The sequence below is a fragment of the Paenibacillus silagei genome (genome assembly GCF_017874735.1).
Taxonomy (GTDB): Bacteria; Bacillota; Bacilli; order Paenibacillales; family Paenibacillaceae; genus Paenibacillus_AQ; species Paenibacillus_AQ silagei.
In genome coordinates this window covers 1-115,343 of record NZ_JAGGLV010000001.1, presented here as the reverse complement: position 1 = coordinate 115,343, position 115,343 = coordinate 1, and the positions used below count along the sequence as shown (strand labels likewise).

Here is a 115,343-nt window from a genome sequence, read left to right as displayed (position 1 = left end):
GAGCGTTGGGGTGAACCTGAACGGCATGGACCATAATGATAAACAAGCGGCATATGCCTGCGATATTACGTACGGCACGAATAATGAATTCGGGTTCGACTATCTGCGCGACAACATGGTGCTCTATAAGGAACAGATGGTACAGCGCCCGCTCTACTTCTGTATTATTGACGAAGTCGATTCCATCCTTATTGATGAAGCACGGACCCCTCTGATCATCTCCGGCCAGGCTGAGAAATCGACAGAGCTGTATTATGCAGCAGACCGTTTCGTGAAGAAGCTCACTGCCGAAGAGGATTACACCGTGGATATCAAGGTGAAGTCTGTAGCGCTTACCGAGAAGGGCGTGGCTACGGCTGAGCGTGCTTTTGGGATAGAGAATCTGTATGACCATAGCCATGTTACCTTGAACCATCATATTGTACAGGCCTTGAAGGCGAACGCTATTATGCGCCGGGATGTCGATTATGTGGTGAATGAAGACGAGGTTATGATCGTCGATGAGTTCACCGGCCGTCTGATGCAGGGACGCCGTTACAGCGACGGGCTGCACCAGGCTATTGAAGCGAAGGAAGAGATTGAAGTCCAGAATGAGAGTATGACGCTGGCTACCATCACCTTCCAGAACTACTTCCGGATGTACCGCAAGCTAGGCGGCATGACGGGTACTGCGAAGACGGAAGAAGAGGAATTCAAGAAGATCTATGGTCTTGAGGTTCTTCAGGTTCCTACGAATAAGCCGAATCAGCGTATTGATATGCCGGATGTGGTCTACAAAAGTGAAAACGGCAAGTTCAACGCTGTTGTCGCTGAAATTGTGGAACGCCACAAGAAGAATCAGCCGGTGCTGGTAGGTACGGTATCGATTGAGAACTCTGAACGCGTATCTGAAATGCTGAAGCGTAAGGGTGTAAGACACCAGGTGCTGAATGCGAAGCATCATGCGGCAGAAGCCGAAATTATCTCTTATGCCGGTCAGCCGGGAACCGTAACGATTGCCACGAACATGGCTGGACGCGGTACGGATATCGTACTGGGCGAAGGGGTAACCGATGTTGGAGGCTTGCATATTATTGGTACAGAACGCCATGAATCACGCCGGATTGATAACCAGCTTCGCGGCCGTGCCGGACGCCAGGGCGACCCGGGTTCGACACAGTTCTATCTGTCCCTAGGTGATGAGCTGATGAAGCGCTTCGGTGCGGACAATGTGCTGAACATGATGGACCGTCTTGGATTCGAGGAAGATCAGCCGATTGAGAGCCGTATGATTACCAAGGCTGTTGAATCTGCCCAGAAGCGGGTAGAAGGCAATAACTTCGACATCCGAAAAGTCGTATTGCAATACGATGACGTCATGAACCAGCAGCGTGAGATTATCTACAAGCAGCGCCGCGAAATTCTGGAGTCGGACAATATCAAAGACATCGTAGTGGAAATGATCAAGCCGGTTATCGACCGTATTGTGAATGCACACTGCAGTGACGATATCCCGGAGAACTGGGAGCTGCAAGAGGTTGCGGATTATGTGAACAGCAAGCTTTTGGAAGAAAATGAGCTGACCCGCGATGATCTGTGGGGCAAAGAAGTAGATGAAATGATCGAATTCATCTTCGCCCGTGTACTTGAGAAGTATTCTGCACGTGAAGAGCGTCTTGGCTCTGAGCTGGTACGTGAATTCGAGAAGGTTATTGTGCTTCGCTCCGTAGACAGCAAATGGATGGATCATATCGACGCCATGGATCAGCTTCGTCAGGGGATTCACCTCCGTGCTTACGGCGGTACCGATCCGCTGCGCGAATACCAATTCGAGGGCTTCGAGATGTTCAACGCCATGACAGCGAACATTCAGGAGGAAGTGGCGACCTACATTATGAAGGCGCACATCGAGACGAATCAGGAGCGCCAATCGGTAGTGGAGGAAGACAAGATCTCCACCAACGCAGAGCCTGCTGAGAAGCGTCCGGTGCATGTGGAATCTACAGTTGGCCGTAACGATCCGTGCCCATGCGGCAGCGGCAAGAAGTATAAGAACTGCCACGGCCAGGCGTAAGATATAGTAGAGCTAATGCTAGCTGATTTACTGTCTGGTGAAATAATGAGCAGGCGTTAAGCTGCGAGTACCTTTCACCCGATCGTACTTCCTGTTTTGTGCACTTGCACTTAGGTTATAATGACAATAAAAAGCGGCTGGGCCCGGGGGACTCCCCGTTTGCGGCCCGGCTGCTTTTTTGGGCTTGGAGTGGTCCGGATGCACAGCTGTGCGGCTGACGGGAATGTTCAGATGTTTTATGGCTGAGGTGGAAGTAACGGAGGGAAAGTTTGGAACTGCAGGAGCGGTAGCGTCCGCCTTTGTGCCCGGATTTTATCCGCTATGCGGTATAATCAATGAATCTGGGCACAACAGCGGTCGAAAGTCCAAACATTTCCCGCAGTTACGGCGTACACCTGGCCATGTAGCAGCTGAAGCGAAGCGACAGCAGCATAGATGGCCGTCCATACCGGTAAGTCCAAACCGGCAGCCCGGCGCAATATTCAATTATGAAAGGTGATGTGATCCAATTGATCGATCCTAATGTGAAGCAGGACCTGCGTGAAATGGGCAAGAAATTAACCAACCTTAGGGGGTCACTTTGACTTAGACCTGAAGCTGGAGATGATAGCGAACTTCGAAGAGAAGATGGCGGCTCCCGGGTTCTGGGATGATCCCGATCAGGCGCAGAGCGTGATTGGCGAGATGAATGCCGTGAAGTCGGTGGTTGATCAATTTGAGAAGCTCCAGCAGGATTATGACGATGCTGCCATGATGGCGGAGCTGGCCGATGAGGAAGGCGACGACGCACTGGCCGGGGAGATCGCCGGAACGATCCGCAGTATAAGTGCCAGAGTGGATGAGTTCGAGCTGCAGCTGCTGCTCAATCAGCCTTACGATAAGCTGAATGCCATTCTGGAGCTCCATCCAGGGGCAGGCGGCACGGAATCCCAAGACTGGGGCCAAATGCTGCTGCGCATGTACACACGCTGGGCGGAGAAGCGGGGCTTCAAGGTCGATGTGCTGGATTATCTGCCGGGCGATGAAGCGGGAATCAAGAGTGTAACTTTGTTAATTAAGGGCCACAATGTATATGGGTACCTCAAGGCAGAGAAGGGCGTGCACCGGCTGGTGCGGATTTCGCCTTTTGACTCCTCTGGCAGACGTCATACCTCCTTCGTATCCTGCGATGTGGTACCGGAGATTGCTGACGACGTCGAGGTGGATATCCGTACGGAAGACCTGAAGATTGATACGTACCGGGCCAGCGGCGCGGGCGGTCAGCACATCAATACAACCGATTCGGCGGTGCGGATTACGCATATGCCAACCGGCGTGGTGGTTACCTGTCAGAATGAGCGTTCACAGATCAAGAACCGGGAGCAGGCGATGAAGATGCTGCGTTCCAAGCTCTATGAGCGTAAAATTCAGGAGCAGCAGGCACATCTGGACGAGATCCGCGGGGAACAATCCGAGATTGCCTGGGGCAGCCAGATTCGTTCCTACGTATTCCATCCTTACAGCATGGTGAAGGATCACCGCACTTCTGTAGAGACAGGCAATGTTGGAGCGGTAATGGACGGCGATCTGGACGGGTTCATTGACGGGTATCTGCGGAGCCAGATCAAGACGGAAGCTGAATAAAAGTAATCAAATTCCTACGCGTCTTCGGAGGTGTAGGAATTTTTGTCTGAACATAAAGGAGACCGGCCAACCATGCAAAAAATCAATTCACGCAACAAACCTCCGCTCATTCCCTTGAACGGACCGCTGCGTCATACGGTGGACATTGCGCTTATTCTGATCGGCTCGCTGATCACCGGGCTGGCGTTCAACCTGTTCTTCCTCCCGAACCGGATTGCATCCGGCGGGGTGTCGGGGCTGTCGGTGCTGGCTGAGGCCTGGTTTGGGGCAGAGCCTGCTTTTACCCAGTGGGCGCTTAATATTCCGCTCTTCATTCTCGGTGTGATCTTTCTCGGCAAACAGTACGGTATCCGCTCTCTCTTAGGCAGCTTTGTGCTGCCGCTGTTTATCTTCCTGACGAAGGACGGGCCTGTGCCGACCACGAATCCGCTCCTGGCTTCGATCTATGGAGGAATTGGTGTGGGTCTCGGTCTGGGCCTCGTCTTCCGGGGGCGCGGCTCTACGGGCGGACTGACCATTGCGGCACAGATTATTCAAAAGCTAACCGGCTTCAGCTTCTCGCTGTCTGTCGTGCTGCTGGATGGTACGGTGATTACCTTGGCGGCTTTTGTGCTGGGAATGGAGCAGGCGATGTATGCACTGATCGGGCTGTTCGTCACCGGCCGGGTGATCAACGCGCTGGAGGTGGGCTTCAGCACCACGAAGGTGGCGTATATCATCTCGGATCACACAGAGGACATCTCGCAGGCGATTCTGAATGATCTGGACCGCGGGCTGACCAAGCTGAATGCGCAAGGCGGCTATACCGGTGACAACCGTACGGTGCTGATGGTCGTAGTAGGCCAGAATGAAATCACCAGGCTGAAGGCGATCGTCCGCTCGGTGGACCCGAGTGCTTTTGTCATTATTACGGAGGCTCACGAAGTGCTGGGCGAAGGGTTTAAAAGAGAAGCGTAGACTCCCTTAAGGGGGCTCTGCGCTTCTTTTGATATATTGTAGTGAATAGGATAACCCTGCGTTTCTTCTTGTGCGCCAGCTGAATAAAGTTAACGCAACGTGTTGTATTTATATTAATTCGGTCGTATAATAATACATATTTGCAGGACGGTTATGCATGAGCGATAATGATAGAAATGAGAAACGGGAAGCGGGGATGACAGTGACAGACAAGCTGAGAGCGGCGATTGTCGGATCAACGGGTTATGGGGGCGTGGAGCTGATCAGGCTGCTGCAGAGCCACCCTGATATAGAGATTACTTCAGTGATTTCCTCTTCGAGTGCGGGTGCGCCGATTGAGGAGGGTTTTCCGCATCTCACGGGAGTGGTGCAGCGTAAGCTGGATGGTGTAGATGCAGCAGAGATTGCAAGCAGAGCGGATGTTGTATTCACTGCTACCCCTTCAGGAGTGAGTGCGAAGCTGGTGCCCGGGCTGCTTGAGGCAGGACTCAAGGTTGTCGATCTGTCGGGGGACTTCCGGCTCAAGGATGGTGCGGAGTATGAGCAGTGGTATAAGCATCCGGCTCCTCCGGCAGCGTATCTGGAGCAGGCGGTATACGGGTTATGCGAGGTGTACGGCGAACGTGCGGCCGGAGTGGAATTTATCTCGAATCCGGGATGTTACCCGACAGCTACGCTGCTGGGGCTGGTTCCGGCGCTGGAGGCAGGCTGGATCAAGCCGGACAGCATCATTATTGATGCGAAATCCGGGGTGTCCGGGGCAGGGCGGGGAACGAGCCTGATGGTGCATTTTGCCGAGATCAATGAGAACTTCAAAGCCTACAAAATCAACAAACATCAGCATATCCCGGAAATTGAACAGGTGCTTACCGATATTGCCGGGGAGAAAGTTACCGTAACCTTCACTACCCATCTGGTGCCGATGACCCGGGGGATTATGACTACGATGTATGCCGGACTGAATGGCGAACATAGTGAACAGGAACTCGTAGATTTATATCGTAAATATTATGCAGGCAGACCGTATGTGCGGGTGCGTGAGCCCGGCGTGGTTCCGGCGACGAAGGAAGTCAGCGGATCGAATTACTGCGATATCGGCTTCGCCACAGACTCGCGTACCGGACGGGTTACCATTGTGTCGGTCATCGACAATATCGTTAAGGGCGCCGCAGGGCAAGCGATTCAGAACCTCAATTTGATGATGGGATGGGAGGAAACCCGCGGGCTTGGTTACACACCAGTGTATCCATAAGCGCAAGCGGTCAAACAATATCATGAGTGAGCAACCACTATATACCGTCGTAGAAGGCGGAAGTATTACTGCACCTAAGGGCTTCACCTCCGGTGGCCTGCACTGCGGTCTCAAAAAAACTGAGCGTAATGACCTCGGCGCAATTCTCTGTGAGGTGCCTGCTACGGCGGCTGCGGTGTATACGACCAATGTGTTTCAGGCGGCTCCGCTGAAGGTTACGCGGGAGAGTCTGGCGGACGGAACGCTGCAGGCGGTGATTGTGAACAGCGGCAATGCCAATGCCTGTACAGGGGACCAGGGCGAGGCGGATGCATATGAGATGCGTGCGGCGGCTGCCCGTTATTTGGGCGTGAATGAGCTGGATGTTGCTGTCGCTTCCACAGGTGTGATTGGGGAACTGCTGAAGATGGACTGTGTGCGCAGCGGAATTGCCGGACTGCCGGAGAAGCTGAACGCGGGCGCTGCCGGTGCGGAGGAATTCAGCCAGGCCATTCTGACAACCGATCTGGTCAAAAAAGAAAGCTGCGTAAAAGTAACGGTAGGCGGTACTGAGGTTAAGATTGCCGGAGCGGCGAAGGGTTCCGGGATGATTCACCCGAACATGGCGACGATGCTGGGCTTCATGACCACCGATGTGCTCATTGACGGCGAGGATCTGCTTAGTCTGCTGCGAAGCGCGACGAACACTACTTTTAATATGATTACCGTTGATGGTGACACCAGTACGAACGATATGCTGGTCACGATGGCCAGCGGTCTTGCCGGTAATGAGAAGCTGACGCGTCTGCATGCGGACTGGGAGGCTTTTGCAGCGGCGTTCACCCATGTATGCCAGAGTCTGGCCATGGCGATTGCCCGTGACGGCGAAGGGGCCACGAAGCTGATTGAGGTGCAGGTGAACGGGGCGGTACATGATGAGGCTGCGGCGGCGATTGCCAAGACCGTGGTCGGCTCAAGCCTGGTGAAGTCGGCGATCTTCGGCGCGGATGCCAACTGGGGGCGGATTATCGCGGCCGTAGGGCGCGCGGGCGTTCCGGTATCGCCGGAGCGGGTAGATATTAAGCTGGGTGAGATCGAGGTGCTGCGCGGATCGCGTCCGGTGGCTTTTGATGAGGAGCAAGCACTGCATTATCTGCAAAAAAGCGATACCGTGCTGATCACGGTAACCTTGTCAGACGGCAGTGGGCAGGCTACAGCCTGGGGCTGTGACCTGACTTATGATTATGTGCGGATTAATGCGGCTTACCGCACTTAGTGCAGATAGGTTCACCGGATTACAACAGCGGCCGAAAGCCGACTAAGCTTTTACGTACAGGGGGCAGGGAGATGACAGTAGAACCGATAGAGCCTCAGGCGCAGGCGGAGGCCGCCGGGCTGTTCGTAATGAAATGCGGGGGGAGTACGCTGGCGGCGCTGCCGGATTCATTCTTCGAGGATCTGCGGGAGCTTCAGGCCAGCGGAAATCAGCCTGTAATCGTGCATGGCGGCGGCCCGGCGATCTCCGGCAATCTGGAGAAGCTCGGCATTGAGAGCCGCTTCGTGAACGGTCTGCGGGTAACGACGGAAGAGGTGCTGGATGTGGTCGAGATGACCCTGTCCGGCAGCATCAACAAGGCGATTGTCCGCCGAATTCAGGCCAGCGGGGGGCAGGCACTCGGGTTGTCCGGCGTTGATGGCAACCTGATCATGGCACACCCGGTGGCCAATCACGATGAAGTGGGTCTGGTGGGTGAAGTGACCGGTGTTCGAGCGGAGATTGTGACGGGTATCCTCACGATGGGCTATATTCCGGTGATTGCACCTGTCGGTGTAGACGGCGAAGGACAGCGGTATAACATCAATGCGGATACCGCTGCCGGAGCGGTGGCTTCTTATATAGGGTCACCGAGTATGATCGTGGTTACGGATGTGCCGGGCATTATGCGGACGGTGGACGGGGAGAAGGTGGTGCTTCCGTCCGTAACGGTGGTACAGATCGAAGCACTGATTGAGAATGGCGAAATCTACGGCGGAATGATTCCCAAGGTGCGTGCCGCGATGGACTGCATCCAGGGCCAGGTGTCCGAGGTTATTATTGTAGACGGCAAAGAGCCGCGTGTCCTCAGCCGGGTGCTGAAGGGCGAAGCGCTGGGCACGCGGATTGTAAGGTCTTAGACCGGCAGAAATCAGGGCATGGTTATGCGAATGAGCTTGAGTTGAAGGCAGAGCAACAAATACAATAGACGCGCTGACGGGAAGCCGGCAGCAGCATGATGGGAGAGTGACTAAGAATGAGTGAGCTTACGCAAACGGAAAAAGATTCTTTGACAGGGGCGCTGCAGGAACGTTCAGCGGGAACAGACGGGCAGGGGGCCGCTCCTGCCAAGCTGAGTGCGGTATTCCCGTCTTACGCCAGATATGACCTCAGTCTGGTCAAAGGCAAAGGCAGCTGGGTATGGGATGAGCAGGGTAACAAGTATCTGGACTTCATGTGCGGCCTCGCGGTAACGAGTCTGGGCCATGCGCCGGAGAAGGTCGGTGCCAAGCTCAAGGAGCAGATTGATACGCTGTGGCATGTCTCGAACCTGTTCCACATTCCGGGCCAGGACCGGGTAGCTGCGCTGCTGACAGAGAATAGCTGTGCGGATCAGGTTTTCTTCTGCAACAGCGGAGCGGAAGCGAATGAAGCGGCCATCAAGCTGGCGCGCCGGTATCACCAGAAGGTGAAGGGGACGGACCGCTATGAAGTGATTACCTTCGAGCAATCGTTCCATGGCCGTACACTGGCTACTCTGACAGCCACCGGACAGGCGAAGGTCAAGGAAGGCTTCCTGCCGCTTCCGGCAGGCTTCAAGACGGTGCCACTGCATGATCTGGAGGCGCTGAGAGCCGCCATTACGGAGCATACGGCAGCGATTATGCTGGAGATGGTGCTGGCGGAAGGCGGCATTATTGTAGTAGAGCAGGAATTCCTGGATGGAGTTGTAGCGTTGTGCAAGGAGCACGGGCTGCTGCTCATCGTGGACGAGGTGCAGACCGGCATGGGCCGTACAGGCAAGCTGTTCGCTCATCAGCATTACGGCATTGAGCCGGACATCTTCACCTTGGCCAAAGGTGTGGCGAGCGGCTTCCCGGCCGGTGTGATGCTCGGTAAAGGCTATCTGCGCGAGGCATTCAGCCCGGGCAGCCACGCCAGTACCTTCGGCGGCACCCCGCTGGCGGCAGCGGTGATGGAAGCGACCATTGAGACCATGCTTGAAGATAAGCTGCCCGAGCGGGCGGCGGAGATGGGCGAATACTTAAGCGGACAGCTTAGAGCGAAGCTGGAGGACACTTCTTTTGTGAAGGAGATTCGCGGCAAAGGCCTGCTGATCGGCATCGAGTGCCATGAGCCGGTAGCCGAGATCGTTCTCGCCGGACAGAAGCGCGGACTGCTGTTCGTTCAGGCTGGCCCGGATGTGATCCGGCTGCTGCCTAATCTGTATGTCAGCACCGATGAAATTGATCAGGCGGTGGACATCCTATCGGAACTAATTCATACTTATGCTAACAAAGTAAGCGGGGAGGCAAATTCATGAGTCACGGTACACCAGGCGTAACAGAGACGATTGCCGCACAGCTCAAAGGCCGTGATTTGCTGGAGCTGAATGATTACAGCCCGGAGGAAATCACCTATTTGATTGACCTCGCGATTGAGCTGAAGCGCAAGCAGAAGAACGGTGAGGTCTACCAGCCGTTGCTGGGGAAGACGATCGGGCTTATTTTTGAGAAATCCTCTACCCGTACACGGGTGTCGTTCGAAGTGGGGATGTATCAGCTGGGCGGACATGCATTGTTCCTCAGCAAAAATGATATTCAGCTGGGCCGCGGCGAGACGGTTGGTGATACGGCCCAGGTCATGTCGCGTTATCTGGACGGTATCATGATCCGTACGTTCGGCCATGATAAAGTGGAAGAGTTGGCCCGTTATGCCTCGATTCCTGTAATCAACGGCCTCAGCGATCTTGCGCATCCCTGCCAGGTGCTGGCGGACTACCAGACTGTATACGAGCACAAGGGTAAGCTGAAGGGCCTCAAGCTGGCGTATATCGGCGACGGCAATAATATGGCTCATTCCCTGCTGATCGGTGGCGCCAAGCTGGGTGTGCATGTCGCGGTTGCCGGACCGGAAGGCTACGAGCCGGACGAGGCTGTTGTGGCCGAGGCGCGTGAGATCGCCAAGGAGACAGGCTCGGTCATCACTGTGACCCGCAGCCCGCAGGAGGCGGTACAGGACGCTGATGTGATCTATACGGATGTCTGGGCAAGCATGGGCTTCGAGGCCGAGCAGCTGGCGCGTGAAGCGGCGTTCAAGGACTATCAGGTCAACGAGGAGCTGGTGAAAGGCGCGAAGAGCGATTATCTGTTCCTGCACTGCCTGCCGGCCCACCGGGAGGAAGAGGTCAGCACCGGCGTCATCGACGGCCCGAACTCCGTGATCTTCGATCAGGCGGAGAACCGCCTGCATGCGCAGAAGGCGCTTATGGCGGCTTTGATGGGCTAGATGTAGATGTAGCCTAGCAGAGCCATCAGGAGGCCAGATATGAGTTCATTCCACAAATGCGCTAATGTATGAAGTTGACGTTCGAAGCGGACTTTCAGAGATAAGTGTATTATGTGCAATTAAAAACAGTGAAAAGTAAGAGTTTTCTCTTCTAACTGTAGTTTGTACAACTAAAATTGCCCTAATGGGCGAGAATTCAGGTAATGAGGAATTTTAGTTGCACGAAATACAGCTAAACACACATTCGGCGTTATATCAGACGATTTAGTTGTACAGATTGCAATTAAGTCCACCCAAGGCACCTTAATCGGGCACAGCCAACCCTCAGCAAGAGCTGGGTTGAAGTAATTTAATTATATATACACAACACATATATAAGATCAACTTAGGTACGGAGCGTTGGATTTCCGGTGCATAGCAGCGAAGTGAAAGTTTGGAACTGTAGGAGCGTCAGCGTCCGCCTTTGTCTACGGATTTCAACCGCGTACAGCGGTATAAATTCAAGAAATCTGTAGACAACAGCGGCCGGAAGTCCAAACATTTCATGCAGCTGCGTCCAAGCACCGGATGTCTATACGCAAAGCTTGAAGTTGATCTTATAACCACCCTCCACATCGAAAGGAAGCTAAACCCCCATGCCAAAAGAAAAAATTGTACTCGCCTATTCCGGCGGGCTGGATACCTCAGTCATTCTGAAATGGCTGAAAGAAACGTATGATGCGGAGATTATTGCTTTTACAGCCGATATCGGTCAAAAAGAAGAACTGGACGGTCTGGAGGAAAAAGCACTCGCCACCGGCGCGTCCAAAGTCTACATCGATGATCTGCGCGACGAGTTCGCGAATGACTTCATCTACCCGATGTTCCAGGCGGGCGCACTCTATGAGGGACAATATCTGCTGGGCACCAGCATTGCCCGTCCGCTGATCGCCAAGCGCATGGTGGATATCGCCATCGCCGAAGGCGCAACAGCCATTGCCCATGGAGCTACAGGTAAAGGGAATGACCAGGTGCGCTTCGAACTGAACGCTGCTGCGTTATCGCCTAGCATTAAGGTTATTGCGCCTTGGCGTCTGGAAGAGTTCCGCAACCAGTTCCCGGGCCGTGCGGAGATGATCGCTTACGCCGAAGCTAATGGTATTCCGGTACAAGCCTCAGCAGCTAAGCCGTATTCGATGGACCGCAATCTGCTGCATATCAGCTATGAGAGCGGCGTGCTGGAAGATCCTTGGTTCGATCCAAGTGCACCGGAGAACAAGGAAATGTTCCTGCTCTCGAATGCGCCGGAGGATGCGCCGGACGAAGCCGAGTACCTTGAACTGGACTTCCTCAAGGGCGACTGCGTAGCGCTTAACGGTGAGGCGTTGTCCCCGCTGCAAGTCATGGAGAAACTCAATGAGCTGGGCGGCAAGCATGGGATTGGACGCGTGGATATGGTCGAGAACCGTTTTGTCGGCATGAAGAGCCGCGGCGTGTATGAGACTCCGGGTGGAACGATTCTGTTCACCGCTCACCGCAAAATGGAATCGATCACCATGGACCGTGAAGTGATGAACCTACGTGACAGCTTGATCACCCGTTACAGCACGCTGGTGTATAACGGCTTCTGGTTCGCACCGGAGCGGATTGCAATGCAGGCCCTGGTGAAGGAAAGCCAGAAGAATGTGACCGGTACGGTACGCGTGAAGCTCTACAAGGGCAACATCATCGGCGCCGGAGTGAAGAGTCCGGTCAGCCTGTACAACCCGGATATCGCCACTATGGAGGCAGATCCTACCCAGGCCTACGACCAGGGCGATGCGACCGGCTTCATCCGTCTGAATGCCCTGCGTCTGAAGGTATCGGCGGGCGTAGCAGAATCCAATAAATAAGTAGCAGCATATAAAAGCGGACACAAGAAGGCCGTTCCTCCCAACCGGACAGGGGCGGCCCTTCTAACGTCTATCGAGGAGGAACAACAGGTGAGCAAGCTGTGGGGCGGACGTTTTACCAAAGGAACGAACAAGCTGGTAGAGGAATATACGGCTTCTATCGAGTTCGATAAAGTGCTGGCGGAAGAGGATGTGCAGGGCAGTCTGGCCCATGTCACGATGCTGGGCAAATGCGGAATTCTGCCGCAGGAAGATGTGGAGACGATCAAGGCCGGGCTGAATAAGGTGCTGGACAAGGTGCGTGCGGGGGAGATTGTATTCTCGGTTGCCGATGAAGACATCCACATGAATATTGAAAAGAACCTGATCGAAGAGATCGGCCCGGTCGGCGGCAAGCTGCACACCGGCCGCAGCCGCAACGATCAGGTGGCGACAGATATGCACCTCTACCTGCGTAACCGCGTGGTGGAGCTGGTGGCGCTGCTGCATGAGCTGCAGGGTGCGCTGATCGGGCAGGCCAAGGATAACCTGGAGACCATCGTTCCAGGATACACACACCTGCAGCGGGCACAGCCGATTCTGTTCGCGCATCATCTGCTGGCCTATGTGTCGATGTTCCGCCGCGATGCGGAGCGCCTGACCGACAGCTACAAGCGGATTAACGTACTGCCGCTGGGTGCCGGGGCGCTGGCGGGAACCACGTTCCCGATTGACCGCCACTTCGTGGCTGAGCAGCTTGGCTTCGATAGCGTGTATGAGAACAGTCTGGATGCGGTCAGCGACCGCGACTTCATCGTGGAGTTCCTGGCGAATGCATCGCTCGTGATGACTCACCTGTCCCGGCTCAGCGAAGAGCTGGTACTCTGGAGCAGCACCGAATTCAGCTTCGTGGAGCTGGACGATGCCTTCTGCACCGGCAGCAGCATCATGCCGCAGAAGAAGAACCCGGATGTGCCGGAGCTGGTACGCGGCAAGACAGGCCGTGTCTACGGTAACCTGATCGGACTGCTGACCGTGCTGAAGTCGCTGCCGCTGGCCTATAACAAGGACATGCAGGAAGATAAAGAAGGCATGTTCGATACAGTAGCTACCCTTACAGGGGCCTTGCAGCTGTTCGCACCGATGATCTCCACCATGAAGGTGAACAAGGCGCGGATGCGTGAAGCGGTGAACACGGACTTCTCCAACGCGACCGATATCGCTGACTTCCTGGTGGGCAAAGGCCTGCCGTTCCGTCAGGCGCATGAGGTGATCGGCAAGACCGTCCTGTATTGTATCAACGAAGGCAAGTTCCTGCTGGATCTGACGCTGGACGAATTCAAGCAGTTCTCGCCGCTGTTCGACGATCAGATCTATGCGGTGCTCCAGCCGGAGGCCGTGGTGAACGCCCGTAATGTCTACGGCGGTACCGCCACGGTTCAGGTGCAGGCCGCCATCGGGCGGGCCGAAGCGGACCTGACGGCTGCGGGTGAATGGGTGAAGCAGCATGGTGGAGCCGTGTAACCTATATGCAGGTCGTCTGCATTGCCCGCTAGAGGCAGAGGATTACTGAAGGCATTAGAGACTGTCATTTGCAGCGGAAGCTGCAGAAGGGCAGTCTTTTTTAAAATATAGAATTTATATGTTTCGCGTGATTAATTATTTTTATATTTCTCGCTGAAGCGGTACCATCCTTTAAAAGGACGGCGAAGCCGTTTCCACTTGCAATACAGAGACAGGGGGGAAGGTATGGATTGGGAAGCCCATATTGAATGCTGGAGCCGTACTACGGTCAGGCTGCTGGAGGTTCAATTATTCGCTGCGCAAGCAGGAACGGTGCCTGAGCATGATGTGGCGGCTACGGGTTTTTTCCTGCTGACCGTGCAGGGCGAGGCGACTGTAAGTCTATCGGGGACGGTCTATTCCACCCGGTCTGCGCCTCTTCTGCATGGCGGCAAGGAAACGGAGTTCGGGCTGATGCCACTGGACAACGAGTTTGTCTGTTATTTCATTCGCTATCAAGCCGACAGCCTATTTCCAGAGGACCAGGAGAGCTTCAATATGCCGTATGCCTTCACTCCCTATACACTGCTGCCCTTGCAGGAGAAGTGCCAGGCAATGGATCGTCTGTGGCAGCATACCGCCCCGCTGGAGAAGCTGGAGGCACAGACGGTTTTTCATCAATTTGTATATGAGGTTATGCGGCAGATTCACTCCTCGGCTCAGGGGACCAGCAGACCGGGTGTAGTCACTGAAGCCATTCACTATATTCATGAGCATTACAGTGAGCCGATTACCGCAGAGGTATTAGCCGGAATGTGCAGCTGCAGTACGAGCTACTTGTTCCGCATGTTCAAGAGTCAGCTTGGGTTCGGTCCTATCGATTATCTGATCCATGTACGAATCCGCAGATCCAAGCAGCTGCTGCTGCAATCCAATGCCCGAATTCAGGAAATCGCAGGCAGTGTGGGTTATGCCGATGTCTATTATTTCAGCCGTTTGTTCAAAAAGCATACCGGCTGCTCGCCGCAGCGATTCCGGGAGAATAACAAGCATACCGTTCAGAATAATCCATTACATCTGCTGAAATCGTCTATTGTATCTGGTAAGCCTGTTTCTCATAATGATAATGAGAATTATTATCAGTTAAATGAGGAAGGGGACACATCGATGTTCAGATTTTCAAGACCGGCCTTAGGGGCTGCGCTGCTGTTATGTTCAGCCATATTTCTAAGTGCATGTCAGACAGGCAACAACACTGGAAAGGCAGCCTCTGAGCCTATTCCCACCAGTACGGCTGCAGACAGCGAGGCCGCAGATACACGTATTTACAAGCATTTGAAGGGGGAGACCGAGATTCCCGTGAAGCCTCAGCGGGTCGTCAGTCTTTTTCATCTGGGGGAATTGATGGCGCTTGGAGTGAAGCCGGTGGGAGCAACAACCTTCATTCTGAACAATCCGCTGTTAAGCGATGTGTCGGATATTGAAGATGTAGGTTCTACGCCTGATGCGGAGAAGATCCTGTCGCTTGCGCCTGATCTTATTATTACAACAGCCCCGTTCGCGGAGGTGGTCGAAGGAGGATACGAGGCGCTGAGCCAGATTGCACCAACCCTTGTAGTGGAGCAGTATAATGATCCGGTCAAGGATGTCGAAATGTTCGGGGATATTCTGGGCAAGCAGACGGAAGCGAAGCAGTGGAACAAGGATTTTGCAGCAAAAATAAAAGAGTCCAAAGAAAAAATCGCTCCCTACATCGAACCGGGCGAAACCTTCTCCATTCTAAATGTGCGTTCCGGTGCCGTCTTCATTTACGGGGATACCAATCTGGGCGGCAACATCGTGTATAAATATCTGGGCCTGAAGCCGACCGAAAAGGTGGAGAAAGAGGTCATTCACGGAGAGACCTGGGAGATCTCCAGCGAGGTCATTCCTGACTTCATCGGAGACCGGCTAATTCTCGCAGTGAATGAAGGGGCGGAGGCAGAGCTGAAGAAAGTGGATAAGCTCATTCAGAATTCACCGGCAGGGAAAGCGGGCAAAATCTACAATATTGACTTCAATCAATTCCTGTTCAGTGATCCGATTTCGGTAGAACAACAAATGGACATCATCGTTAACCTGCTGGCAGGGAGCAGTACGTAATTACGCGGATAACCATAAAAAAAGGGCGCTGGATGAATTGTCCAGATCCCTTTTTTTGAAAATATAATGCCCAGGGTTCATTCGATACCGCTTACAATATCACAAGCTCTACTTCCCCAGCGGCAGCCACTTCAGCACATTGCGGATCTTGGTATCCCAGTATCCCCACTCATGCTCGCCCGGCCCTTCCTCGTAGGTCAGAGACAGCTTGGTCTTGGAGCAGGCCTTACGGAAGACCTGATTATCCTCATACAGGAAATCCTCGGTTCCACAGCACTGATAGAGCAGCGGCTTTGGCCCTTTGGAGCGGTTCACTTCCTCTAGCAGCCATAGCAGATCTTCCGGAGAACCAGCAATGTCTTTGTCCCCAAAAATCTGCAAATAATCCTTGGTTCTCTGCGATGGATCTTCAAAGTTCAAGAAATTGTGTGCCATATCGAGTGCCCCGGACAGACTCGCTGCTGCGGCCCAGTCCTGCGGCTTGCGCAGTCCCAGCTTCATTGCCCCATAACCGCCCATCGACAATCCCGCCACGAAGTTATCCTCGCGCTTGGCCGACAAAGGGAAGAAGGAACGGGCAAGTGCCGGTAACTCCTCACTAATGAATGTCCAGTACTTACCGCCCGCCTCCATATCCGTGTAGAAGCTGCGGTGGACCTGCGGCATAACAACAGCGATGCCCAGTTCTGCTACATAACGCTCAATCGAGGTCCGGCGCAGCCAGATCGAATCATCGTCAGACAGGCCGTGCAGCAGGTACAGGGTGGGGTGTAAGGTCCCTTTGGAGACATTACTCATTCCGATCTGCGTAGTGGTCTGCTGCGGCAGAATGACAGTCATCGAAGTACTGAGCCCCAGCACCTCCGAATAAAATTTACATTCAATCAAAGCCATTTGCGTATCCCCTTTCTGCCCACATGATAGCACAGCCCCTACCTGATATAAACTGTAGATTTCTCCAGATTTATTGTCCGCAAGCATTGCTGCTGCCGGAGGAGAAAGAATATAATGGAAGTAGGTAGAAAGATTCATATAAACATGCAAGGACACAGGACTGAAGACATGGATGTGCTCCGGCCAGCGGGTAAGAGAAGCCATTATTCTGCTGCGCGGGAACTATCTATAATGGAATCTAATAGAGTATAGGGAGCGAACACAATGTCCTGGAAAGACCCATGGAACCGCAGCCGCGAGCGGGGCAAGGAAGCGGGCTTCACCTTAATCGAGGTGCTGGCCGCCATCGTCATTTTGTCGATAGTTTCCCTGGTGCTGACCTCCTATTTCACCAACGCCATGACCTATTCCAAGTCGAACCAGAATAAGACGATCATGGTCAATCTGGCGCGGAACGCTTTGTTTTATATGGAGAAGCAGGATTTTGACAAAACCGTAGAGTTCTTCAGAGATAAGACAGATAGGCTTTCTGCAGATGTTTGCAAGATTGGGGGCTGTGGTGACGCCATCAGTGATGAAGGAGCTGCCTACCGGAAGGCGTTTAACACGGAAACCCTATCTCATGTACTGCACCCCATAGTTAACGGGATGGAGTACAGTATAGATGTTATTTATCAAAAGGAGTTAGATGACGCTTATCAAAAATATCTGCTCCCGGTCAAAGTCGTGGTTACCAGTGCTTCCGTGGGCAGCCCATCGGCACCAGTAGAGGTGGAGGGATATATCAGCAATGAAGAGATTCGCTAATGCAACTGAGCGCGAGAATGGTTTTACTCTGATTGAACTGATCGCTGCCATCAGTCTATTTGCCATTGTGGCGGGAATCATTGGCTCCGTGACTATGTTTGGTTTCCGAAGCTATCATAAAATCACAATGGAAAATAAATTACGCGATGAAGCCGATCTTGTGATGTCTTCAATTATCACACAGCTATATACCTATGGACCTGAGGAAATTCAGAGTACGAATTCAGGAATTATGCTATTGAGATCTGATAGTGATCCGCTGCGTATACAGGTTGACGGCGATGATATTCAAATCGGGGACTCAAGGATTGGTCCGGGAAGCACATCGGCACTTCATTTGGATTCAGCATTAGCGGGATCTACCATAGCAGTAACCAAGGTTGATGAGAATAGATCCAATCTTAACGCATTATATGAATTCGGACTGGTGCGAATCCAGCTTAAGTTAAATTACAAAGGTGGAGCATCAGAGGAGGACGAGCTACATGTGGATAGCCAATTCGGCTTCTAAAGGTAAAGATAAGCTTCTTAAGCTGAAGGCTCTCTCACGGTTGGGAGGGAATAGAGCCAAGGGGCAACAGTTTCGTTCCGAGAATGGCTCCGCTCTGGTTCTGGTTATGTTCATCGTTCTGTTGCTTACGATTCTTGGCATGGGGATACTCAGTGCAACTGTCGGTGGAGCGGTGCGGACAGAGACTAGGGAGAATGATGTGCAAAGTCTTCACTTGGCGCAAAAGGGTCTGGATGAGTCCACGGCGTATATCCAAGCCAGTCTATCTCAAATAAGTGATATTAATCCGGATAAGCTAGAGGATGTGCTGAGCCGTTTAGATAAGCAAGGACTCAATGTATCCACAAAACTTGGTGTTGGCAGCAGTGGTATGATTGATTACATCAAATATAAAGACAAAAAATCCGATGACATTATGCAGCTAAGACAATATTATATTGATGTAGAGGCTTCAGCACTGGTAAATGGAGTGCAACGTACACTGCAGCAGAGAATTACGATCGACACCTACCCCGATTTTCTGAAATATGCCTTTGGTTCTGAGCAGAACGTCTATCTGAATGGAGCTCCAGTGCTGAAAGGTAATATTTACGCAGGTAAGAAGCTGGTTATCTCTAACAGGGCAGAATATAAGTATCTGGGAGATTCCGATTTAAAAAAATCAACAATGTTTCCACAGATACAGCCTAATGGAATAGATGCTGCGAATCTGGGAGAGGTATTTGTGCAGTCCCTTAAGGACATTGAATACCATGTGTTTGATCCCTCAGGAAACGGAGGAGAGGCCAAGATATTAGCTGACAGCTCCGATATGAAACAAACCGTTAAGGATATTATGGGGATTAGTTTGGACAAGATTAAAATTAAAGAGCAGAAAAAGTTTGTACAAATCAATGTAGAGGAGTCCTTTATTGATAAGCTGGTTGAAGCCACTTCTCCTTCAAATGACAATGCAGCTGAGGCATTGAGGGGACGGCTTAGCCAAAAAAGTCCAAGCGAGCTAGCTGAGTGGCTCCAGACAGGGAGTCTTATTAATGCCAAGACAGTTACTCCTCCTCCCGAGAAACCTGCACAGAATGAGGAAGAGAGTGATCAAGATTATCTGGCTAGGCTTGAACAGTATGACAATGAGCTTCTAGCGTATCACCATTTCTTCATGGACTTAAATCAATCCTACCGGGTTGGAGGTAATCTCACTATTGAGGGAAATGACTTCTACGGCCTGACTTTTAAAGAGACAGCTAAAAGGGGGGCCGTTCCCAAATGGATTGTGGTAGACGGCAACTTGAATATTATAAATAATAAATCAGGTTCTATCCCCATAAAAGCAAACATTCTAGTCACGGGTGATGTAAAGATTAAAGGCAACGTGTCCTTCGATTCTACGATGTTTGTACTGGGACGTACTACAGTAGAGGATGCTGTAATTAGCGGCTTGGGAACGGGTACTGATAAAAAGGAATTAGTGCTGATCTCCAAGGGGCCGGTGCTGGTAAACCGGATTGATGCCTTTTCCAATGCAGATCCAGATGAAATGAATGCATTCTTTTATACGGATGCTGACGCGAAGCTTTATGGGGTGGGTTCAATATTCTGGCTGAAGGGCGGATTTTTCTCAAAAGGCGATTTGACAGTAAATGCGGTGCTGGGCAATACATCTGAACCGTCTGACGCAGTACTTCCAAGCCAGTTGATCTTCTCGGAACCGCAAGTTACAGAGCCGAGAGCAAGGGAGCGTTTCCGGGTAATTTACAATCACAGGGTTTACACCGATCAGCAATCCAGTCTGCCTCGGGTTCGCAAAGTGAATATAGCTGTCAGTCCTATGAGGCTGGTTAGTATACCTCCCAGATCTTCTCATACTGATACAACAGAGTAATTAAGAGAATGAGCATGATGTAGCAGAAATAAGACCTTCTCGTACGTTCCGTAGATACCGGAGCGGAGGAAGGTCTTTTATTTCAAATAAGAGTTCTATCCCAAGGAATTAGTAGAGGTCTCCCTCATTGAGGTTCGCTTCATGTTTTTTAACAATTACTTCGATATTTGCCGTAACCTTAGTTGCTCCAGGAGGTGCGTAGGTGACTGTCACCGTTACAGTACCTTTCTTGTTCCCTGTAATTGCTCCTGTATTCATGTTGGCAAACGAGGCAATAGCCGGGTCACTGCTGGTCCAGGTTAAGTCATTCAGAATGGATGCCAAGGAAAAGGTGCGTGGTATTGTCCATAGCAGATCCGCAAGGTTAAAGGCAGGATCGCCGACATAAATAGTATGGCTGAACTGGCTGAACTCCAGGCTGGTAAGACCAGTAATATTTACAGCATAAGGAAGACTGGAAATCCCGCTAGTTTTGTCTTGTACTACGACCTGTATCGTATGGTTGGGAACATCTTTTGCTACCAGTTGACATTGGTTCGTTCCGGGAATGGGTTTCAACTCAGCATATTGGCTATCGTTCGGATGGAAGAAGCCCCACTCCAAGGATGTTTCGTCTGCATGTACTGGTGTGAGAATTGCCGTCAGAGTAAGAGAACCCTTCGTTGGGATGGAGTTCCCGTTGCCCGAAATTGTCAGTGTCTCAAGTGGAGTCTTCACAGTTATGATTTTGCTGGCGGAAATATGATCAGCCTTGTCGCTGGAGACATAGACCTGAACCTTATATTTTCCGGATGCAGGTGCATTGAATGTGGCGTTCTCAGCGGTAGCCTGGATATAGCTGCTTACATCTTTGCCGTTTACATCAAAAACCTTCCAGCTATAGGTGATGTTCTTCTCCAGAATTGTATTATAAATGGCCATAAGTCCTACATTAGTATTAGGTTTGACCGGACTATCTCCGCCATCAATTCTCAGGCTGCGATCCTTGACGGTGATGACAGCACTACCTATCACTCCGCTTCCGTCTGTCGCTGCGGCTGTTATTTCAACAGAACCGGTTCTATTGCCGATAACATCTCCACTTATGGGGTCAATGGACACGATTGACGGATCGGCTGAGCTCCAGCTTAATATCTTATTGGTCGCATCCGCTGGTGAAATTTCTGTAGGAACAATCCTTAAGGGTTTATCACTCAGTAGGATATCTGTTGGTGGAAGCGTGATTTTCTCAACCCGGATTGCTGCATGCAGTTTTAACTCCGGTGAAAATACAGCCGAGCCTGGGACAAGGACCTCATTAACCGGAATGGTTCCGCTGAAGGGGGAGTAGAATAAAGTTGTCATCTTCGTAACGGAACCGGCGATAACCTGTCCAGTAAGCTCGCCATTATCAAAACTGACAGTTGCATTCGGAGCCAAGAATGTTCCTCTCAGAGTGTAGTGCAGTTCCAATGATTTAGCACTTGGGAAGTTGTACATAACATGGGCGGCATCGACTCCGCTGAGATTAGTGTTGAGTGCCATTTTTACAGTATCACTGTCTGAGCCAGTGTTAACTAAGACGGTAGAGCCTGATGGGACCGATATATTTAAGCTGGTTGCAGAAGCAACCATAGCAGCCGGAACGGTAAATACAAATAGTTTGGCATCACCCGTACCCGTTAGTTTAATTGTGCCATACGCGGATTCTACTGATCCATTATTAGTCAGTGTACTAAGTCGGACTGACAGACTCGTCATCCGGTCCCGAAGTGAAGTAAAGTCAATAGGTGATCCCTTCACAACCTTTCCTCTGATAGACTGCGTGTCTGCAGCACCGCTGTAATAGTAAGTACCACCATATACTGCATTACCGTTGATAGTGATATTGTTGTTGTAGTATAGACTCCCACCTACTACTAGAGCATTTTGGGAATAATCACCGTTAGCGTTATTTCCGTAAATAGTGGCACCCCCGCTAATGTTGCGGAAGTCGACATCGCCACTTACAGCCACCCGCCCTTTAATAGAGAGATTATTGATTGTAGCCGCTGTTTGATTATTGATAACAATTAGGTTGTAATCCAGTCCGGCTCCAAGAAGCGGCCCGTTAGCTGCTGCGTGAATTTCATCATATTGTAGAGAAGCTGAGTTCAATGTGAAGTCCCCGCCTTTTTGCGGTGATACGGTAATGGAGAAAGTAACCTCCTGACCTGGATCGGGAATAAATGTCTTCACACCATTTGCTCCAGTCTGGAGCGTGTAACGAATATCATTTAATTTTTTGGTAATGCTATAGCCCGATTCTACCGTTCCTGTTTGGTTGATGGGTGAGGAGGACTCGACAATTTCCAGACCGGATGGAAGATTGCTTTTAAAGGTGATATTAGAAATAATCTGGCTGTCGCCGACATTTGCCGTAATCTGTGCTTGGGAGAATGGAATCGGTTTTGGAATAATTGTATAGGTTACAGCAACGCTTTCTCCCCGTACAACATGACCATCGACAATGCTATTGGGCAAGGATTGTGTAGCGGTCAGACTAGAGGTGGCTGGTTTGATCGTTACGTTAACCGTTTTGGTTGCCAGCGCACCATGACTGTCCCAGGCTTTAATTTCAATTTGTAGATTTCCTCCATTCGGAAGCGGATTCGTAAAGGAGCGGCTGATGGTCAGTCCAGACTGAAGGTTCAAGTCAGTTACCCCAATATTATCTATATAGTTCCCTTCCGTTTTAAAGCGAATGGAGGTTTTCAGGTTGCGGTCATTCAGATCAAAATCTCTTGCACTGTAATCTACCAGTAGTTCATTTGCATAGGATGGGATGACACTGCCTTCAGCAGGAGAATTTACCGTAATCTCAGGAGCGTGGTTGGCGCCGGCAAAAGCCCTGTACATGGTATTGACGAAAAGCCTCTGTTCCCAGTCCGGGAATTTGATATTACTATTGATATCTCCTTTTTTGCTATGTCCTGTGCCGGAGAATGTAATGCTGCCTACTGAGTAAGTGTAGAAGTGGTTATAGCTGTCGTCCACATCCCGCTGAATTTTTCCAGACTCACTCTTAATGTTATACCAAGGCACTACATCGGCACGTTCCAGATCCAGCATGAAGAATTGATCATGCGTCTCGGCAACAGGGTAGTAAGTATTGTTCGCAGTATTAAGGTTAAAAGGATATTCCGTCAGTAAGCCGTTATTGACTGGAACAACCTTGGAGGATGTATTTACTGCATTTCCTCCCAGATAAGTTCTTATAGTCTGGCCAACGGGCGCCCGGAAATAATCACCCCAGAAATTTGAATCGTTTGGATCATCAATAAAAATCGTATCATGGGTAAGCATGATGCTTTGTTTTGTCGTATTAGCGAAATCATAGACGGCTTGGGCAGCCTCTTTTGAAAGCATTGGATTGGTTACCCGGTCATACATATCCTGAAAACCGAAGACGATCATATCATACACACCGTTAAGACCACGCTGTGGATCTTTGGCATGCTCAATAATATACGAATTAAACTTGTCGATGTTCATCGTAGAAATAGAAAGCTGATATTTGCTGTTATTCAAGTAATCCTGATTCATGTTCAGACTATTACGGAGCGAGCTATCAGAACGGCCTGAGGGCATAACCTGAAGAACATTGATGATAGGCTTAACACCCGTAAAGCGGATGATGTCTCTGTCAAAGGTTTTAAGGTTAGTAGAGGTATCGGTGACCTCCAGCTTCCAGTAAAGTAGTCCGGTATAAGTATCTGGTAATGTGTAGTGAAGTGTCCCTTCAGTTGAATTCAGCTCAAGGGAGGCGACCACATGCTCTTCGGTCATAGGAATTGAAGAATCCATATTCATATATAATCTTACCCTTACAGGGGTGGTAGCAATATTAGGGACATTATCCAGCTTAATTCCGAATGTCAGGGTATCCCCTGGTCCATAAGTTTCATTAGGATTAGCCAAGTAACTCTTAATCTTTGATTTATTGGAAATGATAAGCAGCGGACGCCGAATTAGGCCGGTTATTGTTGGTGCAGTGCGGGTCTTAATTCCTGTTATCAGGCTGCTGCGGGTGGCATCCGTGAGAAATATGACATTGCTCTTTGCGCCCATAGAGGAACGGTAGATATTAAAAGAAGCATAGAGGTTCCCTTGAAGATTCTTATCTTTATCCTGAGTTGCAAAGGTATCCTCTTGAAAGTATACATAAAGTCCTTTATTGATATAGTACTCGATAATTTCTTGTGCCTTCAGACCCGTGATATCATTCTGGACAGCAAGCGTATTATGGGCTTTGTCCCGGTCGGTATCTTTGGTATTCACAGTGCTTGTAACCAATTGCTTATTGAAGCTTCCGCGGCCTATGTAAATTGCATCGTACTTTCCATCCCAGTCCTCACGCAGCGACACGAATCTTTTCATGGTCATAGTCTCTACGCTGACATTAGAAATTTTCTTGAGTTCTTCCAGCTCACTGCCGCCTGAACTTAGACTGCTACTGGTTGGATCAGTGACCTCAAGAATGCGTATCGGATAGTTATTATTGGAGGCCTCCACATCCGGACTAAACATCTGAACTAGTAAAACTAGCATTACCATTAATGCAATAGCACCAGAAATAAAGACCAACTTTCTCCGTCTAAACATTTCCTTCATCAACAATTCCTCCGTTTATCGAAAAAATAGAATGAATAGTTTGTTTCATATGGCGAAATTGCATTTTTTTCCTAAAATTATTGTAAGATCACCTATAATATGCTATATATCATTCTAGGATAATTTTCACAGATAGGCAATGATGGAATGTGTAAATATACCTCGAAATTTGAGTCTTTAGAATTATATTTTTAAAATTATTTATCTAAAAATTTATTTTTAAAATTTGAAATAGGTATTTTGATGCAGATACGAACCGATGATCTACATAATCCACATGGCATGGAGATGAGCTGCGGTTGGCAATCATAAAAAAGAGATTGGGAGATTTGCTGGTAGAGAACGGAATTATATCAGAGGAACAACTTCAGGAGGCGTTGGTAGACCAGCGTAAGACCAAACGCAAATTAGGTGACCTGCTGATTTCGCAAGGGTACATTACAGAGCAGCAATTAATTGAGGTATTGGAATTCCAGTTGGGTATCCCTCATGTCAGTTTGCATAAATACCATATTGACCCGGCGATTACACAGATTATTCCGGAAAGTATGGCCAAGCGATATCAGGTTCTCCCTTTCTTGAAAGAGGGGGGAAAGCTGATGGTGGCGATGGCAGATCCGCTGGATTATTTCGCAATTGAAGATTTGCGGATGAGTACGGGTTTCCGGATTGAACCGGCTATTTCTACCAGAGACGAATTGCAGCGTGCTATTGCAAGACACTATGGTATGCGCGACTCTATGAACCAGATGCTGATCGAGCTGCCGACACAGGAAGAGATTACAGAGACAGAAATTACTGACGAGGATTCGCCCATTGTCCGGCTTGTTAATCAGATGATTCAACAGGCGGTTCAATTGCGGGCATCCGATATACATGTCGATCCCGGCGAGAATAACCTGCTCATCCGCTACCGGATTGATGGAACGCTTCGTACTGAGCGGCTGATTCCCAAGCAGATGCAGGGATTTATTACAGCCCGACTCAAAATCATGGCGCGGCTGAATATAGCGGAACGTCGCCTGCCCCAAGATGGCCGGATCAAAATGCAATTCGACTACAAGATGATTGACATCCGTGTGTCGTCATTGCCAACGATGCACGGGGAGAAAATTGTACTGCGGCTGCTGGATCTCAGTACCGGTATCAAGGCAGTGGATACGCTGGGATTCAGTGAAGGCAATGCGTCGTCGTTTAAGGAAATGATTGGCCGTCCTTATGGCATCATGCTCATTACAGGGCCTACAGGCAGCGGAAAGACTACGACATTGTATTCGGCGCTCAGCCAATTGAATCAGGAGACTGTTAACATTATCACGGTTGAAGATCCTGTGGAGTACCAGCTTGAAGGGATTAACCAGGTGCATGTTAATCCGGCCATTGGCCTTACATTCGCAGCAGGATTACGCTCTATACTTCGTCAAGACCCCAATATTGTCATGGTAGGTGAGATCCGGGATACCGAAACAGCTGAAATTGCCGTCCGGGCTTCACTGACAGGACACTTGGTACTTTCAACACTACATACTAACGATGCTGTAAGCAGCATATCCCGACTTCGCGATATGGGTGTCGAGCCCTATCTGATTGCTTCGTCATTGATCGGTGTCGTTGCCCAGCGGCTGGTGCGCAAAATTTGCACAGACTGTAAGGAGACCTATAAGCCTTCCCAGCAGGAAGCGATTATGCTTGAGCGTTACGGACTTCGGACGGATATCCTTCACCGGGGAAGCGGCTGTGGAAGCTGCAACTCTACCGGCTATCGGGGCAGGCTTGCCATTCATGAAGTTTTGACTATCGATGATCATATGCGGCAATTGGTTACCGACTCCGCTTCCGTAGAAGAGCTGCGCTCTGCTGCCAAAGTAGGCGGCCTTGTCCAACTGATGGAAGATGGTCTGCTTAAAGTATCGCAAGGGATGACCACTCTGCAGGAAGTGCTGCGGGAGACAGTATCCCATTAATGATTAGGGGGAGACATATTGCCAGTTTCAACTAGAACGATTATACAGCTTCTGCACTTGGCTCACTCCTCCAGGGCGTCTGATTTGCATATCTCCGTGGGCTCACCTCCCGTGCTGCGGATTGACGGTCGACTTGAGAATGTGGAGGGAGCATTCATTGGTCCTGGTGAGGCTGAACAGATGGCCCTTGACCTGCTTGGTCCCGAGAGAGAATCTGAATTCCGGGTGGCGGGTGAGTATGATTTCTCTTACCCGCTGGAAGGCGGAGTCCGGTTCCGCGTGAACGTATATCGGCAGCGAGGGGGAATCAGTATTGCTGCCCGGAGTATTCCGGCTGACATTCCGACCCTGGAGAAGCTGGCGCTTCCGCCGATACTTTCATCACTGGCGCTGAAGCCGCAGGGGCTGATTCTGGTAACAGGTCCGACAGGGAGCGGCAAGTCATCCACATTAGCGGCAATGATCCATCATATTAACAGCCGTGAACGGAAACATATTGTTACGCTGGAAGATCCGATTGAATTTTTACATAGCCATGGGACTTGCATTATCGATCAGAGAGAGATTGGAAGCGATACGGCCAGCTTTCCAACTGGCCTTAGGGCGGTACTCCGGCAAGATCCCGATGTCATACTTCTTGGAGAAATGCGCGACTTGGAGACGATATCAGCAGCGGTAACCGCAGCTGAAACCGGCCACCTGGTCATGGCAACCCTGCACACCTCAGATGCACCACAGACAATTGACCGGATTATCGATGCCTTTCCCGGACATCAGCAGAACCAAATCCGCTTGCAACTGGCTTCTGTATTGCTGGCAGTAATCTCACAGCGCTTGTTCCCCCGCTCTCAAGGTCAGGGGCGAATCAGTGTAACTGAGATTCTGATTAATACGCCCGCAGTCGGGAATATGATACGGAGCGAGAAGACACATCAGATCAAGAATATCATGCAGACGGGTAAGGCCCAGGGGATGCATACGCTGGAGATGAACATCCGTGAATGTCTGGCTAGAGGGCTAATTGACACATCGGCAGCTAAAACCTATCTTGCGGGGGTGAATTCCGATGCCTCAATTTGAATATCAGGTTAAGACTCCGGCGGGCAAACAGCTCAAAGGTAAGCTTACGGCACAAGATAAGTCCATTGCCATGGAGGAACTCCGCAAGCGGGGACTTACTGTTTTCTCACTGAATGAGCAGAAAAACTCTATCCTGTCGATGGAGATTTATATCGGTAATCCGGTGAAAACCATTCATTTCATTATTTACTGCCGCCAGTTCGCTACGTTAATCCGTGCAGGTGTGTCTATCGTAGATGCGACCCGAATCCTGGCGGAGCAGACAGACAGCAAGCCGCTGGCTAAAGCGCTGCAGGACGTCAGTTCGAGCCTTTTGCGGGGAATAGCTTTCTCGCAAGCCATACAGGATCACAAAAAGATATTCCCGCATTTGTTCGTGAGTATGGTACGGGCGGGTGAGGAAACCGGGGATCTTGAAGGAACGCTGGAACGGCTGGCGATGTATTTTGAGAAACAGCATACGACCACTGAGAAAATCAAATCTGCGCTCATGTATCCGATCACCGTTGGTGTTATGGCGGTGGCGGCTGTTATCTATCTGCTGTGGGCTATCGTTCCGCAGTTCGTAACCATGTTTGAGTCGATGAATGCAGAGCTTCCGGCTATTACCAAGATGGTACTTGTGCTTAGCAAGAGTATACAAGGGCAATGGTATTTTTGGCTGATCGGTCTGATTGTGATCATAGTAGCCTTTCAAATAACGAAGCGTACAGAGAAGGGGGCCTACGCATTGGATTATGCCAAGCTGAAGGTGCCTGTGTTCGGGAAGCTTAATCAGAAGGGCTCTATTGCGCAGTTCACCAGAACCTTCTCCTCGCTGTATGCCAGTTCAGTGCCGATCCTGCAATCGCTGGCGATTGTTGAAGAAATTGCGGGCAACAAGGTGATTGGAAAGTACATACGCAGCGCAGGGGACTCACTCAGACAAGGAAAGCCTCTGTCAGAACCTTTGAAAAAAGCCTGGGTCTTTCCGCCGCTGGTCACACAGATGATCGCCATAGGTGAAGAGACGGGTGCGCTCGACCAGATGTTGTCCAAAATAGCAGATTTCTATGAGATGGATGTGGAAAACACTGTTGACCGGCTGAAGTCTTTGCTTGAGCCGTTATTGATAGCTTTCCTGGCGGGAGTAGTCGGTGTGATCGTAGCGGCCATTATGCTGCCAATGTTCAGTATCTATAGCAATATGTGATGAGACATCTTTGAGAGGGGTGACGCCGGGCGGGGGCAGATAGCCTTCGTACTGACGAATGCAGATACAACGAAACAAGCAATCATCCAGACCTTTAAAATTATATTTTAGGAGGAAACCAAATGTTAGCAAATGCAATCAAGAAGAGATTAAGTAAAGAGGAAGGCCAGAAGGGCTTCACGCTGATCGAGTTATTGGCGGTTATCGTTATCTTGGGGATTATCGCGGTTATTGCGATTCCGTTGGTTGGAAATATTATTTCTAATGCTAAAGCAGATTCAGATGTTGCTACTGCTCGGCAGGTTTATGATGCTGCAAGATTATACATTGCAGGTGAGAAGGATGGGAAATTCAATACTACTCCAGCTACGAAAGTTTTTGTTAAAACTTTGCAGGAAAAGGGATATTTAGATAACGGTTTAAGTCTACCGAGCACAAAGGCCACTGTTACTGGTGGGGAAGTAATCTTCACAACAGCGGGTCAATTAGATTCCGTTACTTTAGCTCCAAAGCCACTTGGCTCCACATCTGATGCAGCTGTCAAGGTTAGTGAATCAGCAGCAGCGGTGGCTGGAGGCAGCTTTTCAGCTTCGCAGGTTTTGAAGTCAAGTACATCTACTGCAGCACCAACAACAAATCCTTAAAGATTATGTGAGTAATCCACGAAATCTTACTTAATTTATCTAGGAATCGGATCATTCCGGTTCCTTTTTTACAAATCACTTTACACAAAAGGAATGTACTATGACCATCGTTATAGCTGTTTACATCACGCTGCTCGGGCTAATACTAGGCTCTTTCTATAACGTTGTCGCATTGCGTGTGCCAGCCGGAGAATCTCTCAATCATCCTCCTTCGCACTGCACTGGTTGTGGAACGCGGCTGAAGCCGCGGGATTTGGTGCCGGTACTCAGCTGGTTGGCCAGCGGTGGTAAATGCAGGCATTGCGGTGCTAAAGTATCCATGCTGTACCCGCTAGGCGAGCTTGCGACTGGGCTACTGTTCCTGTGGTCCTATCTGGAGTTTGGCGTAAGCATTAGAGGTGTAACTGCGATCCTATTGTCGAGTCTGGCTGTTATTGTGACGGTGGCTGATCTCAAATATATGCTGATACCGAACAAAATCCTGCTGTTTTTCACACCATTCCTGCTAGTGCTAACTCTGTTGAATGTTGAAGGACCTTTATGGTTATCTCTTCTAGGTGCTGCTGTAGGTGGAGCGATCATTCTGCCCTTTGCCTGGTTCGGCGGAATGGGGATGGGTGATTTCAAGCTGTTCGCCTTGCTGGGACTGGTCATAGGGTTCCCTAATGTGCTGCTTGCCTTCTTCGCAGCATGTCTATTAGGTACACTGGTTGGCGGTACACTCCAATTGGCAGGTATCGCTAAGCGCGGTCAGCCCGTTCCCTTTGGTCCTTGGCTTGCTCTAGGTGCATTACTTGCTTACGGTTATGGTTCAGAGATTATCGGCGGGTATCTCTCGCTTATTCATTAGGAGGCTTATGGCTTATGCTTGGACTTCAGAACCCGGTGGCCGGTCTTGCGATTGAGCAGACGGGAATCCGCTATATCAGCTTTAAGAACAAAAAGTCATGGGAAGTACGCAAAAAGCGCTACCTTCCGCTCCCGCCAGGATTAATTGTTGAGAATCAGGTAGCCGATAGTGAAGCTCTCTTGGAAACGGTCAAGCACTGGGTAAAGGTTGAGAGACTGCGCGGTAAACGGATCTCGCTGTCGATTCCGCCATCGCAGATCATCATCCGTAAAATGAGTATTCCCAGCGCTAATCCGAAGCAAGTAGAGCAGCTTGTTAAGCTGGAAGTAGAGACGGGGATGCATCTGCCCTTTGAAAGCCCTGTTTATGATTATGTCACGATTGATGTGGATGAGGAGAACAGTCATCTCTTGGTGTTCGCTGCCCCCCGGAAGCCGATCCAAGATTATATTGATGTGCTTGAAGGAGCGGGTCTGCGCGTAGGCACGGTGGAGATTGCAGCAACTGCACTTGCCCGTAGCTTGACTATTGGCCGGAAGGCAGAGTTTGAGGATACGATGCTTATTAACATCGAGCAGAATGTCCTTGACGTATATATGTTCCGTAGTGGTAATCCAGTGTTTATTCGAACCATTAATCAAATGGATTTGAATAGCGGCGTACAGCCCTCTACACAAGCTGGGATAGACTATGTCAGAGAAGCTGCGGCTACGTCGACTAGTCTGGCCGGTGGTTTACTTGCGCCTGGGCGGATGCTGGAGATTACCGCTGAAATCTCGCGCATGCTGAACTTTTATCAATACAGTCTTCATGACGGAAGCACAAGAATTCAAAGCGTCCTGATTACAGGCCCCCTTCAGATTCGCAACCAGCTGCTTGAGGAGCTGCAACAATCCTTGACGGAGCTTGAGGTAGCAACGATAGGACTGGAAGATGTCATGGGTGACAGTACTCCTGATCTGGAGTTGAATGATTATCGTATAGCTGCCGGGGCAGCCCTGCAGGATAGTAATACCCTTGCCGTTAACCTGCTGCCGCGGGAAGACCGTGAGGCCTTGCTTTTCCCATATGTTGCTGTCGCTCTTGTTGGAATATGGCTGGTCGGTGCGGTAGGGGTTGGTATATTCTTTGCAACGAATAAAGGGCAGATCGCAGAGAACGAGCAACAAATACAGGGTGCCCAGGACCGCTCGCTGATGCTTCAAAGCGAACTCGCCAAGATCAATGGAAGTTCCGGGATTCTGAATAGAAAAGCTGCAGTGGATGAAATTCTCGCATATAGGACAATTATTGTACCTGTATTGAATGAGCTATCCGCGGGGTTGCCGCAGGATAGCTTGCTGCGAAGTATAAACTATACGTATCATGATTCCATCGATCTCACGTTAAGAGTGCCGAGTATGGAAGCTTCCTCGATGTATTTGGCCAATCTGCGCAAAATGTCCTTCACCAAGGGTGCCGAAATTCAGAAGCTGACAGAAGGGGATACCACCGTACAGTCCGGTTCGGTCTCAGGGTACGGTACGTATACTGCTGTTTATCATGTGAGCTTACTAAAAACGAAGACTAACGATACAACTGGAATAGACCAACAGGCAGCGTCAGGGGAGGGGGATGGCAATGGAACAAATTAATAAATACAGGTCACCTATTACATTGGGCGTGCTTATCCTGTTTTTGTTGCTATTCGCCTTCTTCATGCTTGGTCTACAGCCTACCAGCCGAACTGTCAAAGATCAGGAATCTGAGCTGAGCCAGTTGAATGAACAGAATAGCCTGCTTGAGAGCAAAATTGATGAACGCAAGAACGACACCTCACAGCAAGCCGAAGAGGCTGCACTGCTCACCCAGCTTCCGAAAGGTGACAACAGTGAACAAATGATTCTGGATCTGCGCTCTATCGGATCAGTATCCGGGGCGAAGCTAAAGGATGTCAATTTCAGTATAGGTCAAGAGAATCCGATTCAGACAATGACAGGTTCAGGTACGGCGGTATACCCCACGGTCAAGCCGCTCACTATGACGGCTGTAGTCGAGGGGGATTATTCGAGTATCAGTAATTGGCTGAGCGCACTGCAACAGCTGCCCCGCGTAGTGAATGTCGATACATTAACCTTTCAGCGGTCCTCGGACGGCGGGGGTGCAGGAGGAACTTCCAGTATTATCACGGCGAATGTCTCGTTTACAGCCTACTTCGAGGATGCCGAGAGTGCGGAAGGTGAAGCTCCAACAGCTGCTGATGTGAATCCTGCACCAATCTCGATGAGCGAAAATAACTAGCCGTTAATTTATAAGCAACTCCGCTTCCTCTTTATGGGGAACGGAGTTTTTTTACGCATTTCCCCCATTACCCGTTTATACCCCCGGGTGGTTTGGGTATTACAGCTTACGGGCTATTGTAATGTTATACAGTACTTATCGCAGCAGCTTAGTCTGAAGTACGCTTCAGGCTACCACACAGGAATACGAGGAGGCGTTCAAGATGAAGAACAAAAAATGGATGATCGGTTCACTGGCATTATCACTGGGTCTTGTCTCTGCAGGGGGCGGAGCGCTTGCGGCTTCACCGGTGGCAAGCATTGAGGGCGTAAGAACGGTTGCGGCGTCTGCACCGGGCAAGGAAGGGCCGGCGACCATTAACAATCTCACTGAACGGAGTGTTGTTCCGCTGGTGGTTCATGCCAAAAAGCTATATACGTATGCCAGCCGGGGAGGTAATGTATTCAACCCGGAGCTGTTCACTTATAAAGCACAGGAGTACCGCTATCTGTCCAGTGATCTGGGCTCGAAGCAGCAGCTGATGAGCTATATCAAGAAAGGGTTCACGCATAATGCGGCCGCTTTCTACGCACAGACACAGTTCCTGGAGCATGAGGGACGAATGGCGCAGGTCAATTCCGATCTGGGCAACTCACTGGATTTCACCAGAGCGACTGCACGGATGATCTCCAAGACTGCACAGGCGGCAGTATTCGAGCTGACTGTACCTGCTGAAGGAGCGAACGGGTCTTCCGAAGTTGTTACAGTGAAGCTGAAGAAGGTGAACGGTTACTGGAGAATTGATATGTCGCCGGATACTTTGTTCTAGACAGAGGCTTCAGTCCGTCTAACACTTCATAAAGAACGGCTGTGCCGACCTTATCATAAGGAGGGCACAGCCGTTTCTGCTTGCTATACATTTTGAGGAAAATGGAAGTTAACGCACCTTCACGCCGTCCTCGACGAGCTGTCTGCGCGGGGATTCGGGCTGATCGGATTTGCTCATCCCGCCGCGGTTGATGGCGATAACACGTTTCTGGGCGTAATAGGTATCGCGGGAGAGCAGGTTTCTTTCTACGGCTTTACCATCTACGTGGCGGGTAATGTAAGTTTCAACTACATAGCCGGTTTTGCCGGCAAGCAGTACCCGGGTTCCGCCCTTGGGGAGCGAGGCATCGCTCACATATTTATCTGTGGGGGGCAGCACCTCGACGGTTCTGGATTCAACGGAATAGGTGACGTTCTTCGGGAACGTGCCGAACAGCTTAATGGTCAGCGTGCGCCCCTGGACTTCGGATTTGATGATCAGATATTTGCCGGTGTTGTTGCGGAAGCGGAAATTAATATACCCCTCGGCAAAAGTGGCGTCCTGCCCCTTGGGCAGATAGCTGACCGGAAGCGAGTGGTTGCGCCGCTCTACAATCTCAAGCCCGGAGCGCAGCGCGGCATTATACAGGGTGCTGGAGACCTGGCAGATCCCCCCGCCCGTGCCGGGCTGGAGCTTGCCGTTCACGATGACCGGGGCTTCGCGGAAGCCGTATTCGGTCTGGGCCTTTTGGATTGCTTTTCCGTAATCAAAAACCGCATTCGGCGGCAGCACCGTGCCGTTTACAGCTTTGGCGGCCGCCTCCACATTGAAGCTGCGCCCGGGGCCGCTGGCCCCGAGGGAGGTGCTGAACTGGACGATTTTGCGATCGATGCCCTGATCCTTGAGTGCCTGTAGTGTGATCTTCGGCTGCTTGACGGCAAGGGGAACCTCCAGCTGAATCTGCTGATCCTGAAGTGTGCCGTCAGCGGCCAACCGGGTGGGCACCGCCGCCTGCATCGCAAGCTCCAGCGCCTGCCAGTCCACCTCGTAGGAGGAGGTGCCCGGCGTATAGACGACCCGGTCATCTCCGGTGATCCGCCGGACCGCATCGACCGGAACGCCGAAGGAGGCTTTTTCCCATTCGGGATTCAAAAGACTTCTGAGCTGCGCAGTCTGCAGCTGAATCTCCATATTCCAGCTGCCGGACCAGCTGCGCCGGGCTTGTACCCGCTCCATCAGCGTGCCGTCCGTCAGCGTCTTCAGCGCCTGGAGGAAGTCCCCGGCCTCATAGGTCACACCTGCCTGCTTAAGGGTAACCTTGCGTCCGGCATTATTTTTTGCCTTCAGCATGAGTGGAGTGGCTTCCAGCGCCTGAAGTCTTGCATCCATTCCGGCCGCTACGTCAGCGATGTTCATTCCGCCAACCTCCCAGCCAGCGATAACGGTGTTTGCAGGTAGGGCAGGTTGGGTCCCGTATAGATGAAGTCCTCCGGCAGCCAGCGAACCGGCCAGCATCAGACCGAAACCCGCGATGAGAGCGGCGTGTATTTTTTTCATAAATAATCTCTCCTTCTATGGGGGCGAAACCTGATGTTTTTATGTATATGTAAGGATTCGGTAAAACTTTCGGGTACTCAAGGGGTTATGGATTTGTTACAATAGATACGCCTGCGATAATCATGCAGTTTATGGAAGCTCCCCCGGCCCGGTGGCCCGGCGGAAGATGTCAGAATCGGGAAGTGAGAAAATGATTGAGATGCAGGATGTATGGAAGACCTATGCTAACGGGACCCATGCATTGCAGGGAATATCGGTCAAAATCGACCGCAATGAGTTCGTCTACATTGTCGGACCGTCCGGCGCAGGGAAATCAACGTTCATGAAATTAATTTATAGAGAAGAAACGCCGACCAAAGGACAGATCTCTGTAGGCGGGTTCAATATCGGCAAGCTGAAGCCCCGTAAGATCCCTTATGTGCGCCGCAATATCGGTGTGGTCTTTCAGGATTTCCGGCTGCTGCCGAAGATGACGGCGTATGAGAATGTGGCTTTTGCGATGGATGTTATTGAGGCGCCGAAGAAGATTATCAAGAAGCGTGTGAATGAAGTGCTCGATCTGGTGGGACTGCGCAGCAAGGCGGGGCGTGAGCCCTCACAGCTCTCAGGGGGGGAGCAGCAGCGTATCGCGATTGCCAGAGCCATCGTCAACAATCCTTCCGTTATTATTGCGGACGAGCCTACCGGCAATCTGGACCCGGAGACCTCGTGGGGCATTATGCAGCTGCTGGATGAGATTAATTTTCGCGGTACCACGATCGTTATGGCGACCCACAACCGGGATATTGTGAACAAAATGCGCAAACGGGTGCTAGCGATTGAGAATGGAACGATCGTCAGAGACCAATTGAGAGGGGAATACGGTTATGAGTTTTAAAACCTTCTTGCGGCATTTGCGGGAAGGCTTCAAAAACGTATTCCGCAACGGCTGGATGTCGGTGGCGTCCATCACTTCCATCGTTGTCTCTCTCTTCGTACTCGGAGTGTTCATCCTGCTGGTGCTCAACGTCAATCAAATTGCGGACAAAGCAGACAGCCAGGTGCAGATCAATGTGCATCTGACGCTGAATACGGACCAGAAGATGCGGGAGAAGCTGGAAAACGAAATCGGCAATATGCCGGAAGTCAGCAAGGTGGAGTTCGTCTCCAAAGAACAGGGCTTGAAGGAATTCCGTGAAGATATGGGGCCGGATGCCGCCGAGCTCCTGGAAGGCTTCGATGAAGACAATAATCCGCTGCCGGACAAGCTGCTCGTTGAAGTGATTGAGCCGACCACGGTTCCGTTTGTAGCGGAGAAGATAGAAGCACTGAACAAGACGCATGAAGAGCAGCCGATCTACAAGGTGAACTACGGTAAAGGCTCTGTGGAGACTTTATTCAAGGTGACCAAGGCGGTGCGGAATATCGGGTTTATTTTTGTAGCAGGACTGGCGCTGATGTCGATGTTCCTGATCTCGAATACTATCCGGGTAACGATCCTCGCCCGCCGCAAGGAAATCGGCATTATGAAGCTCGTGGGAGCAACGAATTATTTCATCCGCTGGCCCTTCTTTATCGAAGGTGCTCTGATCGGATTGATCGGTTCAGTGGTAACCTCGGGTGCGCTCTACGCCGGTTACAGCAGTCTGGTGGCTTCCGTGAAGGGAGATCCGATGCTGGGGCTGCAGCTGATTCCATTCGAGGATATCTGGTTGCTGCTATGCGGGCTGCTGGTGGGCCTCGGGGTGCTGATTGGCGTATGGGGCAGCACGGTGTCGATCCGCAAGTTCTTGAAGGTATAGCCTGTATTATTCACATTATTGAACAAAGGACGGAGAGTGCAAGTTGAAAAGAATTGCTGCCGGAATGGCCGTAATATTGCTGGCTGTCACAATGTTCGGGCCCTCTGACGGGTATGCGAAGAAAACAAGCGTTGCCGAAATCGATAAGCAGCTGAAGCAGCTGCAGCAGGAGGTCCAGGCGGCCAAGGCGGCGCAGGAGAAGGCGGACTCCCGTAATCAGGAGGCTAAGCACTATAAGAATAAGACCACGCTGAATCTCGACTATGTGCTGGGGCAGATTGCCCAGGTGAAGGGTGAGATGACCACGATATCCGGCAAAATTGCCAGCACGGAGAAGTCGCTTACCGTGACAGCAACGGAGCTGGATGATGCTGAGGCGCGCGTGGCCTCCCGTGAAAAGCTGCTGGAATCCCGTGTCCGTCTTATGTACACGGATGGCGCGGTCTCCTATCTGGATGTACTGCTGTCCTCCACCAGCTTCTCTGATTTTTTGGACCGGGCCGATTCCCTGAAGATGATCGTGGATCAGGATCAGGATCTGCTGGTGCAGCATAAGCTGGACAAGCAGACGGTGATTGCCAAGAAGCAGGAGCTGGAAGGGCAATATGCAACGGCGAAGCAGCTGTATACCGATCTGGAAGCCCAGCGCAGTATGCTGAAGGAGAAGGAAGCGGAGAAGCAGGAGCTGATCGCTTATTATGATGAGGAGATTGAGAATTCGGAGGTCATCTCTGCTGAACAGGATGCCAAGCTGGTAGAGCTGGCTAGCAGCCGCTCTGCGCTTGAAGCGCAGAAGGACAAGCTTAAGGCGGAGGAAGCAGCGCGCAGAGCGGCAGCCGCGAAGGCTGAGGCGCAGCGCCGTGCGGCATTAGCCGCAGCCAAGGCGGCGGAGAAGGCGAAGGCCTCCAAGTCTTCCGGCGGCGACAGCTCCTCCGTTGCGAGCGCAGAAGATTATTCGGGCGGAGACGGTCCTTACCTGCGGCCGGTGGGCTACGCGCGGATCTCTTCTCCTTTTGGCTACCGGACCCATCCGGTGACGCATGAAGTCGGCAAGCTGCATACCGGTATAGACTTTGCCGTGCCGCAGGGTACGAGTATCCATGCGGCGGATTCCGGTACAGTTGTGTTAGCGCAGTGGTATAGCGGTTACGGATACTGTGTCATTATTGATCATGGCGGCGGGGTATGGACGCTGTACGGACACATCCGCGAGGGCGGTATCAAGGTGAGCCAGGGACAACGGGTGGAGCGCGGACAGACGATCGCCGAATCCGGCTCAACGGGACGTTCTACCGGCCCGCATCTGCATTTTGAAGTGCGGATCAACGGGAAACCGGTCAATCCTATGCCTTATCTGTAAGTGGACTAAGCGGATAAATTATAAGTTTGGCTGAATTGATAAATATATTTTCATGCTGCGGCATATACTGGAAGAGATGCCGTTTCTCATGGAACGGGCCCATGCTGGTGTTAAGATGGACAAGAAGGGACGGTGGGAACATCATGTTAAAGAAAAGCACTGCGGCCTTTATGATCGTTGCGGCACTGCTGTGCGGCAGTCTGCTGACCCTGGGCGTGACCGGTTATGTACAGGTATTCGGACAAGCCGCAGGTGAAGGGCTGGCAACGGTCCTGCAGACTGCCGGACTACAGGAGAAGGAATCGAAGAAGCTGGGTACCGCTCTTAGCCTGATCGAGAGCAATTATTATGAGAAGGTCGACCGGGAGAAGCTGATTGACGGTGCGGTCAACGGAATGATGGAAGCACTGGGCGACCCGTATTCGAACTACATGGGCAAGGAGACGGCACAGCGGTTCGAGGAGAGCATTGAAGGCTCCTTCTCGGGGATTGGCGCTGAAGTCTCCTCCGACAACGGCAAGGTCGTTGTAGTCTCCCCTATCAAGGGCTCACCGGCAGAGAAGGCCGGTATTCAAGCCAAGGATGTGATCCTCTCCGTGAACGGTGAATCGCTGGAAGGGCTGGAGCTGAATGCGGCTGTAGCCAAAATCCGCGGTCCCAAGGGCAGCAAGGCGACCCTGAAGGTCCAGCGGACCGGAACAGCAGAGCCGCTGCAATTCGTCATCACTCGTGATGATGTCAGACTGGAGACGGTCTATGCGAAAATGGAGAAGGAGCATGTCGGTGTGATCGAGGTTACGCAGTTCTCACAGAACACCTCGGAGCGGTTCAAGGAAGAGCTGACGAAGCTGGAGAAGCAGGGCATGAAGGGACTCGTTATTGATGTCCGCAATGACCCGGGCGGTGTGTTGCCGGTCGTCATTGAGATGGTTGAGCAGTTCGTTCCTTCCGGCAAAGCCATCGTACAGGTGGAGGACAAGAACAAGCGGCGCGAGGTCAGCACCTCGAAGGGATCAAGCAAAAAGTATCCGGTAGTCGTGCTGATGAACAAGGGCAGCGCGAGCGCTTCGGAGATCATGGCCGGAGCCCTGCAGCAATCTGCCGGAGCCAAGCTGATCGGGGAGAATTCGTTCGGTAAAGGCACCGTGCAGACCAGCTTCGAGGAGCAGCTCGGTGACGGAAGCCTGCTGAAGATTACGATTGCTAAGTGGCTGACGCCAGACGGCACCTGGATTCACGGCAAGGGCATTAAGCCGGATATCGCCGTAGCCCAGCCGGATTACTTCTCGGTGGCGCCGATTAACAAGAGCGTTACGCTGCAATATAATATGAACAATGCAGATGTCAAAAGTGCGCAGACCATGCTGGATGGGCTAGGCTACAAGCCGGGCCGCAAGGACGGCTATTTCGATGCCGGGACCAAAGAAGCGGTCAAGAAATTCCAGAGCGCAGCCAAGCTGAAATCGACAGGCTCGATTGATGCCAAGACCGCGGAAGCGCTGGAGCTGGCGCTGATCAAGGTCATCCAGGATCCGGTGAATGACAATCAGCGGAATAAGGGGATCGAAGAAATTCAGAAGGAAATCAAGGCTGCGGCGTCGAACAAGTAAGAGGGCTGATTTCAGCCTTCTTTTTTTCTTTGAATGGGATATTATCATTTAATTCTGTTTTTAATTGTGGCCCGAATGTATGCGGAAAACAGCATACATTGTGCTGACGTGCAGGTGCATGGGCCAGATGTATGTGAAAAACAGCATACATTATGCTGGCGTGCAGGTGCATGGGCCAGATGTATGTGAAAAACAGCATACATTATGCTGGCGTGCAGATAATCCCTATTTGCTAATGGCTATGAAAAGGAGTGTGCGAACCGTTGAATGTACTCCCGGAGCTGCTGACCAGCTGGGGCACAGCAGTCCTTCATCTGCTGATTCAGCCCTATTACTATATCGCTATTCTATTTATTGCCCTATATTACCGCAGACAGGTGGCCCTGGAGCGGAAGCTTATTCATGTGAAGCTGCATAGCTGGGGACCGGAAACCTGGCGGACCGTGTGGACTGGCGGACTCATGGGACTGGTGGTCTCCCTTGCCGCTGTTGCACTGGGAGTATCAGTGACTTATATGGCTGTTGCCTGTATCTGGGTAGTAAGCCTTATCTTAATGCTGTTTCGGGTGCGTTACTTATGCTTTGCGTATGCCATAGGCGCGCTTGGAATCGTGCAGTTTGTGCTGTCGTTCTTCCCTGGGACGCTGCAGAGCGGAGCCGCCGGAACGGTTGCCGGTGCCGTGCGGGAGATGGACATCCCGGCGCTGCTGGCGCTGGCCGCGCTGCTTCACGTGGCCGAGGCGCTGCTGGCGCGCTGGCAGGGGACCCGGCTGGCGACGCCGTTGTTCCTTGCCGGCAAGCGCGGCAAGGTGGTGGGCGGCTATCAGCTGCAGGCCTTCTGGCCGCTGCCGCTGTTCGTGCTGATTCCCGCAGGCAGCGGAATCGGTGAACTACCGTGGCATCCGCTGCTGGGCGGGGGCCTCGGCCTGGTCTCGTTGCCGGTCATCATCGGCTTCAGCGAGATGACCCAGGGCATGCTGCCCGGACGCAAGGCGGCCCGGACGTTCGGACGGCTGCTGATTTACAGCGCCGTCCTGCTCGGTCTCAGCCTGCTTGCGGACCTATGGAGCCCGCTGACGGTTGTCGCGGCGCTCGCGGCTATCCTGCTGCACGAAGGGTTAAGCTGGTATAGCGCTCTGGAGGAGCGCAGCCTTAGCCCCATCTTCGTGCATCCCCCGGCCGGCCGCAAGGTGCTGGCCGTGCTGCAGGGCAGCCCCGCGCAGGAGCTGGGCATCCTGCCCGGCGAGATCTTGCTGAAGGTCAACGGGGTCCTGTTGACCAGCGCGGCGCAGCTGCATGAGGCGCTGCGCATGAACCCCGCGTTCTGCAAGCTGGAGGTGCAGAACCGCGAAGGCGAGAGCAAGTATCTGCAGCGCGCGATCTATGCGGGGGACCATCATCAGCTCGGCATCATTCTGGTGCCGGACCCGGACGGGGGCATCACCGCAGAGACCAAGCCGTCCAGCATCTTCAGCATCATCGGGATGCGGACAGGCATCCGGCAGCGGGGAGTGCAGGGCGACCGGCTGGGCCGGGCGAAGAAGACGCCGCCTGCGGAGGCCAAACAGACGTCGCCGGCAGAGGCTAAGCAGGAATCTGCCGGCGTCTGACGGATGATTATCAACGTAATTGGTTCCCCCAGCGGCTGCTGGTACGGAAGCTTAAAGAGGCCCGTTCTTTCTGAACTAAGTTCAGGGGGAACGGGCCTTTTATATTTGATAAGGAACTGATGTGAGGCACCTGGAGCGACAAACCGAATACAATACGCAACCATGGGGACTTGTGGACCTGATGTATGCGAAAAACCGAACACAATCGGTGCTGCTGTGAAGAGGGGAGCCTATGCTCCGCAGCCCGCAACATTGTAGAGAAATCCTGCAAGAAGTGCAGGAATACTGACCAATAGAAGCGGCCGAGGCTGAAATCCTGCATGAAATGCAACAAATCCAGCGATAAGTCACACTAAGCACCAGAATTCCTGCAAATGATGCAACAATGTACCCGTAGTCCGTAACATTTTTAGAAGAATCCTGCAAAATGTGCAACAATGCGATTCATACAAGCGATCCGTGAGAGGGAACTCTTAGAATTGGCGAGAGATAGCATTTCAGTGGCTCAATGGTTCCCCTGCGTACTCTTCAGATACAGAATCGCAATCTGTGTCCGGTCACGTACGCCGAGCTTGCTGAGGATGTCGGTGATATAGTTTTTGACGGTGCCTTCGCTCAGGAACAGCTTGGCGGCGATTTCCTTGTTGGTGAGTCCCTCTGCGATGGAGGTGACTACGGCCTGCTCGGACTTGGTCAGGCCATAGGAAGCAAGCGGCTGAGCCTCGGGGGCTTCCTGACGCGCGGATGGCTGGAGGAAGCCCGCCAGCTTGCGGGCAATCTCGGGATGAATGAGCATATTGCCCTCATGTACGGTCTTGATGCCTTGAATGATCCGGTCCGGCGGGATGTTCTTGAGCAGATATCCGCTGGCTCCGGCGCGCAGAGCCTCAATGATATACTCGTCATCATCGAAGGTGGTCAGCATCAGGACGGCTACGACCGGATAGGCTTCTTTGATCATCCGTGTGCCTTCCACCCCGTCACATTCCGGCATCCGGATATCCATGAGTACAACATCCGCTCCGCCGGGCAGCTCCCCCAGCAAGGAGAAAGCCTCCCGGCCATTCCCTGCGGTTCCGGCCACCTCGATACCGGCATCCAGCCCGATCAATACCTTCAGGCTCTCGCGGATAAAAGAATCATCGTCAACAATCAATACTCTAATCATGAATCAGCACCTCTTATCTGTGAATATACTCCCGCTGCCCGTCCCCGGCTAAGTTGATGAGTGTGTGGTTGGGGGATGTGGCATATGGGGAAGCTGTGGTATGGGTTACAGTTGGACAGCTGATAGTCTGGCCGATGCTGCGGCTCATGGCACAAGGATAGTTGGAGAACTGACTCGTCTGCCGATGTTATGATGGGGGAATATAGTTGGATTTTGAGCACTTGCTGATCAACGAGTGGCCTCTCTGGGGACAACAGTTGGACAAACAACACTTAATTGTTCCCAATCTGCCCCGCAGCAGTAAAATCATCGACAGTAGATGCTGTTTTTCCAACTAATACCCTGGAAACATCAGAAACTGTGAAATTAAGATACGTTTTTCCACTTGCTTCTGCCAGAGAGAGAGCAGTTCCCCCCAGATCCACAAGTTGTTAGCATATAACACCTGTATCTCGATCCGCCTTCCCATCAGTTCCCCGTCAGTTATATGTACGCTATGGCTATAGCCAGCTTCCCACAGCCCCACTCTCACGCCTACTCCCCCTTCAGCGCAGCAATCCCTCCGGCTGCCGATACACGGGCAGCCGTGTGATGACCGTGAACTGCGGCTGCAGTCGCAGCTCCAGCGTTCCGCCAATCAGGGCGCTGCGTTCGTGCATGCCTTTCAGGCCCATTCCGCCAGTATGGTGCAGCTTGTGCAGAGCCTCCTCCTCGGGCAGCTTCCCGTTATTGCCGGTCTCCATCCGCACCTCATGCTCCGTATAGGTGACCTCCACCCATACGGAGCTGGCCTGCCCGTGCCGCAGCGCATTGGTGATGGCCTCCCGGGCATTGGTGTACAGCACAACCTGAAGGCTCGGATAGAGCGGATAAGGAATCCCTTGCACCGTATAGGAGGTGGAAACACCTGTATCGCGGCCCACTTCTTCCAGCAGCCGGTCCAGCGCATAGGCTCCTTCAAGCTGCGGAGCAGGGTTAATCCGCTTCAGCGCCGCACGCATATCATCCATACTGCCCGAGAGCTGATCCCGGATCTGGTTCATCATCTGGAGTCCCGTTTCCGGTGCGGCAGGGAGGGTGTGGATGGCCGCTTCGGTCATCATCTTGACCCGGATCAGCCGGTGGCCGATGTCATCATGCAGCTGGCGGGCGATCCGCACACGTTCTTCTGCCTGCGCAGCCACCTCTATTTGCGAGGTGAACTGGAGGAGCCTTGCGCGGGCCTCTTCCAGCTCGAAATGCTTTTTGCGCAGCTCATCATAGAGGAATAAGGTATCGGCACGCCCGCGCCCTGTGCGGAGCAGCAGCAGATTCAAGCCGGCACAGAGCAGGAAGGTAAGGTTCGTGAACACAAGCACTGCCGGAGCACCATGAAGCAGGGCGGCATTCAGCAGGGCCAGATGAATACAGAAGAAGGTGAGGGCCGTATTCTTGGGCTGCCGCCGGGTATAGGAGATCACCGCAGACAAGGCCGGAAAAACCATCAGAGGCCCGTATTCGTAACAAAGCCAAGCGGTGAGGATCAGCTCCATGCCTCCGGTCAGAGTGTAGAGAGGCCTAGATTGCCTTGCACCCAGTGTGACCAGCAGCATCAGCAGCATGAAATGCAGAGTGAACCAGTCATAGTCCGCGAATTCATAGACTTGAATTGAGAGGATCGCCGGGATTATTAGCAGGCTGTAGCGCAGCAAAATCAGTTCTCTGGTCAAGTAAGCTCATCCTTTTAGATAAAATATCCCTAATCGGTCAACATTCTTCTCAGGTATAACCATCTTAGCATAAGAGTGCTGCCCTTCAGGAGATGACTTTCGTCACCTCTGGATCATGACCTTTAGTACCTTCGGCTGTGTCCGCCCTACTGTACAATAAGAATACGAGAATGAAGGAACAGGGGGCATCGGCAATGGCACTAGCAGTACTGAGCGATGTTGTGAAGAGATATGACGGTAAGCTGATTGTGGATCACGTGAATTTCAATATACAGGAGGGTGAAATCTTCGGCCTGCTGGGCCCGAACGGTGCCGGGAAAAGCACGACCATCAGCATGATCTGCGGGCTGCTTCAAGCCGACAGCGGCGATATTATTATCGACGGGCTGTCCGTACGGGAGCGGCCGCTTGAGGTGAAAAAGCGCATCGGGCTTGTGCCCCAGGAGCTGGCGTTATACGAGAATATGACGGCAAGCGATAATGTAAGCTTTTTCGGCAGACTCTATGGGCTGCGCGGACAACTGCTGAAGGAGCGGACGTGGGAGGCGCTGGAGTTCACCGGCCTAAGCGACCGGGCGAAGGATAAACCGTCAACCTTCTCGGGAGGGATGAAAAGACGGCTGAATATCGCCTGTGCCATCATGCACCGGCCGCGCCTGATTATTATGGATGAACCCACAGTCGGCATTGATCCGCAGTCACGCAATCATATTCTGGAATCCGTGAAGGCTTTGAATAAGATGGGGTCGTCGGTGATCTACACCAGCCATTATATGGAGGAGGTCGCTGCGATCTGTGACCGGGTGGCCATTATGGACCAGGGGCATATTATTGCCTGCGGTACGGAGAACGAGCTGCGCGAACGGGTGGCCCACGAGGAGAAAATCGTTGTGAAGGCAGCGGGCATCACCCCTGCCTTAGTGAACGAGCTGGGGCAGCATCCCCGGATCAACCGGGTAGAAGCGGTGCAGGATGCGATAGAGCTGTATCTTCCCTCCTCGCAAAGTGCGCTCCAGGATATTCTGTTTATTTTCTCCAAGCACGAGGGGGTCATTGCCTCCCTGAATATTGAAGAGCCGGATCTGGAGACCTTGTTCCTTAGTCTGACCGGCCGCACCTTGCGGGATTAGAGAGGGGGGATAGGTGTGAATATCTGGATCATTATGGGGTTTGAGCTGCGCAGACAGCTCCGTTCACGCACGTTGCTGCTTAATATGTTTCTGCTGCCGCTGGTGCTGATCTTCCTCTTGGGCGCTTCGCTCTCCGGGGTGGTCGGGGTACAGGGGGCAGATGAGATCAAGCCTGTACGTGTAGCTATTGTGAATAGCGGAGGCGGAGGGGCAGAGGCATCTGCGATCCTTACGGCTTTTCTGGAGTCGGCTGAGGTGAAGGGGCTCATTATTCCTGTCAAGACAGAGAGCCGTGAAGCTGCGGAGAGCGGGCTGCGTACCAGTAAATATGCCTATGGGGTGATTGTTCCCCCGGGCTTCGACCAGGAGGTGCAGAGTGGTAAAAAGGCGAACCTGGAGTTCATTCTGGGCAGGAGCCATGACGATAACCGGGTCGCCGGAACAGCCTTCGACAATCTGCTGATGGAGCTGAATTATAAGCAGGCGGCAGCCGTAACCCTTGGACCACAGGCTCTTACAGCGACTACGGCACCTGCCGGGAAGCCGGGGGTGGTGCTGGGGGATCTGAACAATGGCGGGAAGACCTATTCGGCGGCCCAGTTCTATGCAGCGTCCATGCTGCTGATGTTCCTGATGTATAGCGGACTTACTGTGACAGCCTCACTTTTTAACGATAAAGAGAACCATACGCTGTTCAGAATCCATTCCATGCCGGTAAAAGACAGTCATCTGTTCATCGGCAAAATGCTCGGCGTAGGCCTGGTCAGCATCCTGCAGTGCCTTACGATTATTCTGCTGTCTGACTGGCTGTTCGGCGTCTACTGGGGGAACCGCCCGGGACTGCTGCTGCTGTTCTGTCTGCTGATGATTGCCGCCTCGATGACGCTGGGCGTACTGATCTGCCTCTTCAGCCGGACCTCGGCGACGGCTACGAACATCATTAGTGTCCTGACTATAGTGATGACCTTCGTCAGCGGAGGAATGGCGCCGCTTCCCGATTCCTGGGTGAACAGTGCAGGTGCATTCACGCTTAACCATTGGGTGCAGCAGGCAGTCATCCGGATGATGCTGCATTCCGGTCTGGAGCAGCTTTTGCCGAATCTGTGGGTGATGTGCTTCATCAGCGTGGCCTTGTTCGCGGCAGTGATTGTCTCATACCGGAAGGTGGGTTACCGTGGATAAAATATTAATCATTGCCTGGAATATGATCAGACGAAGCATTGGCACTTTCAGGGGACTTATGGTATTCATTCTGCTTCCCGGTATAGTGGTGGCAGCGATTATCTCCCTTACCGGAGGGATGGCGGAGGGACCGGCAACCGTTCTATATGCCAACTCGGATACGGGGGCAGCCGGCAGACATTTGATTACGGAGCTGGAGCAGGCCGGAGAATATAAGTTCGAACCGCGCGGGGATGAGGCCGCTTTGAAGGAAGCGACAATTAAGCAGGAGGGAACGGTGGGGGTGTTCATTCCTGCCGGGTACACTGCCGCCTTAATGGCGGGGGACCCGCTTCAGATCAACATCTATGAGCTTCGGGCAAGCGAAAGCTCAATCATGATGAAGATGAAGATCACCGCCACTGCCGCTCAAATTGCCGAAGCAGCACATACCGTTGCTGCCGCCAGCGGAGGAACAGGAGATATGCAGGCGCAGCTCGCTGCTGTGCTGAAGCAGTCGGAGCAGCACAACGTGGGCAGCACCCGTACCGATTATGATCTCTATCCGCGGCAGACGCTGGGCGTGGTTACAGGGATGACACTTATGTTCCTGATGGCACTGGTGACCAGCTCCGTCTCCCAGATCACGGATGACCGCAGAGGGCGTACCATGATGCGCATGTTCAGCGCTCCAGTCCGTTCTTATGAAATTGCGCTTGGCAACTTCCTGGGCAGCTTTCTTGTAGGAATGATTCAGATCCTTGTCGTGCTGGTGCTGGGCAAATGGGTGCTCCGCTACGATTATGAGATGCCGCTCTTTCTCTACTTCCTGGTTCTGGCGGCCTTCATGCTGGTCTCCATGGGGATTGCCAGCACCGTTGCTGGGCTGATCCGTAATCCGCGCAATGCCGGGATGCTGAATTCGCTGATTCTTACCCCTACCTGCATGCTGGGCGGCTGCTTCTGGCCCGTCTCCATCATGCCGGAATATATGCAGAAGCTGGCCAACTTTACACCGCAGAAATGGGCGATACAAGCGGTAGACATTGCCGCGACCGGTGGCGGCTGGAACGAGCTGTGGATGCCGTTTGCAATCCTGGGCCTGATGGCTGCCGTTCTGCTGGCGATTGGCTCTGCCATTCTTCGTCCGAATGAAGCCGGAATCAGTACCTGAGGTCGAAGCGTATCTTTGCTGCCCTCCATGTCTAAATCGGACATATTCAAATCATATAATTATGTGATATGATCGAATCAAAGGAAAATATGACAGGAGGATACGAGGATGGGCAGCAATAAGCTGGCTTGGACCTGGAAGGTGAAAGAGGAATACTTAGAGAAATACGTACAGATGCATCTGGAGCCATGGCCGGAGATTCTTGAGGAGCACAGCAAGGCGGGCATCCGCAACTACTCTATTTTTCAGAACGGCAACCAGTTCTTCTATTGCTTTGAATGTGATAATACAGAAGCCGCATTCGCCTACATCGCCGGGAGTGAGGCCTGCAACCGCTGGAATGCGATCACCTCGAAGATGGTCGAGGGTTCCTTCGATTTCAACGATGCGGTTCCGATGGTGCCGCTGCGGGAGGTCTTTTATCTGAAGTAGTCCAGTTTAGAGGAATGTTCATTGGAGCTATACTGGAGAGAATCGTTTGAAGTGAGCTGAATAATTCAGTGTTATTAGGAGGAGCCTGTCACCAAGGCTTCTCTTTATTGTTTTATGGATTTTTTTAGGACAAAAGGAGTGGGGACAGCAAATTGTTACCACAATTGTCACGCTGCCGCTGCTCAAGGGCATGTTCCGATGACTATTTTTTAAAGAAAATAAGACAATCTCTAAATTTGTGGACCGTGATAATCTTATATAATGGGTTGTACTCAAAAAAAACGATTAGAGGGGAATGAGTCCTATCCGGTCTACAGCTACAACACTGGCAGCAGGCACGGTCCTGTCGCTTAGCCTGCTGCTGGGGTGCAGCAGCCAAAATACATCCGTCACCGGTACGCCGGGGGCAGAATCGGCTCCGTCTGCCTTAGTATCTGCTTCTGCGTCGCCATCGGCAACTCCTACTGCCCCTGCACAGACTGTTTCATCTGCACCAAGTGCTTCACCAGCAGACGCAGAAACTGCATCCTCAGCGACTGCGATAACTACAGCTGGCCTCACCAGCCAGTTCCCGCCGGATGGTCTGGCCGGATCGGTCATTATCGATTCTGTGAATGCCGAAGGGACAGTTCGGGCAAGAACCTCAGCGGGACAAGGCGAGCTACTGATGATCTCAAGCAGCCCGGAGGAGCGGGGGCATCTCAATGTTTCCAGCAATGACGGTCTTGAAGGGGAGCAGACGTATCAGGCTGATTACTCCATCGTATACCGGGCGGAGAAGCAGGATCAGGTATTGCTTAAGCTGCCCGCCTTCTTATTCGTACGCCCAACAGACCAGGTTCTGGAGTTCGGTCAAGTCAGCTTCAAGAATGCAGAAGTGTATCTGCTTGCTCCCCAATACAAGTCCGGGCATGGACTGGTTGCTTACGCCTTTGCTATGGATAAGGCGAGTGGAGAAGTGTTTCCGTTATCCTTCAAGCAGGGGGAGATCGTACACGATACACTGGTCTATTCAGAGCTGCCGCCGTTCCCGGCCAACCAGAACGAACAGTTAGTGGTGCACTCGCCTGAGGGTGCTGGCGGTGACCCGGAGCTGAAGCCACGGGTATACGACTTGGATCTGGAGAAGCGGCAGTTTATCGCACGTTAGAGGTGATTTACACTAACATTCAGTTCCCCGTACTCTCATACCGGGACAGGCCGTACCGGAAGACTCCGTAAGCCGCTGCCGCGCTTCCGATAGCCGCGACAGGGGCGAGGAGCCACCAGCCGGACCAGCCGCTTTTGCCGAAAATATAGGTTGCCGGGTAGAAGCTGATGAACGCATAGGGCAGCACCGTAGAAATGAAGATGCGGATCGCCTGCGGAAACAGGGTAATCGGATATTTGGCCAGATCGGACAGATTATGCACCATTAGCGGGAATGCATTCCCGGCATTGCGAATCCAGAAGGCCGCCGAGTTACCCATGAGGTTAATGGATACCCGGATAATGACCGCTGTGACGAATAACAGGATAAGAATAGCGGCCTTGCCCGCTGTCCAGTGGATAGGGCTGTGCACAAGCGACTGCCAGATGATCACCCCGCCGATGAGCAGATTGCCGAGTCCGTTAATCCCAATCCCCGTGCAGAACACCTGAAGAACCACCGGCACCGGCCGCAGCAGATAACGGTCCAGCTCCCCTGTGTTGACCAGCCTGCCCAGCCGCCAGCTGCCCTCGAAGAACAGCGAACCCGCCCCCTCCGTCAGGAAGATCATAGCGTACATGAAGGTAACCTCCCAGAACTGCCAGCCCTGAATATCTGGAATCCGGTCATAGATCACCCACAGGAAGACGAACCCGAGTACCTGCGTCAAGGCTGCCGAACACATCAGGATGTAAAAGTCTTTATTATACTCCAGAATCGCCTTAAGCTGCTGCACATACAGCCTTCTATAGAGATAGAGCATTTGCGATATTTTCATTCTGCGTCCTCCTTCCGCCTTAGCCCCCATGAATGGTCACCTGGCGGACCGCCCAGTTCCACATGGCTTTGCCCGCCATCCAGAGTCCTGCCCCCCAAAAGAGCTGAATCCCGATCAGCCGCAGGCTTTCCCACGTATCTGCCTGCTGCAGGAAGATCATCGTCGGCGTATGAATGATGGCCTGGAAGGGCAGCAGCAGCGCCAGCTTTTCCAGCCAGTCCGGGAAGAAGGCCAATGGCACCAGCGCGCCCGACAGCAGGTTTGTGAGCGCAATCCGCGTCCAGACAATCCCCAGTGAACCCGTCGACCAGAAGCATAACAGAGCCGCCAGATAGACCACGCCGAATTTGACCACCACCGCGCAGAGCAGACTGACCGCAAACAGCAGATAGACGATCGGCGAGTGGGGGAAGGTCACTCCGGTAAGGAAGGTGGCGAACACGATCAGCAGAACCGTACTCATTGCCCCCTCCAGCAGGCTGGCACCCAAGGTCTCGGCGAAACGGGCCGTCTGGAAATCAATCGGCTTCAGCAGGTCCATGGCGACGCTGCCGTCCAGGATTTTGCCGGAGATAGCGGTCTCGGAATACCAGGATAAGACGGAATTGGCCAGGAAGGTCACCAGCAGATAGGTTTTCATCTGATCCCAGGAGTAGCCGCCCACCGCCTCGCGCCCGCCATAGATTCCCTGCCAGAGGAAGAAGATCGCTACGAGATTAATTGAGTTTGCGAGTAAATTAATGATATAGGAGTTCCGGTAGGCCATCACATTTTGCAGAGAGCGATTGGCAATGCTTCTGTATTTGTTAAGCCGGGCTGCTGTCGTCATGGTGTGCCTGCCCCCTTGCTCCCCGGTGCTCGTTCAAGTCCAGATGTCCGTCATAGACAGCCTTAATGACCTGCTCAATATGGGTGTCCTCCATGCGGAAATCGAGTACCTCCCCATGCTTCATCACCCGGCTAACCACTTCACTGGCGGTATACTCATACCGGTCAAAAGTGACCGAGAACTCCTGGCTGCTCTGCTGTTCCAGCTTCAGCCCGGGGCTATGCTCCAGCAACGCGTACAATTCCGGCATAGGGGAGCGTACCTGGAAGAAGATGACGCGGTTTTTGGCAAAACGGGCCTTGACCTCGCTCAGCGTACCGTCATAAATAATCGCGCCATGATCGATAATGACCAGCCGCTTGCACAGGTCCTCGATGTCGCCCAAATCATGGGTTGTCAGCATCACGGTCGTCTGCTGCTCCTGGTTGATCTGCTTGATGAACCCGCGGATCTTCTCCTTCACGGATACGTCAAGGCCAATCGTCGGCTCATCGAGATACAGAATCGGCGGATTATGCAGCAGGGCTGCGGCCAGATCGGCACGCATACGCTGACCCAGCGAAAGCTTCCGCGCGGACAGGTGGATGAATTCGCTCATCCCGAGCATTTCGGTGAACAAGTCCATGTTCTTCCTATAGAGGGCATCCGGAATCTGGTAGATATCCTTCAGCAGCGAAAAGGACTCGGCAATCGGAATATCCCACCACAGCTGGGTGCGCTGCCCGAAGACTGCGCCGATCTGGGCGGCGTTTTCCATTCTTTTGCGGTACGGATTGATCCCGTTCACCGAGATACTCCCGGAGGAAGGCATCAGAATGCCGGTCAGCATCTTGATGGTGGTCGATTTACCGGCACCATTCGGTCCCACGTAGGCCACTGTCTCCCCCGCTTCAATCCTCAGATCCAACGGCTTGACCGCCACCTTCTCAATATGCCGGGGCAGGAACAGATGCTTCACCGCTCCCTTTAGGCCGGGCTCCTTCACCGCCTGCATAAAGGACTTACTCAGTCCTCTGGCTTCAATCATACTCAAGCTTAACCCTCCTGTTCATTGCGTTGAAAGCGTTACCGCAGATGGCTGCGAGAAAAATTCTGAATCCTCAGCGTTCTGAATGACGTAAGAGTAAATATATCACTGAGCGGATGTCGAAAACTATCAGATTAGGTCGATTTTGCAAAAAAAAGCGGCAGCCCCGTATAGCCTACACCAGCCGGGATTTGCCGCTACGCTTAAGGATAGTCTGGACGGAGAACCCTACCAGCAGGGGAAGCGCCAGCTGAACCTCCAGTCTCCAGTCTACAGCATACAGGTCTACGAGGTTAATCTGCTTCAACAATACATAGGTCACGTTGTATAAGAGGAATGAACAGCTGAAGGTAAGCAGAGGGATCAGATATAATGTTCTTTTGTTCTGCAGCAGCCGATATCCCGCAAGGGTTAAGAGTGAATAGCTGGCCATGATGAGCAGGGCATAATTACTTCCGAAGCGCAGGAATGACACCATGGCGGTAGCCAGATTAAGGGCAGCCGATAGATAGCCGATGCGAAGCATGTCGAACCTCCTGGAATGATGTAGAAATATAAGAGTGAACAGATTTCTACATTTTACAGCGCTAACGCGGGGATTTACAGATCCAATACTGAATGTTCATTATTCCGTAATTGTATGTTATAATGCTTTCTTTTAAAATTGATTATATAGTAATTGGTAAAAATGGAGGGATCGTTTGTGAGAGTCTTTAATCAATCAAGAGCATGGAGTATGCCTGGGGATTTAGAAGCAAGCGAACTTGAAGCCTTCCGGCCGCTGGATGCACCCCAAGTTGATGTCCAGAGCGGAATGTCCGTAGCGGGTACTTCCGAAGAATCCAGGGAGCATATCTACCATAGAGCTATGATTTCTTCGATCCGCAGTGAAATGAACAAATTAAGCCAGCTGCTCTCGATTCCTTATGTGGTGTTCCTGACGGACAAGGCGGGGACTATTCTGGAGCTGGTCTATTCTTCTTCGGAGACGCAGGCCGAGATGGAGCAGGCGGAGCTGCGTCCGGGGGTCAGCTTAAGCAGGCAGCAGGCGGGGATGAATGCCGTATCGCTGGCGATGGAGATGAACTGCATCGGGGTGGTGCGGGGAACGGAGCATACGGATCAGACCTTCCGCGACTGGAACTGTGTATGCGCTCCGCTGCAGGATGATGATAGCGTTTACGGGTATGTTGATATTTCTTTTAATAGAGGAGAGCCGATTGAATTCGCCATTCCATTCGTGCAGCAGATTGCTGAGAATATTATGGAGAAGTGGATGGAGAAGAACCCGGAGATGCAGCAGTACCGGCTTGAATCCACATTACTGGAGTATAAGCTGACCGCGCGGGAGCAGGAGGTAGCAAGGCTATGGCTGATGGAGAAGAGTGCGCTGCATATCGGAAGCGACCTCGGGATCAGTGAAGGCACCGTGCGCAATATGCTGAAGAGTATCTATAGTAAAATGCGGGTGAATGACCGCTTCCAGTTCGTGAGGCGGCTTACGCCATAGCCGGAGGAAGCTGCATCAGATACATACATTAAATAGCCGGGCAGCGATACCAACGTATCCCTGACCCGGCTATTTGAAAATATAGAATTTATATGTTTTACGCTATCCATTATCCTTCTATTTCTTAATGAAAGGCAGAAGGTTAACCGCAGGAGCAATTCAGTACCGGCTTACGCGCGGCCTGCGTTTCATCCAGGCGGCTGATTTCAGTCGTATGCGGTGCGTTAATGACAATCTCCGGGGTTTCCTCCGCTTCCTTAACGATTCGGATCATCGTCTCAATGAAGCCATCGAGCGTCTCCTTGCTCTCGGTCTCGGTCGGCTCAATCATCATACATTCCTCTACCGTCAGCGGGAAGTAGACGGTTGGCGGATGATAGCCGAAGTCGAGCAGCCGTTTGGCTACATCGAGGGTACGTACACCGTATTGCTTAAGGTTCTTACCGGACATGACGAACTCATGCTTGCAGACCCCCGGGAAGGGAATCTCGAAGTAAGGAGCCAGCCGGTGCATCATATAGTTGGCGTTCAGCACAGCGTTCTCGGACACCTCGCGCAGGCCGTCGGGACCGTAGGTACGGATGTAAGCATAAGCACGGACGAGAATCCCGAAGTTGCCGTAAAAGGCTTTGACGCGGCCGATCGATTCCGGCCCGCCGCTGTCCAGCGAGAAGCTGCCGTCTTCGCTGCGGACCACAGTAGGCTGCGGCAGGAACGGGATCAGCTTCGCCTTCACGCCGACCGGTCCGGCTCCCGGACCTCCGCCGCCGTGCGGGGTACTCATTGTCTTGTGCAGGTTGAGATGCACCACATCGAAGCCCATATCGCCCGGGCGGGTAATGCCCATAATCGCGTTGGAGTTCGCTCCATCATAATAGAGCAGGCCGCCCGCTTCATGGACAATTGCGGCGATCTCGACGATCTGCGTCTCGAAGAGTCCAAGAGTACTCGGGTTCGTGAGCATAAGCGCGGCGGTGTCGCTGCCGACAGCTGCCTTCAGCGCTTCGAGATCGACCATTCCCTTGTCGTTGGAGGGAATGGTCACGGTGTCGAGTCCCGCTGCGGCGGCGCTCGCCGGGTTGGTGCCGTGCGAGGAATCGGGCACGATGACCTTGGAGCGGACCTCTCCGCGGCTCTCATGGTAGGCGCGGATCATCATCAGGCCGGTCCACTCGCCATGGGCTCCGGCAGCAGGCTGCAGGGATACGGCATCCATGCCGGTCAGGGCGGCGAGATCCTTTTGCAGCGTGTACATCAGTTCAAGCGCACCCTGGATGCTCTCTTCCGGCTGGTACGGATGGATCTTGGAGAGTCCCGGGAAGCGGGCGACATCCTCGTTGATCTTTGGGTTGTATTTCATCGTGCAGGAGCCGAGCGGATAGAAGCCGTTATCGACTCCGAAGTTGCGGCGGGACAGGGCGGTATAGTGGCGGATGACATCCACTTCCGATACCTCCGGCAGTACGACCGGCTCACTGCGCAGCAGCCCTTCGGGAAGGAGGGAGTCAATGCCTTCGTCCTGCGGCACATCACATAGGGGCAGGGAGTAGGCCGAGCGGCCGGGACGGCTTAATTCAAAAATCAGACTTTGTTCCGGTTTCATACACAGCCCTCCAGTGCGCTTGCGAATTCGTCAATTTCGGTCTTGCTTCGTTTCTCCGTTACGGCAACCAGCATATGTCCGGACAGCTCGGGATAATCCCGGCCTAAGTCATAACCGCCCAGATAGCCTTCCTTCAGCAGCTTGGAGTTCACTGCACTCACACTGCTGCCCTCCGGGAGCTTCAGGACGAATTCATTGAAGAACGGGGCAGTGAAGACGCGCTCAGCGCCGGTGATTTCAGCCAGCCGCCCAGCGGCATAGTGACTCTTGCGGATGTTCAGCTCACCAACCTCGCGCATGCCCTCCTTACCCATCACGGACAGGTAGACGGAAGCGCACAGCGCCAAGAGCGCCTGGTTGGAGCAGATATTTGAGGTCGCCTTCTCCCGGCGGATATGCTGTTCGCGGGCTTGCAGCGTCAGTACGAAGCCGCGCTTGCCATTCCGGTCAACGGTCTGGCCGACGATCCGGCCCGGCATCCGGCGCATGAGCGGTTCGGCCACTGCGAAGAATCCGCAGGTGGGTCCACCCAGTGATGCGGCGATACCCAGCGGCTGCGCGTCGCCGACTACGATGTCTGCGCCAAGCCGTCCGGGGGACTCCAATACGCCAAGTGCAATGGGGTTCGCGCTGACCACGAGCAGTCCCTTGACCGCATGGATCAGCGGCTCGATCTGGCGCAGATCTTCAATACCGCCGAAGAAGTTGGGCGACTGAACCAGAACGGCAGCCGTATCGCTGTCGATGGCTTCAGCCAGCTTGGCGAGATCAGTTACCCCGTCAGCATAATCAATCTCTACAATTTGCAGGCCCCAGGCGTTGGCGGAGGTACGCAGCACCTGACGCGCTTCCGGGTGAACCGTACGGGAGACAATCAGCTTCTTGCGTTTGGTGGCGCCTGCGGCCAGCACAGCCGCTTCGGACAGGGCCGTTGCACCGTCATACATACTTGCATTGGCGACCTTCATCCCGGTCAGTTCACAGATATAGGATTGGAATTCGAAGATCGCCTGGAGCTCACCCTGACTGATCTCCGGCTGATAAGGGGTATAGGCGGTATAGAATTCCGAACGGGAAATCACATGGTTGATGACGACCGGAACATGGTGATCGTATAATCCGGCGCCAAGGAAGCTGGCATGGGTATCGAAATCAGCATTCTTGTTAGCTAGCCCCTTCATGTGGCGAAGCAGTGCGTACTCATCCAGCGCACCGGACATCGGCAGGGTTCCCTGGTAACGGACAGACTGCGGAATATCGGCGAACAGCTCATCGATGGACTGGATGCCTACGGTTTCCATCATTTCTGCGCGGTCTTGCCCGGTCATAGGCAGATAGCGGTGCTTCATTGCGGCTTCACTCCTTGGCTTCTTTTGTAGAATGGGGCTTTGATGACGGCAGCCTTGAGCTGCTTGCCGCGGATCTCTACGTACACCTCTGTACCGATCTCCGTATAGGCAGTATCCAGCAGGGCGAGTCCGAGATTCCGCTTCAGAGTGGGGGATTGGGTGCCGGTTGTGACTTCACCGATCTTCACTCCATCCGCGTATACGGGATAGTGGGAGCGGGGAATGCCGCGGTCGATCATCTCCAGGCCCACAAGACGACGGGGCAGACCGGCTTCCTTCTGCTTCAGCAGGGCGTCACGGCCGATGAAGTCCCCTGTATCCAGCTTCACGAAGAACTGGACACCGGCTTCGAGTGGAGTGATATCCGCCGACAGCTCCTGGCCGTACAGCGGCAGTTTGGCCTCGAAGCGCAGCGTGTCGCGTGCGCCGAGTCCGGCAGGAGTCAGGCCATGCGGAGCGCCTGCTTCCAGCAGGCCGTTCCAGAGGGTAGCCGCCGTATCAGCAGGAGCGTACAGCTCGAAGCCATCCTCACCGGTATATCCGGAGCGGGAGAGCAGGACGCTGACGCCGCAGACCTCGGCGTGTTCGATGAAGTGAAAAGGCTTGAGTTCCGTTAGAGGAGCGTCCGTCACTTTGGCAAGGATGGTCTCGGCCAGCGGTCCCTGCAAAGCGAGCAGCAGGGTCTCATCCGAAATATTCTTCAGGGTAACCCCGCTGAACTCGGCGGTGAGATGCTCCTGCAGCCACTGGAAGTCCTTGTCGATATTCGACGCATTGACGACAAGCATGTAACGCTCCTCGCCCAGACGGTATACGAGCAGATCGTCCACCACTCCGCCGCTTGGATAGAGCATCAGAGTATACTGCGCTGCGCCGTCTTCCAGGCGGCTGACATCATTCGTGGTCATTCTCTGAAGGAAGGCTTCTGCGCCCTCTCCGGTAACCATGAATTCTCCCATGTGGGAGACATCGAACAGTCCGGCCTGATTGCGGACGGCTTCATGCTCCTTCACGATCCCTGTGAACTGAACCGGCAGCTCCCAGCCGCCAAAATCAATACACCTGGACTCCGCATACGCGGCATAGAGATCATAAAAAGGCGTTCTTCTCAAAGACTCCATCTCGTCACTCCCTTGGCTTTGATTACATACGAAAAAGGACAGGCGAAAGCCATTATGCATGTATGCATAAATGGACTTTCGCTCTGTCCTTGGTACCTGAGAGTTACCCTGCATTGCAGCGCAGGTTTCCCCGTTGGTGATCCGTGAAGCCTGCGGCGCAGGCATCCGGATGCTCTCCAGAGATGCGTCCGGCAAAGGTCCTTTTGCCTGAGAGATTCACCCATCCCGGGCTTACTCCTTCGGCGCTGTCTTCCTGTGAGACAGTCTCTCCCTATGCCATCATTCGCAAACCATATGTTTTTCTACTGACTCCATTAAACCGGGTAACCCTCCGCCCTGTCAATCAAAAAACGTCAAAAAGTTGACAAATTTAATTTTACTGTCAGTTATATTGACATTAGGCAAGCCGATAACTTAGGCTATAACTAAATTTAGAACTCCAATTACGGAAAAGAGGCGGCTTGGACATGAGTGAAGTGCTTGACAACCTGCTGTACAGCGAAGAGCATGAGTGGGCGCAGCAGGGCGAGGGACGCGTAGTACGTGTAGGGATTACGGATCATGCGCAGCATCTGCTCGGCGATATCGTGTTTGTAGAATTCCCGGAAGTCGGCGCGGCAATCTCCGCTGGTGACAGCGTGGGCAGTATTGAGTCCGTGAAGACGGTATCGGAGCTATATTCACCCGTATCCGGTAAGGTGACCAAGATCAACGATGCGCTGGAGGCCAGCCCGGAGCTGATCAACGATCAGCCTTACGGAGACGGTTGGATTTTTGAGCTGGAGCTGGACGCAGAGTTCGCAGAGGCAGTAACCGGCTTGCTGGATGCGGCTGCGTACAAGGAACTGGTTGGGGAATAAAAGTTAGCTTATTTGCGGAAGCGGATGTTAATACGGCAGACCTCTCTTTATTACATTAGATGTTACTAATGTGAGAGGTCTGTCTTTTTGCGTCTGTATATTATTCCGGATACCCAAGCAGACCGGGATAAAGGCCCGGAGCCAGCTGCCACAGCAGGGGCAGAAGAGCCAGACCCGCAATGGAAAATACAGAGCACAGCAGCAGGAAACGGTATCTTTTTCGCGGACGGGTGACGGGCTTGAGCACGAAATAATACACTCCGGCTGAATAAAACGGGAAAAGCACGGCGGCAGACATCCCCATACAAACGATAAATGTCGCTTCCCCGGCAGAACTGGGGATCATGGCTTCCGGGTTATAGACCGGATTGACTTGTAAAAAGAGGAGTAGAAACGTCGAATACGCGCTCAGCAGAAGCAGGGGGAAACAGCGGATACGCCCATTCCCGGACAAGCCGTAGAGCATCCACCAGACCCCGAACCAAGCCAGGGCGAAGAGAGCTCCGGCAATAAGGTAATCAGCGCCAATTGCAATCAGCTTGTCCAGCGGATAGACGCGGGCGAGGTCTCCCCAGAAGTAACGGGAGGAGAAGAACTGCATGAAGGCGGCAAAAAATCCGACGAAGAGGGTAAGCATCCCCTGGGCAATAATGATCATGATCAGCGAAACTGCCAGCCGCAAAAACCTGAAAAACCCTGCGGCCTCCGGCGCCGCTCCGTTTGTATCCTGCATAGCGGTCTATCTCCTTATATTGGCAAATGGATATATGCTTCTGCCGCCTGCCGGTATCTGAGCTGATTCGCTCGCGGTTACGTGCTATCCTTCCTCCTGAAGCTGGCGCAGCACAATCAGTTCAACCCGGCGGTTCCGCTGTTTTCCCTCGGCGCTTGTATTATCGTAGGCAGGTCTGGTATCGGCATAACCCGCGTACTGGAAGGTATCGGGGCTCAGCCCCTCTTTGTCCAGAAAAAAGCGCAGGACGGACAGCGCCCGGGCGCCCGATAGCTCCCAGTTGTCTTTGTACACTGAGCCTGGCGTCACGGGAACATTGTCGGTGTGGCCTTCGATGCTGATGGTGGCGCCGATGCCGCGGAACAGGCCGGAGAGCTGGCGCAGTGCAGGGAGTGCAGGCGATTTCAGCTCAGCCTTACCGGCATCGAACAGGAAGCGGTCACTGAGCGTGATGGCAATGCCCTGCGGCTTATCGGCAACAAAAATCTGCTCACCCAGGTTATTCTCCTCCACATATTGGGTGATAACGCCCATAAGCGCAGCCAGCTTCGCCTCCTGTTCACGAAAAGCAAGCTCGCGCGCAGACGGCTGGTGTCCAGCCCCATCTCCTTCTTGTCCGGCTGCAGGTGTATCTGCCCCGTGTCCATTGAGTCCGTTCGCATCCCCAGAGTCTGTGGCCGAAGGCGTGTCAGCGGTGCTGCCGTCTTCATTATGACCCTTCGAAACGCCAGTCCCAGTGATTCCCTGTTTGCCCTCTAGAACGCCGTTTCCGCCCTCCAGTACTGCACTTCCGCTCTTGAAGGTATCCGATAAGGAGCCGCTGACAATGGCATATTTCTGCGAATCGAGACTGCTCATGGCATACAGAATCACGAAGAAAATAAGCAGAAGCGTGATCAGATCCGCATAGGTAATCATCCAGCGGTCCCGGCTCTCTTTCCCTGCGGCGGCGCGGCGCTGCCGGCGGTTTCTTTGTCTCATAGCGGTTCTCCCGGATTGGTGCTGGTGCTGGCGCTGCGTTTAGGGGCGTCTGCCAGGAAGGGGGCCAGCTTTTGACGGACCAGATGCGGGTGATCCCCGTTCTGTAGGGACAGAATGCCGACGAGCAGCATCTCCATGTTGCCCAGCTCACTTTGGCTGCGGGATTTAATTTTGGAGGCAATGGGTAAAAAGAGTAGATTAGCGCTGGCTACGCCATAGAGTGTTGCGGTAAAAGCTACGGCAATCGACGCGCCCAGATTGGAAGGGTCCGTTAAATTGCTCAGAACCCGGATCAGCCCCATAACGGTGCCGATAATCCCCATGGTCGGTGCATAGCCGCCGGCGGCTTCGAATATTTTGGCATAGCTTTCATATTTCAGCTCCTTGGCATCCATTCCAAGCTCCAGGATCTGCCGGACCTGATCCGGGTCATTGCCGTCGACAATCAGAAACAGGCCTTCACGGGTGAAGGGATCGGGATGTTCTTCTGCCCGTTTCTCCAGGGCGAGAACACCGCCGCGCCGCGTTAGTGCAGCCATAGCAATCAGCTCTTCGGCTTGTTCCCGGCTGGTATCCCGTTGTCGGCCAAAAGCCAGGCGGAGCGCCGCCGGAATGCTGCGGAGCTTGGATGCCGGGAAGCTGATGAGTACAGCCGCAAGGGTGCCGCCGAATACGATCAGGGCAGCATTGGGCTGCAGCAGGCCGGACAGGCTGCCGCCCTCCCACAGAAAACCGCCGATCATAGCGGCAATTCCGGCCAGCAGGCCGAGTATTGTAATGAAATCCATAAATTCAGGCTCCTTAAATTTCTATATATTATGGTTTGCAACAGTCTGGGCAACGCTGTATAATAAACGGGAACGTGCATTCCTATCTTCCATATTTTTCAGCTTGGTATGGATGAAGGATGATTAGGGTTAAAATTATAATATATTCATATATTCTAGACGATAGAGGGGAGACGGGCAAATGAGTGATATTGTCGTCAGTACGAAGACTTTTGCACTGGAGTCCGAGTATACACCCCAGGGCGATCAGCCTCATGCCATAGAAGAGTTATTGGACGGCATCCGGCAGGGCAAGAAGCACCAGACGCTGCTGGGAGCGACAGGTACAGGCAAGACCTTTACCATCGCACAAGTGATTTCCAAGTTGAACCGCCCCACGCTGGTTATTGCGCACAACAAGACGCTTGCTGCGCAGCTGGCGAGTGAGTTCAAAGAATTTTTTCCGAGCAATTCCGTGGATTACTTCGTCAGTTACTACGATTACTACCAGCCAGAGGCGTACATCCCTTCCTCCGATACCTACATTGAGAAAGACTCCAGCATAAATGAAGAAATCGACAAGCTCCGCCACTCGGCAACAAGCTCGCTGTTCGAACGCCGTGACGTTATTATTGTGGCGAGTGTGTCCTGTATTTATGGTCTCGGTTCGCCGCAGGAATACGGAAGCCTGCTGCTCTCGCTGCGTGTCGGAATGGAGAAGCCGCGTAATCAGATTCTGAGCCGGCTCGTAGATATCCAGTATCAGCGCAATGATATTAATTTCGTGCGCGGTACGTTCCGTGTGCGCGGGGATGTCGTTGAGATCTTCCCGGCATCCCAGGGCGAACATGCGATCCGGGTAGAGCTGTTCGGAGACGAGATCGAACGGATTACGGAGATTGATGTTCTGACAGGCGAGCTGATCGGCGAACGCGATCATATCGCGATTTTTCCGGCGTCTCACTTCGTTACCCAGGAAGAGACCATGCGTGTAGCGCTGGTTAATATTGAGCGTGAGCTGGAGGAGCGGCTGGCTGTGCTCCGTGAAGCAGGCAAGCTGCTGGAGGCCCAGCGGCTGGAGCAGCGGACCCGTTATGATATCGAGATGATGAAGGAAGTTGGCTTCTGTTCGGGGATCGAGAACTATTCCGGTCCGCTTACCTTCCGGGAGCCGGGAGCGACTCCTTATACACTGATGGATTATTTCCCGGATGACATGCTGATTGTGATTGACGAGTCTCATGTGACGCTCCCGCAGATCCGGGCGATGTATAACGGTGACCGTGCGCGTAAGACAGTCCTTGTAGAACACGGGTTCCGCCTGCCGTCTGCGCTGGATAACCGTCCGCTGCAATTCGAGGAATTCGAAGACAAGGTGAGCCAGATTGTATACGTGTCCGCAACACCGGGACCTTATGAGATGGAGCATTGCGATACGATGGTCCAGCAGATTATCCGTCCTACCGGTCTGCTTGATCCGATCATTGAAGTGCGCCCTACCGAAGGGCAGATCGATGATCTGATCAATGAAATCCGTGACCGGGTAGAACGCGATGAGCGTGTTCTCGTTACCACCCTTACGAAGAAGATGTCTGAGGACCTGACGGACTACTTCAAGGAGATTGGGATCAAGGTACGTTATATGCACTCCGATATCAAGACACTGGAGCGTATGGCGATTCTGCGTGATCTCCGTCTGGGCACCTTCCATGTGTTGGTCGGTATTAACCTGCTCAGAGAGGGTCTTGACCTGCCGGAGGTGTCGCTAGTTGCGATTCTGGATGCTGACAAGGAAGGCTTCCTCCGTTCCGAGCGTTCGCTGATCCAGACGATCGGCCGTGCCGCCCGTAACTCGGAGGGCCGGGTCATTATGTACGGGGACCGCATTACGGACTCCATGGAGAAGGCCATGAGCGAGACCCAGCGCCGCCGCGAGATTCAAATCGCCCATAACGAGAAGCACGGGATTACCCCGACGACCATCAACAAGAAGGTGCGCGATATCATCGAGGCGACCAAGGTGGCCGAGTCCAAGGCCGATTACCTCACTGGTGTCGGCGGCAAGCTGAACAAGAAAGACAAGCAGAGCCTGATGCAGCGTCTGGAGGCCGAAATGAAGGACGCCGCCAAGAACCTGCAATTCGAGCGCGCCGCCGAGCTGCGCGATGCCTTGCTTGAGCTGCGGGCAGAGTAACCCGGCCGAGAAGTTAACGATCCAGGGAACGGTGCTATTTAGGCCGTTCCTTTTGAAGATAGTATGATTAAGGCTCTTAGCGCATTCCGCAGGAACAGCCCGCAGTTAAGCTTTAGCGCGTATCCCGGAGGGACAGCGTGCCGTTAAGCTTTAGCGCGAATCCCGAAGGGACAGCGTGCACTCAAGCCCTAAGCACGTATCCCGTAAGGAGAGTGTGCAGTTAAGCCCTTAGCGCGAATCCCGAAGGGACAGCGTCTGCGGCAAGCGGAAGCGAGCCGTACCCTGCTCTGTAAGTATAGCGGCCCCGTAGGGGTTAGCGGGCCTAATGCCCCAGTAGTCGTCCATCCACCCGCCTAATTCCTTCCGCCAAGTTTGCGGGTGTCCAGAGGGTGCAACCCTTGGGGCCCTCCCTTGGAAGGGAGGGTTTGGGAGGGATCGAAAGGTAATGTTTCGAATTTTAATTTTCTCTTAAAGGAGAGGTACCGTTGGCACATGAAAGTATAGTAATCAAGGGCGCGAGGGCCCATAACCTCAAGAACATTGACGTAACGATTCCGCGTGACCGCTTCGTCGTGCTGACGGGACTGAGCGGTTCGGGCAAATCCTCCCTGGCCTTCGATACCATCTACGCCGAGGGTCAACGCCGGTATGTCGAGTCGTTGTCTGCCTATGCACGCCAGTTCCTGGGCCAGATGGAGAAGCCGGATGTAGATTCCATCGACGGACTCTCCCCGGCCATATCGATTGACCAGAAGACGACTAGCCGTAACCCGCGTTCCACGGTAGGGACGGTTACCGAGATCTATGACTATCTGCGGCTGCTCTTTGCCCGGATCGGCCATCCGCATTGTCCGGATCATGGCATAGAGATCACTTCGCAGACCGTTGAACAGATGGTGGACCGGATCATGCAATACCCGGAGAAGACCCGTCTGCAGATTCTGGCCCCGGTCATTTCCGGCCGTAAGGGTGAGCATAAGGGCCTGTTCACAGATATCTCGAAGCAAGGCTTCGTCCGTGTACGTGTGGATGGTGAGCTGCGCGAAGTGACGGAAGATATTGTACTGGAGAAGAATAAAAAGCATACGATTGAGGTTGTTGTTGACCGGATTGTAATTAAGGATGATATTGAAACCCGGCTTACCGATTCGCTTGAAACTGCACTGAAGCTGTCGGGTGGTCAGATTCTCGTTGATGTGATGGGCCAGGAAGAGCTGCTGTTCAGTGCAAGCTTTGCTTGTCCGGTCTGCGGATTCAGCATAGAAGAGCTGGCGCCGCGTATGTTCTCCTTCAACAGTCCATTCGGGGCCTGCCCTGAGTGTGACGGGCTGGGGATGAATATGGTAGTCGATCCCGATCTGCTGATTCCGGATATGGAGAAGTCCATTGAAGAAGGGGCTTTCCTGGCCTGGACAGGCAGTACCTCGAACTACTATCCGCAGTTCCTGAAATCGGTGTGCGAGCATTTCAAGATTCCGCAGAATGTACCGGTAAGCAGCCTGTCGCCGGAGCATATGAACAAGCTGCTGCACGGAACAGGCAGCGAGAAGATCCGTTTCCGGTATGAGAACGACTTCGGCCAGCGCAAAGACGCCCTGGTTGCTTTTGAGGGCATTATTCCGAATCTGGAGCGCCGGTATCGTGATACAGCCTCCGAAGGTATCCGTGAGTTCATTGAAGGCTTCATGAGCGCCAAGCCTTGTCATTCTTGCAAGGGCAAGCGGCTCAAGAAAGAGATTCTGGCGGTGACCATCAATGAGCAGAATGTTGCGGATGTGACGGATCTTTCGATTGGAGATTGCCTGGACTTCTTCGCAGATCTCAAGCTTAGTGAGAAAGAAACAGCGATTGCCAATCTGATCCTCAAGGAAATCAGCAGCCGGCTCGGCTTCCTGGTGAATGTGGGGCTGAACTATCTGACCCTTAGCCGGGCAGCAGGCTCATTATCCGGCGGGGAAGCCCAGCGCATCAGGCTGGCTACCCAGATCGGCTCCAGTCTGATGGGTGTCCTCTATATTCTGGATGAGCCAAGTATCGGCCTGCATCAGCGGGACAATGACCGGCTGATTGCCACGCTTGCCCATATGCGCGACCTCGGTAATACGCTCATCGTCGTTGAGCATGATGAGGATACCATGATGGCGGCTGACTATATTATCGACATTGGACCGGGTGCCGGCAAACACGGCGGACAGGTCATTGCTCAGGGGACCCCGGAGGAGATTATGAAGGACCCGGGTTCCCTGACCGGGGAATACTTGAGCGGACGTAAATTCATCCCGGTGACTTCCAAGCGGCGGCCAACCGATAATGAACGCTGGATCGAGATCCGTGGAGCGAAGGAGAATAACCTGAAGAATGTGAATGTAAAGATTCCGCTCGGTGTCTTCACAGCAGTAACCGGCGTGTCCGGCTCCGGCAAGTCTTCGCTTATTAACGAGATTCTCTACAAGAGTCTGGCCCGCCAGTTGAACAAGGCGGTCAAGGTCCGTCCCGGCTTGCACAAAGAAATCCGCGGCCTGGAGAATCTGGACAAGGTCATCGAAATTGACCAGTCCCCGATCGGGCGTACACCGCGCTCTAATCCGGCTACGTATACAGGTGTGTTCGATGATATCCGTGATCTGTTCTCCAAGACGAACGAGGCCAAGGTGCGTGGCTTCCAGAAGGGGCGCTTCAGCTTCAATGTGAAGGGCGGCCGCTGTGAGGCGTGCCGTGGAGACGGCATTATCAAGATTGAGATGCACTTCCTGCCGGATGTATACGTTCCTTGTGAGGTCTGCAAAGGCAAACGCTATAACCGCGAAACGCTGGAAGTGAAATATAAAGGCAATAATATCTCGGATGTGCTGGAGATGACGGTGGAGGATGCAACGGAGTTCTTCAAGAATATTCCGAAGATTCACCGCAAAATGCAGACCTTGCTGGATGTAGGCCTGGGCTATATCAACATCGGCCAACCGGGAACCACCCTGTCCGGCGGTGAGGCCCAGCGTGTGAAGCTGGCTTCCGAGCTGTACCGCCGCAGCACCGGTAAGACGCTGTATATCCTGGATGAGCCGACAACCGGTCTGCATGTGGACGACATCGGGCGTCTGCTTGAGGTACTGCACCGCCTGGTCGATTCCGGCGAATCGGTTCTGGTTATCGAGCATAATCTCGATGTCATCAAGACAGCTGATTACATCATCGATATGGGGCCGGAAGGCGGCAGCGGCGGCGGTACCGTCCTTGCTACCGGAACACCAGAGAAGCTGATTAGCGTTGAAGAATCCTACACCGGCCGCTACCTGAAGCCTGTCCTGATCCGTGATACGGAACGCACGAAGGCTATGGAACTGCAGCCTTCGGAGACGGTTTAAATGTAGGAAGAGCGGTATAAAACCTAATAACCTCATTAACCCGAATACCCCATGCCCCTTCTTACAAAGGGGGCACGGGGTATTTTAATATTGCGGCAGGTTTCACACGCTTCATACATAATGGGAGCCAGGACGCGCGCGCTGATTAGGTGCAAGGGGAGGCTTAATTGCAATCTGTACAACTAAATCGCCGGATGTGGCGCCGAATCTCTGTTTAGCTGTATTTCGTGCAATTAAAATGCCTCTATACCTGGATTTTCGCCCATTCGGGCAAATGTAGTTGTACAAACTACAATTAGAATTGGAAAGCCTTCCGTATCATTGTTTTTAGTTGCACAGTATACACTTATCTCTGAGGGTTCGCTACGAACAGAATGCATTCTTTAAGTAAGCAAAAAAAACGCACAACAGTAATGTTATCCGGTCAGGATTTTACATGATCTGCTCCCCGCTACAACTCACTACGGATGCCCAGGATAATCTTAAAACGGCGGGTAGTTTTAGATCCCCGTTTGAACCCTTCCCGTGAGTCTGCGATCCAGACGGTTTTTCCGATCCAGACCCGGATGTAGAAGGAACGGAAGATAACTGGCCGGACGATTCCCTGTACTTCGACCTTAGTGCCATCCGGCTGTTCAATCTCTGTTCGCACCAGCCACGTGTTTCCGATTCCGAATTCGATGTATTTCAAGCGGATGTCACCGTTCTTTCTACTAACCTGTATTCTGAATTCAGGATTGATTGTAACACTATAATATAAGAAAATTAAACAGACAGCCGACAAGTGATATAGGCATATCTAGAGCCTGTCCGCCGTAAGATTCAATGAGAAGCTTTTACGTTGAATGGATAGCAGCAGCTGTAGGCTGGATTGAGGTGGATTGGCTCCTTGAAAATTAAAAAAACAACGGTGGTCAATGATAAATATCGCCAATCCGAGGCGCGATTTAGCCACGAGGAATATTTTTTGTGACAAATACACCGTTTTTGAAATATTTCTATTGCGTGACGGAAATGGTAACGATAACATAGAAGGTGATATGGATTAGAGAAACTTGCTTGACAACACTCTCAGGGAGGGATTGCCATGCTGCTTGCAGAAGCTGCCGCGCAAGAACCGTCTAAATTTCATACCTTCGATGCGTTTATGATTGTATTCACGATCCTGATACTTATCGGTGTGGTCCGGCTGCTTAGAGCTCCGCAGAAGAACAAATTTGCCATCGGTTTTGCAGTGGTAAGCCTGCTGGTTTTTGTGGTATCCGATTATGCAATGATTATGAACTGGTTCAGCTAGAGTAAGGCACACATAACCTCAGAGGCAGACTCATCTTAAAGACACCTTTACCGCCAGCGGCGATCCTAAAGGCGTCTTTTTTTGAAGATAAGAATCTATATGCTTCGCGCGCAGGAAAGAAGGGGAGAGCCATGGGAATGGGGAGGAACTGGACTGCCCGAAGTAGGGTAGTACTGCTGGGCACTATGCTGTTGGTGTTGTCGGGATTCATAAGTCCAGCCGGTGTTGTTCATGGGGCGGTCTACAGCGGGATAGGGACATTAGAGGCTGAGAGAGGCACGGCTGTCAACGTAATGAAGGCCGGACAAGCAGGTACGGTGCACAAGGAGAGCAAGGGGCAATGGAGCCAGCCCGTAGCAGTAGACCCGGTTCCGCAAATCATAAGCAGAGTCTCGCCGTCTGTAGTCGGCATTATCGGCAAAGCGGGCGGAGAAACCGGCGGACCGGATGACCGTTACAATCTGACCCACGGCTCCGGGATTATCGTCAGAGCAGACGGATGGATCATTACCAATGCCCATGTGATGGCCGGGCTGGAGAAGGCGGTAGTGGTCACCTCAGACGGGACGAGCTATAACATCACAGATACATACTCGGATGAATTCAGTGATCTTGCACTGGTCAAAATCAAAGCCAAAGCCCTAAAGCCCGCAACCTTCGCAGGCAGTGCCGCCAATCTTCAGGTAGGCGAAAAGGTTATAGCGATCGGGACACCGATCTCTTTTTCCCTGAGAAATTCGGCTACTGTAGGCGTGATCAGCGGTCTTAACCGTTCGGTAGATGCGGCGTACCGGCTGATCCAGAGCGATACGGCCATCAATCCCGGCAACAGCGGAGGACCGCTGGTCAATATGAAGGGGGAGGTACTCGGGGTTAACAGTATGAAGTTCGCAGCTGTGGGTGTGGAAAATATGGGCTTCTCGATTCCCGCAGATACGGTGAAGTACATCATGAATCAGCTGCTCCAATATGGAGAGGTCCGGCGTCCGAGCCTAGGAATTGAGCTTGAGGAGAGCTGGCCCGTAATTGTCGGACTGCCGGGGCAGGAGCCCTTGACGGTGACGAAGGTGCTTACGGCAGAAGCGCGCAAGGCAGGAATCACTACGGGAGATGCACTGTATGCCATAGACGGACATCGGGTAACTTCACTTGTCGATGTTAATGAGTTATTCAGACAGTACAAGCCGGGGGCAGTGGTCAAGCTGCTGATGCAGAGTGACGGCGATATCGTAGCCAGGAGCCTTGTTCTTGGACAAGGCGACCCTCTGGTGAGTGCCGCTAAGACGGAGGGGGATGCCGATGATCAGACGACAGAGTGAGGAGGCGGCAGGTACAGCCGGGCCAGGCAGCAGGGCGGGACAACTACGGCGCGGAGTAACTGTCGTTGTAGTGCTATTATTGCTGCTCAGCCTATTCCCTGTGGGAAAAGTCCAGGCGGCGGAGGGGGCTATGCTACAGCTTAGTCTTAAAGCCGGCAGTACTTCTGCAACGGTTAACGGGAAGCCGGTCACGATTCCGAAGCCTTTTGCTGAGAATGGAACGCTGCTGGTCCCGCTGGGTATTTTCAAAAAAGCCTTCGGCAGCACAGTCTCCCTGCAAGGCGATGATGTGGTGAAGGTTATGTACGGGCCGCATACCGGTGCGATGACGATAGGCAGCATGACTGCCTGGAAGGATGGTGTCAAAATCAAGCTCGCCGCGCCGCCGCGTATGGTATCCGGTGTGCTGATGGTGCCGCTGAGATTCGTAGCTGGAGTGCTTGGTGCACGGATAAATCCGGCGGAGGGCGGAGGGGTACTAGTTACGCTAACTCCTCCGGTAGCAGCAGTAGGCGTTGAAGCACAGAGCGGGATTGACAGTGACGCAGGCAAAACCCGGATCGGCAACAGTTATCTGGAGTGGAGCATGAACTATCCTCCAGGGCTTGTGGTAGGCGACAGCGGAGGGAATGAGAGCGTAGCGACTTTTACGAGTGCAGAGAATGGGTACTATCTGGAGGTGCACGCTTCGCCGCTTGCCGTTCCGCTTGATGCCGAAGGGCTGCTGGAGAATCTGGTCCGCTCCTCGGAGGAGGGAGGGGAGATTGTGCTGGACCGGGAGGCTGTGTCTAAGGCCAAGGTTCCTTACGCCCGGACCGTGAGCAAGGATTCGAGCGGCGCGCTCTGGGAGGGCAGGCAATATTATGCCGGAGGCAGGCTATATGAGATCTATCTGACAGATGACAATGCAGCCAATTATAAGGATCTGGGCAAATATGCGGCGTTGCTGAATTCTTTTCAGCCCTCTTTTGACGCATCCGACCGGAGCATTCGCGATCTCTCCACGATCCGCAACGGGCTGCGCGAAGGCTACAACGATGACTACGGGATTGCGCTTAAGGTCCCTGCCGACTGGAGTGCGGATGACCAGCAGCTTTACTATGCGGGCAAACAGGGGAGTTATCTGCGTGTAAAAGTAAGCTCCGCCCCTGCGGACTCTACGCTGGCAAGCTGGAACCAGGAAATGCAGTCACAGCTCCGTGACACCTATGTGGCTGAGGCCTACACCCTGAAGGACAGCGTAGCGGGCAAGGTCTCCGGTGAACCGGTGCTGATTAACGAGATCGGGCTTAACCCGGGCAGCGGGTGGAGTACGGAATATCAGATTTTGCTGCTGAAGAACGGGTACCGTTATTATTTTGAATATGTTGCGGCTTCCGGGCCGGGGCAGAGTGGTGACCAGGCGCGCTTTACAGAGGTACTGAACTCGATCGATATTGATTTTGCCCAGACGAAAAGTAACTTCGGACGCCTGGCGTCCGAGGATTATACCCAGCTCAGTCAGAAGTCGGTCACTAAGATCTCCAAAACCTACGGCTACAAGCTCGATATTCCGCGGCTGTGGAGCCCGGTTCAGGATCTGTTTGAGAGCCAGAGCGTGGAATACCGCTTCACAGGCGGCCGGTTCCAGCTCTACGCCAGCCCCGAGGTCACGCCGGAATATGCCGTCAGCCAGTTGCAGAGCTATTACCAGAACACCAAGCAAGATCCCAAGGGCCCGCAGGTAAAAAGCGTCACAGAAACCACCTTTGCCGGTATGCCAGCCACCATACTCACAGTAGAGCAGACTAAGAACAGCATCCCGGCGAGCACGAAGATCATTGTGTTCAGCCGCAATGAGGTGGTCTATACGCTCACTGTCACGCTGAACGCCGCCAATGCTACGGCGAGCCAACTGGCAGTGCTGGAGCGGGTGCTGGGGTCGTTTGGGTGGGTGGGGGAGTAGAAGAAGGTACGAAGAATGCCTGAATTGCCGTTTTTGGCAGGAGGCATTCTTTTTTTGTATGGTGCTAACGATGGAAGTATTCATATAATTCTTGCCATTTAGATGGCGCGGAACTGTGATATTTGATACAATTAATAAGTTAAAAAGCTGTAAATGACCCGCCGATCAGGCGGTTTGGGAGGATATAAATGAAAGAGCAAGGAATACGCAGAGAAGACGTAGAGCTGCTGGCTCCGGCGGGAGATTGGGACTGCATGCGTGCAGCGGTGGCGAACGGGGCGGATGCTGTCTTTTTTGGCGTAGAGAAATTTAATGCACGGGCCAGAGCGAACAACTTCCGGATGGACGAGCTGCCGGAGATTATGGCGTTTCTGCACAGCTATGGCGTGAAGGGGTTCCTGACCTTTAATATACTGGTGTTCGAGAATGAGCTGCCGGATGCCAAGGGACTGATTGATGCCTGTGTGGACGCTGGTGTAGATGCTGTAATCGTGCAAGACTTGGGGCTGGTGAAGATGATCCGTGAGATCTCTCCGGACTTCCCGATTCACGGTTCTACACAGATGACGATTACCTCGCCGGAAGCGGTGGAATTCACGAAGCCGTGGGGGCTGGAACGCGTCGTACTCGGGCGTGAAAATAATCTCAAGCAGATCCGTACGATTGGCGATCAAGCCCGCCTGCCTATGGAAGTGTTCGTGCATGGTGCGCTATGCGTATCTTATTCGGGCCAGTGTCTGACTTCCGAAATGTGGGGCGGACGTTCAGCGAACCGCGGGGAATGCGCCCAGGCCTGCCGTCTGCCGTATGATCTGATGATTGACGGTGAAGTGAAGCCGATGGGCGATGTGACTTACCTGCTGTCTCCGAAGGATCTTGCTGCCATCGACCTGATGCCGGAGCTGATTGAAGCCGGAGTGACTTCGTTCAAAATCGAAGGCCGGCTCAAAACCCCGGAGTATGTCGCTAATGTGGTCAGTAAGTACCGTAAGGCGATCGATAAGTATTTTGAAGGTAACTGGACTCCTACCTCGAAGGAGGATATGCGTGAGCTGCAGCAGAGCTTCTCGCGCGGGTTCACGAACGGTTTCCTTGAAGGCACCAATAATAAGAAATTAGTCGATGGCACCTTCCCCAAGAGCCGGGGAGTGTACCTGGGCACCGTGGAGCAGATTCTGCGCGATGGCGTGGTCTGCCGCATTCATGCTCCGCTTAAACGCGGAGACGGCATTGTGTTCGACGCCGGAGATCCGACGAAGAAGGAAGAAGGCGGCCGCGTCTACGATCTGCGCCGCAAGGGCGTCAAGCTGGAAGGCGAAGCCGGTGAGGGCTGGATCATTGATATTGTTCCGGGCCGCAGTGACGTAGATCTGCGCCGTCTGCATGTGGGGGACCGCATCTGGAAGACGAACGACCCGGCACTCGACAAGGCGCTGCGCCAGTCCTACGAGACTGAGAAGCCGTACCGGGTATTCCCAGTTCATGTGAGAGTACAAGGCTGCGTAGGCGAGAAGCTGACGACCTGGTGGACGGACGTTCAGAAGAACGTCACTGTCCGTGTGGATTCGGAGCTCGCGCTGGAGACAGCGCAGAAGCGTCCGATGGATACCGCGCTGCTGGAAGAACAATTCGGCCGCCTGGGCGGGACCCTGTTCCAGCTTGAAGCGCTGGAGTCGCATCTGCAAGGCGACGTGATCGTGCCCATGCGCGAGCTGAACAGCATCCGCCGCCAGGCGGTGGAGCTGCTTGCAGGCGAGCGCCCTAAGCCTCCCGTGTATGTGAAACGGGAGGTAGAGGTTTATGGCGGCGCTACCCGCAGGGGCGCCGCAACTGGCGCCATCGCCTCAGGAGATGGCGCGGGGGCGGGCAGCGGTGAAGCGGAGCTCACCGCGCTGTGCCGCAGCCTGCCGCAGGTACAGGCTGCGCTCGAAGCCGGCGTAACGAATATATACGCCGATTTCGAGTTCATCAAGCAGTTCCCGGCGGCAGTAGACGCTGTGCGGGCTGCTGGGGCCAGCATTGCGCTGGCCACCCCGCGCATCCATATGCCGAACGAGAACGGCTACCATGCCAACATCCTGCGGCTTAAGCCGGATGCTGTGTTGGTCCGCAACACCGGTGCGTTGTATTATTACCTGCGCCACCGGATGGAGCACCCGGAGGCTGCGCATCCCCGGCTGATTGGCGATTTCTCGCTGAATATCGCCAATCACAGAGCCGTGGATCTGTTCCTGGACGCAGGTTGTGACATGGTGACACCGTCGTATGACCTTAATATTCAGCAGATGGTTGATCTGCTGGGGCACAGCGACACCTCCCGCATGGAGGTCGTCATCCACCAGCATCTGCCGATGTTCCATACAGAACACTGTGCCTACTGCACCTTCATGAGTGAAGGCACAGATTACACGAACTGTGGCCGCCCTTGCGAGGAGCAGCGTGCATCCTTGCAGGACCGTATCGGCATGTCCCATCCCGTCCGTGTGGACGAAGGCTGCCGCAACACCGTCTATAACGCCGTGGAGCAGTCCGGTGCAGAATACCTGAATCACTTCCGTGATCTAGGCGTCGCTTCTTACCGCGTAGAGTTCCTGGAGGAGACACCTGAGCAGGTAGCAGAGGTCATCAGCCTCTACAGCCGCGCACTGCGTGGCGAAATCTCCGGCACTCAGGTTTGGAAGAGCCTGAAGGCCACTAACCAGCTTGGCGTTACGCGCGGACAACTGGTGAATGCGAAGTAAATGAATTAGACCCATCCCCCCAAGGGTGGACTTGTTTTCGCACGTTTCACGCACTCAATCAGCTAAGGCCATAATAACAGGCCCGGCAGAAACCGAGGCCATCCAATCAGATGGCTCCCGATTCTGCCGGGTCTGTTTTTGTATCCCTAACTATCCCGCCAAGTCTTTTATCCACCCGTGCTCCCTTACAACGGCAACAGCTCCGGCCAGATGTCCAGAGCTTCACCACAGGCCGGGCAGTTCACCTTTCCGGTGAGATAAGGCAATTGCTCCATCAGCTGACCGTTCTTGACGGCATCAGCTGCTTGCCATAGGCGTGCTAACGGGCTGTCTTCCGAACTGACGCTGCCAAGCGCGGAAGGCGTAACGGCTTGACCATTCTCCTTGCCGCTGAATACCGGGTCGTCAGAATAGGCGGTCATCCCGGGGCTGTTCTCATCCGGCCAGATATACATTTCCTCATAACAGCTCGGGCATCCGACCATGTATTCATCGCCTTCCGAATAGGTCAACAATATACCCGCTACTGCCCGATCTCCCCGGTAAGCAGCATCCGCAGCGAGGATGTATCGCTTCTCCTGGTCATCCTTTTGCGTCGATTCCGCATAGCGGAAGATCTCTTCCGACAGGTTGCCCAGGTATTCAATAGCAGTGAGGTAGGCCGTATAAATCTCTTGGACAAGCTCCTCAGCAAGCGGCGGGTTCTGGTGAACAAACTCAGAAGGAAGATTTTCGCTGTTCACTGTCAGCTGATTCGTCAGGAAGATCCCGCAGTTCACGTAAATATCCAGTTTTACTTCGGGGTCATCCGACTGCCTGGCAAGCTGCGACAAATAAGGCACTGCGGCAAAGGTGCAGCTGTAGATCGTGTCCTGATGGAACAGGTGCTCCCAGTACAGCTCATCTTTAACCTCGGTGCTATACTCCTTCTGCAACTGCTGCAGTAACCCGGGGACCGCTTCAGCCGGGCCGAAAGGGCCGTGAAGCTGTTGCCATACCGGACTGGATAAGTCTAACATGGATACCCTCCTCTTCGAATGGAAGTGCTGTATAGTGCTGTTATATCAACATCTATTGGGAACGTCAACGCCGGGCGTTCACCCAGACATCTTCGTCCCTGTTTGTCCCTGCCTCAGTATACTGCCCAAAATCAGCAGGAACTGTTATAATTGAGATTATGAGTATATCTGTTAAAGGAGCCATGAGATGAAGATCCGTAAAGCGATTATTCCCGCTGCCGGTCTGGGAACCCGCTTCCTGCCCGCGACCAAAGCGATGCCCAAGGAAATGCTGCCTATCGTAGACAAACCAACGATTCAATATATTGTTGAAGAAGCTGTTGCTTCCGGGATTGAAGATATTATTATTGTGACGGGTAAAGGCAAGCGCGCAATCGAAGACCATTTCGATAATTCATTCGAACTGGAATTCAATCTGGCAGAAAAGCAGAAGTGGGAGCTGTTGGAATCGGTGCGCAAATCCTCCGAGATGGCCGACATCCACTACATCCGTCAAAAAGAACCGCGCGGCCTCGGACATGCCATCTGGTGCGCCAGGAAGTTCATCGGTAACGAGCCCTTTGCGGTTCTGCTGGGAGACGACATCGTGGAGTCGAACAAGCCTTGTCTTAAGCAGATGATTGAAGTGTACGAACAGTACAGATCCTCCATCGTCGGCGTTCAACCTGTACCTTGGGAGGATGTTTCCCGTTACGGGGTAGTGGACGGATCTGAATTAGCGGAACGTGTATATAAAGCCAACCGGCTTGTAGAAAAGCCTAAGCGTGAGGACGCTCCATCCAACCTGGCGATTCTGGGACGGTATATCCTGACTCCGCGTATCTTCGATATGCTTGGCGAACAGCAGGTAGGTGTAGGCGGCGAGATTCAGCTTACAGATGCGATTTCCCGTTTAAGTGAAGTAGAGCGGATAATTGCTTATGACTTCGAAGGCAGACGGCATGACGTCGGCGAGAAGATGGGTTTTATCCAGACAAGTATTCATTATGCACTTCAGCATGAGGAGCTTAAGGAAGGGCTGCTGGAGTATCTGAAGGAAGTTATTGAGCAGGAAGAACGGCTGTTCACCAAATAGTATTAAAAAAGCGAACTACTGTACTCAGACAGTAGCTCGCTTTTTTTGTTATTGAAGGTTCTTAAAGCTAGTGCTAACAATTTCATTCACCCGATCAGCTTCTGCAGGATCTGCTGCAATCAGTTTTCCGTAGACCACCTGATCTTGGTCGCTTCCTGATTTTGCAAGTGCTGCTAAGTACCAACGTGCAATCTCACGGTTAGTTGGATCACTGTAATCCTCACCCAATCCAGACTTTAGGGTAGATATGGCTGTCTGTAGTGCTGGAGCCTGCTCTTGTGCAGACATTACTTGAATTTTTCCAGCATTGAGCGTAATAGCAGGTGGAATATTTTTCGCTTGCAGATCTGAGCTTATTTGTCTGTAGGCTATCTGGCCAATCTCCAAATGCAGTGTCTTATCGGCATCATTCTTCTGAGTGTACGCCTGTTGAGCCAGGTCGTATGCGCGTGTAATTAGCAAGCTATACCAGTTCGTATCCCAGAGGCTTGCGCTATTAATGACATCAGAGTACTGATCGTTGAAGCCCATTTTTAAGGCAGAGACTGCAGCCTCATTGTTGCCTGCTAGTAACTGGAGTCTGCCAGCGTTCAATGCCATCGTAGGTGTAACAGAGAACGGACGTCCCTGCAACTGCTCAGGCGGCAAGGTTTTCAAATGCTCTACGCCATCCACCACATGCTTATATGCATCCAGCCCAGCGGTGAGATATTCCTGTTTCTTGGTCTCATCCTTCTGCTCATTAGCTGCTGCAGCAAGTGTCTGAGCACGGTTAATCAATGACTCATACCACGTGATATCCCAGTTGAATTTGTAGGCATTGTCACTGTACACTGCCAGTGCCATATCAGGCTGACCCTTCAGGTCGTAATAGCTGGCCAATTGAGCTAATAAATTTTTGTTGTAAGGCTCATCTTTCAGAGCGCGTGTCAACACACTGGATGCTTCAGCCAGATATTGCTCATCTTGAGTTTGCTTGAATACCTGCATGTCAAGAGTGGACAAGTATAATGCTGCTTCAGGATGGTATGGACGGGCATCTAATGCTTTGACCAAAGGAGTTTTGATCTCTTCATAGGAAGTACTCACGGAGACTAAGTTTTTGCCCTTGAGCGCAGCATTGCTGGACCCGATGTAGTTGATCGACAGGAACAACAGGAATATCGTCCCGATGGTCAGTACAGCCATGTATCCCATCCGAATGCCGGCGTTATTCCAGCTCTGACGGAGCCGTTTGTTTTCTATTACAGCGCCCATACCAGCCAAACCAATGAACACCAGAATACCCATGAATGCGTAACTCATATTAAAGTCCAGCAGACTGTGTACAAGGATAGACAGCGCAATAATGTAGAAGAAGAACCCGTTATTGAACTCATCCTTGTCACGCTTCAGATAGGAACGGATGTATTTGAAGAAAATATATCCGATAAAGCCCATAAACACAATGAATCCTACAATCCCGACTTCGATTAAATACTGCAGGAAGAAGTTATGAACCTGACGGCTTACATAAGGGTTGTTCTGGTACTCTTCATATAAGGCAGACCAGCCGCCTCCGCCTGATCCGAGAATAGGATAATCCTTCACTACCTTCATGGCATCCTTGTAGAAAGTGAACCGTTCAAGTACACTGTGCTGTTTGAAGTTAATGTTCTCCAGCCGCGTCTCGATGTTATCCGGCAATACACTGCGGACGCTGGTACCGATCAGCAGGAATGCAACGACAGCTACAGCTACGACTGAGCCGAGTGGGATCCATAGTCCAGTAAATTTGCGGGTTTCTGAGCCGCCCAGCTTTCCGTGCAGCCATGGTGCAACATAACGTTGAATCACCCATCCTAGTGCGGCAACTACTGCCGAGGCTCCAATCAGATAGGCCCAAGCCTTAAGTGCTGCTGATGAGGAATAAGTAGTATTTAGCCCTGTTCCAAGAGTAGTCAGCGGGTTAGTAACCAGCAGAGCGGCCAGGCCAGACAACGCAAGATGAATAATCCAGAGAATTTGCTGCGCTGGCTTCAGGAACAGCAGGAGAAGGATGAACACTACAGGCAGCATGACAAGTCCCCCACGGGACAAGGTCAGCAGCAGAGATACAATGATTGGCACCAGCATGAAGCTGTGCGTCAGCGTGCCATACCACTTTTTGGAGCGAACCAGGGCATACACCGCCACGAACAGGAAGGCCATGAGGAAAGCTGCATAAGTATTGGCATACTGGAAAATGGAGGTCAAACGCAGCCCGTTAGAGTCCGTCATGACTGCATCCAAGTATTTACCATTACGTACCGTGTTGGAGAACCAGCCTATCAGCCCCCCGGCAAATTTCCAGCTGCCAAGCCAGTTCAATAGACCAAAACCGACGATGAAATAAGCAATCGCCAGAATAGCATTTTGAATGACAACATTTAGTTGCTTTTGCTGGAGCAAATATAACGCTATAATGAATATTGCGACATACATGCTCTGTACAAACAGCAGATTCATCGCCATATAATGCGAAGCAGCGCCAATAAGCGACAACGCGTAGGTAGCAGGCAACAGCAGCGAGGCCATAGCCAGCGCATCACGCTGTCCCTCCAGTCTGAACTTGGTGAAGTATAGACCTATCCACACCAGCAACAAGAGGCTGCTTAGGAGTGAAGACAGATAGATCGGCTTCTCAAAGTCAATCTGCTGCCCATTAAATAATCCTACTTGAAACGGGGCCCAGACCAAAAAAACAATAAACCCTATAGCTATCGCCCATGTGTAACTGGATATCTTTTCAACATTTCTCGACTGAACCGCATTTTTACCGTATACTGGTTTCGACACGTTTATAATCTCCTTTATCTGTAGGTACGACAATATTTTAGCATAACGAAAGTTTTTATACCAAGTATAACACCATCAAAACAGCAAACATTATATGTGAAAATTATTAGCTTGCTTAAAAGGAGTATTGAAATTAACATGCAGCAAAAAAACTTACGCTCAACGGCTTCTTTATTATTTGAACTTTCTAAAACCGATTTTCAAAAAAAATACCTAGGCTCGTACCTGGGTGTTATTTGGGCTTTTATCCAGCCTGCAATAACTATATTGATTTTTTGGTTTGTTTTCCAAGTAGGGTTTAAGTCAGTGCCAATTAATAATGTTCCATATATTTTATGGCTGACTGTGGGATTAGTTCCTTGGTTTTTCTTTTCTGATAGTCTGAATGCAACTACTGGAGCCATACTAGAAAATGATTTTTTAGTCAAAAAAGTTGTATTTAAAGTTGAACTTTTGCCCTTGGTGAAAATAATTTCTTCTTTATATGTACATTTGTTTTTTATTTTTATTGTTTTCCTTCTGTTTTTCTTATATGGCTACTCCTTTTCTTTTTATAATCTTCAATTTCTTTACTATTTATTTTCTATGACTGTTCTTGTAACAGGCGCAGGATGGCTCTTTTCCGCTCTTTCTGTTTTTTTGAAAGATACTGGTCCTCTAATATCAATGGTAGTTCAATTTGGGTTTTGGCTGACACCTATTTTTTGGGATATGAAACAAATTCCTGATAACTTCAAATCTATTTTAATGTTAAATCCTATGTATTATATCGTTCAAGGGTATAGAGATACTTTTATTAATCATGTTTGGTTTTGGGAAAAACCATTTTTGTCATCTTGGTTCTGGTTTGTTACATTATTATTTTTGTTTTTGGGAAAAAAGATTTTCAAGAAACTAAAACCACATTTCGCGGATGTTTTATAGGAGGAGCTATGTCAGATAATATCATTTCTTTAAAAAATTTGTCCAAGACCTATAAACTATATAATACACCGCTAGACAGGTTGAAAGAGTCTTTAAACCCATTCGGGAAAAAATATTCTCATTCATTTTATGCTTTGAATAATATAAGTTTTGATGTGAAAAAAGGGGAAACAATAGGGGTAGTAGGGAAAAATGGTTCTGGAAAATCGACTTTACTAAAGATAATTACAGGTGTGTTACTCCAATCATCTGGAACTCTTGAAATGAAAAGTGATAAGATATCCTCCATATTAGAGCTTGGTGCTGGTTTTAATATGGAATATACAGGGATTGAGAATATTTATTTAAATGGCACATTGTTAGGGTATAAAAAAAATGAGATAGACGCTAAAATGGAACAAATATTAGCATTCGCAGATATTGGCGAATTTATAAAACAACCTGTGAAAATGTATTCTAGTGGTATGTTTGCAAGATTAGCTTTTGCAGTTGCAGTAAATGTTGAACCCGAAATACTTATTGTTGACGAAGCTCTAGCGGTGGGTGATATTAAATTTCAAACGAAGTGTTTTAATAAATTTAGAGAACTCAGAGATAAAGGAGTAACGATTCTATTTGTCAGTCATGACGTTTATTCCATTCGTCAATTTTGTGATCGAGCCGTATGGATCAATGAAGGCGAATTAAAAATGATAGGTGATACAGTAGAAGTTACTTCTCGCTATGTCGAATTTATGAATACAATTGATTATAAAGAAACATCTATAATTGAAAACAATGTACTGGAACCGATTGAAGAGATTGAGGTTGAAAAAAGTGACTTCAATGCTGTAAACAGATGGGGATCTGACCAGGGTGCTATTGTTTATGCGGCATTAATTAATAAAGTAGGTAAAGAGACGGATTTAATCTACTTAGGAGAGGAAATTAAAGTTAGAGTAATATTTAAAATTCCTAAAGAAGCGGATGTTAATTTTTTTAGTTGTGCCTTTTCAATTAAATCGGTACAAGGGATGGATTTAATTGTATCAACAACTCGAGATACCGATGGGATTATCTTTGAAGATTCTATGAAAGAAAGATACCTTGAAGCAGTGTTTATTTTTAATAACTGGCTTAATAGTGCAGATTATATTTTAAATGTGGCTCTTGAAAATCGGGAGGAACAGGTACCTGAATATATTGATTATATTGAAGGTGCTGTTTATTTCAAAAGTATGAATGACCAAAAACAGTTTGGATTCTTTAATTTGCCAGTTCAACAGAAATTACAACTCATACAAGGCAGGGGAGAATAATGGAGATCAACAGTAAGAAATACTGGGACTCAAGATTTGAAGAGGATTGGGAATCGAAGGGTGGCAGAAATCAGACGCAATATTTTACAAATCTCGCATTAAGGCTGCTGCCAAGTTCTCTAATAAACACCATAAAAAAAGAAAAACTGACCTTCCTTGATTGGGGTTGTGCTGAGGGTGACGGAGTTGATGTTATAGGCAGTTATTTCCCAGAGTTTCACGTGAGTGGTTTGGACTTCTCTAAATCAGCTATTCGTAAAGCTAGAGAAAACTATCCAAAGTATACTTTTTATGATGGGGCACTTGAAGAGTACGGTAAGAAGTTCGATGTTATTTTTACTTCTAATTGTTTGGAGCATTATACCAATCCCCTTGAATGGGTACAGAAAATATTAGAATTTACAAATGAAATGCTAATTGTCATGGTGCCTTTTCAAGAGAAAAATAGAATTAAAGAACATTTTTATACATTTGAATATGGGACTTTTCCTTTGGAAATTAATTCGTTTATCATGAGTTATTTTAAAGTAGTTAATAGTAATCCCGAATATTGGCCAGGTAAACAATTATTAATTGTATTTACTAAGAAGGACTCTAAAATATTGAGTGAACTAAACTTGGAAATATATAATCCTCAAATGGATGAGGCGGTCAACGAAGAAGAAGACTTCGTGACGAAGTTGAACGAAGATATTAAAAAAAGAGATGAAGCTAACAAAATTATAAATGAAGAGAATCAAACTTTAAAAGAATGGATAGGTAAGTTAAAAGAAGAGATTGAACTGCGAGATCAAGGAGTCCTGGATTTAAGAAATGAATTGATAGAAAAGGATAAATGGATCGCTATATTGCAAGATGAAGTAAACAAAAGGGAAGAAAATTCAGTAGGATTATTAAACGAAACTATGGAAAAAGATAAATGGATTAAGATTTTGAAAGATGAAGTTGAAAAAAGAGATCAGGCTACATTGTTTTTAAAAGCTGAAATTGAAGAAAAAAATAAATGGATTGAAATTTTAAAAAGCGAAGTTGAAAAAAGAGATCAAGTTAATCCAAACAATTTGGGGATTGATTGAAAGGTGGCTATATTTTAATGGGTATTATTCCTCAAGAAATTGAAGAGATGGAAAGTGAATTGCAAAACAGCAAAATTGCTAATGAAATTAATATGAAAACCATAAAAACGCTCAAAAACCAACTCTCTTTACTTGAGTCAACTAAGGCATGGAAGTTAATGTGTCTTTTGAGAAGGGTGAACGAACAGTTCCTAAAGGGTGACCGGACTGAAAAGAGAAAGTTCATATCTTGGGTACAAAAAAAAATTACTAAAAAAGCTATTCCTATTGAATATTCATTAAGTAAATTTTCACCTATTCAATCCGAAAAAATAGAAATGTATGAAATTAAAGAAAAAAAGAAAGCGTCAAACTCTTCAAAATATACCTCTGAGTTAAAGTATGAGGGGAGTTTCATTACTTTTGATGTTCCTAAATCTTACGATATTTTTCGATTCCCCGTTATTAACTGGGATTTTAGATGGCAACGTCCTCAACAATTATCAGTTCAATTTGCAGAGTCTGGGCATAGAGTTTTTTATCTCTCCGTTGACATTATCCCTCTATTGAAAGGTAATCTTACCTATGAAGAAGTCTCAAAAGAGATAACAGTTATAGAGGTTAGGAAAAACGTTTGGACTGTACAAATATGTTCGAAAAACCCGATTAATGTTTATCGTGATCGTATTGAAGATTTGGATGACTTGTTATATCTCGGTTGGTGCTTAGAATATATTCAGGAAAAGTTTGATATCGGGTTCACGGTCTCCATTGTCGATTTGCCTTTTTGGAAGCCGCTAATAGATGGAATCCCATTAAATAAAGTGGTTTACGATTGTATGGACGATCATGAAGGTTTTTCTACAAATTCGAAAAGTATGCTCACTGATGAAAAACAATTAATGGTTAAGGCTGATCTAGTCATAGCTTCCTCACAAAGATTGTATGAAAAAATTAGTATTGAAAATGATAATACAGTCCTTATTAGAAATGCAGGAGAATATACACATTTTTCTGATGAAACTAAAATTCTGACAGAAAGATTAGCGCCTTCAGGTAGTGTTATCGGATATTACGGAGCTATTTCAGAATGGTTCGACATTGATCTTATTTGCAGTTTGGCGAAAAAAAATAAAGATTGGACTTTTATTTTAATTGGTGATACTTTCGGGTGTGATACAACAAGGGCTGATAACATCTCTAATGTGAAATTCTTAGGAGAAATGCCTTATCATGAACTTCCAAAGTATTTGAATCAATTTGATGTGGCACTCATTCCATTTGTGAAGAATAATTTAACCTTGGCTACTAATCCCGTTAAAATATACGAATATTTAGCAGCTGGAAAGCCAGTCGTTTCAACAGACCTGCCCGAATTAAAACTAATGTCGGACTATTTATATTTAGCAAATACTCATGAGGATTTTGAAAGATCTATTCTACTTGCATTAAAGGAAACAAATGATAGGACAGTGGAGAAAAGAAAAAAATACGCTTTGGATAACACATGGAATTCTAGGTATAAATCTCTAAATGAAGAAATGCAAACAAGGTTTTTCCCTAAAGTAAGTATTGTAATTGTTACGTATAACAACTGGACGTATACAAAACAATGTTTGAATAGCTTATTACTTAATAATGATTACCCCAATTTAGAAGTTATAGTCGTTGATAATTTGTCTACTGATGAAACGAGGATAGAATTAGCGCGTTTGATGCACCCTCATTTGAAAATTGTACTTTCACCTGAAAATACGGGATTTGCAGGGGGAAATACAATAGGCTGCAAAGAAGCAACAGGAGAATTTATTATTCTTCTTAATAATGATACTATTGTGTCTCCGGGATGGATTCATCGTCTTATTAGACCTATGAAAATGGATAGTACTATAGGCATGGCTGGCCCAGTTTCTAACTCGGTTGGTAATGACCAAATGTTAGACTTTTTTCAAGGAGACCCAATAAATGGAGCAGATAGGCTGTGGTTAAGCGAGTTCTACGAGTTGTATGATCAACAATATTATGAAACAGATCTATTAGGCTTTTATTGTGTTGCTATTCAACGTGATGTATATGATCGTTTGGGTGGATTAGATTTGAATTATGGAATTGGAATGTTTGAGGATGATGATTTCTGTGAACAGGTGAAGACCTTAGGTTATAAACTGGTAGTTGTACAAGATGCTTTTGTATACCATCACGGAAGTGCAAGTTTTAAAAAAATTGACTCTGTTAAGTACAATGAAGTTTGGGAAACAAACAAAGGGTATTTCGAGTCAAAGTGGAATAGGCAATGGGAATATCCAAAGAACCCTAGAACTATCTTCTTTAATTGCTTTGATAACAAAAGTGTTGGTGTTGTTATGAAGAACTTGAAAAAATCTTCTGTTTTAATTCTGGGAGATTCTAATTGGTCTAGTAAAAGGGCTGTTAACGGTGCTGAAAGTCTTGCCAAAACAATGGCTAGCGATGGAAAAATGGTAATCGTATATGTTCATACGTATAATTCCGTTGCATTTGCGGGGGTAAGGAAGTTAAGTGATGACATATATATAACCAATCGATTAGATTTGTTTGATAATATCAAGTTCAATTCAATTATTTATGCGGGACAATTGGAGTATCATAAATTGAGTTCAGACAATGAATATGTATTTTTATCTGCGTACTCTCCTAACCAATTAGTTAGTGGAATGGAAGTGGCAGGTCTTGAACCTTTACTTGATAAACAAGTTGTTTTACAACAATAGTTAAAAATGAGGAAAAAAACTATGGGGAATTTCAATAAAATTATTAGACATATCAAGACGCCAATTATTCTTTCTAGAAAAGTAGTCCATCGTCTTCCTAACGGTCTAATAAAGAGAAAAGTGCTAAACTTTCCTAGTCACAAAAAAAATTCGAGAATGTTGGATGAAATAATTTCAAATAACAAGGGGAAGGTTATTTATATCTTCCCCTCCCCTAGTTGTCCGTGGGGATATATGTTCCAAAGGCCACAGCAGATTGCTAGAACATTGGCAGAAGGGGGGGATATCGTTATTTACTTAACCGATACTTCTTATCCATATAAACCGGATTGGAGTGTAAGAGGTTTTTTTGAGGTTGAGCCAAGGATATACTTGTTTAATAATGGTACTGATAATTTCATTCATAATCTTGCAGGCAAAGATGTAGTTGTATGGCAATACTGGCCTCATCAGCTTAAGTATGTTCAATGCTTGAAAGAAAAATATCCAGTGATTCATATATATGATGTTATAGACGATATTACAACTTTCGATGGGTATAATACTATCAAAGAGGACTATACTCAGTCCTTAAATACTGCAGATATTGTTTTAGCTACTTCTAAGGTCATTTTAAATAATGTTTCGAAAATACGTCAAGATGTGATTAGTATTCCCAATGGCGTTCAAGTCAAAGATTTCAATAAACCTCTATCAGAGATAAATGCTTTATCTACTATGAATAATAACTATAAATTAGTTGTTGGATATTATGGGGCTATTGCAGAATGGTTTGATTTTGAGTTGTTGAATAAGTTATCAGGTGATTTTCCCGAAATAGCTTTTATTATGGTTGGTGAGATTTATAAAGAGGTAGAAAATGAAGTGGGGAATTTTGAAGCAGTGAGTAATGTTTTCTTTTTAAAAAGAATTAATTACGAGTTCATTCCCAGCTTATTGACATATTATGATGTGGCGATTATCCCCTTTGTAATAAATGATATTACACTTAGTACGTCTCCTGTGAAAGTCTTTGAGTATTTGGCTGGCGGTAAAGAAGTCGTTAGTACAGATCTACCAGAAGTCAGGAGTATTGATGAATCCTTAGTGGCATGTAGTCACTTGGAATTTAAAGAAAAACTTGAATTGGCATTAAAGAGAAAAAATGACTTGAGCAGGAAAGCTTATCTAAAATCGATTGCAGAACAACATACTTGGGAACAAAGGGTTTCAAGGGTGACACATGAAATAGAAAAGAGAAGATTGGAGAGGAATTATGAGAATCGTAGCTTTTGATCGTAGTAATTCTAAATCCTTCAATGGCGGAGATACTGTTCAAATTAAAGCCATAGCTGCATTTCTACGAAGTAAAGGATACGATGTAGATATATTCTCAGCACCTCTAGATATAAGCAGTTACGATTTAGTTTTTATTTTTAACCTTCAAAAACCATACGAGGCTTTAATTTACGCTAATCTAGCTGCTCTTTTCAAAAAACCATATATCATCTTTCCAATATACTGGGATATGAATTCTCTTGGTATGAAAGATGTTTTTTCTATGAGAAATATAATTAAGAATGTAGTTCCGCCTCCTTTGCTATCACTTGTAAAGGGTTTGAAGTTTTTTAAAGAAAATAGACAATTGTTTCAGAAATATTCTATTTCCAGTGGTACAGTTTACAGCTTGGAGAGAACTATTCAATATCTTTTGAATAATGCACTTTTTATTATTCCTAATTCTCAGGCGGAGGCATTACATTTGCAGGATAAATTTGGAGGGCATTATGCTCATAAAGTTAGGGTCATCTATAACGGCTCAGATATAGACCTAAGCGATAAAGAAGAGAATGAATTAGATGTTTTTGAAGGAATACCAGAGTCTTTTGTATGTTGTATTGGAGGAATAGGTCCTAGAAAGAATCAAATAAGTTTAATCGAAGCTGTAAAAGATACGGATATTAATCTTGTTATTATTGGAAAGGCTTCAGAAAGTGATAGAGAATACGAACGGAGAATAAAAGAGATAGCAAGTAATAACGTTTATTTCATAGGTGAGTTAAGTGTAGAGGGAATAAGATATGTTTTAAAAAAATCCAAAGGTCATATACAACCAAGTTATATTGAGACACCTGGGATTTCCTCAATTGAGGCTCTTTTGCTTAATTGTCCCATTTGCGTTTCAGATGTTGCACCAGTTCGGGAGTACTTTTGTGATAATGCTATATACTGTTCCCCCTATGATATAGAGTCTATAAGGGACGGAATATTGCAATTATATAAAGGAAATGGAAAAGTGGAGATAAATCGAGAGCTTTATCACTGGAATTATGTTTTAAATCCTTTGTATGAAATTTTAAAAGCTGAAGTGGAATAGATAATAGTGGAGGGAATTATGAGCAACGGTAAGTTATCAATAAAGACGAAAAGTTTATTTGGATTAACATCAATAGTTATAATCCTAACTAGTATTTTTTTTAATTTCAGCTCAATTAAAAATATACTCTTAGGGGTATATAAATGGCATTCTTTACAACCAGAGACTACACAGGGAAGCGCAGTTTTAATAATACTGTTTATAATTGTTTTTTCTTTGTTATTATCAAATATTAGAAAAACAAATTTTATAATTCTTGTTTTAGCATTGATTTATTTACAACTTCAACATGTTTTACTTCCTGCAGTTTCAGCATTAATTTACTTGGAAATATTAATTTCAATTGGATTCTTTATCAAAAATATATTTTCGTTGCGAGTTGAAATTCAACTTTCTTCATATGTTCAAGCATTTATCTTGGGTTTTGTTACTTGGGCAACATTGGCTATTATCTCATCTTTATTAGGTTATGGTGGTTTTTCAGATTTAAGAATACTTACTCTAGTTTTAGGATTATTAAGTTTATATAAAAAGAAAACAAATTTAATGACCTATTACATATATGATAAGCTTGCTGCATTAAATAAAACACAAAAATTTATGTTTTCCTTTGTATATATCATGATATTGACTCAATTAGCCAAAACTAATAGAGCATTAGATTATGACTCACTTTGGTATGGGTTAAGACCAGAACATGTACTAGTTGGTGAACATTCATTTTTTGATAATCTAAACTTAGTTATGGCTGTACATTATTACCCTAAATTGTTTGAATTATATACAATACCACTGGGCAATCTTGGTGATTATAGTTTTATTTTATCTGGTAATATAATGTTATATACAATGCTTCTTATTGCCGCATATGTCTTCACTAATTATGTGGCTAATATTAGAATTACAACTTTAGCTATTCTTTTGTTAGCCAGTACTCCAGCCTTAGCAAATATGGCCTCAACTGCTAAGCCAGATGTTTTTTCAGCTTTATTTATATCTTGTTGTGCTTTTTATTTATGGAAGTGGCTTGAAACCCGAGATCTGCTTTCTTTAAGTTTAGGACTGTCTTGTGCGATAATTTCATTGGGTGGTAAGCTTACAAGTTTGATGTACACTCCGTTGTTTATTATAGGTATACTACTTATTTATATCTTTAAAGGTGTAAGACAAAAGGAATGGAGATTGTGCAAAGAACTTCGAAATAAAAACCTAGCTATATTTAGCTTAAGTACTTCTATTTTTGTTTTATGTCTGATTTGTTACAGAACGATTAAACTTACCGGATACCCTTTTTTTCCGGTTTTTCAAAAAATGTGGATCTTATTTGGCTTTAAAGCGAATTATCCCTTTTTAGGAGCAGCAAGTGATTATGTGGTTAGCGACAATAAACACATATTTTCACATTGGTATAATATCGCTTTTAATCCTATGGAGTTTATACATTACGTAATGGTTTGGCCAAGTAATGCTTACCTATTTATGTGGATATTAAGCTTTTTTATTATTGTTTTCAATTTACGAAAAAAAAAGCTGGATTTATCGTTTTATTTGGCAATTGTACCTGTTTGTCTATCGGGTGTATATTACATATCCTCTTTTCCGCAAGGGGGGGATGGGAATTATTATATTCCCGTAGTGATTTTTACGATAATTGCTTTTATGGTGTTGATAAATCAATTATCAGATCACCTTAGAAAAGTAATTTGTGTATCCCTTCTTTTATTTGTACCTGTTCAGTCTTGTATTATGATGGTGTCTCATTTTTCTTGGAGTTGGGGGACCTCTAAGTTTTCCTTAGATATAACTGAGTCTAACTTTGATACCAAATCATATAAGAAGGAGATCTTCTTGAAAAATGGAATGAATCATTTAGAAGAATATTTATCTGAACATAATAATGACAGTAATTGTATTAGTTTCCTAAAAACTGACGGTCAAGAACAAGTATTGAATCAATTATCATGTAGGCATGAAGATATTCAACATATGGCTTCCAGATATGGTAATTCGGTACTTTTCCAATCGGAAGACGATTTTAAAAATTATCTACAATGGGCAAAAATAGATACTATAATCCTACCAAAACAGCGTTTAGAAGAAGAAACATTTAAAAGTGTGTACAAAGTGATAAATGAATTGAAGAAAATGGAGAATTCCGAAATAATAGAAGATACTGAATTTGAACTAGTTCGATTTAAATTATATAAATAACTTCTTTAAAGGATAGGATGAGATATGACAAGAGATTATTTTCTTTAATAAAATCACAGAAAACTTCTTATTAAGAAAGAGAGTTGAATGCTAGTGGAATTATCTATTGTAATCCCTGTATACAATAGCAAACAAGGTCTTGATGAATTATATACCAGAATTTCTAAGGTATTAAAAAAACTTGATCTTAGCTATGAGATTATCTTAGTAGATGACTGTAGCACAGATGATAGTTATGAAAAAATGATTCAATTAAATAATATAGATAATAGAGTTAAAATCATACAACTCATGAGAAATTTCGGACAACATACTGCCTTAATTTGTGGTATGAACCACTCATCTGGAGATTACTTAATAACGATGGATGATGATTTACAAAACCCACCTGAAGAGATTCCAAACTTACTTAATGAAATAAATAAAGGATATGACTGTATTATTGGTAAAGCAGTCGACAAAAAGCATGCGAGATATAGGAATTTTGGGAGCTTTATTATAGGCAAGAGTTATGAGAAGATATTTGGGAAACCAAGGAATATAAAGATGTCAAGCTTTCGCATTTTATCTAGACCCCTTGTGGAATCACTAATTTCTTACAAAGCAGAACACCCTATGATTGATGCTCTTATATTAAAAAACACAAATAAAATTGCTAATATAGAAGTTGAACATGATCACCGCAAATATGGTGTTTCAAATTATTCTTTAAAAAAGAGCTATAAGTTAGCAATGGATCTTTTAGTGAACTATTCGACAATACCGCTACAATTTATTAGTTCAATAGGTTTTTTGTTTTCTGGTATTGGAGCAATAATAGTTATTTATGTAATTGTGGGTAAAATTTTAGGATGGATAAGTGCAGTAGGATGGTCAAGTATAGTCGCGTTAATTTGTATTTTCTCTGGCCTAATCCTTATTTCATTTGGTATTGTCGGGGAATATTTAATTAGAATTATCAGTCAAGTTTCTTTTTTTCAACAGTATGCGGTGAGACATTCTTCTTTTGAAGAAGAAGCATCCTTAAATAAAAGGAAGGATATAGTTGGATGATTACCAAATTAGAATGGGATTCGAAATTTTATGGTCGGAATATTGCTTCTGTTAATTTTATGGATGAAGATGATGTTGTGAAATTAGATCATTATATTAAAAGTGATGAAATTGACTTTATACAAGCACTATGCAAAATAGATGATATGATAAATATAAGAATACTTGAAAATAAAAAATTTCACTTTGCTGATGTTAAAATAACATACTCTTTGAAGATTCGAGAACTTGCTCAATTAGAGGGAGCTATCTTTAACATTGCTATTCCACAGGATAGTACTGCTATATGTAAAATAGCTTCAGATTCTTTTATAAATAGTCGCTACTATGGACATGAACTTATTTTTGGAAAAGATAAGGTTAATGAGATGTTTAGAGACTGGGCTAGAAAATCTATTTATGGAGAATTCGATGACTTTTGTCTTAAGCTAGTAGCAGGTAATGAAATTCGAGGTTTTATTACAGTAAAGATACGTGAATCCAAGACCGCAACTATTGGTATACTAGCTGTAGATGAAAATTCCCGAGGTAAAGGAGTAGGAGAAGCATTATTACACTCATTATTTAGTTTTTTAAGAAACAAAAATATATTTGAGGTTGAAGTGGCGACACAAGGTAAGAATATTATTGCACAAAACCTTTATAGCAAAGCTGGTTTTAGAGTTAAAAAACTAGAAAGTTGGTATTACTATTATTCTTAGTTCTAATAATGAAAAAGGGGCTTTTATATTGGGTTATATTTATATTTTAGGAACAATTCTTTTCACTGTATATGGTCAATTAGCAATGAAGTGGAGAATTTCCAAATTTGGTAGTCTTCCTGACTCATTAAATGAAAAGCTGTTTTTTCTTGTTAAACTAGTTTTTGATCCAATTATATTTTCCTCACTCTTATCGGCATTTGTAGCTTCTCTCTTTTGGATGGCCGCAATGACAAAGTTCAACATTAGTTACGCATATCCGTTTATGAGTTTTTCGTATGTGTTAGTTTTTGTTTTTTCTATTTTTCTGTTTAAAGAACCTATTACCGCATATAAACTTGTTGGTTTAAGCTTTGTAGTAGTAGGAATACTAATATCAAGTAGGTCGATATGATGATACCATTTAATAAACCAGCATTTACTGGAAAAGAAGAAGTTTACATTGGTGAAGCTATAAAAAGTGGACATCTATCTGGAGATGGGTCATTCACAAAAAAGTGCCATTTATGGTTTGAAGGACAATTTAATGTGAAGAAAGCATTATTAACTACTTCCTGTACACATGCTCTTGAAATGGCGGCTATATTGGCTGATATTCAAGAAGGTGATGAGGTTATAATGCCTTCTTATACTTTTGTTTCAACTGCAAATCCATTTGTTGTAAGAGGTGCGAAAATTATTTTTGTCGATATTCGTCCTGATACTATGAACATTGATGAGACATTGATTGAGGAAGCTGTCACGGCGAGAACCAAAGCAATAGTGCCAGTTCATTATGCTGGTGTTGCTTGTGAAATGGATGCAATTATGGATATTGCTAATAGACATAACCTTATTGTTATTGAAGATGCTGCTCAAGGCGTTATGAGCACATATAATGGTAAACCACTAGGAACAATAGGTCATTTAGGATGCTTTAGTTTTCACGAGACTAAGAACTATAACTGTGGCGAAGGAGGGGCTTTGATAATAAATGATGAAAGATATGTTGAGCGGGCTGAAATAATAAGAGAGAAAGGAACCAATAGATCTAGGTTCTTTAGAGGACAAGTTGATAAATATTCGTGGGTAGATATTGGTTCCTCGTATCTTCCAAGTGAATTGAACGCTGCTTTCCTTTTTGCTCAATTAGAGAATGCTGAATTAATAAATTCTTATCGACTAGATTGCTGGGCTACCTATTACAATGGATTAAAAGTTCTAGAAGAAAGAGGAGATATATGTCTTCCTTTTTTACCAAAGAATATTAATCATAATGCACATATGTTCTACTTAAAAGCAGCTAGTTTAGATGAGAGAACACATTTAATTCAATTCTTAAAGCAGAAAGGTATCCAAACAGTTTTTCATTATGTTCCCTTACATTCTTCATCGGCGGGATTAGAGTACGGTGAAATGTTTAAACAAGATGTTTATACTACTAAAGAAAGTGAACGTTTAGTTCGACTTCCATTGTATTATAATCTTCAGATTATGGAAATAAATCAAGTTATAGATGCTGTCAAAGAGTTTTATATAAAAGGAGCGTTATAATGAAAGGTATAATTCTAGCAGGAGGTACAGGCTCACGCCTATATCCCTTAACAAAAGTCACAAATAAACATCTTCTCCCTGTTGGGAAATACCCAATGATCTTTCACTCTGTATTCAAGCTTAAACAAGCAGATGTGAAAGACATTCTTATTGTTACTGGTAAGGAACACATGGGTGATGTAGTTAATCTTTTAGGAAGTGGAAGAGAGATGGGTGTGACTTTCACTTATAAAGTTCAAGACGAAGCTGGTGGTATTGCTCAGGCCTTGGACTTAGCTGAACAATTTGTAGGACAAGATCAGATGATCGTTATTTTAGGAGATAATGTTTTTGAGGATGATATAGAACCTTTCGTTAGGAATTTCCGTGAGCAAAAGTTGGGAGCTAAAATTCTGATTCAAGAGGTTGCTGATCCGAAACGCTTTGGAGTACCAGAACTACAAGGTGATAAAATTATTTCAATAGAAGAAAAGCCGAGTGAACCTAAATCCAGTTATGCAGTGACTGGAATCTATATGTTTGACCAAGAAGTATTCAATATCATCAAAACAATCTCACCTTCAGCCCGAGGAGAACTTGAGATAACAGACGTAAACAATGCATATATTAATCGTGGGGAGCTGACGTTCGATGTTCTTCAGGGTTGGTGGACGGATGCTGGCACACATGTTTCACTAGCTAAAGCACATAATCTGGCACAAGATATTGTATTCGGTGAAGAATTCGGTAAATTGAAACTATAAGTTTGGAGGTTCCATTTTATGAATGTTACATCCTTAAAACTAGAGGGCGCTAAGATTTTAGAACCGGTGGTCCATGGCGACAACCGGGGTTTTTTTATGGAGAGCTTTAACGAAGAAATCATGCATCGGGCTGGAGTTAACTTTAAGTTCATTCAAGACAATCAGTCCCTCTCGGCTGAGGTTGGCGTACTTCGGGGACTTCATTACCAGTTAAACCCTAAGGCACAGACGAAGCTTATTCGTGTGCTAAGTGGTGCGATCTATGATGTCATCCTGGATGTACGCCGCAATTCTCCCACCTTCGGGCAATGGGTAGGGGTCATTCTTAGCGAATACAACAAGCGTCAACTACTTGTACCTAAGGGCTTCGCTCACGGATTCTGTACGCTCGTACCCAACACCCAAGTGCTATACAAGGTGGACGAATATTATTCCCCTGAGCATGACCGTGGCATACTATGGAATGATCCGGCGCTGGGGATTGACTGGCCGGCTACGAATCCGGTGTTGTCTGACAAAGATCAGCGTCAACCGCTGCTAAAGGATGCAGAACTGAACTTTGAAGTATAAGCTATAGCATCTAAATAATCATTATTAGTAAAAGGTGGGTACAAAATGAAACTCCTCATCACCGGCGGAGCCGGCTTCATTGGCAGCAACTTCGTAATCTACATGCTGCAGCAACATCCTGATTATCAGATCGTCAACGTCGATGCGTTGACGTATGCGGGGAATCTGGAGAACTTGAAATCTGTTGAGAATCATCCGAACTACACGTTTGTGAAGGCGGATATTACTGATGTAGCGGCGATGGATAAGCTGATCGGTGATGGTGTAGATGTGGTGGTTAACTTTGCGGCGGAGTCGCATGTGGACCGGAGTATTCTGGAGCCGGAAGTGTTTGTGAAGACGAATGTGTTAGGGACTCAGGTACTGTTGGATGCGGCTAAGAAATATAGTGTGACTAAGTTCGTTCAAGTGTCCACAGATGAGGTCTATGGATCGCTTGGTGCTACAGGTCTGTTCACGGAAGAGACTCCGCTGACGCCGAACAGCCCGTATTCTGCAAGTAAAGCAGGCGGAGATTTACTGGTGCGTGCTTATCATGAAACCTTTGGGTTGCCGGTTAATATTACCCGTTGTTCGAATAACTATGGTCCTTATCAGTTCCCGGAAAAGTTGATTCCGCTGATGATCTCGCGTGCATTGGCAGATCAGGCGCTGCCTGTATACGGTGACGGAATGAATATCCGTGACTGGCTGTATGTTGAGGATCACTGCAGCGCGATCGATCTTGTTATTCATGAAGGTGTGAATGGTGAAGTGTACAATATCGGCGGCAATAATGAGCGGACGAATGTGCATATTGTGAATACTGTGCTTCAAGAGCTCGGCAAGCCAGATTCGCTGATTACGTATGTTCAGGACCGTCCTGGTCATGACCGTCGTTATGGCATTGATCCAACGAAGATTACGAATGAGCTGGGTTGGAAGCCTAAGCACACATTCGAAACCGGCATTAAGGAAACTATTCAGTGGTATCTGAATAACAAGGAATGGTGGACCCGCATTCAGTCTGGCGAATACCAGAAATATGCCGCTCTCCAGTATGGTACCCGTCTGGGGGATTCCCTTTAATGGCGAAGATGAAGGTATTTGTCACAGGTTCAGGCGGGCAACTGGGGCAGGATCTTATGCTTTTGCTTCAGGGTCAGGATTATGAGGTGCTAGGCTGTGACCGTCAGGAGATGGATATTACCGATCTGGAACAATGCCAAGAGATTATTGGAGCGTTCGCCCCCGATGCGGTCATTCATTGTGCGGCTCATACGGCAGTGGATGCAGCTGAGACTGATGTGGATGCAGCGTACCTGATTAATGCTACAGGAAGCCGGAATGTGGCGCTGGCTGCTGAGAAGGCACGGGCTAAGCTGGTCTATATCAGCACGGATTATGTATTCGATGGCATGGGGGAGCAACCTTACCATGAATATGATAATACCGACCCCAAGAGTATCTACGGGAAGTCCAAGCGTGCTGGAGAGGTATTAGTCCAGTCGTTATCCTCCAAGTATTTCATCGTACGTACCTCTTGGGTCTATGGCAAATACGGTAATAACTTTGTCAAAACCATGCTGAAGCTGGGGCAGGAAAAGCCGCTGCTGCAGGTTGTCGATGACCAGAAGGGCTCACCTACCTATACGGTGGACCTCGCAAGATTCTTGCTTGAGCTTATCCAGACTGAAAAGTATGGAGTGTACCACGCCTCGAACACAGAGTCTTGCACATGGTATGAATTCACCCAGGCCATCTTTGCGGAAGCAGAGGAACTTCTGGGGCTGAAGTTCACGGCGAAGCTTGAGCCTTGTGCTACGGAGCAATTTCCCCGTCCGGCGCCGCGCCCGCGTAACTCTGTTATGGAGCATCTGGCGATCCGTACCAATGGGTTCCAGGATATCCGTCCATGGCGTGAAGGGCTGAGAGACTTTTTGCTGGAGCTAAAGTAGTTACAGGATATATTGAAGAACCCCTAATCCATCTTAATGGTTAGGGGTTTCTTATTGTAATTCGATAGTCCTGATGAGAGCGGTTCAACAACCTTCCATAGCCCGGCACCTCTCTTTTCGTTATAATGGGGAGTAACAGGTTCGAACAATGAATATATGGAACTCGAGGTACCCTATGAAACTTAAAACGGTCAGTGTGCATATTGTTACTTATAACAGCGCAGATGATATAGCGGAATGCTTGTCGGCTGTGCTCGGCCAGGATTATCCGGTCAAAAAGATTGTGGTGGTGGATAATGCGTCCACGGATGGTTCGGCGGAGAAGGTGAGGGCGTTCTATCATCAGTTCAGCCAAGGTTCTACGCAAACACCCTCCAAGCGAGTACAATCCTTAAACTCAGCAACAACTATCACAAACGGAGACATCATCACCACAACAGCCCACTCTGGAAAAAGTGCTGATAGCCCCCCTCCCCCAACCCTAGTCCTCCTGGAAAATGAACATAACACCGGCTTCGCCCCCGCACACAACCAGGCGATTGCCGGGACTACAACCGATTATGTGCTGGTGTTGAACCCGGACCTTACGCTGGCTCCAGACTATATCTCCAAGCTGGTCGCCAGGATGGAGACCGACTCCCGGATCGGCAGTGCCACAGGCAAGCTGCTGCTGAAGGCGGACCATTCGCTGGTGGATAGTACCGGACTGCGGATGAATAAGGCGCGGCGGGCGTTTGACCGTGGAGCGGGAGAGCCTGCTGACCAGTGGAATGCGTCTGGTGAAGTATTCGGTGTCTCCGGTGCCGCGGCGATGTACTCGCGGCGGATGATTGAGGATATCAGCGTGGAGGGGGAGTTTTTCGACGCGGATTTTTTTGCGTATAAGGAAGATGTGGATGTAGCCTGGCGTGCTGGGCTGTTCGGTTGGAAGGCCTACTATGATGCGGAAGCGATAGGCTATCATGAGCGGGGCTGGAAGACGTCCGGCCGGAGCGCCAAGGCGATGTTCATCAAGCGGATCTCCTACATTAACCGTTACAAAATGATATACAAGAACGAGTCCTCACGCACACTGCTGCTCACTTTGCTAAATTCTCTTCCTTACGAGATCGCTGCACACGGCTATTCCCTATTGAAGGAGCCTAAGCTGCTGGGAGCCTGGACTTCCTTTTTCGCACAGAGAGCTGCCCTGAAGCGCAAGCGCCAGTATATTCAGGAGAAGGCTAAACATCAAGCACAATAGGGAAAGTGGGGAAGAAACTGAAGAACTTAGAGGAACCCCGCAGATATTTTAAAAGACGCTTATTATCTCGGTATCTATGCCAGTTAACATCACTCGTCCTCATTATACCCACGCTTGTAAAAACCTCCCTGAACAGGCGCTGCCTATCAGCGGGGTTTTTGTGTTATAATAATTGTCGATAGATTACTAAATTTGTCAGGAGAGTATAGCAGTGAATGTAGATGTTAGTATATTGATTCTAAATTACAACACATGCCGCCTGACGATGGATTGTCTGAGGTCGGTATATGATTCGGAGACAAGGTATTCCTATGAAATTATTCTAGTAGATAATAACTCCCAGGATCACTCGGTGGAGACGATAAGCAAGGAGTTCCCTGAGGTGATGCTGATCGCCAATTCGGAGAACGTGGGCTTTGCAAAAGGGAATAACCAGGGGATGGAGGTAGCCTCCGGGCGTTATGTGCTGCTGCTCAATTCAGATACCGTGATCCGTAAGGATACGCTGGAGACGATGCTTGCGTTCATGGACAGCCGCCCGGATCTTGGCGCGTCCGGGTGTAAGGTGATTCTGCCGGACGGGTCGCTCGATAAGGCCTGCCGGAGAGGGTTCCCGACACCGTCTGCGTCCTTTTATTATGCGTTTGGCTTCAGTAAGCTGTTCCCGGACCGTCCGAGGTTCAATGGCTATCAGCTCGGCTATCTGGACCCGGATGACGAATATCCGGTAGATTGTCTGGTTGGAGCGTTCATGCTGCTGCGCCGGGAGACGATTGAGCAGGTGGGCGGGCTGGATGAGACCTTTTTCATGTATGGAGAGGATCTGGATTGGTGTTACCGGATCAAGGAAGCGGGCTGGGGGATTTATTATTATCCGCAGACGTCCATCGTACATCTGAAGGGTGGCAGTGCGCGCCGCAGACCGTTCAAGATTGTGTATGAGTTTCACCGGGCCATGATTTTATTTCATAAGAAGCATTATAGCAGCCGCTACAACAGTATGATAAATGGAGCGGTCTATGCGGGCGTCGGCGTTAAGTTCACTCTGTCGCTGCTGCGCAACGCATTAATCGCCCCGCGTAAGGTACCTACACCCGCACAGAGTTTGAATGTTCCCGGAGAAGCTGGTATCCGCAATGAATCGAAAGCTGAGGTGAGATTATGATCCGCCGGAATCAAAAGTTCCTGACTCAATTATATATGGTTGCCGACTTCCTGGTGATCCAGCTGTCCTTCTTTGCAGCCTGGTGGCTGAAGTTCAAGAGCGGCCTGCTGGAATCCTATCGGACACTGCCTATAGAATCTTATGCTTACTGGAGCGTCATCTATGGGGCCATCGCCATACTGATCGGTATTGTGGTATCTCTATATTTGCCTAAGCGGAAGAAGCGGTTCATTGATGAATTCATCAAGATTTTTCAGGTGCATGCCATGGGGATCTTTATCCTGCTGGGTCTGATGTTCTTCCTGAGGGAGATTGATGTCTCCCGGCAATACCTGGCGATCTACATGGGCTTCAATATTCTATCCATTATGCTGTACCGTTATGTGCTGAAGAAGATGCTGAAGTCGCTGCGTGAAAAAGGCTTCAACCGCCAGTTCGTCCTGATTCTTGGTGCAGGCACATTGGGTAAAAGATTCTATAACAACCTGGAGCAGTATCCGGAGCTGGGCTATGAGGCGATCGGGTTCCTGGATGACTTCCATCAGTGGGATGGTATTGAGGAGCAGCGGTATAAGCCGATTCTGGGTACCGTGGATCAGCTGGAGGCAATGCTGGAGATGCTTCCTGTCGATGAGGTCATTCTGGCGCTGCCGCTGGATGCCCACTCGAAATACCCGGCTATTATTGCTACTTGTGAGAAAGCCGGGATGCGGACGCTGATTATTCCCGATTTCTTCGATTACCTGCCGGCCCGTCCGTATTTCGATAACTTTGCCGGGATGCCGATGATTAATGTGCGCGATATTCCGCTGGATATGGCCGGGAACAAAATGGCAAAGCGTGCGTTTGATATTGTATTCGCCTTGTTCGCCATTCTCATGCTGTCTCCCGTGATGCTGATTGTAGCGCTCGGAGTGCGCCTGACTTCACCGGGACCGGTGATTTTCAAGCAGGAGCGGGTGGGCCTGAACCGCCGTAATTTCATGATGTACAAGTTCCGCTCTATGAAAATGCAGACGGACGGTGAAGTGGACACAGGCTGGAGCACGAAGGAAGATCCGCGCCGGACCCGCTTTGGTACGTTTATCCGCCGAACGAGTCTGGATGAGCTGCCGCAATTCTTCAACGTGCTGTTCGGGCAGATGAGTGTGGTTGGTCCGCGGCCGGAGCGCCCTTATTTTGTAGAGCAGTTCCGCGGCGAGATTCCGAAGTATATGGTTAAGCATCATGTACGGCCGGGGATTACCGGCTGGGCTCAGAGTAACGGTCTGCGCGGGGATACCTCGATTGAGGACCGGATCAAGCATGATATTTTCTATATCGAGAATTGGTCTCTGCTGTTCGACATCCGGATTATTGCCAAGACTATTCGTAATGGGTTTAAGAACGCTTATTAATACACGGTCTTATCTATATTCTATTCTCCGCTAAAAAACGGTTGCTGCCCCTTGAGGATGACACAGCCGTTTTTGCTTTTTTCAGCCGACTCTCTACTACTTGCAAAGGAGACTGCCATCATGAAGAGAACAAAGCTTATTGCTTCTATTACTATGATCGGGGCTGTTACACTTCTGCTTGTATTGATGCTTGGAGGAAAAGAAAAACAGCCAGCTACAGGCTTCGCGGCCCACAGGGTCATTGCCCATGCCATGGGCGGAATCAATGACAAGGCGTATACCAATACCAAGGACGCTTTTATTGCGAACTATGAGCAGGGGACCCGGATCTTTGAGGCGGACCTGCTGCTGACCAGTGATGAACAGCTCGTGGCCCGTCATGAATGGACTACTGGTATGAGTAAGAAGCTGGGGCAACAGGAGGTTCTTCCTCCTGACAAGCAGGGAGAGGTGCTGACTCACGATGAAGTGATGAACAGCCCGGTGCTGGAGCTCTACTCTCCGCTGGATATTGAGAAAATCGTCAATCTGATGGAGATCTACCCGGATACCTATATTGTTACGGACACGAAGGAGCTAGAACCGGAACAGGTAACGAAGCAATTTCAGCTCATTGTAGAAGCCGCCCGGAAGAAGGACCCAGCGCTGCTGGAGCGGATTGTTCCGCAGATTTATAGCCGGGAGATGCTGGAGGTTGTGAAGCAGGTGTACGCTTTTCCGGAAATCATCTATACCCTATACCAGACAGAGGACAGCGACGAGGTGGTCATTGAATTCGTCAAGCAGACCGGCGTGGACATCACGATGCCGACAACCAGGGCTACCAAGAGCTTCGTGCGTAACTTGAAAAAAGCGGGCGCCAGAGTCTACGTGCATACCGTGAACGATGAGCAGGAGATTGTGGAGCTGTCCCGGCTGGGCGTCAACGGATTCTATACTGATTTTGTCCCGGAAAATGATTTGAACCGGATCAAGGGTCTCCGCTGATTAAGTAAAGGTCAAGGCAAATATGCGAAAAAATGTTCGCATTTTGTTCTCTTTTAAATTGACACTCCCCTTCGTACTGACTTAGACTAGAGATACGGATTGTGCGTGCGCAGGAGTGTGTATATTCACTTAGATGAACAATGAGGATGGACAAAGATGAACGAGATGCGGCAAATGATCAGGCCATGGCGGCATGTATTCAAGCTGGACCCGGACCGTGTGCTTGGTGACAAGGAGCTGGCCGCTGTGTGCCAGTCGGGAACCGATGCGATTATCGTAGGCGGCTCTACTGGCGTGACTTATGAGAATACAGTGAGTCTGCTTGCGAGAATCCGGCAGTATGACCTGCCTTGCGCACTGGAGATCTCGGAGCTGGAGGCCGCTGTGCCCGGTTTTGACCTGTATATGATTCCCATGGTGCTCAACACTGACGATACTTCATGGATTCTCGGCCATCACCGCCGCGCCATTGAACGCTTCGGCAGTCTGATCCCATGGGAATTGCTGCTGACAGAGGGCTATATTGTGCTGAACAGCGATTCCTCGGTAGCGCGCCTGACCGGTGCGGACTACTCGCTCGATGCGGCTGGTGCGGGAGCCTATGCGCAGATTGCAGACAAGCTGATGAACCTCCCGGTGGTCTACCTTGAATATAGCGGACGTTATGGAGATCTGGAGATTGTGCGCGAGGTCAGGGAAGTGGTTGAGCACAGCCAGCTTTTCTACGGAGGCGGAATTACAGGTCCAGAGGAAGCCATGCATGTAGCCGCGCTATGTGATACAGTAGTGGTCGGCAATATTATTTATAGCAATGTGGAACAAGCGCTGTTGACGGTCCAGGCTGTGCGGGATACCCCGCAGATGGACTGGTGGAGTTTATAGATCATGTCCAAATGTTCACCGCAGCGACGACCAAGCTTCGAGTTCAAACCTTAAGTGCGTCTTATATAACTTATATTCAGAAAGGAGCATGTAACACATGCAACTTGTTAACATACAGGACGCCGTAAGCCGTCTGAATCCCCCGCAGCGTCAGGCTGTAGAAGCAACTGAAGGACCCTTGCTCATCATGGCTGGTGCAGGCAGCGGTAAGACCCGCGTGCTGACCCACCGGATTGCGTGGCTGATTGCGAACCGCAAGGCACCGCCTTGGGCGATTCTGGCGATTACGTTCACGAATAAGGCCGCCCGGGAGATGCAGGATCGTGTCTCCAAGCTGGTCGGGCCGGAGGGCCGGGATATTTGGGTATCCACTTTTCACTCGATGTGTGTGCGGATTCTGCGGAAGGATATCGATCAGATCGGTTTCACCTCGAATTTCTCCATTCTGGATTCGACAGATCAGCTGTCCGTCATCCGCAATTGTATGAAGGATCTCGACATCGACACTAAGAAGTTCGAGCCGAAGGCCATCCAGGCCGTCATCAGCACGAACAAGAATGAGCTGATTACACCGGCGCAGTATGAGCAGAAGGTTGGCGATTATTTTGAAGGCCTGGTGGCTAAGGTGTATTCCAAATACCAGCACCGGCTGAGAAGCAATAACTCTCTGGATTTCGATGACCTGATTATGAAGACGATCGAGCTGTTCAAGGAGAAGCCGGATGTACTGGATTTCTATCAGAAGAAGTTCAAGTATATTCATGTCGATGAGTATCAGGATACGAACCGGGCGCAGTACATGCTCTGCCGGATGCTGGCTGAAGGCCACCACCGGATCTGCGTGGTCGGGGACAGTGACCAGTCGATCTACCGCTGGCGCGGGGCGGATATCTCGAACATTCTGAACTTCGAAGAGGATTACCCCGAAGCCCAGACGATTCTGCTGGAGCAGAATTACCGCTCCACCTCGAACATTCTGAATGCCGCCAACGGCGTGATTGCCCTCAATACGGGACGCAAGCCGAAGAAGCTGTGGACTGACTCCGATGAAGGCGCGAAGATCAAGGTGTTCCGTGGCGACACTGAGCATGACGAAGGATATTTTGTCACCGGGGAGATCAGCAAGAATGTGAAGCAGGGGCAGGCTTACCAGAACCATGCGATTCTGTACCGTACGAATGCCCAGTCCCGTGTAATAGAAGAAATTCTGATCAAATCAGATATTCCGTACCAGATCGTCGGGGGGATCAAGTTCTACGACCGTAAAGAAATCAAGGATCTGCTGGCGTATCTCCGCCTGCTGTCCAATCCTGATGATGATATCAGCCTGACGCGGATTATCAATGTTCCGAAGCGGGGACTTGGAGATACAACCGTTGGTAAGCTGGCGGCAGCGGCTGCGGCCCAGGGCGTCTCGATTTTTCGGGCGCTGCAGACGGTGGATGATCTCGGGTTCGCCGGGCGGACCCGCAACACGCTGGTGGAATTCTACGATATGATCGAAGCCCTGCACCGGATGGTGGAATTCCTCTCGGTGACAGAGCTGACTGAGAAGATTCTCGAGCTGTCGCAGTACCGCCTTGAATTGCAGAATGAGAATACGCTGGAGTCCCGTTCACGCCTGGAGAACATTGACGAGTTCCTGTCTGTTACGATGGAATTCGAGAAGAACAATGAAGACAAGTCGCTGGTCTCCTTCCTGACCGATCTGGCGCTGGTTGCGGACATCGACAGCGTGAATGATGAAGAAGAACGCAGTGATGCGGTGGTGCTGATGACGATGCACAGCGCGAAGGGGCTGGAGTTCCCGACCGTCTTCATCATCGGGCTGGAGGAAGGGGTGTTCCCGCACAGCCGTGCCTTCCAGGACAATGATGAACTGGAAGAAGAACGCCGGCTGGCGTATGTGGGCATTACTCGTGCGGAGAAGCAGCTGTTCCTCAGCTGCGCACGGATGCGCACGTTGTTCGGGCGGACGAACGCGAATGCGCCGTCCCGCTTCCTGGAGGAGATTCCGGAGGAGCTGAAGGAAGATACTGTCCGTGAATCGGACCGCTTCCGGCGCGGAGGCGCGGAGGCAGGCGGTGCCTATGGCGGCCGGGGCTTCAGCGGAAGCGGAGGCAGCCGGGGGAACTTCGGCAGCCGCACCGCTGCTGCCGGGAACGCGCCGGGAGGCGGCGGCGGGTCCGCCAGCTTCGGCAGCGGCAGCTCGGCAAGCGCGGTGCCTGGCGCGGGCCGTGTGGTGGTGACGACCGGAGGCGCGCAGCGCACGACGGGCGGGGCCGGGGCGGCTGCGGAGGCCGGAGGCTTCAAAGCGGGCGACAAGGTCGCCCACGGCAAATGGGGCACCGGCACCATTGTGGCCGTGAAGGGCAGTGGCAACGATACGGAGCTGCAGATTGCCTTCCCGGCGCCGGTAGGCGTTAAGCGGCTGTTGGCCGGCTTTGCGCCGATCACCAAAGTTGAATAAATCAAGCTTGCGATTAACGGCAGTGCTTTTGGATCACGCTAACCGTAGGAAACCTATTTGACGGAGGGATATGCCGGATGGATATGATGTTCACGATGGAAGAGCTTGTAGCCGAGCTGAATCAATACAATTATCACTACTATACACTGGATGCTCCGCAGATCAGCGATAAGGAATACGATGTGCTCTACGACAAGCTGGTAGCGCTGGAAGCGGAGAGCGGAATTGTATTGCCGCATTCCCCGACCCAGCGGGTAGGCGGGGAGCTCCTGAAGGGCTTCACACCGCACCGCCATCTGGCACCGCTGTGGAGTCTGGACAAGGCGCAGAATATTGAACAGCTCCGTACCTGGAACACCCGTGTGCTGAAGCTGGTGAATGATTATAATACCAAGAACCCGGAGAATCCGCTGCCGGAGCCGTGTTATGCCGTAGAGCTGAAGTTCGACGGCCTGACGCTGAACCTGACCTATCGTGATGGGGCGCTTGTACAAGCAGCTACCCGCGGCAACGGGGTGACAGGTGAGGGGATTCTGGCTCAGGTGAAGACGATCAAGTCCGTTCCGCTGAATATTCCGTTCAAGGAAGGCGTTATTGAAGTGCAGGGCGAGGGGATTATGAACCTGTCAGTACTGGCGGATTATAATACCCGCGCAGCAGAGCCGCTGAAGAATGCACGCAATGGTGCGGCGGGAGCGCTGCGCAACCTGAATCCCAAGATGACTGCCGACCGCAGGCTGAATGCTTTCTTTTATAATGTGGGGTATGCAGAAGGCGTACAGTTCGCCGATCATCAGGAGATGATGGATTTCCTGCGCAGCAACCGGTTCAAGGTTAACCCTTACCTCAACTACTTCAGCAATTTCGATGATGTAACCGAGCAACTGGCAGAGATTGAAGAGAGCCGTTCCGGTCTGGATTATCTGATTGACGGAGCGGTCATTAAGGTTACTGATTTCCGTATTCGAGAAGCGCTGGGTTATACCGACAAGTTCCCGCGCTGGGCCGTTGCTTATAAATTCGAGGCGGAAGAGACCACAACCATTCTGGAATCTGTCAGCTGGAATGTCGGACGCACCGGCAAAGTTACTCCGCTCGCGCGGGTGGAGGCTGTAGAACTAGCCGGGGTTACGGTGCAGAATTGCACCCTTAACAACGTGGGCGATATTGAGCGCAAGAATCTGAAGTTTGCCCTGGGCACACGGGTGTTCATCCGCCGCTCCAATGATGTCATCCCCGAGATTCTGGGCAAGGTGACAGAAGAGAGTGACGGCGGGGAGATTATCTTCCCCGAAGAGTGTCCGGCCTGTGGGTTCCCGCTGGAGATGCGCGGCGCTCATCTGTTCTGCAACAACAAGCTTGACTGCAAGCCGCAGATTGTCAGCCGGATTACCCATTTTGCGTCCAGAGATGCCATGGATATTGAGACGTTCAGTGAGAAGACGGCGGCTCAGCTGCATGAGGAGCTTAGTGTACGGGAGCCTGCGGATCTGTATGAGCTAACCTTCGACCAGTTGGTGAAGCTGGAGCGGTTCGGAGAGAAGAAGGCGGCGAATCTGCTGAAGGCACTCGAAGACAGCAAAGGCAGAGATCTGGCATCCTTCCTCTATGCACTCGGCATTCCTAATACCGGCAAAGCCACGACAAGAATGCTGGCCGACCATTACCGCAGCCTGGAAGCCGTCATGTCTGCTACAGCGGAGGAACTGGCCGGGTTGCCGGATATCGGGGGAATTGTGGCGGAGAGCATCGTGAATTATTTTGCCGACCCGTTCGTAGTGGTTAGCATCGACCGTATGCGGGCGCTGGGGGTAGAAGCCAAGGCTCCTGAAGCTCCGCGTGTAGTTGCTACCAATTCTTACTTCAGCGGTTTAACCGTCGTACTCACAGGTACGCTGCACAAAATGACCCGCGAAGAAGCCGCCGAACGCCTGGAAGCTCTGGGAGCCAAGGTATCCGGCAGCGTCTCCAAGAAGACAGACCTGGTCATCGCCGGGGAGAAGGCGGGCAGCAAGCTTGCCAAGGCTCAGCAGCTGGGGGTCAAGGTTATCGAAGATGAAGATGAGCTGATCCGGCTGCTGGAGATGTAAGAGAATATATAAGTCCTGTGTTTCCTTTGCTTATGAGCGGAGGGGCGCAGGGCTTTTTTTGATGTATAGGAAATCGAAAAACCGACCACATTGCGCCAAGCGAGGGCAAGCGGGCCGGATGTAATCAAAAAACCGACCACATTGCTCTAAGCGAGGGCGAGCGGGCGGAATGTAATCGAAAAACCGACCACATTGCGCCAAGCAAGGGCGAACGGGCCGGATGTAATCGAAAAACCGACCACATTGCGCCAAGCGAGGGAGAACGGGCCGGATGTAATCGAAAAACCGACCACATTGCGCCAAGTAAGGGTGAACGGGCGGAATGTAATCGAAAAACCGAACACATTGCGCCAAGCGAGGGCGAACGGGCCGGATGTAATCGAAAAACCGACCACATTGCGCCAGGCGAGGGCGAACGGGCCGGATGTAATCGAAAAACCGACCTCATTGCGCCAAGCGAGGGTGAACGGGCCGGATGTAATCGAAAAACCGACCACATTGCGCCCAGGTGAGGGTGAGAGGACGGAATGTAATCGAAAAACCGACCACATTGCGCCAAGCAATGGCGAACGGGCCGGATGTAATCGAAAAACCGACCACATTGCGCCAGACGAGGGTAAGAGGGCGGAATGTAATCGAAAAACCGACCACATTGCGCCAAGTGAGGGCGAACGGGCCGGATGTAATCGAAAAACCGACCACATTGCGCCAAGCGAGGGCGAACGGGCCGGATGTACGGGGATAAGGCACCAGTAGTTGTCACCTGGTAGGGTGATTTTGTTGTGCAGACGGCTACCCTTCCGCTTTCATGTGAACATTTGATAATTTAATACAACTCCATACTTATTTTGACAGTTAGTTAATCTTTCCAAGGTAAGCTTGGGATTAGAACCGTCACAATGAGGAAGGGGTATATGATGAACAAGTTAATGAGGGGCATGATTTTTGGAGGATTGGCGGCAGCCGTAGTCTCAGGAGCAACCCTTGCAGGGGCGGCCAAGAGCCCGGCTAATTCCGGGGGCGCTGCCAAGGCCCAGTCTAAGAATCTTATCGTTCTGATCGGCGACGGCATGGGCCCGGCCCAAGTGTCTGCGGCAAGATATTTTCAGCAATATACCAAGGGAGTCAAGCACCTGAACCTCGATCCATACTACGTGGGACAAGCTACTACATATGCAGACCGGGGAGAGGACAGCGGTAAAATCGTATCCGGGATCGTCACAGACTCCGCCTCTGCCGGTACTGCATTTGCTACAGGCCATAAAACCTATAACGCGGGCATCAGCGTCTCTAATGAGGATGTCTCCAAGCCGTTTGCTTCTATAATCGAAGCTGCGGAGAGCGCAGGCAAGGCCACCGGCCTTGTGACCACTGCCCGTATCACCCATGCCACACCTGCCGTGTACGCTTCCCATGTACGTAACCGTGACAATGAATCGGCGATTGCCTCGCAGTACCTGGAGAGCGGCGTGGATGTGCTCATGGGCGGCGGGAAGCAGTTCTTCCTGACCAAGGATGAGAAGGGCAAACGTACGGATAAGAACCTGCTGCCTGACTTCAAAGCCAAAGGGTACACGGTTGTTGAGAATACCGCAGCCTTAAATGCCCTTACTTCCAAGAATACCAAGGTGTTAGGCTTGTTCGGTAACTCCCATGTGGCTTATACGCCAGACCGCACTCCGGAAATTCCAAGTCTCTCGGCGATGACCTCCAAGGCACTGAATATTCTGTCCGCCGATAAAGACGGCTTCGTCATGATGATTGAAGGCGGGCGTATCGACCATGCCGGTCATGCCAACGATCTGCCGACTATGGTGCAGGAAGCGCTCGACTTCGACGCAGCCTTCAAGACAGCGGTTGATTTTGCGAAGAAAAACGGCAACACCTCCGTGGTGGTTACTGCTGACCATGAGACAGGCGGTCTCTCACTCTCGCGTGACAATATCTATGAGATCAATATCGATCTGTGGAACAAGCAGAAGCACTCCTCTGAGAGTCTGGCAGCCGATCTTGAAGCCGCGCAGACAACGGAAGAGATCCGCAAAATCGTAACGGCAAACACCTGGATTACAGATCTGACAGATGAGGAAGTTACCCAGATTATGAACGGTGACGGTTCTTCGTACAAACGGGAAGGCGCATATAATGCAGTGATTTCTAAGCGCCTGCTGGTCGGCTGGTCGGGTCACGGCCACTCTGCGGTGGATGTTGGGGTGTGGGCGTATGGCCCGATTGCTGACAAGGTGAAGGGGCAGATTGACAATACGCAGATCGCAACTATGGGAGCGGGAATACTGGGACTGGATCTGAACAAGCGTTCCGCAGAGCTGCAGTCGAAATATGTTTATCCGAAATTCAAAATCAGCCGCGACAATGAAGTGCTCTATCCGGCTCAGGCTCTGGTGAAGGCGCTTGGAGGAACCTATACAGGGAGCACTTCTGCTGCCAAGCTTACTATTGGAAAGAATACGATTGAAGTCGACCTGACCGGTAAAACAGCGAAGCTGAACAGTAAAGCGGCCGCATACACGGTGGATGTGGATAACAACGTACTCTACCTTCCGCTTAGTGCGTTCAACCAGTTGAAGGGCACGACCTTAACCTGGGATGCGCTGTCCGAACGCATTGTGCTCAGATAGGAGTGGCTCTTATTGCTCCAGATTCAGAATTTGACCAAACAATTCAAAGTGGACGGCAGAGCTGTGCCGATCCTCGATATCCCCCGGTGGAATGTTGAAAAAGGAGAGCGTGTAGCCATTACCGGACCCAGCGGGTCCGGTAAAAGCACGCTTTTGCATCTGATCAGCGGCATTATGAGTGCAGACAGCGGCAGAATTACCGTAGATGGGCAGCCGCTTCACGAGTTAACTGAGGCGAAGCGCGATGCCTTTCGTGCTTCTGCTATAGGCTATGTGCTTCAAGACTTCCATCTGATTCCTTCGCTGACCGCCCGGCAGAATGTCGAGATTGCCATGACGGCCCGGCTTCCGCAAAAGGAGAGACGGCGCATAGTGGACGGCTGGCTGGAACAGGTGGGCCTGGGGGGCCGCGGAAGGCATCTGCCATCCCAGCTCTCACGCGGGCAGCAGCAGCGCGTTGCTATTGTAAGGGCCATGATCAATCACCCGCCGCTTCTGCTGGCAGATGAACCGACAGGCAGCTTGGACTGGGAGACGGCCGATGAGATATCCTCTCTGCTCCTGGAGCTTAGCAAGGCCCATGGATACACCTTAATCGTGGTAACCCATGACCTCAATATGGCTGGACGGTTTCCACGCCGCTTGAACATTCAAGATATCAATGAAGTACGCCGGGAGGTATTAGCCCGGCAGCGGTCTTCGTTCAGCGGGATAGACAGGGAGGGATTTTCACTATGAGCCTGTTCCGGCTCACCCTCCGCAATGTGCTGCACCGGCGGTTCCTGTCTCTGCTTACCGTGTGTGCTGTGGCGATTACAGTTGCCTTTATTGTGTTACTTGTCCTGTCCCGGCAGAGTGTAGAGCAGGGAGCCAAGAAAGGCTATGGCCCCTTTGATCTTGTCATAGGAGCAACGGGCAGTGAGACACAGCTTGTGCTGAATACCTTTTATCATATCGGCGCACCAACCGGGAATATCCCGCTCGCTGTACTGGATGAGGCCCGGCGGGACCCGTCTGTGGAAGCCGCCTTTGCGCTGACCACGGGCGATAACTACAAGGGTTATCCGATTGTCGGGATAGATTCCGGTTACTTCTTCACCCGCTATGGCGGCAGCAGGCTACAGGAAGGTAAGATGTATGCCCATACTGGTGATACGATTGTAGGCTCATACGTGGCCCGGTCGCTGGGACTGAAGGTAGGTGATACCTTTGCGGGGGCGCATGGACTTGTGCAGGGAGAAGACCACGAATCCGCAGCGGCTGAGCATGAAGGGGATCATGAGGCCGAAGAAGCAGGAGGACATGCGGCAGCCGAAGATGAGGGGACGGGAGAGCGAGCCGGGCATGCCCATGAGGATTTTCGATACAGGGTAGCGGGTATTCTTCCAGAACTCCATACTCCGGATGACCGGGCGGTCTTTACGACAGTAGACTATGCCTGGGCTGTGCACGGGCTGTCCCCTGAGGAACGGGAGATTACGGCGGTGCTGGTTAAGCCGGCCAGTCTGCTGGGAGCCCATGATTTGAAGCAGGCGTTCGATGGCAGCAATGGTGTCCAGGCGGCGTATACCAGCAAGGCCGTGTCCGAGGTGTTGAATGCAGTGGATCAGGGCTCACGGCTGCTGGGGATGCTGACCGCCATTTGTGTACTTCTCGCAGGTATTGCGATTCTATTATCTCTCGTTGCAGCAGCCTCAGAGCGGACCAAGGATGTTGGAATACTACGTCTTCTAGGAAAATCACGGGCCTACGTATGGCTGTCTTTGACCACTGAAGGCCTGCTGGTAACGGCAACCGGACTTATCACGGGCCTTGTGACCGGTCATCTCGGAGCTTATCTGCTCAAGGATATGCTGTTCTCGCAGGCGGGCATTCAAATCGAGCCTTACCATTGGACACCGGAGCATTGGTTTATTGTGCTTGGGGCGTTGGCTATAGGTCTGCTGTCCTCGCTTGGACCGGCCTTCCGGATGTACCGGATGCATCCGCTCGCCTTGTTCAAATCATAGGAGGTACGTTCAATTGATACGACTACAAGGAAGAATGCTTCTGCTGTCGGGAGCTGTGACAGGTATGCTGCTGCTTCAGGCATGTGGCCAGAATACTGCTGCTAATGGGAACGGGGAGTCCTTTGCGGCGGTGGTGGAAGCTCCGCAGAGCACTGCGGAAGTCACGGCGGAGGCTGAGTCGTCCGCATCCCCTTCCCCGCAGGCCACTGCTCCAACAGCCAAAGACGGAGTTGCTGCATCCGCTGCTCCATCCAAAGGTACGGATACCGGGACCAAGGTGACGGTTACGTTCAAGCCGTCTCCATCGCCTACTGCTGCACCTGTTGGAACGGCTACCCGGAAGCCCTCCGGGAAGAATGTAACCATTACGCCGAGTCCGGCCGCCTCTTCTTCTGTACAAAGCCCCCGCCCAGCGGCAGCGTCTAAGGGTACCGGGGAGAGCAGCGCTGAAGCAGAACCCGTCAAGGCTGGATCTGCTCCGGCATTGAGCGTGTCCCCTTCACCGTCACCGTCTGCGGCAGCAGAGGCAGCGTCTACCGTGAGTGCTGCCTCCACAGGGAATAAGGCCATAGACTGGAACGGATTTTTTGACGGAGACGATCAGACCCGGCCCTCAGAGCACTTCTGGGATCTTAGCGGACAGCAGGTTACCATTAAGGGATTCATGGGTGAGGTCCTTTCTTTTGAGAAAAACTGGTTCCTGCTTATTCCCGAACCGGGTGCAGAGTGTCCGTTCGATAATGGGGATGAGACCTACTGGAACAAGATTATGATCGTGTTTGTTCCTGAAGGCAGTAAGCTCCGCTACACCTCTGGTCCGCTGGAAATATCGGGGCGTCTGGATGTCGGAATCAAGATTGACGAGTCCGGCTACAAAACCATGTTCCGCCTGTACGACGCTTCCTTCAAAAGCCTGTGATCCATTAAGCAAGAACAAAAAAACCTCCAAATCCCGGATTGGGAAAGGAGGTTTTTTTTGAAATAGAGGACAGAAGCTACATTACACCCGCTTCGCACTCGGCAGCCAGGCATCTTTATCGTATCCCCGCTGTTCCCAGTACCCGACATAATCTTCATTGATTAACTCAATGCGGTTCAGCCATTTGACTGATTTATAGGCATACATTTGCGGAGTAACGAGACGAACCGGCCCGCCGAGCTGATTGGGGATAGGTTTGCCATCGTGCATCACGGCCACCATGATATCGTCCATCCTCGCCTGATCCAGAGTGAGTGAGTCCGTATAGACACCGTCTCCCGAGTAGAACTTGACCATGACGGCCCCAGGCTGCACACCGGCCATATCGAGCAGCTTCGAGAGGGGGAGGCCCTCCCATGTATTTTTGTACACAGACCAGCCTGTTACGCAGTGAAAATCACTGACCTGCACCTCGCGCTGCAGCTTGACGAACTCTTCCCAGTTCCAGCTCAGCTTCTTATCCACCAGGCCATCAATGGTAAAAGACCAGTTGGAGTTGTCGAACGCGGGAATGGCCGTGACCGTATATACGCGAAAGCTGCCCTCGGCTCCCCCGCCGATAGGAGGTGCAGATTCCGCCAGCGGAATAGGATCGGGAACCAATGCATTGGCATTGCTTGCCGCATAGTCGGCTGTGCCGGGAAACTGCAGGGATTTACCGATCCAGCGGACAAAAGTTGGGCCGAGCGTGACAGCAAGCCCTGCGCCTACCGCAACCTTAATGAACCCGCGGCGTGAATACATAGGCTGGGCTTCAGAAGGAGCCGCAGGCCGAGTCCGTCCTGCGGGAGAAGAGGCCTCTTCAACAGGTACAGTTTCTGCCACAATCGTGCGCTTCTTGGGCTCCTTCAGCCACTTCACCCGTGTAATGGAGTGATAGATGATGACTGGCAGGCCGACCCAGGTCAGCAGATCATGAATGAATAACGCAGTATTCGCTGCTCTCGGCCCGGCAAGCCTGAACTGCCAGAGCACAACCCCTGAGATCAGCCAGCCGATCAAAAGCGTCAGCACGAAGAGGACGTTGGCTTTTTGCGCAGGTTTACCCTTGAGCCGCTTCCAGTGCTTCGCCGCCAGGAGCAGATAGTAGACCACAGGGATCAACAGCGCCAGACCGAACACGATATGGCCCCATTTCAGCCACACTCTGCCCTCACCCAGCAGCTCTCTCCAGAAGCCGCCTACCAACATTAGACCACTAACGGCAAGGATTAAGACCAGCCAGGCATTCCACAAGTGAATCGAGACGAGCTTCTTTCCGTATCCTTTGCGAAGGGTTGTAAGTAAGTTTTTCAAGCGCTTAGCCTCCTCTGGTGCCTCCACCTTAGAGTGATTAATTCAAGTTTTAACTAATTGTACCGCAAAAAGTGTCCCTTGAATAATTCTCTGCCGTTATCCAGATTCGGCGGATTATTCCGCCGCCCATTCCTCCAGCTTCTTGTCACCGGGCAGCAGCAGAGCCAATAGGCCGAGCAGCGGCAGGAAGCCGCAGGCCACGAACACCGTGGCTATTCCGATCGTATCGATCAGATGCCCGATTACAACAGAACCAATTCCGCCAAGCCCGAAGGCAAGGCCGGTAATCAGACCCGAGACCGTACCGATATTACCTGGATACAACATCTGAGCGTAAATCACAGTGACGGAGAAGCTGGATAATAGAATGAACCCGGAGATGATCAGCAGCACGGCCGCCCAGAACTGGTTCACAAAAGGCAGGGCCAGCGCAAAAGGCACCGTCCCGATCATCGACACCAGAATAAGATTGCGGCGGCCGAAGCGGTCTGCCAGCGGGCCCCCGAAGAAGGTGCCGACAGCGCCGGCAGCGAGATAGATGAAGATATAGATCTGAGCCTTATCCAGCGTCATCCCGTATTTGTCCATTAGATAGAAGGCATAATACCCGCCGATGGAGGCGCCGTACCAGGATCGCACGAATACGATGAAGACCAGAATAACCGTTGTAATCAGAATACGTTTGCTGCGGGCAGGGTCGATAGAGCGTGACGCTGACTTTTTGCGGAAGGTGTATCCGGCATCCAGCATCTCTCGGTACCAGCGGGCCACATAGGCCTGGATGGCGACTCCGGCAGCGGCGATAACGGTGAAGCCGAGAGCACCCATCTGACCGAAGGGAATGAATACCCACTTCATTAATAGAGGACCCAAGGCCTGGCCGGCGTTGCCGCCCACCTGAAATATGGATTGCGACAGCCCCTTGCGCTGACCGGCAGCCATATGAGCCACACGCATCCCTTCCGGATGGAACGCAGCTGATCCGAAGCCCACAAGCATTACGGATACAATCACTAATACATAATTACCTGCAAAAGCGAGCAGGAACACCCCGGCAAAGGTACAGCACATCCCCAGCGGGAGCAGGATCGGACGCGGCTTCCGGTCAGCGGCGAAGCCGATAATAGGCTGAATCACCGAAGAGGTGAGATTCAGCGCGAACGCAATCCAGCCGATCTGGGCATAAGAGAGCACCAGGTTATCCTTTAGTACAGGGAACATCGCCGGAATCAGTGCCTGAATGGAATCATTGAATAAATGAACAAAGCTAACTGCAAGCAAAATACGGTAGATGGTAGCCTGCTGCAGATTTCGTGATTCCCCCAGAGGGCCGGATGGAGCTTGAGGCAGGGTCTTGTTGGACATTTGAACTCCTTTCAGGAACAGTTAATAAATAAGTTATCTATGGATACGAAGATAAATTCTATTGTAGCGACAAATGAAGTATTATGGGAATCAATTTGTGCAGGGCTGCGGTGAACTATTCATTATTAACTCAAAAAAAGCAGTGCTTAATCCTATTATAAAAAAAGACTTGCAAACGCTTGGAGCGCGTGATATATTATCTCTTGTGCTTATGAGACATCGACGCTGAATTGAGCGGCGGAAGAAAAATAAGTTGACAACAAACGTAATAAAATGATATGATCTAATTCCTGTGCAAGAGACATAACGTTGAAATGCCGGGAGCAAGTTCTTTGAAAACTGAACAAATGGAACGCTTTAATTTTTACAAGATTCATTCAATGAATCGTCAGTTTCAAAATGAGCAATCGCTCTTTTCGATAGTTTACGGATGGTTATTTCCTCGAAGTGATTCGGGTGAAGCAGCCGCTCGGAAAAACCTAATTGGAGAGTTTGATCCTGGCTCAGGACGAACGCTGGCGGCATGCCTAATACATGCAAGTCGAGCGGAGTTTGAGAGGAAGCTTGCTTCCTTTCAAACTTAGCGGCGGACGGGTGAGTAACACGTAGGCAACCTGCCCTCAAGCCTGGGATAACTACCGGAAACGGTAGCTAATACCGGATAATTTCTTTCTTCTCCTGAAGAGAGAATGAAAGGTGGAGCAATCTGCTGCTTGGGGATGGGCCTGCGGCGCATTAGCTAGTTGGTGGGGTAACGGCCCACCAAGGCGACGATGCGTAGCCGACCTGAGAGGGTGAACGGCCACACTGGGACTGAGACACGGCCCAGACTCCTACGGGAGGCAGCAGTAGGGAATCTTCCGCAATGGGCGCAAGCCTGACGGAGCAATGCCGCGTGAGTGATGAAGGTTTTCGGATCGTAAAGCTCTGTTGCCAGGGAAGAACGTCCGGTAGAGTAACTGCTGCCGGAGTGACGGTACCTGAGAAGAAAGCCCCGGCTAACTACGTGCCAGCAGCCGCGGTAATACGTAGGGGGCAAGCGTTGTCCGGAATTATTGGG

General features: G+C 50.2%; 90 protein-coding genes, 1 rRNA gene and 2 riboswitches (1 of these 93 running past the window's edge). Of the genes, 69 read left to right on the top strand and 22 right to left on the bottom strand.

Going from position 1 to position 115,343, the window contains the following annotated elements; genetic code table 11:
• From secA to J2Z70_RS00405, 11 genes are all read left to right on the top strand, one after another.
• On the top strand, positions 1–2,053 hold the 3' portion of the coding sequence (secA, locus tag J2Z70_RS00455; protein ID WP_036721232.1) for a preprotein translocase subunit SecA. It extends 452 nt beyond the left edge of the window; only the last 2,053 of its 2,505 coding nucleotides appear in the window; its start codon lies off the left edge, out of view; it ends in the stop codon at positions 2,051–2,053.
• Positions 2,054–2,541: 488 nt separating this feature from the next.
• Positions 2,542–3,676, top strand: a protein-coding gene (prfB, locus tag J2Z70_RS00450) for a peptide chain release factor 2 (protein ID WP_245367888.1) whose coding sequence is annotated in 2 segments (ribosomal slippage) — positions 2,542–2,634 and positions 2,636–3,676 — 1,134 coding nt in all. Because the reading frame shifts where the segments join, the coding sequence is not laid out codon by codon here.
• A 72-nt stretch (positions 3,677–3,748) separates the two neighbouring features.
• The gene (locus tag J2Z70_RS00445; RefSeq protein WP_209868401.1) at positions 3,749–4,633 is read left to right on the top strand and encodes a YitT family protein; all 885 of its coding nucleotides are present in this window, start codon (positions 3,749–3,751) and stop codon (positions 4,631–4,633) included.
• 196 nt (positions 4,634–4,829) lie between these two features.
• The gene (gene argC / locus J2Z70_RS00440; protein ID WP_209869270.1) at positions 4,830–5,885 is read left to right on the top strand and encodes an N-acetyl-gamma-glutamyl-phosphate reductase; all 1,056 of its coding nucleotides are present in this window, start codon (positions 4,830–4,832) and stop codon (positions 5,883–5,885) included.
• Positions 5,886–5,907: 22 nt separating this feature from the next.
• Entirely contained in the window at positions 5,908–7,140 is a 1,233-nt protein-coding gene (argJ, locus tag J2Z70_RS00435) for a bifunctional ornithine acetyltransferase/N-acetylglutamate synthase (protein WP_209868399.1), read from the top strand.
• Positions 7,141–7,211: 71 nt separating this feature from the next.
• Positions 7,212–8,039: an acetylglutamate kinase gene (gene argB, locus J2Z70_RS00430; RefSeq protein WP_209868398.1), complete on the top strand. Its 828-nt coding sequence runs from the start codon at positions 7,212–7,214 to the stop codon at positions 8,037–8,039.
• A gap of 116 nt (positions 8,040–8,155) precedes the next feature.
• Entirely contained in the window at positions 8,156–9,442 is a 1,287-nt protein-coding gene (locus J2Z70_RS00425; RefSeq protein WP_209868396.1) for an aspartate aminotransferase family protein, read from the top strand.
• Positions 9,439–10,407, top strand: a complete 969-nt coding sequence (argF, locus tag J2Z70_RS00420) for an ornithine carbamoyltransferase (protein WP_209868394.1) — start codon at positions 9,439–9,441, stop codon at positions 10,405–10,407. The genes J2Z70_RS00425 and argF overlap by 4 nt, the downstream gene beginning before the upstream one ends.
• 635 nt (positions 10,408–11,042) lie before the next feature.
• Positions 11,043–12,278, top strand: coding sequence for an argininosuccinate synthase (locus tag J2Z70_RS00415; RefSeq protein WP_209868392.1), 1,236 nt, complete (start codon positions 11,043–11,045; stop codon positions 12,276–12,278).
• A 90-nt stretch (positions 12,279–12,368) separates the two neighbouring features.
• A complete protein-coding gene (gene argH / locus J2Z70_RS00410) occupies positions 12,369–13,781 on the top strand; it encodes an argininosuccinate lyase (protein WP_209868390.1) in 1,413 nt (470 codons plus the stop codon).
• A gap of 225 nt (positions 13,782–14,006) precedes the next feature.
• Positions 14,007–15,902, top strand: coding sequence for an AraC family transcriptional regulator (locus J2Z70_RS00405; RefSeq protein WP_209868388.1), 1,896 nt, complete (start codon positions 14,007–14,009; stop codon positions 15,900–15,902).
• A 108-nt stretch (positions 15,903–16,010) separates the two neighbouring features.
• Here J2Z70_RS00405 and J2Z70_RS00400 read toward each other — a convergent pair whose 3' ends face one another.
• Positions 16,011–16,796, bottom strand: coding sequence for an alpha/beta hydrolase (locus J2Z70_RS00400; protein WP_209868386.1), 786 nt, complete (start codon positions 16,794–16,796; stop codon positions 16,011–16,013).
• 264 nt (positions 16,797–17,060) lie between these two features.
• Here J2Z70_RS00400 and J2Z70_RS00395 point away from each other — a divergent pair, with 264 nt between their 5' ends.
• From J2Z70_RS00395 to J2Z70_RS00385, 3 genes are read left to right on the top strand one after another with little or no spacing between them, the layout of a single operon-like run.
• A complete protein-coding gene (locus J2Z70_RS00395) occupies positions 17,061–17,603 on the top strand; it encodes a type IV pilus modification PilV family protein (protein WP_209868384.1) in 543 nt (180 codons plus the stop codon).
• Entirely contained in the window at positions 17,587–18,114 is a 528-nt protein-coding gene (locus J2Z70_RS00390) for a PulJ/GspJ family protein (RefSeq protein ID WP_209868383.1), read from the top strand. Before J2Z70_RS00395 ends, J2Z70_RS00390 begins: the two co-directional genes overlap by 17 nt.
• A complete protein-coding gene (locus J2Z70_RS00385) occupies positions 18,089–19,993 on the top strand; it encodes a hypothetical protein (protein ID WP_209868381.1) in 1,905 nt (634 codons plus the stop codon). The genes J2Z70_RS00390 and J2Z70_RS00385 overlap by 26 nt, the downstream gene beginning before the upstream one ends.
• A 108-nt stretch (positions 19,994–20,101) precedes the next feature.
• On the opposite strand, the gene J2Z70_RS00380 is transcribed toward J2Z70_RS00385, so the two are convergent.
• Positions 20,102–24,625: a choice-of-anchor A family protein gene (locus J2Z70_RS00380; protein ID WP_209868379.1), complete on the bottom strand. Its 4,524-nt coding sequence runs from the start codon at positions 24,623–24,625 to the stop codon at positions 20,102–20,104.
• A 299-nt stretch (positions 24,626–24,924) separates the two neighbouring features.
• Between J2Z70_RS00380 and J2Z70_RS00375 the strand changes: the two genes are divergently transcribed.
• The 8 genes from J2Z70_RS00375 (at position 24,925) to J2Z70_RS00340 (ending at position 33,443) form a co-directional block, all read left to right on the top strand.
• On the top strand, positions 24,925–26,589 hold the full coding sequence (locus J2Z70_RS00375) for a GspE/PulE family protein (protein ID WP_209868377.1): 1,665 nt from the start codon (positions 24,925–24,927) through the stop codon (positions 26,587–26,589).
• An 18-nt stretch (positions 26,590–26,607) separates the two neighbouring features.
• Positions 26,608–27,669, top strand: a complete 1,062-nt coding sequence (locus tag J2Z70_RS00370) for a type IV pilus twitching motility protein PilT (RefSeq protein WP_245367887.1) — start codon at positions 26,608–26,610, stop codon at positions 27,667–27,669.
• Positions 27,656–28,861, top strand: a complete 1,206-nt coding sequence (locus J2Z70_RS00365) for a type II secretion system F family protein (RefSeq protein ID WP_209868376.1) — start codon at positions 27,656–27,658, stop codon at positions 28,859–28,861. The genes J2Z70_RS00370 and J2Z70_RS00365 overlap by 14 nt, the downstream gene beginning before the upstream one ends.
• Before the next feature lie 122 nt (positions 28,862–28,983).
• Complete coding sequence (locus tag J2Z70_RS00360) at positions 28,984–29,505, top strand: type II secretion system protein (protein WP_209868374.1); 522 nt, start codon at positions 28,984–28,986, stop codon at positions 29,503–29,505.
• Positions 29,506–29,605: 100 nt separating this feature from the next.
• Positions 29,606–30,355 (top strand): prepilin peptidase, encoded by a 750-nt coding sequence (locus J2Z70_RS00355; protein WP_209868372.1) that lies wholly within the window; start codon positions 29,606–29,608, stop codon positions 30,353–30,355.
• A gap of 14 nt (positions 30,356–30,369) precedes the next feature.
• Positions 30,370–31,989 (top strand): pilus assembly protein PilM, encoded by a 1,620-nt coding sequence (gene pilM / locus J2Z70_RS00350; protein ID WP_209868370.1) that lies wholly within the window; start codon positions 30,370–30,372, stop codon positions 31,987–31,989.
• Positions 31,976–32,635, top strand: coding sequence for a type 4a pilus biogenesis protein PilO (gene pilO / locus J2Z70_RS00345; protein ID WP_209868368.1), 660 nt, complete (start codon positions 31,976–31,978; stop codon positions 32,633–32,635). Before pilM ends, pilO begins: the two co-directional genes overlap by 14 nt.
• Positions 32,636–32,837: 202 nt before the next feature.
• Positions 32,838–33,443: a DL-endopeptidase inhibitor IseA family protein gene (locus J2Z70_RS00340; RefSeq protein ID WP_209868367.1), complete on the top strand. Its 606-nt coding sequence runs from the start codon at positions 32,838–32,840 to the stop codon at positions 33,441–33,443.
• Positions 33,444–33,551: 108 nt separating this feature from the next.
• Here the strand turns inward: J2Z70_RS00340 and J2Z70_RS00335 are convergent, their stop codons facing one another.
• On the bottom strand, positions 33,552–34,979 hold the full coding sequence (locus tag J2Z70_RS00335) for a VanW family protein (RefSeq protein ID WP_209868365.1): 1,428 nt from the start codon (positions 34,977–34,979) through the stop codon (positions 33,552–33,554).
• Positions 34,980–35,169: 190 nt separating this feature from the next.
• Here J2Z70_RS00335 and ftsE point away from each other — a divergent pair, with 190 nt between their 5' ends.
• The 5 genes from ftsE to J2Z70_RS00310 all read left to right on the top strand — a co-directional run bounded on the left by ftsE (position 35,170) and on the right by J2Z70_RS00310 (position 41,340).
• The gene (ftsE, locus tag J2Z70_RS00330; protein ID WP_036721184.1) at positions 35,170–35,856 is read left to right on the top strand and encodes a cell division ATP-binding protein FtsE; all 687 of its coding nucleotides are present in this window, start codon (positions 35,170–35,172) and stop codon (positions 35,854–35,856) included.
• A complete protein-coding gene (gene ftsX, locus J2Z70_RS00325) occupies positions 35,846–36,760 on the top strand; it encodes a permease-like cell division protein FtsX (RefSeq protein ID WP_036721183.1) in 915 nt (304 codons plus the stop codon). Before ftsE ends, ftsX begins: the two co-directional genes overlap by 11 nt.
• 43 nt (positions 36,761–36,803) lie before the next feature.
• Entirely contained in the window at positions 36,804–38,120 is a 1,317-nt protein-coding gene (locus J2Z70_RS00320; protein ID WP_209868363.1) for a murein hydrolase activator EnvC family protein, read from the top strand.
• 143 nt (positions 38,121–38,263) lie between these two features.
• The gene (locus tag J2Z70_RS00315; RefSeq protein ID WP_209868361.1) at positions 38,264–39,730 is read left to right on the top strand and encodes a S41 family peptidase; all 1,467 of its coding nucleotides are present in this window, start codon (positions 38,264–38,266) and stop codon (positions 39,728–39,730) included.
• Between the two features lie 263 nt (positions 39,731–39,993).
• A complete protein-coding gene (locus J2Z70_RS00310; RefSeq protein ID WP_209868359.1) occupies positions 39,994–41,340 on the top strand; it encodes a PDZ domain-containing protein in 1,347 nt (448 codons plus the stop codon).
• A 505-nt stretch (positions 41,341–41,845) separates the two neighbouring features.
• On the opposite strand, the gene J2Z70_RS00305 is transcribed toward J2Z70_RS00310, so the two are convergent.
• From J2Z70_RS00305 to J2Z70_RS00295, 3 genes are all read right to left on the bottom strand, one after another.
• Positions 41,846–42,508 carry a response regulator transcription factor gene (locus tag J2Z70_RS00305; RefSeq protein ID WP_209868357.1) on the bottom strand — a complete coding sequence of 221 codons (663 nt, stop codon included), beginning with the start codon at positions 42,506–42,508 and terminating at the stop codon, positions 41,846–41,848.
• A gap of 272 nt (positions 42,509–42,780) precedes the next feature.
• Positions 42,781–42,933: a hypothetical protein gene (locus tag J2Z70_RS00300; RefSeq protein ID WP_209868356.1), complete on the bottom strand. Its 153-nt coding sequence runs from the start codon at positions 42,931–42,933 to the stop codon at positions 42,781–42,783.
• A gap of 120 nt (positions 42,934–43,053) precedes the next feature.
• Positions 43,054–44,217 (bottom strand): sensor histidine kinase, encoded by a 1,164-nt coding sequence (locus tag J2Z70_RS00295; protein WP_209868354.1) that lies wholly within the window; start codon positions 44,215–44,217, stop codon positions 43,054–43,056.
• 194 nt (positions 44,218–44,411) lie between these two features.
• On the opposite strand from J2Z70_RS00295, the gene J2Z70_RS00290 reads away from it, so the two are divergent.
• From J2Z70_RS00290 to J2Z70_RS00270, 5 genes are all read left to right on the top strand, one after another.
• Positions 44,412–45,347, top strand: a complete 936-nt coding sequence (locus J2Z70_RS00290) for an ABC transporter ATP-binding protein (protein ID WP_209868353.1) — start codon at positions 44,412–44,414, stop codon at positions 45,345–45,347.
• 15 nt (positions 45,348–45,362) lie between these two features.
• Complete coding sequence (locus J2Z70_RS00285) at positions 45,363–46,529, top strand: ABC transporter permease (RefSeq protein WP_209868351.1); 1,167 nt, start codon at positions 45,363–45,365, stop codon at positions 46,527–46,529.
• The gene (locus J2Z70_RS00280; RefSeq protein WP_342592966.1) at positions 46,522–47,682 is read left to right on the top strand and encodes an ABC transporter permease; all 1,161 of its coding nucleotides are present in this window, start codon (positions 46,522–46,524) and stop codon (positions 47,680–47,682) included. Before J2Z70_RS00285 ends, J2Z70_RS00280 begins: the two co-directional genes overlap by 8 nt.
• A gap of 108 nt (positions 47,683–47,790) precedes the next feature.
• Complete coding sequence (locus J2Z70_RS00275; protein ID WP_209868349.1) at positions 47,791–48,114, top strand: L-rhamnose mutarotase; 324 nt, start codon at positions 47,791–47,793, stop codon at positions 48,112–48,114.
• A 295-nt stretch (positions 48,115–48,409) separates the two neighbouring features.
• Positions 48,410–49,264, top strand: a complete 855-nt coding sequence (locus J2Z70_RS00270) for a RodZ family helix-turn-helix domain-containing protein (protein ID WP_209868348.1) — start codon at positions 48,410–48,412, stop codon at positions 49,262–49,264.
• A gap of 19 nt (positions 49,265–49,283) precedes the next feature.
• Here J2Z70_RS00270 and J2Z70_RS00265 read toward each other — a convergent pair whose 3' ends face one another.
• From J2Z70_RS00265 to J2Z70_RS00250, 4 genes are all read right to left on the bottom strand, one after another.
• Positions 49,284–50,081, bottom strand: coding sequence for an ABC transporter permease (locus J2Z70_RS00265; RefSeq protein WP_209868346.1), 798 nt, complete (start codon positions 50,079–50,081; stop codon positions 49,284–49,286).
• Positions 50,082–50,100: 19 nt separating this feature from the next.
• Complete coding sequence (locus J2Z70_RS00260) at positions 50,101–50,910, bottom strand: ABC transporter permease (RefSeq protein ID WP_209868344.1); 810 nt, start codon at positions 50,908–50,910, stop codon at positions 50,101–50,103.
• A complete protein-coding gene (locus J2Z70_RS00255; RefSeq protein WP_342592980.1) occupies positions 50,888–51,937 on the bottom strand; it encodes an ABC transporter ATP-binding protein in 1,050 nt (349 codons plus the stop codon). Before J2Z70_RS00255 ends, J2Z70_RS00260 begins: the two co-directional genes overlap by 23 nt.
• A gap of 175 nt (positions 51,938–52,112) precedes the next feature.
• A complete protein-coding gene (locus J2Z70_RS00250) occupies positions 52,113–52,463 on the bottom strand; it encodes a hypothetical protein (RefSeq protein WP_209868341.1) in 351 nt (116 codons plus the stop codon).
• Between the two features lie 210 nt (positions 52,464–52,673).
• Between J2Z70_RS00250 and J2Z70_RS00245 the strand changes: the two genes are divergently transcribed.
• Positions 52,674–53,447 carry a helix-turn-helix domain-containing protein gene (locus J2Z70_RS00245; RefSeq protein WP_209868339.1) on the top strand — a complete coding sequence of 258 codons (774 nt, stop codon included), beginning with the start codon at positions 52,674–52,676 and terminating at the stop codon, positions 53,445–53,447.
• A 142-nt stretch (positions 53,448–53,589) separates the two neighbouring features.
• Here J2Z70_RS00245 and gcvPB read toward each other — a convergent pair whose 3' ends face one another.
• Genes gcvPB through gcvT form a run of 3 tightly spaced genes read right to left on the bottom strand, consistent with a single transcriptional unit; the run spans position 53,590 to position 57,520 of the window.
• On the bottom strand, positions 53,590–55,050 hold the full coding sequence (gene gcvPB / locus J2Z70_RS00240; RefSeq protein ID WP_209868337.1) for an aminomethyl-transferring glycine dehydrogenase subunit GcvPB: 1,461 nt from the start codon (positions 55,048–55,050) through the stop codon (positions 53,590–53,592).
• Positions 55,047–56,399 (bottom strand): aminomethyl-transferring glycine dehydrogenase subunit GcvPA, encoded by a 1,353-nt coding sequence (gene gcvPA / locus J2Z70_RS00235; RefSeq protein WP_209868336.1) that lies wholly within the window; start codon positions 56,397–56,399, stop codon positions 55,047–55,049. Before gcvPA ends, gcvPB begins: the two co-directional genes overlap by 4 nt.
• Positions 56,396–57,520 (bottom strand): glycine cleavage system aminomethyltransferase GcvT, encoded by a 1,125-nt coding sequence (gcvT, locus tag J2Z70_RS00230; protein ID WP_209868334.1) that lies wholly within the window; start codon positions 57,518–57,520, stop codon positions 56,396–56,398. The genes gcvPA and gcvT overlap by 4 nt, the downstream gene beginning before the upstream one ends.
• Before the next feature lie 81 nt (positions 57,521–57,601).
• Positions 57,602–57,702, bottom strand: a riboswitch (glycine riboswitch).
• 3 nt (positions 57,703–57,705) lie between these two features.
• A riboswitch (glycine riboswitch) is annotated at positions 57,706–57,803 on the bottom strand.
• Positions 57,804–57,987: 184 nt separating this feature from the next.
• Between gcvT and gcvH the strand changes: the two genes are divergently transcribed.
• The gene (gene gcvH, locus J2Z70_RS00225; protein WP_036721148.1) at positions 57,988–58,380 is read left to right on the top strand and encodes a glycine cleavage system protein GcvH; all 393 of its coding nucleotides are present in this window, start codon (positions 57,988–57,990) and stop codon (positions 58,378–58,380) included.
• A gap of 100 nt (positions 58,381–58,480) precedes the next feature.
• Here gcvH and J2Z70_RS00220 read toward each other — a convergent pair whose 3' ends face one another.
• The 3 genes from J2Z70_RS00220 to J2Z70_RS00210 form a co-directional block, all read right to left on the bottom strand.
• The gene (locus J2Z70_RS00220) at positions 58,481–59,113 is read right to left on the bottom strand and encodes a hypothetical protein (protein WP_209868332.1); all 633 of its coding nucleotides are present in this window, start codon (positions 59,111–59,113) and stop codon (positions 58,481–58,483) included.
• Positions 59,114–59,197: 84 nt separating this feature from the next.
• Positions 59,198–60,094 (bottom strand): OmpA/MotB family protein, encoded by an 897-nt coding sequence (locus J2Z70_RS00215; RefSeq protein WP_209868330.1) that lies wholly within the window; start codon positions 60,092–60,094, stop codon positions 59,198–59,200.
• The gene (locus tag J2Z70_RS00210) at positions 60,091–60,882 is read right to left on the bottom strand and encodes a flagellar motor protein (RefSeq protein WP_209868329.1); all 792 of its coding nucleotides are present in this window, start codon (positions 60,880–60,882) and stop codon (positions 60,091–60,093) included. The genes J2Z70_RS00215 and J2Z70_RS00210 overlap by 4 nt, the downstream gene beginning before the upstream one ends.
• Positions 60,883–61,063: 181 nt before the next feature.
• Between J2Z70_RS00210 and uvrB the strand changes: the two genes are divergently transcribed.
• Together uvrB and uvrA are read left to right on the top strand one after the other, a co-directional pair.
• Entirely contained in the window at positions 61,064–63,055 is a 1,992-nt protein-coding gene (gene uvrB, locus J2Z70_RS00205) for an excinuclease ABC subunit UvrB (RefSeq protein WP_036721141.1), read from the top strand.
• Positions 63,056–63,540: 485 nt separating this feature from the next.
• Entirely contained in the window at positions 63,541–66,417 is a 2,877-nt protein-coding gene (gene uvrA, locus J2Z70_RS00200) for an excinuclease ABC subunit UvrA (RefSeq protein ID WP_209868327.1), read from the top strand.
• Between the two features lie 451 nt (positions 66,418–66,868).
• Here uvrA and J2Z70_RS00195 read toward each other — a convergent pair whose 3' ends face one another.
• Complete coding sequence (locus J2Z70_RS00195; RefSeq protein WP_209868325.1) at positions 66,869–67,108, bottom strand: DUF3977 family protein; 240 nt, start codon at positions 67,106–67,108, stop codon at positions 66,869–66,871.
• A gap of 396 nt (positions 67,109–67,504) precedes the next feature.
• Here J2Z70_RS00195 and J2Z70_RS00190 point away from each other — a divergent pair, with 396 nt between their 5' ends.
• The 4 genes from J2Z70_RS00190 to J2Z70_RS00175 all read left to right on the top strand — a co-directional run bounded on the left by J2Z70_RS00190 (position 67,505) and on the right by J2Z70_RS00175 (position 73,719).
• Positions 67,505–67,714 carry a hypothetical protein gene (locus J2Z70_RS00190; RefSeq protein WP_036721132.1) on the top strand — a complete coding sequence of 70 codons (210 nt, stop codon included), beginning with the start codon at positions 67,505–67,507 and terminating at the stop codon, positions 67,712–67,714.
• Positions 67,715–67,851: 137 nt separating this feature from the next.
• Positions 67,852–69,033, top strand: a complete 1,182-nt coding sequence (locus tag J2Z70_RS00185) for a S1C family serine protease (RefSeq protein WP_245367886.1) — start codon at positions 67,852–67,854, stop codon at positions 69,031–69,033.
• A complete protein-coding gene (locus J2Z70_RS00180) occupies positions 69,014–70,978 on the top strand; it encodes a stalk domain-containing protein (RefSeq protein ID WP_209868324.1) in 1,965 nt (654 codons plus the stop codon). The genes J2Z70_RS00185 and J2Z70_RS00180 overlap by 20 nt, the downstream gene beginning before the upstream one ends.
• 188 nt (positions 70,979–71,166) lie before the next feature.
• Positions 71,167–73,719: a U32 family peptidase gene (locus J2Z70_RS00175; RefSeq protein WP_209868322.1), complete on the top strand. Its 2,553-nt coding sequence runs from the start codon at positions 71,167–71,169 to the stop codon at positions 73,717–73,719.
• Positions 73,720–73,904: 185 nt separating this feature from the next.
• On the opposite strand, the gene J2Z70_RS00170 is transcribed toward J2Z70_RS00175, so the two are convergent.
• Complete coding sequence (locus tag J2Z70_RS00170) at positions 73,905–74,738, bottom strand: hypothetical protein (protein ID WP_209868320.1); 834 nt, start codon at positions 74,736–74,738, stop codon at positions 73,905–73,907.
• Between the two features lie 187 nt (positions 74,739–74,925).
• On the opposite strand from J2Z70_RS00170, the gene galU reads away from it, so the two are divergent.
• A complete protein-coding gene (gene galU / locus J2Z70_RS00165) occupies positions 74,926–75,813 on the top strand; it encodes a UTP--glucose-1-phosphate uridylyltransferase GalU (protein ID WP_076083614.1) in 888 nt (295 codons plus the stop codon).
• Between the two features lie 48 nt (positions 75,814–75,861).
• On the opposite strand, the gene J2Z70_RS00160 is transcribed toward galU, so the two are convergent.
• Positions 75,862–78,369: an O-antigen ligase family protein gene (locus tag J2Z70_RS00160; RefSeq protein WP_245367885.1), complete on the bottom strand. Its 2,508-nt coding sequence runs from the start codon at positions 78,367–78,369 to the stop codon at positions 75,862–75,864.
• A gap of 399 nt (positions 78,370–78,768) precedes the next feature.
• Here J2Z70_RS00160 and J2Z70_RS00155 point away from each other — a divergent pair, with 399 nt between their 5' ends.
• The 22 genes from J2Z70_RS00155 (at position 78,769) to ligA (ending at position 105,995) form a co-directional block, all read left to right on the top strand.
• On the top strand, positions 78,769–79,554 hold the full coding sequence (locus J2Z70_RS00155) for an ABC transporter permease (protein WP_209868317.1): 786 nt from the start codon (positions 78,769–78,771) through the stop codon (positions 79,552–79,554).
• Between the two features lie 8 nt (positions 79,555–79,562).
• Complete coding sequence (locus tag J2Z70_RS00150) at positions 79,563–80,852, top strand: ABC transporter ATP-binding protein (protein ID WP_209868315.1); 1,290 nt, start codon at positions 79,563–79,565, stop codon at positions 80,850–80,852.
• On the top strand, positions 80,852–81,928 hold the full coding sequence (locus J2Z70_RS00145) for a class I SAM-dependent methyltransferase (protein ID WP_209868313.1): 1,077 nt from the start codon (positions 80,852–80,854) through the stop codon (positions 81,926–81,928). The genes J2Z70_RS00150 and J2Z70_RS00145 overlap by 1 nt, the downstream gene beginning before the upstream one ends.
• A 17-nt stretch (positions 81,929–81,945) precedes the next feature.
• Positions 81,946–84,657, top strand: a complete 2,712-nt coding sequence (locus tag J2Z70_RS00140; protein WP_209868311.1) for a glycosyltransferase — start codon at positions 81,946–81,948, stop codon at positions 84,655–84,657.
• A 21-nt stretch (positions 84,658–84,678) separates the two neighbouring features.
• Positions 84,679–85,932, top strand: a complete 1,254-nt coding sequence (locus tag J2Z70_RS00135; RefSeq protein ID WP_209868309.1) for a glycosyltransferase family protein — start codon at positions 84,679–84,681, stop codon at positions 85,930–85,932.
• The gene (locus J2Z70_RS00130) at positions 85,913–87,013 is read left to right on the top strand and encodes a glycosyltransferase (protein ID WP_209868307.1); all 1,101 of its coding nucleotides are present in this window, start codon (positions 85,913–85,915) and stop codon (positions 87,011–87,013) included. Before J2Z70_RS00135 ends, J2Z70_RS00130 begins: the two co-directional genes overlap by 20 nt.
• A gap of 18 nt (positions 87,014–87,031) precedes the next feature.
• Entirely contained in the window at positions 87,032–89,224 is a 2,193-nt protein-coding gene (locus tag J2Z70_RS00125) for a hypothetical protein (protein ID WP_209868305.1), read from the top strand.
• Between the two features lie 93 nt (positions 89,225–89,317).
• Positions 89,318–90,277 (top strand): glycosyltransferase family 2 protein, encoded by a 960-nt coding sequence (locus J2Z70_RS00120; protein WP_209868303.1) that lies wholly within the window; start codon positions 89,318–89,320, stop codon positions 90,275–90,277.
• Positions 90,274–90,978 (top strand): GNAT family N-acetyltransferase, encoded by a 705-nt coding sequence (locus J2Z70_RS00115; RefSeq protein WP_209868301.1) that lies wholly within the window; start codon positions 90,274–90,276, stop codon positions 90,976–90,978. Before J2Z70_RS00120 ends, J2Z70_RS00115 begins: the two co-directional genes overlap by 4 nt.
• A gap of 85 nt (positions 90,979–91,063) precedes the next feature.
• Positions 91,064–91,372, top strand: coding sequence for an EamA family transporter (locus tag J2Z70_RS00110; RefSeq protein WP_342592979.1), 309 nt, complete (start codon positions 91,064–91,066; stop codon positions 91,370–91,372).
• Positions 91,369–92,511, top strand: coding sequence for a dTDP-4-amino-4,6-dideoxygalactose transaminase (rffA, locus tag J2Z70_RS00105; protein ID WP_342592965.1), 1,143 nt, complete (start codon positions 91,369–91,371; stop codon positions 92,509–92,511). Before J2Z70_RS00110 ends, rffA begins: the two co-directional genes overlap by 4 nt.
• Positions 92,511–93,254, top strand: a complete 744-nt coding sequence (locus J2Z70_RS00100; RefSeq protein WP_209868298.1) for a sugar phosphate nucleotidyltransferase — start codon at positions 92,511–92,513, stop codon at positions 93,252–93,254. The genes rffA and J2Z70_RS00100 overlap by 1 nt, the downstream gene beginning before the upstream one ends.
• 18 nt (positions 93,255–93,272) lie before the next feature.
• On the top strand, positions 93,273–93,824 hold the full coding sequence (gene rfbC, locus J2Z70_RS00095; RefSeq protein WP_209868296.1) for a dTDP-4-dehydrorhamnose 3,5-epimerase: 552 nt from the start codon (positions 93,273–93,275) through the stop codon (positions 93,822–93,824).
• Positions 93,825–93,869: 45 nt separating this feature from the next.
• Positions 93,870–94,892 carry a dTDP-glucose 4,6-dehydratase gene (gene rfbB, locus J2Z70_RS00090; RefSeq protein ID WP_209868294.1) on the top strand — a complete coding sequence of 341 codons (1,023 nt, stop codon included), beginning with the start codon at positions 93,870–93,872 and terminating at the stop codon, positions 94,890–94,892.
• Positions 94,893–94,900: 8 nt separating this feature from the next.
• Positions 94,901–95,761, top strand: a complete 861-nt coding sequence (gene rfbD / locus J2Z70_RS00085; RefSeq protein ID WP_209869254.1) for a dTDP-4-dehydrorhamnose reductase — start codon at positions 94,901–94,903, stop codon at positions 95,759–95,761.
• 175 nt (positions 95,762–95,936) lie between these two features.
• On the top strand, positions 95,937–97,004 hold the full coding sequence (locus tag J2Z70_RS00080) for a glycosyltransferase family 2 protein (protein ID WP_209868292.1): 1,068 nt from the start codon (positions 95,937–95,939) through the stop codon (positions 97,002–97,004).
• Positions 97,005–97,215: 211 nt separating this feature from the next.
• Positions 97,216–98,169 (top strand): glycosyltransferase family 2 protein, encoded by a 954-nt coding sequence (locus J2Z70_RS00075; RefSeq protein ID WP_209868290.1) that lies wholly within the window; start codon positions 97,216–97,218, stop codon positions 98,167–98,169.
• Positions 98,166–99,566, top strand: coding sequence for an undecaprenyl-phosphate glucose phosphotransferase (locus tag J2Z70_RS00070; RefSeq protein WP_209868288.1), 1,401 nt, complete (start codon positions 98,166–98,168; stop codon positions 99,564–99,566). Before J2Z70_RS00075 ends, J2Z70_RS00070 begins: the two co-directional genes overlap by 4 nt.
• Before the next feature lie 120 nt (positions 99,567–99,686).
• On the top strand, positions 99,687–100,553 hold the full coding sequence (locus tag J2Z70_RS00065) for a phosphatidylinositol-specific phospholipase C/glycerophosphodiester phosphodiesterase family protein (RefSeq protein WP_209868286.1): 867 nt from the start codon (positions 99,687–99,689) through the stop codon (positions 100,551–100,553).
• 165 nt (positions 100,554–100,718) lie between these two features.
• Positions 100,719–101,435, top strand: coding sequence for a heptaprenylglyceryl phosphate synthase (gene pcrB / locus J2Z70_RS00060; protein ID WP_209869251.1), 717 nt, complete (start codon positions 100,719–100,721; stop codon positions 101,433–101,435).
• Between the two features lie 97 nt (positions 101,436–101,532).
• Positions 101,533–103,905: a DNA helicase PcrA gene (gene pcrA, locus J2Z70_RS00055; protein WP_209868285.1), complete on the top strand. Its 2,373-nt coding sequence runs from the start codon at positions 101,533–101,535 to the stop codon at positions 103,903–103,905.
• A 77-nt stretch (positions 103,906–103,982) separates the two neighbouring features.
• Positions 103,983–105,995 (top strand): NAD-dependent DNA ligase LigA, encoded by a 2,013-nt coding sequence (gene ligA / locus J2Z70_RS00050; protein ID WP_209868283.1) that lies wholly within the window; start codon positions 103,983–103,985, stop codon positions 105,993–105,995.
• A gap of 146 nt (positions 105,996–106,141) precedes the next feature.
• Here ligA and J2Z70_RS00045 read toward each other — a convergent pair whose 3' ends face one another.
• Positions 106,142–106,546 carry a hypothetical protein gene (locus J2Z70_RS00045; RefSeq protein ID WP_209868281.1) on the bottom strand — a complete coding sequence of 135 codons (405 nt, stop codon included), beginning with the start codon at positions 106,544–106,546 and terminating at the stop codon, positions 106,142–106,144.
• Between J2Z70_RS00045 and J2Z70_RS00040 the strand changes: the two genes are divergently transcribed.
• The 5 genes from J2Z70_RS00040 (at position 106,546) to J2Z70_RS00020 (ending at position 111,562) form a co-directional block, all read left to right on the top strand.
• Positions 106,546–106,740, top strand: a complete 195-nt coding sequence (locus J2Z70_RS00040) for a hypothetical protein (RefSeq protein ID WP_209868279.1) — start codon at positions 106,546–106,548, stop codon at positions 106,738–106,740. The two genes, J2Z70_RS00045 and J2Z70_RS00040, sit on opposite strands and share 1 nt — an antisense overlap.
• Before the next feature lie 172 nt (positions 106,741–106,912).
• Positions 106,913–108,634 (top strand): alkaline phosphatase, encoded by a 1,722-nt coding sequence (locus J2Z70_RS00035; RefSeq protein WP_425355092.1) that lies wholly within the window; start codon positions 106,913–106,915, stop codon positions 108,632–108,634.
• Between the two features lie 30 nt (positions 108,635–108,664).
• Complete coding sequence (locus tag J2Z70_RS00030) at positions 108,665–109,372, top strand: ABC transporter ATP-binding protein (RefSeq protein WP_245367883.1); 708 nt, start codon at positions 108,665–108,667, stop codon at positions 109,370–109,372.
• Entirely contained in the window at positions 109,369–110,643 is a 1,275-nt protein-coding gene (locus tag J2Z70_RS00025; protein WP_209868273.1) for an ABC transporter permease, read from the top strand. Before J2Z70_RS00030 ends, J2Z70_RS00025 begins: the two co-directional genes overlap by 4 nt.
• Positions 110,644–110,656: 13 nt before the next feature.
• Positions 110,657–111,562, top strand: coding sequence for a hypothetical protein (locus J2Z70_RS00020; protein ID WP_245367882.1), 906 nt, complete (start codon positions 110,657–110,659; stop codon positions 111,560–111,562).
• 81 nt (positions 111,563–111,643) lie between these two features.
• Here J2Z70_RS00020 and J2Z70_RS00015 read toward each other — a convergent pair whose 3' ends face one another.
• Positions 111,644–112,918 (bottom strand): molybdopterin-dependent oxidoreductase, encoded by a 1,275-nt coding sequence (locus tag J2Z70_RS00015; protein ID WP_209868271.1) that lies wholly within the window; start codon positions 112,916–112,918, stop codon positions 111,644–111,646.
• Positions 112,919–113,032: 114 nt separating this feature from the next.
• Positions 113,033–114,283 (bottom strand): MFS transporter, encoded by a 1,251-nt coding sequence (locus J2Z70_RS00010; protein ID WP_209868270.1) that lies wholly within the window; start codon positions 114,281–114,283, stop codon positions 113,033–113,035.
• A gap of 480 nt (positions 114,284–114,763) precedes the next feature.
• Between J2Z70_RS00010 and J2Z70_RS00005 the strand changes: the two genes are divergently transcribed.
• Positions 114,764–115,343 (top strand): 16S ribosomal RNA (locus J2Z70_RS00005); the annotation flags it as partial.

Bases quoted from the DNA above. Each gene is read 5' to 3' on its own strand.
- rfbD (WP_209869254.1), top strand. From the start codon at position 94,901: ATGAAGGTATTTGTCACAGGTTCAGGCGGGCAACTGGGGCAGGATCTT.
- ligA (WP_209868283.1), top strand. From the start codon at position 103,983: ATGGATATGATGTTCACGATGGAAGAGCTTGTAGCCGAGCTGAATCAA.
- J2Z70_RS00170 (WP_209868320.1), bottom strand. From the start codon at position 74,738: ATGTTAGACTTATCCAGTCCGGTATGGCAACAGCTTCACGGCCCTTTC.
- J2Z70_RS00290 (WP_209868353.1), top strand. From the start codon at position 44,412: ATGGCACTAGCAGTACTGAGCGATGTTGTGAAGAGATATGACGGTAAG.
- J2Z70_RS00400 (WP_209868386.1), bottom strand. From the start codon at position 16,796: ATGGCTTTGATTGAATGTAAATTTTATTCGGAGGTGCTGGGGCTCAGT.
- pcrB (WP_209869251.1), top strand. From the start codon at position 100,719: ATGCGGCAAATGATCAGGCCATGGCGGCATGTATTCAAGCTGGACCCG.
- J2Z70_RS00145 (WP_209868313.1), top strand. From the start codon at position 80,852: ATGGAGATCAACAGTAAGAAATACTGGGACTCAAGATTTGAAGAGGAT.
- J2Z70_RS00080 (WP_209868292.1), top strand. From the start codon at position 95,937: ATGAAACTTAAAACGGTCAGTGTGCATATTGTTACTTATAACAGCGCA.
- J2Z70_RS00260 (WP_209868344.1), bottom strand. From the start codon at position 50,910: ATGACGACAGCAGCCCGGCTTAACAAATACAGAAGCATTGCCAATCGC.
- uvrB (WP_036721141.1), top strand. From the start codon at position 61,064: ATGAGTGATATTGTCGTCAGTACGAAGACTTTTGCACTGGAGTCCGAG.
- argJ (WP_209868399.1), top strand. From the start codon at position 5,908: ATGAGTGAGCAACCACTATATACCGTCGTAGAAGGCGGAAGTATTACT.
- J2Z70_RS00140 (WP_209868311.1), top strand. From the start codon at position 81,946: ATGGGTATTATTCCTCAAGAAATTGAAGAGATGGAAAGTGAATTGCAA.
- J2Z70_RS00445 (WP_209868401.1), top strand. From the start codon at position 3,749: ATGCAAAAAATCAATTCACGCAACAAACCTCCGCTCATTCCCTTGAAC.
- J2Z70_RS00100 (WP_209868298.1), top strand. From the start codon at position 92,511: ATGAAAGGTATAATTCTAGCAGGAGGTACAGGCTCACGCCTATATCCC.
- J2Z70_RS00130 (WP_209868307.1), top strand. From the start codon at position 85,913: ATGAGAATCGTAGCTTTTGATCGTAGTAATTCTAAATCCTTCAATGGC.
- J2Z70_RS00010 (WP_209868270.1), bottom strand. From the start codon at position 114,283: ATGTCCAACAAGACCCTGCCTCAAGCTCCATCCGGCCCTCTGGGGGAA.
- pilM (WP_209868370.1), top strand. From the start codon at position 30,370: ATGCTTGGACTTCAGAACCCGGTGGCCGGTCTTGCGATTGAGCAGACG.
- J2Z70_RS00045 (WP_209868281.1), bottom strand. From the start codon at position 106,546: ATGTGGTCGGTTTTTCGATTACATTCCGTCCTCTCACCCTCACCTGGG.
- argF (WP_209868394.1), top strand. From the start codon at position 9,439: ATGAGTCACGGTACACCAGGCGTAACAGAGACGATTGCCGCACAGCTC.
- ftsX (WP_036721183.1), top strand. From the start codon at position 35,846: ATGAGTTTTAAAACCTTCTTGCGGCATTTGCGGGAAGGCTTCAAAAAC.
- gcvT (WP_209868334.1), bottom strand. From the start codon at position 57,520: ATGGAGTCTTTGAGAAGAACGCCTTTTTATGATCTCTATGCCGCGTAT.
- J2Z70_RS00220 (WP_209868332.1), bottom strand. From the start codon at position 59,113: ATGCAGGATACAAACGGAGCGGCGCCGGAGGCCGCAGGGTTTTTCAGG.
- J2Z70_RS00315 (WP_209868361.1), top strand. From the start codon at position 38,264: ATGTTAAAGAAAAGCACTGCGGCCTTTATGATCGTTGCGGCACTGCTG.
- J2Z70_RS00275 (WP_209868349.1), top strand. From the start codon at position 47,791: ATGGGCAGCAATAAGCTGGCTTGGACCTGGAAGGTGAAAGAGGAATAC.
- pilO (WP_209868368.1), top strand. From the start codon at position 31,976: ATGGAACAAATTAATAAATACAGGTCACCTATTACATTGGGCGTGCTT.
- J2Z70_RS00115 (WP_209868301.1), top strand. From the start codon at position 90,274: ATGATTACCAAATTAGAATGGGATTCGAAATTTTATGGTCGGAATATT.
- J2Z70_RS00065 (WP_209868286.1), top strand. From the start codon at position 99,687: ATGAAGAGAACAAAGCTTATTGCTTCTATTACTATGATCGGGGCTGTT.
- J2Z70_RS00025 (WP_209868273.1), top strand. From the start codon at position 109,369: ATGAGCCTGTTCCGGCTCACCCTCCGCAATGTGCTGCACCGGCGGTTC.
- J2Z70_RS00245 (WP_209868339.1), top strand. From the start codon at position 52,674: ATGCCTGGGGATTTAGAAGCAAGCGAACTTGAAGCCTTCCGGCCGCTG.
- pcrA (WP_209868285.1), top strand. From the start codon at position 101,533: ATGCAACTTGTTAACATACAGGACGCCGTAAGCCGTCTGAATCCCCCG.
- J2Z70_RS00210 (WP_209868329.1), bottom strand. From the start codon at position 60,882: ATGGATTTCATTACAATACTCGGCCTGCTGGCCGGAATTGCCGCTATG.
- J2Z70_RS00340 (WP_209868367.1), top strand. From the start codon at position 32,838: ATGAAGAACAAAAAATGGATGATCGGTTCACTGGCATTATCACTGGGT.
- J2Z70_RS00190 (WP_036721132.1), top strand. From the start codon at position 67,505: ATGCTGCTTGCAGAAGCTGCCGCGCAAGAACCGTCTAAATTTCATACC.
- J2Z70_RS00415 (WP_209868392.1), top strand. From the start codon at position 11,043: ATGCCAAAAGAAAAAATTGTACTCGCCTATTCCGGCGGGCTGGATACC.
- J2Z70_RS00155 (WP_209868317.1), top strand. From the start codon at position 78,769: ATGCAGCAAAAAAACTTACGCTCAACGGCTTCTTTATTATTTGAACTT.
- rfbC (WP_209868296.1), top strand. From the start codon at position 93,273: ATGAATGTTACATCCTTAAAACTAGAGGGCGCTAAGATTTTAGAACCG.
- J2Z70_RS00265 (WP_209868346.1), bottom strand. From the start codon at position 50,081: ATGAAAATATCGCAAATGCTCTATCTCTATAGAAGGCTGTATGTGCAG.
- J2Z70_RS00405 (WP_209868388.1), top strand. From the start codon at position 14,007: ATGGATTGGGAAGCCCATATTGAATGCTGGAGCCGTACTACGGTCAGG.
- J2Z70_RS00125 (WP_209868305.1), top strand. From the start codon at position 87,032: ATGAGCAACGGTAAGTTATCAATAAAGACGAAAAGTTTATTTGGATTA.
- J2Z70_RS00160 (WP_245367885.1), bottom strand. From the start codon at position 78,369: ATGGCCTCGCTGCTGTTGCCTGCTACCTACGCGTTGTCGCTTATTGGC.
- galU (WP_076083614.1), top strand. From the start codon at position 74,926: ATGAAGATCCGTAAAGCGATTATTCCCGCTGCCGGTCTGGGAACCCGC.
- J2Z70_RS00185 (WP_245367886.1), top strand. From the start codon at position 67,852: ATGGGGAGGAACTGGACTGCCCGAAGTAGGGTAGTACTGCTGGGCACT.
- gcvPB (WP_209868337.1), bottom strand. From the start codon at position 55,050: ATGAAACCGGAACAAAGTCTGATTTTTGAATTAAGCCGTCCCGGCCGC.
- J2Z70_RS00250 (WP_209868341.1), bottom strand. From the start codon at position 52,463: ATGCTTCGCATCGGCTATCTATCGGCTGCCCTTAATCTGGCTACCGCC.
- J2Z70_RS00255 (WP_342592980.1), bottom strand. From the start codon at position 51,937: ATGATTGAAGCCAGAGGACTGAGTAAGTCCTTTATGCAGGCGGTGAAG.
- J2Z70_RS00135 (WP_209868309.1), top strand. From the start codon at position 84,679: ATGGGGAATTTCAATAAAATTATTAGACATATCAAGACGCCAATTATT.
- J2Z70_RS00270 (WP_209868348.1), top strand. From the start codon at position 48,410: ATGAGTCCTATCCGGTCTACAGCTACAACACTGGCAGCAGGCACGGTC.
- argC (WP_209869270.1), top strand. From the start codon at position 4,830: ATGACAGTGACAGACAAGCTGAGAGCGGCGATTGTCGGATCAACGGGT.
- J2Z70_RS00335 (WP_209868365.1), bottom strand. From the start codon at position 34,979: ATGAAAAAAATACACGCCGCTCTCATCGCGGGTTTCGGTCTGATGCTG.
- J2Z70_RS00365 (WP_209868376.1), top strand. From the start codon at position 27,656: ATGCCTCAATTTGAATATCAGGTTAAGACTCCGGCGGGCAAACAGCTC.
- gcvPA (WP_209868336.1), bottom strand. From the start codon at position 56,399: ATGAAGCACCGCTATCTGCCTATGACCGGGCAAGACCGCGCAGAAATG.
- J2Z70_RS00355 (WP_209868372.1), top strand. From the start codon at position 29,606: ATGACCATCGTTATAGCTGTTTACATCACGCTGCTCGGGCTAATACTA.
- J2Z70_RS00390 (WP_209868383.1), top strand. From the start codon at position 17,587: ATGAAGAGATTCGCTAATGCAACTGAGCGCGAGAATGGTTTTACTCTG.
- J2Z70_RS00070 (WP_209868288.1), top strand. From the start codon at position 98,166: ATGATCCGCCGGAATCAAAAGTTCCTGACTCAATTATATATGGTTGCC.
- J2Z70_RS00110 (WP_342592979.1), top strand. From the start codon at position 91,064: ATGAAGTGGAGAATTTCCAAATTTGGTAGTCTTCCTGACTCATTAAAT.
- J2Z70_RS00215 (WP_209868330.1), bottom strand. From the start codon at position 60,094: ATGAGACAAAGAAACCGCCGGCAGCGCCGCGCCGCCGCAGGGAAAGAG.
- J2Z70_RS00395 (WP_209868384.1), top strand. From the start codon at position 17,061: ATGTCCTGGAAAGACCCATGGAACCGCAGCCGCGAGCGGGGCAAGGAA.
- argB (WP_209868398.1), top strand. From the start codon at position 7,212: ATGACAGTAGAACCGATAGAGCCTCAGGCGCAGGCGGAGGCCGCCGGG.
- J2Z70_RS00305 (WP_209868357.1), bottom strand. From the start codon at position 42,508: ATGATTAGAGTATTGATTGTTGACGATGATTCTTTTATCCGCGAGAGC.
- J2Z70_RS00385 (WP_209868381.1), top strand. From the start codon at position 18,089: ATGTGGATAGCCAATTCGGCTTCTAAAGGTAAAGATAAGCTTCTTAAG.
- J2Z70_RS00180 (WP_209868324.1), top strand. From the start codon at position 69,014: ATGATCAGACGACAGAGTGAGGAGGCGGCAGGTACAGCCGGGCCAGGC.
- ftsE (WP_036721184.1), top strand. From the start codon at position 35,170: ATGATTGAGATGCAGGATGTATGGAAGACCTATGCTAACGGGACCCAT.
- J2Z70_RS00380 (WP_209868379.1), bottom strand. From the start codon at position 24,625: ATGAAGGAAATGTTTAGACGGAGAAAGTTGGTCTTTATTTCTGGTGCT.
- J2Z70_RS00425 (WP_209868396.1), top strand. From the start codon at position 8,156: ATGAGTGAGCTTACGCAAACGGAAAAAGATTCTTTGACAGGGGCGCTG.
- J2Z70_RS00150 (WP_209868315.1), top strand. From the start codon at position 79,563: ATGTCAGATAATATCATTTCTTTAAAAAATTTGTCCAAGACCTATAAA.
- gcvH (WP_036721148.1), top strand. From the start codon at position 57,988: ATGAGTGAAGTGCTTGACAACCTGCTGTACAGCGAAGAGCATGAGTGG.
- J2Z70_RS00035 (WP_425355092.1), top strand. From the start codon at position 106,913: ATGAACAAGTTAATGAGGGGCATGATTTTTGGAGGATTGGCGGCAGCC.
- rfbB (WP_209868294.1), top strand. From the start codon at position 93,870: ATGAAACTCCTCATCACCGGCGGAGCCGGCTTCATTGGCAGCAACTTC.
- rffA (WP_342592965.1), top strand. From the start codon at position 91,369: ATGATGATACCATTTAATAAACCAGCATTTACTGGAAAAGAAGAAGTT.
- J2Z70_RS00360 (WP_209868374.1), top strand. From the start codon at position 28,984: ATGTTAGCAAATGCAATCAAGAAGAGATTAAGTAAAGAGGAAGGCCAG.
- J2Z70_RS00175 (WP_209868322.1), top strand. From the start codon at position 71,167: ATGAAAGAGCAAGGAATACGCAGAGAAGACGTAGAGCTGCTGGCTCCG.